This window comes from Qipengyuania mesophila (assembly GCF_019711655.1).
GTDB lineage: Bacteria > Pseudomonadota > Alphaproteobacteria > Sphingomonadales > Sphingomonadaceae > Qipengyuania > Qipengyuania mesophila.
In genome coordinates, this window is sequence record NZ_JAIGNU010000002.1 from 1 (window position 1) to 109,356 (window position 109,356).

At 65.0% G+C, this 109,356-nt stretch carries 119 protein-coding genes, 4 tRNA genes, 1 other RNA gene and 1 pseudogene; 48 read left to right on the forward strand and 77 right to left on the reverse strand.

Going from position 1 to position 109,356, the window contains the following annotated elements:
- The 8 genes and pseudogenes from K3181_RS09610 to K3181_RS09645 all read right to left on the reverse strand — a co-directional run.
- Window positions 1-191, reverse strand: a pseudogene (locus tag K3181_RS09610) (CDP-alcohol phosphatidyltransferase family protein); the annotation flags it as partial.
- A 420-nt stretch (window positions 192-611) separates the two neighbouring features.
- On the reverse strand, window positions 612-1,622 hold the full coding sequence (locus tag K3181_RS09615; RefSeq protein WP_221602907.1) for a TerC family protein: 1,011 nt from the start codon (window positions 1,620-1,622) through the stop codon (window positions 612-614).
- A 59-nt stretch (window positions 1,623-1,681) separates the two neighbouring features.
- A complete protein-coding gene (locus K3181_RS09620; RefSeq protein ID WP_221602908.1) occupies window positions 1,682-1,858 on the reverse strand; it encodes a DUF465 domain-containing protein in 177 nt (58 codons plus the stop codon).
- A gap of 365 nt (window positions 1,859-2,223) precedes the next feature.
- On the reverse strand, window positions 2,224-2,916 hold the full coding sequence (locus K3181_RS09625; RefSeq protein WP_221602909.1) for a VIT1/CCC1 transporter family protein: 693 nt from the start codon (window positions 2,914-2,916) through the stop codon (window positions 2,224-2,226).
- Complete coding sequence (locus K3181_RS09630; protein WP_221602910.1) at window positions 2,913-3,401, reverse strand: helix-turn-helix transcriptional regulator; 489 nt, start codon at window positions 3,399-3,401, stop codon at window positions 2,913-2,915. The genes K3181_RS09625 and K3181_RS09630 overlap by 4 nt, the downstream gene beginning before the upstream one ends.
- Window positions 3,402-3,452: 51 nt before the next feature.
- Window positions 3,453-4,070 carry a cytochrome b/b6 domain-containing protein gene (locus K3181_RS09635; protein WP_221602911.1) on the reverse strand — a complete coding sequence of 206 codons (618 nt, stop codon included), beginning with the start codon at window positions 4,068-4,070 and terminating at the stop codon, window positions 3,453-3,455.
- 375 nt (window positions 4,071-4,445) lie between these two features.
- Window positions 4,446-5,627: a hypothetical protein gene (locus K3181_RS09640; RefSeq protein ID WP_221602912.1), complete on the reverse strand. Its 1,182-nt coding sequence runs from the start codon at window positions 5,625-5,627 to the stop codon at window positions 4,446-4,448.
- 75 nt (window positions 5,628-5,702) lie between these two features.
- Window positions 5,703-6,515: a hypothetical protein gene (locus K3181_RS09645; protein WP_221602913.1), complete on the reverse strand. Its 813-nt coding sequence runs from the start codon at window positions 6,513-6,515 to the stop codon at window positions 5,703-5,705.
- A 133-nt stretch (window positions 6,516-6,648) separates the two neighbouring features.
- Here K3181_RS09645 and K3181_RS09650 point away from each other — a divergent pair, with 133 nt between their 5' ends.
- Window positions 6,649-6,984 (forward strand): helix-turn-helix domain-containing protein, encoded by a 336-nt coding sequence (locus K3181_RS09650; protein WP_221602914.1) that lies wholly within the window; start codon window positions 6,649-6,651, stop codon window positions 6,982-6,984.
- Between the two features lie 88 nt (window positions 6,985-7,072).
- On the opposite strand, the gene K3181_RS09655 is transcribed toward K3181_RS09650, so the two are convergent.
- The 4 genes from K3181_RS09655 to K3181_RS09670 all read right to left on the reverse strand — a co-directional run bounded on the left by K3181_RS09655 (window position 7,073) and on the right by K3181_RS09670 (window position 10,909).
- A complete protein-coding gene (locus tag K3181_RS09655) occupies window positions 7,073-7,723 on the reverse strand; it encodes a recombinase family protein (RefSeq protein ID WP_221602915.1) in 651 nt (216 codons plus the stop codon).
- A 76-nt stretch (window positions 7,724-7,799) separates the two neighbouring features.
- Window positions 7,800-8,915 carry a hypothetical protein gene (locus K3181_RS09660; protein WP_221602916.1) on the reverse strand — a complete coding sequence of 372 codons (1,116 nt, stop codon included), beginning with the start codon at window positions 8,913-8,915 and terminating at the stop codon, window positions 7,800-7,802.
- Window positions 8,915-10,633 (reverse strand): DUF6538 domain-containing protein, encoded by a 1,719-nt coding sequence (locus K3181_RS09665; protein WP_345725482.1) that lies wholly within the window; start codon window positions 10,631-10,633, stop codon window positions 8,915-8,917. Before K3181_RS09665 ends, K3181_RS09660 begins: the two co-directional genes overlap by 1 nt.
- Window positions 10,634-10,823: 190 nt before the next feature.
- Window positions 10,824-10,909 (reverse strand) — tRNA-Tyr (locus K3181_RS09670).
- A 142-nt stretch (window positions 10,910-11,051) separates the two neighbouring features.
- Here K3181_RS09670 and rlmB point away from each other — a divergent pair.
- Both rlmB and K3181_RS09680 read left to right on the forward strand, forming a co-directional pair.
- The gene (gene rlmB / locus K3181_RS09675; RefSeq protein ID WP_221602918.1) at window positions 11,052-11,840 is read left to right on the forward strand and encodes a 23S rRNA (guanosine(2251)-2'-O)-methyltransferase RlmB; all 789 of its coding nucleotides are present in this window, start codon (window positions 11,052-11,054) and stop codon (window positions 11,838-11,840) included.
- Between the two features lie 22 nt (window positions 11,841-11,862).
- Entirely contained in the window at window positions 11,863-12,720 is an 858-nt protein-coding gene (locus K3181_RS09680; protein WP_221602919.1) for a hypothetical protein, read from the forward strand.
- Window positions 12,721-12,821: 101 nt separating this feature from the next.
- On the opposite strand, the gene K3181_RS09685 is transcribed toward K3181_RS09680, so the two are convergent.
- The 8 genes from K3181_RS09685 to K3181_RS09720 all read right to left on the reverse strand — a co-directional run bounded on the left by K3181_RS09685 (window position 12,822) and on the right by K3181_RS09720 (window position 22,360).
- Window positions 12,822-13,094, reverse strand: coding sequence for an HU family DNA-binding protein (locus K3181_RS09685; RefSeq protein WP_067469728.1), 273 nt, complete (start codon window positions 13,092-13,094; stop codon window positions 12,822-12,824).
- A gap of 253 nt (window positions 13,095-13,347) precedes the next feature.
- Complete coding sequence (gene lon / locus K3181_RS09690; RefSeq protein ID WP_221602920.1) at window positions 13,348-15,735, reverse strand: endopeptidase La; 2,388 nt, start codon at window positions 15,733-15,735, stop codon at window positions 13,348-13,350.
- A 529-nt stretch (window positions 15,736-16,264) separates the two neighbouring features.
- The gene (locus K3181_RS09695; protein ID WP_247715063.1) at window positions 16,265-16,600 is read right to left on the reverse strand and encodes a YbaB/EbfC family nucleoid-associated protein; all 336 of its coding nucleotides are present in this window, start codon (window positions 16,598-16,600) and stop codon (window positions 16,265-16,267) included.
- Window positions 16,597-18,411 carry a DNA polymerase III subunit gamma/tau gene (locus tag K3181_RS09700; protein ID WP_221602921.1) on the reverse strand — a complete coding sequence of 605 codons (1,815 nt, stop codon included), beginning with the start codon at window positions 18,409-18,411 and terminating at the stop codon, window positions 16,597-16,599. Before K3181_RS09700 ends, K3181_RS09695 begins: the two co-directional genes overlap by 4 nt.
- 61 nt (window positions 18,412-18,472) lie before the next feature.
- An RNA gene (gene ffs, locus K3181_RS09705) (signal recognition particle sRNA small type) lies at window positions 18,473-18,567 on the reverse strand.
- A gap of 34 nt (window positions 18,568-18,601) precedes the next feature.
- Window positions 18,602-18,880 carry an ETC complex I subunit gene (locus K3181_RS09710; protein WP_221602922.1) on the reverse strand — a complete coding sequence of 93 codons (279 nt, stop codon included), beginning with the start codon at window positions 18,878-18,880 and terminating at the stop codon, window positions 18,602-18,604.
- 16 nt (window positions 18,881-18,896) lie between these two features.
- On the reverse strand, window positions 18,897-21,323 hold the full coding sequence (gene hrpB, locus K3181_RS09715) for an ATP-dependent helicase HrpB (protein ID WP_221602923.1): 2,427 nt from the start codon (window positions 21,321-21,323) through the stop codon (window positions 18,897-18,899).
- 20 nt (window positions 21,324-21,343) lie between these two features.
- Entirely contained in the window at window positions 21,344-22,360 is a 1,017-nt protein-coding gene (locus tag K3181_RS09720; protein ID WP_221602924.1) for a polyprenyl synthetase family protein, read from the reverse strand.
- Window positions 22,361-22,425: 65 nt separating this feature from the next.
- Between K3181_RS09720 and K3181_RS09725 the strand changes: the two genes are divergently transcribed.
- A complete protein-coding gene (locus K3181_RS09725; RefSeq protein ID WP_221602925.1) occupies window positions 22,426-22,722 on the forward strand; it encodes a chorismate mutase in 297 nt (98 codons plus the stop codon).
- Between the two features lie 7 nt (window positions 22,723-22,729).
- On the opposite strand, the gene K3181_RS09730 is transcribed toward K3181_RS09725, so the two are convergent.
- The 4 genes from K3181_RS09730 to K3181_RS09745 form a co-directional block, all read right to left on the reverse strand.
- A complete protein-coding gene (locus K3181_RS09730; RefSeq protein WP_425594546.1) occupies window positions 22,730-24,202 on the reverse strand; it encodes a sensor histidine kinase in 1,473 nt (490 codons plus the stop codon).
- Window positions 24,159-24,836 carry a response regulator transcription factor gene (locus K3181_RS09735; protein ID WP_221602926.1) on the reverse strand — a complete coding sequence of 226 codons (678 nt, stop codon included), beginning with the start codon at window positions 24,834-24,836 and terminating at the stop codon, window positions 24,159-24,161. Before K3181_RS09735 ends, K3181_RS09730 begins: the two co-directional genes overlap by 44 nt.
- Window positions 24,837-24,924: 88 nt before the next feature.
- On the reverse strand, window positions 24,925-25,230 hold the full coding sequence (locus K3181_RS09740; RefSeq protein WP_221602927.1) for a PepSY domain-containing protein: 306 nt from the start codon (window positions 25,228-25,230) through the stop codon (window positions 24,925-24,927).
- Between the two features lie 67 nt (window positions 25,231-25,297).
- Window positions 25,298-26,017 (reverse strand): SIMPL domain-containing protein, encoded by a 720-nt coding sequence (locus tag K3181_RS09745; protein ID WP_221602928.1) that lies wholly within the window; start codon window positions 26,015-26,017, stop codon window positions 25,298-25,300.
- Between the two features lie 127 nt (window positions 26,018-26,144).
- Between K3181_RS09745 and K3181_RS09750 the strand changes: the two genes are divergently transcribed.
- From K3181_RS09750 to K3181_RS09760, 3 genes are read left to right on the forward strand one after another with little or no spacing between them, the layout of a single operon-like run.
- A complete protein-coding gene (locus K3181_RS09750) occupies window positions 26,145-27,704 on the forward strand; it encodes an amidohydrolase family protein (RefSeq protein WP_221602929.1) in 1,560 nt (519 codons plus the stop codon).
- Between the two features lie 42 nt (window positions 27,705-27,746).
- Window positions 27,747-29,552 (forward strand): ABC-F family ATP-binding cassette domain-containing protein, encoded by a 1,806-nt coding sequence (locus K3181_RS09755; RefSeq protein ID WP_221602930.1) that lies wholly within the window; start codon window positions 27,747-27,749, stop codon window positions 29,550-29,552.
- Window positions 29,549-30,115 carry a uracil-DNA glycosylase family protein gene (locus K3181_RS09760; RefSeq protein ID WP_221602931.1) on the forward strand — a complete coding sequence of 189 codons (567 nt, stop codon included), beginning with the start codon at window positions 29,549-29,551 and terminating at the stop codon, window positions 30,113-30,115. Before K3181_RS09755 ends, K3181_RS09760 begins: the two co-directional genes overlap by 4 nt.
- Before the next feature lie 65 nt (window positions 30,116-30,180).
- On the opposite strand, the gene K3181_RS09765 is transcribed toward K3181_RS09760, so the two are convergent.
- On the reverse strand, window positions 30,181-30,657 hold the full coding sequence (locus K3181_RS09765; protein ID WP_221602932.1) for a DUF6456 domain-containing protein: 477 nt from the start codon (window positions 30,655-30,657) through the stop codon (window positions 30,181-30,183).
- Window positions 30,658-30,747: 90 nt separating this feature from the next.
- Here K3181_RS09765 and K3181_RS09770 point away from each other — a divergent pair, with 90 nt between their 5' ends.
- A complete protein-coding gene (locus K3181_RS09770) occupies window positions 30,748-31,320 on the forward strand; it encodes a helix-turn-helix domain-containing protein (RefSeq protein WP_221602933.1) in 573 nt (190 codons plus the stop codon).
- Entirely contained in the window at window positions 31,317-32,507 is a 1,191-nt protein-coding gene (locus K3181_RS09775) for a glycosyltransferase (protein ID WP_221602934.1), read from the forward strand. The genes K3181_RS09770 and K3181_RS09775 overlap by 4 nt, the downstream gene beginning before the upstream one ends.
- Before the next feature lie 91 nt (window positions 32,508-32,598).
- Here the strand turns inward: K3181_RS09775 and secF are convergent, their stop codons facing one another.
- From secF to yajC, 3 genes are read right to left on the reverse strand one after another with little or no spacing between them, the layout of a single operon-like run.
- Window positions 32,599-33,576, reverse strand: a complete 978-nt coding sequence (secF, locus tag K3181_RS09780) for a protein translocase subunit SecF (RefSeq protein WP_221602935.1) — start codon at window positions 33,574-33,576, stop codon at window positions 32,599-32,601.
- Between the two features lie 13 nt (window positions 33,577-33,589).
- On the reverse strand, window positions 33,590-35,188 hold the full coding sequence (gene secD / locus K3181_RS09785; protein WP_221602936.1) for a protein translocase subunit SecD: 1,599 nt from the start codon (window positions 35,186-35,188) through the stop codon (window positions 33,590-33,592).
- Window positions 35,189-35,207: 19 nt separating this feature from the next.
- A complete protein-coding gene (gene yajC, locus K3181_RS09790; protein WP_221602937.1) occupies window positions 35,208-35,534 on the reverse strand; it encodes a preprotein translocase subunit YajC in 327 nt (108 codons plus the stop codon).
- Between the two features lie 202 nt (window positions 35,535-35,736).
- Here yajC and K3181_RS09795 point away from each other — a divergent pair.
- Together K3181_RS09795 and K3181_RS09800 are read left to right on the forward strand one after the other, a co-directional pair.
- A tRNA-Pro gene (locus K3181_RS09795) sits at window positions 35,737-35,813 on the forward strand.
- Window positions 35,814-35,921: 108 nt separating this feature from the next.
- On the forward strand, window positions 35,922-36,335 hold the full coding sequence (locus K3181_RS09800; protein WP_221602938.1) for a holin family protein: 414 nt from the start codon (window positions 35,922-35,924) through the stop codon (window positions 36,333-36,335).
- A 21-nt stretch (window positions 36,336-36,356) separates the two neighbouring features.
- On the opposite strand, the gene K3181_RS15810 is transcribed toward K3181_RS09800, so the two are convergent.
- The 3 genes from K3181_RS15810 to K3181_RS09815 all read right to left on the reverse strand — a co-directional run bounded on the left by K3181_RS15810 (window position 36,357) and on the right by K3181_RS09815 (window position 39,901).
- Window positions 36,357-37,373 carry a sensor histidine kinase gene (locus tag K3181_RS15810; protein ID WP_221602939.1) on the reverse strand — a complete coding sequence of 339 codons (1,017 nt, stop codon included), beginning with the start codon at window positions 37,371-37,373 and terminating at the stop codon, window positions 36,357-36,359.
- Window positions 37,374-37,403: 30 nt separating this feature from the next.
- A complete protein-coding gene (locus tag K3181_RS15815; RefSeq protein ID WP_221602940.1) occupies window positions 37,404-38,828 on the reverse strand; it encodes a DUF7125 family protein in 1,425 nt (474 codons plus the stop codon).
- A gap of 296 nt (window positions 38,829-39,124) precedes the next feature.
- Entirely contained in the window at window positions 39,125-39,901 is a 777-nt protein-coding gene (locus K3181_RS09815) for a transglutaminase-like domain-containing protein (protein ID WP_221602941.1), read from the reverse strand.
- 78 nt (window positions 39,902-39,979) lie between these two features.
- On the opposite strand from K3181_RS09815, the gene K3181_RS09820 reads away from it, so the two are divergent.
- From K3181_RS09820 to accC, 3 genes are all read left to right on the forward strand, one after another.
- Window positions 39,980-40,414, forward strand: coding sequence for a type II 3-dehydroquinate dehydratase (locus K3181_RS09820; RefSeq protein ID WP_221602942.1), 435 nt, complete (start codon window positions 39,980-39,982; stop codon window positions 40,412-40,414).
- Between the two features lie 72 nt (window positions 40,415-40,486).
- Complete coding sequence (gene accB / locus K3181_RS09825; RefSeq protein WP_221602943.1) at window positions 40,487-40,978, forward strand: acetyl-CoA carboxylase biotin carboxyl carrier protein; 492 nt, start codon at window positions 40,487-40,489, stop codon at window positions 40,976-40,978.
- Between the two features lie 10 nt (window positions 40,979-40,988).
- Window positions 40,989-42,338: an acetyl-CoA carboxylase biotin carboxylase subunit gene (accC, locus tag K3181_RS09830; RefSeq protein ID WP_221602944.1), complete on the forward strand. Its 1,350-nt coding sequence runs from the start codon at window positions 40,989-40,991 to the stop codon at window positions 42,336-42,338.
- Window positions 42,339-42,461: 123 nt separating this feature from the next.
- On the opposite strand, the gene K3181_RS09835 is transcribed toward accC, so the two are convergent.
- Window positions 42,462-42,896 (reverse strand): GFA family protein, encoded by a 435-nt coding sequence (locus tag K3181_RS09835; protein WP_345725484.1) that lies wholly within the window; start codon window positions 42,894-42,896, stop codon window positions 42,462-42,464.
- Window positions 42,893-43,354 (reverse strand): Lrp/AsnC family transcriptional regulator, encoded by a 462-nt coding sequence (locus tag K3181_RS09840; RefSeq protein ID WP_221602945.1) that lies wholly within the window; start codon window positions 43,352-43,354, stop codon window positions 42,893-42,895. The genes K3181_RS09835 and K3181_RS09840 overlap by 4 nt, the downstream gene beginning before the upstream one ends.
- A gap of 244 nt (window positions 43,355-43,598) precedes the next feature.
- Between K3181_RS09840 and K3181_RS09845 the strand changes: the two genes are divergently transcribed.
- From K3181_RS09845 to K3181_RS09865, 5 genes are all read left to right on the forward strand, one after another.
- Window positions 43,599-45,434 carry a sensor histidine kinase gene (locus tag K3181_RS09845; RefSeq protein WP_221602946.1) on the forward strand — a complete coding sequence of 612 codons (1,836 nt, stop codon included), beginning with the start codon at window positions 43,599-43,601 and terminating at the stop codon, window positions 45,432-45,434.
- 282 nt (window positions 45,435-45,716) lie between these two features.
- On the forward strand, window positions 45,717-46,448 hold the full coding sequence (locus K3181_RS09850) for a polysaccharide deacetylase family protein (RefSeq protein ID WP_345725485.1): 732 nt from the start codon (window positions 45,717-45,719) through the stop codon (window positions 46,446-46,448).
- A gap of 57 nt (window positions 46,449-46,505) precedes the next feature.
- Window positions 46,506-46,582, forward strand: a tRNA-Ile gene (locus tag K3181_RS09855).
- A gap of 27 nt (window positions 46,583-46,609) precedes the next feature.
- Window positions 46,610-46,686 (forward strand) — tRNA-Pro (locus tag K3181_RS09860).
- A gap of 141 nt (window positions 46,687-46,827) precedes the next feature.
- Window positions 46,828-48,090 (forward strand): MATE family efflux transporter, encoded by a 1,263-nt coding sequence (locus K3181_RS09865; protein ID WP_221602947.1) that lies wholly within the window; start codon window positions 46,828-46,830, stop codon window positions 48,088-48,090.
- On the opposite strand, the gene K3181_RS09870 is transcribed toward K3181_RS09865, so the two are convergent.
- Entirely contained in the window at window positions 48,087-49,304 is a 1,218-nt protein-coding gene (locus K3181_RS09870; RefSeq protein WP_221602948.1) for a GGDEF domain-containing protein, read from the reverse strand. The genes K3181_RS09865 and K3181_RS09870 overlap by 4 nt on opposite strands.
- 277 nt (window positions 49,305-49,581) lie before the next feature.
- Here K3181_RS09870 and ettA point away from each other — a divergent pair, with 277 nt between their 5' ends.
- A complete protein-coding gene (gene ettA / locus K3181_RS09875) occupies window positions 49,582-51,261 on the forward strand; it encodes an energy-dependent translational throttle protein EttA (RefSeq protein ID WP_221602949.1) in 1,680 nt (559 codons plus the stop codon).
- Window positions 51,262-51,354: 93 nt separating this feature from the next.
- Here ettA and K3181_RS09880 read toward each other — a convergent pair whose 3' ends face one another.
- A complete protein-coding gene (locus tag K3181_RS09880) occupies window positions 51,355-52,080 on the reverse strand; it encodes a PilZ domain-containing protein (protein WP_221602950.1) in 726 nt (241 codons plus the stop codon).
- Between the two features lie 251 nt (window positions 52,081-52,331).
- Here K3181_RS09880 and K3181_RS09885 point away from each other — a divergent pair, with 251 nt between their 5' ends.
- Together K3181_RS09885 and K3181_RS09890 are read left to right on the forward strand one after the other, a co-directional pair.
- Window positions 52,332-52,769 (forward strand): FKBP-type peptidyl-prolyl cis-trans isomerase, encoded by a 438-nt coding sequence (locus tag K3181_RS09885; protein ID WP_221602951.1) that lies wholly within the window; start codon window positions 52,332-52,334, stop codon window positions 52,767-52,769.
- A 49-nt stretch (window positions 52,770-52,818) separates the two neighbouring features.
- Window positions 52,819-53,085, forward strand: coding sequence for an acylphosphatase (locus K3181_RS09890; protein ID WP_221602952.1), 267 nt, complete (start codon window positions 52,819-52,821; stop codon window positions 53,083-53,085).
- On the opposite strand, the gene K3181_RS09895 is transcribed toward K3181_RS09890, so the two are convergent.
- Complete coding sequence (locus K3181_RS09895) at window positions 53,082-53,651, reverse strand: PNPOx family protein (RefSeq protein ID WP_221602953.1); 570 nt, start codon at window positions 53,649-53,651, stop codon at window positions 53,082-53,084. The genes K3181_RS09890 and K3181_RS09895 overlap by 4 nt on opposite strands.
- Window positions 53,652-53,838: 187 nt before the next feature.
- On the opposite strand from K3181_RS09895, the gene K3181_RS09900 reads away from it, so the two are divergent.
- Window positions 53,839-54,831 carry an RcnB family protein gene (locus K3181_RS09900; protein WP_247715065.1) on the forward strand — a complete coding sequence of 331 codons (993 nt, stop codon included), beginning with the start codon at window positions 53,839-53,841 and terminating at the stop codon, window positions 54,829-54,831.
- An 84-nt stretch (window positions 54,832-54,915) separates the two neighbouring features.
- On the opposite strand, the gene K3181_RS09905 is transcribed toward K3181_RS09900, so the two are convergent.
- Window positions 54,916-55,473 carry a cytochrome b gene (locus K3181_RS09905; protein WP_221602954.1) on the reverse strand — a complete coding sequence of 186 codons (558 nt, stop codon included), beginning with the start codon at window positions 55,471-55,473 and terminating at the stop codon, window positions 54,916-54,918.
- A 100-nt stretch (window positions 55,474-55,573) separates the two neighbouring features.
- Here K3181_RS09905 and K3181_RS09910 point away from each other — a divergent pair, with 100 nt between their 5' ends.
- Window positions 55,574-56,242 (forward strand): prolyl hydroxylase family protein, encoded by a 669-nt coding sequence (locus K3181_RS09910; protein WP_221602955.1) that lies wholly within the window; start codon window positions 55,574-55,576, stop codon window positions 56,240-56,242.
- A gap of 4 nt (window positions 56,243-56,246) precedes the next feature.
- On the opposite strand, the gene K3181_RS09915 is transcribed toward K3181_RS09910, so the two are convergent.
- Complete coding sequence (locus tag K3181_RS09915; protein ID WP_221602956.1) at window positions 56,247-57,872, reverse strand: lysine--tRNA ligase; 1,626 nt, start codon at window positions 57,870-57,872, stop codon at window positions 56,247-56,249.
- A 229-nt stretch (window positions 57,873-58,101) separates the two neighbouring features.
- On the opposite strand from K3181_RS09915, the gene K3181_RS09920 reads away from it, so the two are divergent.
- Window positions 58,102-58,461: a hypothetical protein gene (locus tag K3181_RS09920; RefSeq protein WP_221602957.1), complete on the forward strand. Its 360-nt coding sequence runs from the start codon at window positions 58,102-58,104 to the stop codon at window positions 58,459-58,461.
- 117 nt (window positions 58,462-58,578) lie between these two features.
- On the opposite strand, the gene K3181_RS09925 is transcribed toward K3181_RS09920, so the two are convergent.
- Together K3181_RS09925 and K3181_RS09930 are read right to left on the reverse strand one after the other, a co-directional pair.
- A complete protein-coding gene (locus K3181_RS09925) occupies window positions 58,579-59,265 on the reverse strand; it encodes a hypothetical protein (protein WP_221602958.1) in 687 nt (228 codons plus the stop codon).
- 244 nt (window positions 59,266-59,509) lie between these two features.
- Window positions 59,510-60,466 carry a hypothetical protein gene (locus tag K3181_RS09930; protein WP_221602959.1) on the reverse strand — a complete coding sequence of 319 codons (957 nt, stop codon included), beginning with the start codon at window positions 60,464-60,466 and terminating at the stop codon, window positions 59,510-59,512.
- Between the two features lie 195 nt (window positions 60,467-60,661).
- Between K3181_RS09930 and K3181_RS09935 the strand changes: the two genes are divergently transcribed.
- A complete protein-coding gene (locus K3181_RS09935) occupies window positions 60,662-63,403 on the forward strand; it encodes an ATP-dependent DNA helicase (RefSeq protein ID WP_221602960.1) in 2,742 nt (913 codons plus the stop codon).
- The gene (locus tag K3181_RS09940) at window positions 63,400-63,927 is read left to right on the forward strand and encodes a SixA phosphatase family protein (RefSeq protein WP_221602961.1); all 528 of its coding nucleotides are present in this window, start codon (window positions 63,400-63,402) and stop codon (window positions 63,925-63,927) included. Before K3181_RS09935 ends, K3181_RS09940 begins: the two co-directional genes overlap by 4 nt.
- Window positions 63,928-64,034: 107 nt before the next feature.
- Here K3181_RS09940 and K3181_RS09945 read toward each other — a convergent pair whose 3' ends face one another.
- Together K3181_RS09945 and soxR are read right to left on the reverse strand one after the other, a co-directional pair.
- On the reverse strand, window positions 64,035-64,445 hold the full coding sequence (locus K3181_RS09945) for a hypothetical protein (protein ID WP_221602962.1): 411 nt from the start codon (window positions 64,443-64,445) through the stop codon (window positions 64,035-64,037).
- 60 nt (window positions 64,446-64,505) lie between these two features.
- Entirely contained in the window at window positions 64,506-64,943 is a 438-nt protein-coding gene (gene soxR, locus K3181_RS09950; protein ID WP_221602963.1) for a redox-sensitive transcriptional activator SoxR, read from the reverse strand.
- 126 nt (window positions 64,944-65,069) lie between these two features.
- Here soxR and K3181_RS09955 point away from each other — a divergent pair, with 126 nt between their 5' ends.
- Window positions 65,070-65,441, forward strand: coding sequence for a VOC family protein (locus K3181_RS09955; RefSeq protein ID WP_221602964.1), 372 nt, complete (start codon window positions 65,070-65,072; stop codon window positions 65,439-65,441).
- A 17-nt stretch (window positions 65,442-65,458) separates the two neighbouring features.
- Here the strand turns inward: K3181_RS09955 and K3181_RS09960 are convergent, their stop codons facing one another.
- The 4 genes from K3181_RS09960 to ubiA form a co-directional block, all read right to left on the reverse strand.
- The gene (locus tag K3181_RS09960) at window positions 65,459-65,782 is read right to left on the reverse strand and encodes an ArsR/SmtB family transcription factor (protein WP_221602965.1); all 324 of its coding nucleotides are present in this window, start codon (window positions 65,780-65,782) and stop codon (window positions 65,459-65,461) included.
- 79 nt (window positions 65,783-65,861) lie between these two features.
- On the reverse strand, window positions 65,862-66,314 hold the full coding sequence (locus K3181_RS09965) for a tRNA (cytidine(34)-2'-O)-methyltransferase (protein WP_221602966.1): 453 nt from the start codon (window positions 66,312-66,314) through the stop codon (window positions 65,862-65,864).
- Window positions 66,315-66,317: 3 nt separating this feature from the next.
- A complete protein-coding gene (locus K3181_RS09970; RefSeq protein ID WP_221602967.1) occupies window positions 66,318-66,944 on the reverse strand; it encodes an SOS response-associated peptidase in 627 nt (208 codons plus the stop codon).
- A complete protein-coding gene (ubiA, locus tag K3181_RS09975; protein WP_221602968.1) occupies window positions 66,944-67,858 on the reverse strand; it encodes a 4-hydroxybenzoate octaprenyltransferase in 915 nt (304 codons plus the stop codon). The genes K3181_RS09970 and ubiA overlap by 1 nt, the downstream gene beginning before the upstream one ends.
- A 39-nt stretch (window positions 67,859-67,897) precedes the next feature.
- Between ubiA and K3181_RS09980 the strand changes: the two genes are divergently transcribed.
- The 4 genes from K3181_RS09980 (at window position 67,898) to K3181_RS09995 (ending at window position 71,822) form a co-directional block, all read left to right on the forward strand.
- Window positions 67,898-68,653 carry a 16S rRNA (uracil(1498)-N(3))-methyltransferase gene (locus K3181_RS09980; RefSeq protein ID WP_221602969.1) on the forward strand — a complete coding sequence of 252 codons (756 nt, stop codon included), beginning with the start codon at window positions 67,898-67,900 and terminating at the stop codon, window positions 68,651-68,653.
- Window positions 68,654-68,694: 41 nt separating this feature from the next.
- On the forward strand, window positions 68,695-70,065 hold the full coding sequence (locus K3181_RS09985) for a glutamate--cysteine ligase (RefSeq protein ID WP_221602970.1): 1,371 nt from the start codon (window positions 68,695-68,697) through the stop codon (window positions 70,063-70,065).
- Between the two features lie 174 nt (window positions 70,066-70,239).
- On the forward strand, window positions 70,240-71,478 hold the full coding sequence (locus K3181_RS09990) for a cytochrome-c peroxidase (RefSeq protein WP_221602971.1): 1,239 nt from the start codon (window positions 70,240-70,242) through the stop codon (window positions 71,476-71,478).
- 41 nt (window positions 71,479-71,519) lie between these two features.
- On the forward strand, window positions 71,520-71,822 hold the full coding sequence (locus K3181_RS09995; protein ID WP_221602972.1) for a putative quinol monooxygenase: 303 nt from the start codon (window positions 71,520-71,522) through the stop codon (window positions 71,820-71,822).
- Here the strand turns inward: K3181_RS09995 and K3181_RS10000 are convergent, their stop codons facing one another.
- The 5 genes from K3181_RS10000 to K3181_RS10020 form a co-directional block, all read right to left on the reverse strand.
- Entirely contained in the window at window positions 71,823-73,169 is a 1,347-nt protein-coding gene (locus tag K3181_RS10000) for a methyltransferase family protein (RefSeq protein ID WP_221602973.1), read from the reverse strand.
- Between the two features lie 64 nt (window positions 73,170-73,233).
- Window positions 73,234-74,580, reverse strand: coding sequence for an outer membrane protein assembly factor BamB family protein (locus tag K3181_RS10005; RefSeq protein WP_221602974.1), 1,347 nt, complete (start codon window positions 74,578-74,580; stop codon window positions 73,234-73,236).
- Window positions 74,581-74,619: 39 nt separating this feature from the next.
- Complete coding sequence (locus tag K3181_RS10010) at window positions 74,620-75,420, reverse strand: tetratricopeptide repeat protein (protein WP_221602975.1); 801 nt, start codon at window positions 75,418-75,420, stop codon at window positions 74,620-74,622.
- A gap of 117 nt (window positions 75,421-75,537) precedes the next feature.
- The gene (locus K3181_RS10015; RefSeq protein ID WP_221602976.1) at window positions 75,538-76,689 is read right to left on the reverse strand and encodes a glycosyltransferase family 4 protein; all 1,152 of its coding nucleotides are present in this window, start codon (window positions 76,687-76,689) and stop codon (window positions 75,538-75,540) included.
- Window positions 76,686-77,552, reverse strand: a complete 867-nt coding sequence (locus K3181_RS10020) for an alpha/beta fold hydrolase (RefSeq protein ID WP_221602977.1) — start codon at window positions 77,550-77,552, stop codon at window positions 76,686-76,688. Before K3181_RS10020 ends, K3181_RS10015 begins: the two co-directional genes overlap by 4 nt.
- A gap of 75 nt (window positions 77,553-77,627) precedes the next feature.
- Here K3181_RS10020 and K3181_RS10025 point away from each other — a divergent pair, with 75 nt between their 5' ends.
- Both K3181_RS10025 and astD read left to right on the forward strand, forming a co-directional pair.
- Window positions 77,628-79,046: a protein adenylyltransferase SelO family protein gene (locus K3181_RS10025; protein WP_221602978.1), complete on the forward strand. Its 1,419-nt coding sequence runs from the start codon at window positions 77,628-77,630 to the stop codon at window positions 79,044-79,046.
- Window positions 79,047-79,056: 10 nt separating this feature from the next.
- On the forward strand, window positions 79,057-80,523 hold the full coding sequence (gene astD, locus K3181_RS10030; RefSeq protein ID WP_425594550.1) for a succinylglutamate-semialdehyde dehydrogenase: 1,467 nt from the start codon (window positions 79,057-79,059) through the stop codon (window positions 80,521-80,523).
- A gap of 6 nt (window positions 80,524-80,529) precedes the next feature.
- Here astD and K3181_RS10035 read toward each other — a convergent pair whose 3' ends face one another.
- Both K3181_RS10035 and K3181_RS10040 read right to left on the reverse strand, forming a co-directional pair.
- Window positions 80,530-81,240: a hypothetical protein gene (locus K3181_RS10035; protein ID WP_221602980.1), complete on the reverse strand. Its 711-nt coding sequence runs from the start codon at window positions 81,238-81,240 to the stop codon at window positions 80,530-80,532.
- A gap of 217 nt (window positions 81,241-81,457) precedes the next feature.
- Window positions 81,458-81,931, reverse strand: coding sequence for a glycine zipper 2TM domain-containing protein (locus K3181_RS10040; RefSeq protein ID WP_221602981.1), 474 nt, complete (start codon window positions 81,929-81,931; stop codon window positions 81,458-81,460).
- A 191-nt stretch (window positions 81,932-82,122) separates the two neighbouring features.
- On the opposite strand from K3181_RS10040, the gene rarD reads away from it, so the two are divergent.
- Window positions 82,123-83,025: an EamA family transporter RarD gene (gene rarD, locus K3181_RS10045; RefSeq protein ID WP_221602982.1), complete on the forward strand. Its 903-nt coding sequence runs from the start codon at window positions 82,123-82,125 to the stop codon at window positions 83,023-83,025.
- Here the strand turns inward: rarD and pyrC are convergent.
- Window positions 83,003-84,040, reverse strand: a complete 1,038-nt coding sequence (pyrC, locus tag K3181_RS10050; RefSeq protein WP_221602983.1) for a dihydroorotase — start codon at window positions 84,038-84,040, stop codon at window positions 83,003-83,005. The two genes, rarD and pyrC, sit on opposite strands and share 23 nt — an antisense overlap.
- 38 nt (window positions 84,041-84,078) lie before the next feature.
- Between pyrC and ygfZ the strand changes: the two genes are divergently transcribed.
- On the forward strand, window positions 84,079-84,822 hold the full coding sequence (ygfZ, locus tag K3181_RS10055) for a CAF17-like 4Fe-4S cluster assembly/insertion protein YgfZ (protein WP_221602984.1): 744 nt from the start codon (window positions 84,079-84,081) through the stop codon (window positions 84,820-84,822).
- Here the strand turns inward: ygfZ and K3181_RS10060 are convergent.
- Entirely contained in the window at window positions 84,803-85,402 is a 600-nt protein-coding gene (locus tag K3181_RS10060) for a TetR/AcrR family transcriptional regulator (protein ID WP_221602985.1), read from the reverse strand. The two genes, ygfZ and K3181_RS10060, sit on opposite strands and share 20 nt — an antisense overlap.
- Window positions 85,403-85,515: 113 nt before the next feature.
- Here K3181_RS10060 and K3181_RS10065 point away from each other — a divergent pair, with 113 nt between their 5' ends.
- Complete coding sequence (locus K3181_RS10065) at window positions 85,516-86,394, forward strand: metal-dependent hydrolase (protein WP_221602986.1); 879 nt, start codon at window positions 85,516-85,518, stop codon at window positions 86,392-86,394.
- Between the two features lie 61 nt (window positions 86,395-86,455).
- Here K3181_RS10065 and K3181_RS10070 read toward each other — a convergent pair whose 3' ends face one another.
- The 3 genes from K3181_RS10070 to rplU form a co-directional block, all read right to left on the reverse strand.
- The gene (locus K3181_RS10070) at window positions 86,456-86,995 is read right to left on the reverse strand and encodes a GNAT family N-acetyltransferase (RefSeq protein ID WP_221602987.1); all 540 of its coding nucleotides are present in this window, start codon (window positions 86,993-86,995) and stop codon (window positions 86,456-86,458) included.
- A 208-nt stretch (window positions 86,996-87,203) separates the two neighbouring features.
- Window positions 87,204-87,473, reverse strand: a complete 270-nt coding sequence (gene rpmA, locus K3181_RS10075) for a 50S ribosomal protein L27 (protein ID WP_221602988.1) — start codon at window positions 87,471-87,473, stop codon at window positions 87,204-87,206.
- Window positions 87,474-87,485: 12 nt separating this feature from the next.
- Window positions 87,486-87,911, reverse strand: a complete 426-nt coding sequence (gene rplU, locus K3181_RS10080; protein ID WP_221602989.1) for a 50S ribosomal protein L21 — start codon at window positions 87,909-87,911, stop codon at window positions 87,486-87,488.
- A 202-nt stretch (window positions 87,912-88,113) separates the two neighbouring features.
- Here rplU and K3181_RS10085 point away from each other — a divergent pair, with 202 nt between their 5' ends.
- Complete coding sequence (locus K3181_RS10085) at window positions 88,114-88,632, forward strand: hypothetical protein (protein WP_221602990.1); 519 nt, start codon at window positions 88,114-88,116, stop codon at window positions 88,630-88,632.
- A 72-nt stretch (window positions 88,633-88,704) separates the two neighbouring features.
- Here K3181_RS10085 and K3181_RS10090 read toward each other — a convergent pair whose 3' ends face one another.
- The 8 genes from K3181_RS10090 to K3181_RS10125 form a co-directional block, all read right to left on the reverse strand.
- Window positions 88,705-89,127, reverse strand: a complete 423-nt coding sequence (locus K3181_RS10090) for a hypothetical protein (protein WP_221602991.1) — start codon at window positions 89,125-89,127, stop codon at window positions 88,705-88,707.
- A gap of 74 nt (window positions 89,128-89,201) precedes the next feature.
- On the reverse strand, window positions 89,202-89,669 hold the full coding sequence (locus K3181_RS10095) for a molybdenum cofactor biosynthesis protein MoaE (RefSeq protein WP_345725486.1): 468 nt from the start codon (window positions 89,667-89,669) through the stop codon (window positions 89,202-89,204).
- Window positions 89,662-89,904, reverse strand: coding sequence for a MoaD/ThiS family protein (locus tag K3181_RS10100; protein WP_221602993.1), 243 nt, complete (start codon window positions 89,902-89,904; stop codon window positions 89,662-89,664). The genes K3181_RS10095 and K3181_RS10100 overlap by 8 nt, the downstream gene beginning before the upstream one ends.
- Window positions 89,905-89,907: 3 nt before the next feature.
- Window positions 89,908-90,207, reverse strand: coding sequence for a Rossmann fold domain-containing protein (locus K3181_RS10105; protein ID WP_221602994.1), 300 nt, complete (start codon window positions 90,205-90,207; stop codon window positions 89,908-89,910).
- A complete protein-coding gene (locus K3181_RS10110; protein WP_221602995.1) occupies window positions 90,204-90,578 on the reverse strand; it encodes a dihydroneopterin aldolase in 375 nt (124 codons plus the stop codon). The genes K3181_RS10105 and K3181_RS10110 overlap by 4 nt, the downstream gene beginning before the upstream one ends.
- 10 nt (window positions 90,579-90,588) lie before the next feature.
- Window positions 90,589-91,503, reverse strand: a complete 915-nt coding sequence (locus tag K3181_RS10115) for an RsmD family RNA methyltransferase (protein ID WP_221602996.1) — start codon at window positions 91,501-91,503, stop codon at window positions 90,589-90,591.
- A complete protein-coding gene (gene thrC, locus K3181_RS10120) occupies window positions 91,503-92,894 on the reverse strand; it encodes a threonine synthase (RefSeq protein WP_221602997.1) in 1,392 nt (463 codons plus the stop codon). The genes K3181_RS10115 and thrC overlap by 1 nt, the downstream gene beginning before the upstream one ends.
- 48 nt (window positions 92,895-92,942) lie before the next feature.
- Complete coding sequence (locus tag K3181_RS10125) at window positions 92,943-93,296, reverse strand: ArsR/SmtB family transcription factor (RefSeq protein WP_221602998.1); 354 nt, start codon at window positions 93,294-93,296, stop codon at window positions 92,943-92,945.
- A gap of 47 nt (window positions 93,297-93,343) precedes the next feature.
- Between K3181_RS10125 and K3181_RS10130 the strand changes: the two genes are divergently transcribed.
- Window positions 93,344-93,796 (forward strand): SRPBCC family protein, encoded by a 453-nt coding sequence (locus K3181_RS10130; RefSeq protein WP_221602999.1) that lies wholly within the window; start codon window positions 93,344-93,346, stop codon window positions 93,794-93,796.
- A 1-nt stretch (window position 93,797) separates the two neighbouring features.
- Here K3181_RS10130 and K3181_RS10135 read toward each other — a convergent pair whose 3' ends face one another.
- From K3181_RS10135 to coxB, 8 genes are all read right to left on the reverse strand, one after another.
- Window positions 93,798-94,373 (reverse strand): SURF1 family cytochrome oxidase biogenesis protein, encoded by a 576-nt coding sequence (locus K3181_RS10135; RefSeq protein ID WP_221603000.1) that lies wholly within the window; start codon window positions 94,371-94,373, stop codon window positions 93,798-93,800.
- Window positions 94,373-94,774, reverse strand: a complete 402-nt coding sequence (locus K3181_RS10140) for a DUF983 domain-containing protein (RefSeq protein WP_221603001.1) — start codon at window positions 94,772-94,774, stop codon at window positions 94,373-94,375. Before K3181_RS10140 ends, K3181_RS10135 begins: the two co-directional genes overlap by 1 nt.
- Complete coding sequence (locus K3181_RS10145) at window positions 94,774-95,595, reverse strand: cytochrome c oxidase subunit 3 (RefSeq protein WP_221603002.1); 822 nt, start codon at window positions 95,593-95,595, stop codon at window positions 94,774-94,776. The genes K3181_RS10140 and K3181_RS10145 overlap by 1 nt, the downstream gene beginning before the upstream one ends.
- A 66-nt stretch (window positions 95,596-95,661) precedes the next feature.
- Window positions 95,662-96,234: a cytochrome c oxidase assembly protein gene (locus tag K3181_RS10150; RefSeq protein WP_221603003.1), complete on the reverse strand. Its 573-nt coding sequence runs from the start codon at window positions 96,232-96,234 to the stop codon at window positions 95,662-95,664.
- Between the two features lie 124 nt (window positions 96,235-96,358).
- On the reverse strand, window positions 96,359-97,276 hold the full coding sequence (locus K3181_RS10155; RefSeq protein WP_221603004.1) for a heme o synthase: 918 nt from the start codon (window positions 97,274-97,276) through the stop codon (window positions 96,359-96,361).
- A 23-nt stretch (window positions 97,277-97,299) separates the two neighbouring features.
- Window positions 97,300-98,259 carry an alpha/beta fold hydrolase gene (locus tag K3181_RS10160; protein ID WP_247715066.1) on the reverse strand — a complete coding sequence of 320 codons (960 nt, stop codon included), beginning with the start codon at window positions 98,257-98,259 and terminating at the stop codon, window positions 97,300-97,302.
- 86 nt (window positions 98,260-98,345) lie between these two features.
- Window positions 98,346-100,058 (reverse strand): cytochrome c oxidase subunit I, encoded by a 1,713-nt coding sequence (gene ctaD, locus K3181_RS10165; RefSeq protein WP_221603005.1) that lies wholly within the window; start codon window positions 100,056-100,058, stop codon window positions 98,346-98,348.
- A gap of 30 nt (window positions 100,059-100,088) precedes the next feature.
- Window positions 100,089-101,117 (reverse strand): cytochrome c oxidase subunit II, encoded by a 1,029-nt coding sequence (gene coxB / locus K3181_RS10170; RefSeq protein ID WP_247715067.1) that lies wholly within the window; start codon window positions 101,115-101,117, stop codon window positions 100,089-100,091.
- 212 nt (window positions 101,118-101,329) lie between these two features.
- On the opposite strand from coxB, the gene pyrE reads away from it, so the two are divergent.
- Genes pyrE through K3181_RS10215 form a run of 9 tightly spaced genes read left to right on the forward strand, consistent with a single transcriptional unit; the run spans window position 101,330 to window position 107,228 of the window.
- Entirely contained in the window at window positions 101,330-101,911 is a 582-nt protein-coding gene (gene pyrE, locus K3181_RS10175; RefSeq protein WP_221603006.1) for an orotate phosphoribosyltransferase, read from the forward strand.
- Entirely contained in the window at window positions 101,908-102,648 is a 741-nt protein-coding gene (locus K3181_RS10180; RefSeq protein WP_221603007.1) for a pyridoxine 5'-phosphate synthase, read from the forward strand. The genes pyrE and K3181_RS10180 overlap by 4 nt, the downstream gene beginning before the upstream one ends.
- A complete protein-coding gene (locus K3181_RS10185) occupies window positions 102,645-102,941 on the forward strand; it encodes a hypothetical protein (RefSeq protein WP_221603008.1) in 297 nt (98 codons plus the stop codon). Before K3181_RS10180 ends, K3181_RS10185 begins: the two co-directional genes overlap by 4 nt.
- A 4-nt stretch (window positions 102,942-102,945) precedes the next feature.
- On the forward strand, window positions 102,946-103,347 hold the full coding sequence (gene acpS / locus K3181_RS10190; protein ID WP_221603009.1) for a holo-ACP synthase: 402 nt from the start codon (window positions 102,946-102,948) through the stop codon (window positions 103,345-103,347).
- Window positions 103,305-104,222: a signal peptidase I gene (gene lepB / locus K3181_RS10195; RefSeq protein ID WP_221603010.1), complete on the forward strand. Its 918-nt coding sequence runs from the start codon at window positions 103,305-103,307 to the stop codon at window positions 104,220-104,222. Before acpS ends, lepB begins: the two co-directional genes overlap by 43 nt.
- Before the next feature lie 22 nt (window positions 104,223-104,244).
- Window positions 104,245-105,357, forward strand: coding sequence for an AI-2E family transporter (locus K3181_RS10200; protein ID WP_221603011.1), 1,113 nt, complete (start codon window positions 104,245-104,247; stop codon window positions 105,355-105,357).
- Window positions 105,347-106,591, forward strand: coding sequence for a DUF3089 domain-containing protein (locus K3181_RS10205; protein ID WP_221603012.1), 1,245 nt, complete (start codon window positions 105,347-105,349; stop codon window positions 106,589-106,591). Before K3181_RS10200 ends, K3181_RS10205 begins: the two co-directional genes overlap by 11 nt.
- The gene (ruvX, locus tag K3181_RS10210) at window positions 106,567-107,055 is read left to right on the forward strand and encodes a Holliday junction resolvase RuvX (protein ID WP_221603013.1); all 489 of its coding nucleotides are present in this window, start codon (window positions 106,567-106,569) and stop codon (window positions 107,053-107,055) included. The genes K3181_RS10205 and ruvX overlap by 25 nt, the downstream gene beginning before the upstream one ends.
- 11 nt (window positions 107,056-107,066) lie before the next feature.
- On the forward strand, window positions 107,067-107,228 hold the full coding sequence (locus tag K3181_RS10215) for a hypothetical protein (protein ID WP_221603014.1): 162 nt from the start codon (window positions 107,067-107,069) through the stop codon (window positions 107,226-107,228).
- Here K3181_RS10215 and K3181_RS10220 read toward each other — a convergent pair.
- The 3 genes from K3181_RS10220 to K3181_RS10230 are packed head-to-tail and all read right to left on the reverse strand — an operon-like array spanning window position 107,219 to window position 109,250.
- Window positions 107,219-108,115, reverse strand: a complete 897-nt coding sequence (locus tag K3181_RS10220; RefSeq protein ID WP_221603015.1) for a transposase — start codon at window positions 108,113-108,115, stop codon at window positions 107,219-107,221. The two genes, K3181_RS10215 and K3181_RS10220, sit on opposite strands and share 10 nt — an antisense overlap.
- Entirely contained in the window at window positions 108,103-109,083 is a 981-nt protein-coding gene (locus K3181_RS10225) for a hypothetical protein (protein WP_221603016.1), read from the reverse strand. Before K3181_RS10225 ends, K3181_RS10220 begins: the two co-directional genes overlap by 13 nt.
- 14 nt (window positions 109,084-109,097) lie before the next feature.
- Window positions 109,098-109,250, reverse strand: a complete 153-nt coding sequence (locus K3181_RS10230) for a hypothetical protein (protein WP_221603017.1) — start codon at window positions 109,248-109,250, stop codon at window positions 109,098-109,100.
- Window positions 109,251-109,356 lie beyond the last annotated feature (106 nt).

Here is a 109,356-nt window from a genome sequence, read left to right on the forward strand (position 1 = left end):
CCCAGATTGCTCAGAGTGTATCCCGAGAAGATTAGAACCGCCCCAAGCATCCCCAGGTAGGTGAGCATGTCGGGCGACACCCAAGCGGGAAATTTGGAACAGATCCACGTCAGTAAGCGGCGTTCTTCACGCGCCAGGAAGTTCTCCTGGATCCGCTCGATCGGTTGAGTCTCGAGTGGCTTGTCGCGCATTGCTACCTCACGATTAAGAACACTTGCCGACGGTGGACGGCGCTGGCCCCTTAGCTGTGTGCCGATCGAATGGCGACTGACTCACGCCTTCAACAGGCCTCTGCTGACGGCGAGCATACTCCTCCATTGCATTTCAGGAACGCCAACACGGGATAAAGGTTCTGTCGTAGCGCGGGATCGCAGCCGTGCCGGGTGATCTGCAGGGCCTGTCCCCTAGGCGCTAACGTGCAGATTGCCCGTTTAATTCAGGCTGTGATGGCGAAAATTTACAATTCATCTGCGGTCAATGAGATAGCTTTTGAGATAGCGACCCGAAGGGCGCGGTCTTGTACCTCGCTTTCGCCTTTGGCCTCACCTCAAGGGTGAGGCCAAATTTTTGCCCGGCAAGCCGATCCGGCGTGGGCCACGAGTTATGGCCGCTCAGGGGCTCAATCGGTTGTGCGGTAATTGGGGGGCCGCATCCTCTCCGTGACGCGTCTTCCATAGCGAGAACAGCACTCCTCCTGCGATCAGTGCGGTAGTAGCTCCCAAGCTTAGCGCCGGCGGAAATTTGCCGCCGTCAAGGAGGAAGTCGGAGACAAAGATCTTCGATCCGATAAACACCAGCACCGCTGCAAGCGCGTATTTTAGATAATAGAAACGATGGATCATTGCCGAGAGCGCAAAGTAGAGCGCTCTTAAACCCAGGATCGCCATGATATTGCTGGTATAAACGATAAAGGTGTCGGTCGTGATAGCGAATATCGCGGGCACACTGTCAACCGCGAAGACCAGGTCAGCGAGGTTGATAACGACGAGCGCGAGAAACAGGGGGGTCGCGGCACGTACGACCTTTCCGGTCTTTTCGTCGATGACTTTGACAAACAAGTGCTGCGCGTGCAGCTCTTTCGTCACCCGCATATGGCTCGATATCCAGCGCACCACCGGGTTATTCGCGATATCGGGGGGATGATCGCCGGCAAAAAACATCTTGATGCCAGTGAAGATTAAGAAAGCGGCAAAGATGTAGAGCACCCAATAGGCCTGATCGACCAGAGCGGCGCCGCCCGCTATCATCAGTCCGCGCAAGACGATCACTGCGAGTATACCCCACAGCAATGCGCGGTACTGGTATTTCGCGGGGATGGCGAAGAAGCTGAAGATCAGGCTGATGACGAAGACGTTGTCTATCGACAGGGCCTTCTCAATGAAGAAGCCAGTGAAATACTGCATACCCAGTTCGGGGCCGCGCTCCGTCCATATCCAGGCACCAAACGCCAAGGCGACGGCGATGTAGAAAACTGTCAGCTTCAGGCTTTCGCCAATACCCATCTCGCGGTCCTCGTTGTGGAGGATGCCAAGATCAAATGCCGTCAGGCCCGCGACGAGGGCAGCAAAGACGAACCAAAACCAGGCTGGAGTGCCCAGAAAATCGAAGGTGAGGAATTCCATTGCGTCGCTCCCAACGGGTCAGTGGGGCGGCAACACCGATCGCCGCCGCCCCGTCAGCATCAAGCCTCGCTTGCGCGCCGGCGCAGCGTTGCCACGATGCGATCCTTGATCGCTAGTTTGAGCTTTTTAAGCTTGAGAATTTCCAGCGGGTCGACCCACCGTTGTCGGCGGGCGTCCTCCAGAAGGCGGTCGAGTTTCTGATGGCGCTCCATCAAGCGGAACACGTGTTCGGACATCGGTCTCATCTCCCTAATCGAACAATGGGGTTCGATCGGATGAGCCGAGGGGCTTGGGAGGGGGGAAGCAACCCGGGCCACATCGGCATCATCCGATGCGGTCCGACATCACGCGCTGCAGCAGCCTCAAAGCTGATGCGGCACGCCAGAGGGGCCCGGTCCGCGTACAAGAGCTAGGTGTGCTGAGATGAGATTCAACAGTGCCCCTCTCAAAAAAATTTCCAGCCGTTTGGGGAGCTGTGCACGCGAAACTTGGCCTAGTTGAGGTGTCGACATTGGGACCGGTTGAGGTCGGTCCTCTTTCAGCCAATTGGTGCAGAAAACCGTCATTTAGCTGAAGAACCCATTTGAGCGTTCCCCAGCGTTTAGACACTCGTCCCCACCAGGCTCCCAATCAGGGCCGTGAGACCCATTGCCAGCGCGCCCCAGAAGACTACGCGGGCCACTGGGCGCAGCGGCTTTGTCCCCCCGGCCTTGGCCCCCACCGCCCCCAGCAAGGCAAGGAACAGGATCGAACCGACCGCCTGCCCCGGCACCACCAACTTCATCGGCAGGAAAGCCACCAGCGCTAGCGGCAGCGCGGCCCCGGCGGTGAAGGAGCCGGCGGATGTGACGGCGGCCAGCACTGGGCGCGCCTCGGTGATTGCAGTGATGTGCAACTCGTCGCGCACATGGCTACCCAGCGCGTCAAAAGTCGTCATCTGCTGGGCCACCTTGCGTGCCGTTTCAGCATCGACGCCGCGCTTTTCATAGATGCCGGCTAGCTCGGCTAATTCGACCTCCGCTGCGCTGGACAGTTCGGCCTTTTCCCGGGCTATATCCGACTGTTCGGTATCCGACTGCGAACTGACCGAGACGTACTCGCCCGCCGCCATCGACATTGCGCCGGCCACCAGCCCGGCCACGCCCGCCACAAGAATCGCCGGCCGGTCCGCCCCCGATGCTGCCACGCCCAGGATCAGACTGGCGGTGGACACAATCCCGTCGTTCGCCCCTAGCACGGCGGCGCGCAGCCAGCCGATGCGGGAAACAAGGTGTTGTTCGGTATGCGGCCTCATGCGGTGTCTTCCTCCTCTGTCCCCTTCGGTCGTAGAAATGAGGTATCGATCAGTTCGTCCACGAACAGCGCCAGCAGAGCGGTGTGCGAGGTGACCCCCGCCTTGGCATAGATGCGTGCCAGTTGCGCCCGCACTGTGCCCGTCGCTGCGCCGCGCATGGCGGCAATTTCGGCCACGTCGCAGCCCTTGAGGGCAAACAATGCAACGTCAGTCTCGGCCGGGGTCAGGAGCCACTGGGCGAAACGAAGTTGGACCAGCTGGCCCAGCGCGCCGCGAGCCACCGCCACGGAAGCCTCATCGGTCCGCGCGCTGGCAATCAGATGGCGGATCTGGATCGCGCCCAGCACCACCGAAACGATCAGGGTAAGCGCAGCTACGCTTTCCACGATAAGGTGACCATCGGCCGGCTCGCTGGCCATGTCCCCCGCCAGGTCGGCCAAGAAGAAGGCCGCGGCAAGCGCCTGGAGGACCACGACGAAGGTCATCGCCGTGGCCCGGTGTTCTAGTTTTCGTGCCCGCCCCTGCATGCAGCTGGTTTACCGGCGGCGGGGCAGCATCGCCAGCACAACGTGCCGGCCGCTGCGCCGGGTCTCGAAGGCCACGCCGGCGATGTGCAGCACGATCAGCAGGTAGAGCAGGTTGACCGCTACTTCGTGTACTTCTTCCCACCCCTCCTCTTCATGGCCGCCTTCCTCGTGGCCTTCGCCGTCTTCCTCGGCGTCCTCGCCATATTCGGCGTCGCCACAGGCGGCTGGGTGGCCTTCCTCGCGGCTCTCGCCCTGCGGGGGGAAGCCGGTCATCACGATTCCACTGGCAACGATTACGCCCAGGCACGACCAGATGGCATAGACCATTAGCGACCCAAGCGGGTTGTGGCTGGCGTGCTCGCGCTTCTCGCCGCGGCGGATTTCACCGATATGGTGCAGGGCACGGGCGGGGTTGGGCGGAAAGGCGGAGAAACGTGCCTCGGTCGGGCCGATCAGGCCCCACAACAGGCGCAGCGCCAGAATCGCGGCCAGGGCATAGCCGACCCATACGTGGACCGAGCTGCCCTCCTCGGTGAACAGGGCGTTCGTCAGGATGGCCAAAACGATCGTCCAGTGGGTCAGCTTGACCACCGGATCCCAGTTTTTTGTCTTGCTTGGCGCGGTCATGGCAGCGGTCTCCTTGGCTGTAATGCCCGCGACCGGCCGGGTGAGGGATCGGGGAAAGTCTCCGGACTAGCCGCGGGCAAGCGCCAGATGGCGCGGCGACGGGCGCGGCGGAATCGGCCCGGCGCTTACGAGCACCAAGATAAGCGGGTGCTTATGCACTGTGTTCGCGCAACGAAGTCCAGCGTATGACGACAGACATTGGAGGTACCCATTGTTCGGACCAAAGCTGCCGGTCCGCTATCGGGCATTCTCTGGAAGATCCCGAATGTCTGAAAAGGGGGCGCATTGCGGACGTGCCGCTCTCCTGGAATGCCGCTAGTCGGTGTTTTTGTACCTCTGGTGTGTTTGGTGGCGATAGGGCAGTATGATCCTCTGTCAGGCGCTGACAGCGGCTCGGCGTCGAAATTTATTGATGTTAGAGATTTGGACAACGTTAGCGAGACAATGGTCTGCGATTGAAACCTCTCGCCCAAAGATCTCCAAACCGATTGCCTTTTCTCGTATTGCCTCAGAGCACGCGCCACTTAACCGTCGGTCGAGACACCCTCCTTCGAGAGCAAAAATTAAATTGCCGCAGCTCCGAATTCCTGCCGCGGAGAGCTGCGCTTTCCAACTGGCCTCAGCTTGCTGGAGAGCGAACCTGCCGGACCGGGTGTGCATATCGTACGCAAAAGACGGGTAAGGACCAATCATCTCCGGTTTTGGAATTCTTTCGGCAATCGTCGGCGATAGCGGATTGGCATCAGCATATCTCCCCAGCAGGACGTAAGGAATGGCGAGACTATCTCGGCATCGGCTCAGCCCCATCCTAACGATGTAATGAAAGATCAAAGGGGCTCCCTGCATTGTGAGAAGCCTTAGAAGTCCCCCCTGGCCCGCGCCCGCAATAGCTCGTAATTTTCGACTCCGTAATCTGCCTGTCCCATGCAGTAGCCAGAGAGAGATAAGCTGCTTTGAGGAGCCAAACTCATTCGTTCGCACGATCCCGCAAAGTGACTCTTCGTCGAGGTCGTAGAGCGGTTTAGCAAGCGTCTTAGAATTGGGATCGTACTCGACGAGGCTAAGCATTTCACAAGCCAGCCGACTCTTTACAGCCCCACTCATCTGCGTAGCCAGATAAACCGCAAGTCGCTCCTCACCTAGGCGTTGCCTGCGGCGCTTGTCCCCGAGAACAGCCAAGGTTGCTGCAATTAATTTCAAATCACCAAGGCCCACATCCTCAAGAGCTATGATGGCGAGCCTGCGGAAGGTGTGATCCGCATCGATTTGGACGCCGCTTCGCGCATATCGTTCAGCCAAGTCAACGTGGCCGCGACGGATGCATTTTTGGAGCGCGCTTGTGGTGAGCCACTTGTCGCCGGTGTACAGGACCTCGGCCCGAATTGGAGGAAGTCCGCTTTCTAATGTGGCACGTTCAATGTCCTCCCACAGAAGCTCATCGACCGATCTAAACATTGAGGAGCTGACAACGCGGTCCCCTCCGATTGCCGCATCTGACGGTGCCCTCATTAAGCACGGCTGGCGCAGAGCGACAAGCGATTCCCAAATATCAAACATACGCATCTCCTTGTTTTACAAAGAGAAGGTTAGTTCTGTTTACCCCGCTCGATAGGAAAATCGAATGTTATCCGGCTAAAGAGCGCGACCTAGTTCGTAAGTAAGAATTTTACCGCGTGTAGGGTCGATAAAGAGCGAAACGTCAGCGTCGGGGAAATAGTAAATCACGCTCCTTACGGCATTCGGGCTATCATAGCTTTCAAACCGACCGAGCCGAGCTTGAAGTTCAGCATCGGACCAAACCCTATTCAAATCCATCTCGCCTAAGACCCAGCGCTGCATACGAGCCTGGGCCTTAGCGTGTTCTGCAGTCTCGCCGGAACCTCCCAAAGTGATGCTCTGAGTTGCAGACATATCGGGCACGTTAGAGGCCCTTGGATTTCTCGCCGCCCCCCAGCGAGCGTAATATGACACCTCGGCTTCATATTCACCGGTAGGGAGACTTTTGCCGTTTAACGTTGTGTCGAGGACGAAGGAGGTCGATTGCTCATCGAGCGTCACCTTTCTCTGTTCGCCGATCCAAGTCTCATGATCTAGTTGGCCCGCTAATGTTACGTCGGCCATAATCTCAATGGGCAAGGGCGCATTCGTAGAAACGATGAATTGAATCTGAGTATCAGAGATCGGAGTAGCACTCATGATGATCTCATAAGCGCTGGATGCCAATCGCTCCTGGTCTGGGTCTGTCTGTCCTTCGCCCTCAATCGAGGGGTTAGACGGACCCCGAACGGGATCATCACTCGGCGAAGTCAACCAATACCCAACTAGAGAGAGCGAAATCACTGAAAAAATGCCGATCCAAACAAACCTTAGATTGGATCGCTTCTTGGGCTGTGCGGAGGTCTCAATCGCTCCGCCTGATGCGACGTATTGCTTCAACCTTTCCATAATGCGCTCCTTTGCATCGAAGCGTAGCGAATATCGCTTTTCTGGCAATGTTATTACGGAATGGCAGCAACTAGTAATGTCATTCCCTGCCTGAATCTGCTCGCCGAACCTATGCCGCTCACAGGAGTACGGCATGGCGAAGCTGCAAGTTCAGTTCGGGAATCTCGTTGCAGCACATCGCCGCCGACGTGGTCTCACCCAGGCCGCGCTGGCCGAGAGTTGCGATCTTAGCGAGGATATGATTGCTCGGGTTGAAGCAGGAGGCACCGGCGCGAGCTTCAAAACCATCGAAAAAATCGCTGATGCTCTAGGAGTTAGCGCGGCAGCTCTGTTCGATGACACAATCGGCTTCGCTGATAGCGATTATCCAGAATTGGCCGTACTTAGGTCTCGTTTGGCAAAACTATCTGCGACCGACCTGCGTTGGCTCATAGGTATTATGGAAGCAATTCTGACACCAAAAAGATGACTCGGCGACAGTGCCATCTCAGAAGTGTGCGCAAGCCCGGAAATGCGGGGTTCTGATGCAGCTTCCTCACAACCCACCAAACCTTGTTTCAGTCTCTTTTGAGCCCAAGGTATCCTCTCGTTCGAGAAACCTGTGTTGCAGTCCAGCTGTGACCCTGTCTGGTCGAGAGACCTCGCCGATTTAATTCATCAGCTACTGACGTGAGGGTCCGATTTCCATCCAAGAATAGCTCTTCAAACTGGCTTCGTAGGCCCTCGGCAAATCCAATCGCAGCCCTCCTGTTCTGTTCAGCAAGAATTTTACCATGAGGACCAAGCCTAACACCCCTCGCCTTTGCTGCCGCGAGCGCGACTTTTGTCCTCACTGAGATTTGCTCTCGTTCATGCTCTGCGAAGGCCGACATGATGTGAAGCATCAGTCGGTTTGCATAGGGTGCGTCGCAAGCGACAAACTCCACCCGTGTTTCCATTAGCTGCGAGATGAAGGCGACGTTCCGTGCAAGACGATCGAGCTTAGCGATCACGAGAGTTGCCTTGTTCTGCCGGCAGGCATCTAATGCCGCCTCAAGGATCGGGCGCCTGCTTTTCGCCCCGGACTCGACTTCCATGAACTCTTCCACCAGGTCTCCAGAATTTCCGGCCAGGTACGATGCCACGGTTTGTCGTTGAGCATCGAGACCTAAACCGGAAATACCCTGGCGGCTGGTGGATACACGGAGGTATGAGACGAACTTTTCCATTTAACACAGACATTTATAGGTTGGTTTGTGTGTTAAACGCTATGCAATGACGTTCCGCAGTCCAGTGAAATCGATTTCAGGTTGGTTTGGCGATCCCAGTCAACAACAAGCCATCGTTCCAGCGTGACCAGGAGCCGATTGAGATCAAATCTTGAGGGAAATCGTCGTAGAGTTGGTTTAGCTTGATTCCCTCAGCGATTGGGAAGCCTAGCTCACTCCATTTTCCTCGATCCGGGAACCTTGCCCGATGAATTCGCTTCCAGCGTTCGTTGGTCCCGAGACCCTCCGGCCAAGCAAAGCCCGCACCAAGTCCTGCCAGCATGTTTCTAACATTGTTGAGTGTAGCCAGACTTGGTCGGTAAGATTTCCATGTTCGCGGTACTTCAAAGCGCGTCACCGGAATACCGCCGGCCGGCTCGGAAAGCTTATGCCATTTTGCGTGCGCGGATCGATCGTAAATTCGTGCCAGAAGTCGCCCATGCGCCTTGTAGGAGCCGTGTTTAGGTTTTTCTTTCGGATGGGTCTTCGGGGCATAGAGATAGAGCGTTTCGCAGTGGTTCTTGTTCTCCCAAGCACACCATTTTCCGGCATGATTCATGCTCAAAACAAGGTCAAACGGCCTGAGCCCATACATATCAATCGCAAGGTCACATCGGCTCACTGGCAAGCGTGAAATTAATTTCACCACGTCGATCATGCAGAACGCATATTCCAACCGGTCAATCAGGATCGGCAGGCACTCGCTACCGACCTTGAACGGGCTAAATTGCAGAGTGAAAGACCATATGCCGAAGTCTTTGCCCTTCCTTCGCTTCAGCGCCGCCCATCCCAGATGCTTTTCGTCATCCTTTAGAAGAACATTGAGCTCATATTTGGTCTGCTTTTTGGCTTCGACACCGTTCGAAGGATCGGCTGGGAACGACGCGACGAACTGCAAGAGTGCCAGATCGATCTCTTGATATACGGCGAACACCGATTTGCCCGAATGATCTGGAACATCAAAATCTTCGTCCAGAAGGTCTCCAGTCAAACGGATCGTATCAGGGAACGGCACAGTCACTACGATCTGCCTGTTCCCGTAGTTACCTAGGCTCGCAATCCAATCTTCACCCAAATGCTTTTTCACCTCTTCTAATGGGCTTGTTAGAGGGAACGATGGCAGTTGGCCCGGCTGGTTCAATTGCACCGGCATCACTGACCTCCCTCGTACTTGAGAAGCGGGACCAGCGACACTGGCAGTTTCATTGTTTCAACGGCTTGGGCCTTCAAGGAAAGGCTTGGCCCTTCCCCATATTCAGAGCTTACCTTCCCATCACTGTGACCCATGATGCTGTCGATCGTATATTGCTGGAGATTTGCGTTCCTGAATGCATCTTCAGCGCCATGCCGAAAGCTGTGAAATGTGAGCTTAGGGTCGGTCAGTCCCACGTGGTCCATCAACCTTGCGAAGAACTTTGAGAACTGAGTGGAGGCTTGTCCATCAGCGCCAAGCGTGATCTCCGAGAAAATGCGCTTGCAAGGCTTGTCCCATTTTCGGCGCTTCTCGACGAAGGCGGCAAAGCCTAGCGATAACACATCCGGATGAATCGGCACCTTCCGGATGCCAGCGGCCGTTTTGATGTGCTTCGGATCGCCTGATCCGGAGTTCTCGTTCAGATCGAAATGCGGGACGTCCGCCTCGAGGACGGCGTCGGAAATGTGTAGCTGGACGATCTCTCCGAGCCTCATGCCGGTGTAGAACCCTATGATGGGTATCCAGTATCTCGCGTCTTGAATGACCGTGTCGCCCGGCTGAAGCCGGCGATACTGTGACTTCGATCCGGTAAACAATGGGGAACCAAATAGCACTGCGAGTTCTTCTGCGTTGAACGGTCGGCGTTTGAAGCCAGACTTGTTGACTGTCGTTGGCTGCCACCTGACATCTGCTGCGGGGTTCTCGGCGAGAATGCCCTCTTCCTCTTTGGCCCATCGGAAGAACGCTTTGGCCGGCTCGAAAATGATGGACGCTGACTTGTTCGAGATTTGGCTGCCCGTGTTTTCCGTCAATCGCTCCTTGAACGTCATCTGTCTTGCTCGACCACGATTGGATCGAAGCATCGTTAATGCGTTTCGATAGGCTCGAATGTCGGCTGCTGAGACTGAAGAAATTGGCATATTTGGACCGAGGAAGTCCTTGAGGTATCCCAACTGCTTTGATCGCGCGACAACGGTTTTTTCGGCCCATATGGGCTTCTTACACGCGAGGTACTCAGCAATGCAGGCCTCAACAGACGGTCCGAACTCCTCAATTTGCTGCGTAGGAGTTTTTTGACCTGAAACAGACTCGCTGAACAACGGATCGAGCGGCTGATAGTCAGCCAAAGGATCGTTCAGCCGAGCCAGTTCCAAGCGCTGCTTCTCGATCAGCAGCCTGGTGAAGCCGTCCAACAGCCGGAGGCGTGCCACTGGTGCCATTGATTTCATGTCCGTGCCGCGCAGCGCCAACGCCTCTTCCGCCGCTCTTATCGTTCCGATGGAGTAGGCACGGTGTTCGAGTTCGTCGGCGAGCCGGGTAATCTCTTCCTGGGCATAGATGGCCTGCTCCTCAATCTCCATTTCAGGACAGTCCGTCTTGAGGACGTAGGGAGGTCGTAGGTCAACCTCCCTACGAACTTCGGCAAAACAGGCGTGAATTAGCTCGCGGGCTTCACCGGGCGATACGTTCGTAAGTTCGTCAATCACTGCAAATGTCTCCTGCACCTTGGCTGAGACGGAGGCGGCCAGTCGCCGCGCCAGCGACGGCGAGTAGGTCTGCAAGGATTTGCAGACCTCTTGCCTGCCGATGCGGGACCGCAGTCGGTCAGGCACCCGCATGCGCAGGTGGTAAACACCATTCCGTCTTGTGAGGTGAGGAGCACGGCTTCCGCTCATTGCGGCGCACCCCGGTGCCGGTCCCACCTAGTTCGGACCGTCCCCGCCGATATTGTTCCCTCGGCAGCACGGGACCGGGTCGGAGAATCGTATTCCCGGTGGTTTGTGTAGCAAGCTGTGTAGCAAAAAACGGGTAGCCAGCGCCAGCCCCTTTGGGAAAGCCCAGAGTTCCGGGGTTTCTTAAGGGCGGTGGTGGACAGGGCTGGATTCGAACCAGCGTACGCTTGCGCGGGCAGATTTACAGTCTGCTGCCTTTAACCACTCGGCCACCTGTCCACACGGGCCATTTCGCTTAGGAAATCGAGGGATCGCAAAGCCGATCCCGTGCCGAGAGGCGCCCCTTTGGCGAAGCGAGCCTTGCCTGTCAATGCCCTCGCTGGCACAGGCCGCAACCAAAGTTTCTGACAGGACGAATTCGATGGCAAAAGGCGAACGCAAGCGCGCACTCAGGGGACGGGCAGGCCGGATGAAGGGCGGACGGGGCAGCGGCCGCGCCGGCACCGGGCAGGTGCGGCTGTGGGGCCGCCACGCGGTCGAGGCGGCGCTCAAGAACCCCGATCGCGTGCATCGCAAGCTGTGGGCGACGCGCGAAGGCGTCGAATCGCTCGACGGCGAATTGCCGCAGGATTTCCCGCTCGAATATGCCGACGTGCAGGATCTCGCTCGGCTCGTCGCCAAGGATGCCCCGCACCAGGGCCTCGTGCTCGAATGCGCCCCGCTCGAGGACATCCACCTAGACGAAGTGCTCGACGCCGATCCGGCGCGACCGATCGTCGTGCTCGACCAGGTCACCGATCCGCACAATGTGGGTGCGATCATGCGCTCGGCCGCGGCCTTCGGCGCCGCGGCGCTCGTCACGCAGGACCGCCATGCCCCGCCCGAGGGCGGCGTCATCGGCAAGGCCGCCTCGGGTGCGCTGGAGGTCCTGCCCTGGGTGCGCGTGGTCAATCTCGCTCGCGCGCTCGAGCAGATCGCCGAAGCAGGCTATTGGCGAATCGGCCTTACCGGCGGCGCCGAAACGACTCTCGCCGAGGCGCTTCCCGAAGGGCCGGTCGCCCTCGTGCTCGGTGCCGAGGGCGAAGGGATGCGGCATAATATCGAATCGCATTGCGACGCGCTGGCCAAGCTGCCGATCGGCGACCAGATCGAGAGCCTGAATGTCTCGAACGCTGGCGCGATCGCACTTTATGCGGTGGCGACACGCTAGACACACCAATGGGGAGGGAAACATGATTGCCATGAAGTTTCGCGCGGCGGCGCTGGCGGGCGCGAGCGCGCTGATGCTGTCGGGGTGCCTGCTCTCGCCGGGCCAGTTCACCAGCCAGCTCGAGCTGATGAAGGACGGCAGCTTCGCCTTCGCCTATGACGGCGAAATCCAGATGCTCGCGCTGAGCAAGCTGGCCGAGATGGGCAGCAAGGTCGACGAGACCTTCGAAGCCGAATGCTGGGACGAGGATTTCGATCCCCGCGACTGCACCCCCGACGAAGAGGCCGAACAGAAGCGCGAGTGGGAGGCGGAGGCCGAAACCCGCCGCGCCAAGAAGGCGCAGGAGGCCCAACAGATGAAGGCCTTCCTCGGCGGGATCGATCCCTCCAATCCCGAGGCGGCCCGGGAGCTTGCCGAGAAATTGCAGCGCCAGCGCGGCTGGAAGACGGTCGAGTACAAGGGTGACGGTCTGTTCGACGTCGATTTCTCGATCTCGGGCCAGCTGACGCACGACTTCGTCTTTCCGACGATCGAGAAGATGGCCATGGCGAACAGCTTCGTCAGCGTGATCCTGCGCGACGAGGGGCAGGTCCGCATCGATGCGCCGGGCTTCGCGGCGCAGGGCGGCGGCAATCCGATGCAGGGCATGATGGGCGGCATGGCCGGACTTGCAGGAATGTCGGACGAGGAACATGCGGAGGGCGAGTCGCCGCCGCGGATCGTGATTGCCGATGGCGACTTCACCATCGTCACCGACGGCCGGATCCTGGCCAACAACACCGACGAAGGTCCGCAGCGCCATGCCAAGGGCCAGATCCTGAGCTGGTCGATCACGCCGCGCACCGAACAGGCGCCCACGGCGCTCATCGCCTTCGACTGAGACGACACGAAAACGCCGCGCTTCCCGGTATGGAAAGCGCGGCGTCGTTCAGTCCCTGGATCGCACCGCGAGGCGCGGCGGCGCGGCGGTGGGAAACCGGATTAGTTGACCGAGTCCTTGAGGCCCTTGCCGGCCTTGAACTTGGGCTGGTTCGATGCCTTGATGGTCATCGGCTCGCCGGTGCGCGGGTTGCGGCCGGTCGAGGCCTTGCGCTTGGCGACGGAGAACGTGCCGAAGCCGACCAGGCGCACTTCGTCACCGCTCGATAGGGCCTTGGTGATGGCGTCGAACACGCCTTCGACGGCGCTCGAGGCATCGCTCTTGGAAAGGCCGCTGGAATCGGCGACTGCGCTGATCAGGTCGTTCTTGTTCATTATGGAAACCCCCTAGTTCTTATCGTCTGATGGTATTGGCTGAATCGCCTCGGTTAAGGCGCACGAATTGAGAGTTTTTTGGAAGCGGTGTCAAAGGCAAATTCGGCGAAATTCGGCGGATTTTGGGGCATGCGCGGTGAAATTCAGGGTGAAGCGTCCATTCACCCTGTGACGAGGCCGCGCACGGCGACGGGCCGGGCCCCGCTCGAGTGTCGGGGCCCGTCCGAGTCGCTGCGGCGCAGCATATCTTTTGCTAATGCGCGGTTTGCGAGGCCGGCTGGTGCGGGTGATCAGGCTGGCTCGCGAGATCGTCCGCCTCGGTCCACTCGATCGCCTCGGGCACGCTGCAGAGCGCCTGCGCGAGAACCTCGTCGACATGCGCGACGGGCACGATTTCGAGCCCCTCCTTCACATTGTCCGGGATTTCGGCGAGGTCCTTCACGTTCTCTTCGGGGATCAGGACCTTCTTGATCCCGCCCCTCAGCGCGGCGAGCAATTTCTCCTTGAGACCACCGATCGCCAGCACGCGACCGCGCAGTGTGACCTCGCCCGTCATCGCGACGTCGGGCCGCACCGGGATGCCGCTCAGCGTCGAGACGATCGAGGTGACCATGCCCACGCCCGCGCTCGGGCCGTCCTTGGGCACCGCTCCTTCGGGCAAATGGATATGGATGTTGCGGCGCTGGAACAGGCTCGGCCGGATGCCGTAGTGCGGGGCGCGCGCCTTGACGAAGCTGAAGGCCGCGGCGACGCTTTCGTTCATCACTTCGCCCAGCTTGCCGGTGGTCTTGATCTCGCCCTTGCCCGGCGTGGTCACGCTTTCGATGCTGAGCAGTTCGCCGCCGACTTCGGTCCAGGCGAGACCGGTGACGGCCCCGACCTGCGGCTCGTCCTCGCTCATGCCGTGCTTGAACTTACGCACCCCGGCGAACTCGCTGAGGTTCTCAGGCGTGATCGTGACGCTCTCGGCCTGTTTCTCGAGGATCTTGCGCAGGCTTTTGCGCGCCAGCCGCGCCAGTTCGCGCTCGAGCGTACGGACGCCCGCCTCGCGCGTGTAATAGCGGATAAGGTCGCGCAATGCGTCCTCGGTCAGCTCGAACTCGCCCTTCTTCAGGCCATGCTCTTCGACCTGCTTCGGCAGCAAGTGCCGCGTCGCGATTTCGACCTTCTCGTCCTCGGTATAGCCTTCGAGCCGGATGATCTCCATGCGATCCAGCAGCGGCTGCGGCAGGTTGAGGCTGTTCGCCGTGGTGACGAACATGATGTCCGACAGGTCGAGGTCCAGTTCGAGGTAATGATCCTGGAACTTCGAGTTCTGTTCAGGGTCGAGCACCTCGAGCAGCGCCGAAGCGGGATCGCCGCGGAAGTCCTGGCCGAGCTTGTCGATCTCGTCGAGCAGGAACAGCGGGTTGATCTTGCCGGCCTTCTTGAGGTTGGTGACGATCTTGCCCGGGAGCGAACCGATATAGGTACGGCGGTGGCCGCGAATCTCGGCCTCGTCGCGCACGCCGCCGAGCGACTGGCGCACGAACTCGCGCCCGGTCGCCTTGGCGATGCTCTTGCCCAGCGAGGTCTTGCCGACGCCCGGCGGGCCGACGAGGCAGAGGATCGGCCCCTTCAGCTTGCGCGTGCGCGCCTGCACGGCGAGATATTCGATGATCCGGTCCTTGACCTTCTCGAGGCCGTAGTGATCGGCATCGAGCACTTCCTGCGCCTTGCCGATGTCCTTCTTGACCTTGCTCTTCTTGCCCCATGGCAGGCCGAGCAGCACGTCGAGATAGTTGCGGATGACGGTCGCCTCGGCGCTCATAGGCTGCATGCTCCTGAGCTTCTTGAGCTCGGCCTCGGCCTTCTCGCGCGCTTCCTTCGACAGCTTGGTCTTGCCGATCTTCTCGGTCAGCTCGGCAATCTCGTTGCTGCCATCCTCGTCGCCGCCGAGCTCGTTCTGGATCGCCTTCAACTGCTCGTTGAGGTAATATTCGCGCTGGGTCTTCTCCATCTGCCGCTTCACACGGCCGCGGATCCGACGCTCGACCTGCAGCACCGACAGTTCGCCTTCCATGAAGGACATGACCATTTCGAGGCGCTTGAGCGGATCTTTCTCCACCAGCAGCGCCTGCTTGTCGGACACCTTGGCGTTCACGGCAGCGGCGATTGCATCGGCCAGTTCGCCGGCATCGTCGATATCGCCCAGCTGCTCGACCGCCTCTTCGCCGAGCTTCTTGTTGAGCTTGGCATATTCACCGAACTGCTCGACCACCTGGCGCATCATGGCAACCACTTCGCTACCCGAAGAGGTCACGGTGTCGATGATCGACACGCCGGCTTCGACATGCGCGCCGGACGGGGTCAGATTTTCGAGCGTCGCGCGGTCGCTGCCCTGAACCAGCACGCGCACGGTGCCATCGGGGAGCTTGAGCAGCTGGAGCACCTGCGCGATCACGCCGACATCGTAGAGATCGTCACGCACCGGATCGTCGCAACCGGGATCGAGCTGCGCCAGCAGGAAGATGTCCTTGCTGCCTTCCATCGCTGCTTCGAGCGCCGCAACCGATTTGTCGCGTCCGACGAACAGCGGCACGACCATGCCGGGAAAGACCACGATATCGCGCAGGGGGAGGAGGGGGTAGGTGTGGGTCATCAGCAATTCCGTTCGGGGCCGTCAGCGGCCGTTCGCAGGGAATATGGTGACACCCGACCCGAGGCGCAACGCCGCGCGCCAAACTCCATGTGGATGACGCAGTATTACAATGCCAACATGGTTAATTTGTGATATATGTGCAAAGCAGAGGGCTGAGGAAATTTGGTTTCCTTACGGGAGTAAATCGATGCTGAATTCCGTCATCTGCAAGGTGACCGGCCATCGAGTCAATCGGCGCCGCGTATGGCACGACGCCGTGGATTTTCGCACCACATGCGATCGATGCAACATACCCTTGATCCGTGACGACCGGGAGGGATGGCGACCGTTCGACAACGACCGGGACCTCCTCGAAGAACGCAAGGCGCACCCTCACAGCGCATAGGTCTCCGGCTGTAGCCGACCGATTTGCGAACAAGGCGAGATCGCCGCGCACCGCGCGAGCTGCCTGCAACGCGCCCGGTTTGGACGGAGGGCGGGCACACCATCATCGCGCCCTGACTGGTGCGTCGACGACGCAGGCTGCCGATTACAGGCCGGGCAGCTTGAAGCCCGGCGGCAGGCCCGCGCTCTGCTGAATATTGGCCATTTCCTCGGCCGACTTGCGATCGGCCCGGTCGCGCGCATCGTTGAAGGCGGCGGTCACGAGATCCTCGACGATCTGTTTTTCTTCGGGTTTCATCAGGCTTTCGTCGATGGTGACGCCGATGATGCGCCCGCGTGCCGTCGCGCGAACCTTGACGAGGCCGCCACCGGCCGTTCCCTCGACCTCGATTTCGTCGAGCTTGGCCTGGGCATCGCTCATCTGCTTCTGGATCGTTTCGGCGGCCTTCTGGGCCTGCGCGAGCATTTCTTCCATGTTCATGCTTTTCTACTCCAGGGTATCTCGCGGCGCGTGGGGGATACGCCGCCATCGTCAATCAGTTCGGCTTCGGGAAAGGCCTCGAAGGCCGCTTTCACCAGCGGGTGGGCTCGCGTTGCCGCAGCCGCAGCTTCGCGCTCGGCTTCGATCACCTCGACGAGCGAGGGGCTCCCCGCCCCGCCGGCGACCTCCTCGACGGTCCAGCGCTTTCCGGTATGCCGGTGCAGCGCCTCGCGCAGGACTGGCGCGATGTCGTCGGTGAACTTGGCATCGCGTCCATAGCGCAGGGTGCCGTCGGCCAGTTCGACCACGCGCACCTGCAGCCGCATGATGCTCGCCTCCTGCATCAGCCCCGAGGCATCGATGGCCTCGACCAGTTCTTGCCAGTCGACCGGGGCAGCAGCGGTTGCCGGAGCTGGCCCGGGCGTGCCGGTGGGCGCATTGGCCGCAGGGGCGACCGGCCCTGCCTCGGCCAGCGCCTCGATCTTCTTCGCCAGCTTGCCCGGATCGGGCATCTGCCCTGCATGAAGCGTGCGCAGCAGCGCCATGCGGAGGGCCACCAGCGGATCGGGTGCGAGCCGCACCTCCTCGTGCCCCTTGAGCAGCAACTGCCAGAGGCGATGGAGCTGTCCCGCGGGAAGCCGCGAGGCCCAGTCGGCGAGTTGCTCGCGCTCGTCTGGGCTGGCGCCTGCCGGTTCGCCGCCGGAAACCTGCGCAACCGTGATGCGGTGCGCGAGATCCATCTGCGCGCGCATCAGCGCCAGCGGTTCGACGCCAAGTGCATATTGCTCGTCGACTGCCTCGAGCAGCGCCTTGCCCTCGCCTTCGAGGATATGACCGAACAGCCGCCGCTGCGCGCCCTTGTCGGCGAGACCGAGCATGTCGCGTACGCGCGCGGCGGTCACCCTGCCCTCGGTATCGAGATCGGCATGGGCGATCGCCTGGTCGAGGATCGACAGGCCGTCGCGGACCGAACCTTCGGCCGCAACGGCGACGATATGCAAGGCCTCGGCATCCGCCTCGACACCTTCCTTGCGGCAGATCTCGGCGAAATGCGCTTCGAGCAGTTCAACCGGGATACGGCGCAGGTCGAAGCGCTGCGTGCGGCTGAGCACGGTGACGGGGAGCTTCTCGACCTCGGTCGTCGCGAAGAGGAATTTCACATGCGCCGGCGGTTCCTCCAGCGTCTTGAGCAGCGCGTTGAACGCGTTGCGCGAAAGCATGTGGACTTCGTCGATGATGTAGATCTTGTAGCGCGCGCTGACGGCGGCATAGCGCACCGCCTCGATGATCTCGCGCACGTCGTCGACACCGGTGTGCGACGCGGCGTCCATCTCGATCACGTCGATATGGCGGCCTTCGGCGATCGCGCGGCAGGGCTCGCATTCGCCGCAAGGGCTGATCGTCGGACCGCCCTGCCCGTCGGGACCGATGCAGTTCAGCGCCTTGGCGATGAGGCGCGCGGTCGAGGTCTTGCCCACCCCGCGCACGCCGGTCATCAGGAAGGCATGCGCCAGCCGGTCGCGCGCTATGGCATTAGCCAGGGTGCGGACCATTGCCTCCTGTCCGATCAGTTCGGCGAAAGTCTGGGGACGATACTTGCGCGCGAGCACGCGATAGGGTTGCGCAGGATCGGGCTTCGCCGGTGCCGGAGCAGTTTCCGGCGCTGGTGCCGGTGTGGGCGCAGGTGTCGGCGGTGCGCCGAACATCGATTCCTGCCCGGCCTGTTCGAGCTCCGCAGCGCTCGGCGCGTCGGGCTCTTCGACCTCGCTCTGCCACGGGAGGCCTTCTGTGTTGTCCGGTGAATCACCCATGCCCGACTAGGTAGGCACTGGCGCGGCAAAAGTCATGCCGTCGCGGTCACGAAATGTGGGTGAAAAAGGAGCCGGCCGACCCGCCGCAATCCACCTGGGCTGCTTCCTTCCGGACCTGACCCGGTGAGCGAACGCTAACGTCCGACCGACTCCCGAGGCGCCATATGGCGACGGGAGCGATAAAAATCAATTACCGAAAATTGTCGGCGTAGGCCTGCAGCTTGAGCGCCTTGGGCGGCGTCGCATGGACGCGCGCAACGATACCGTATTTCTCGGCATAGGCTTTCGCCTCGTCCTTGCTCGGGAAGGTCAGCTGCACCTGCGCCTGCGTGTCGCCGCTGCCGGTCCAGCCCATCAGCGGGTCGGCATGACGCGCTTCGGACTGCTCGAACTCGAGCACCCATTCGTCGGTACGGGCCTTGCCCGACTGCATGGCGTTCTTGGGTCGCTGGTAGATTCTCGCGGTCATGGGCGAGCCCTGTAATTCAGCCTCCGGATTTTGAAAAGGCGTTCTTGGTCTTCAAACTCGGCGCTTCGGCCCAGGGTTCCTCGGGCCAGCGATGCTTTGGATAGCGCCCCTTCATCTCCTTGCGGACATCGGCCCAGCTGCCGCGCCAGAAGCCGGGCAGGTCGCGCGTCGCTTGGATCGGGCGACCGGCGGGACTGGTCAGCTTGAGCAGCAGCGGGGTTTGACCGACCATGGGATGCCGTTCGAGCCCGAACAGCGCCTGCACGCGCACTTCCACGCTCGGCGCATCGTCGCCGGTGTAGTCGATCCGGTGGGTCGTGCCCGCTGGCGAGGTGAATTCGCGCGGCGCCACCCGATCGAGCTTCTGGCGGCTGTCCCAGTCGAGCTGGCCGAGCAGCGCATCGACGAGCTTGCCCTTGGGAACGGCGAGATCGCGTCGCCCCTGGAGCAGCGGGGCAAGCCAGTGCGATGCATTCTCGGCTAGCCCTTCGCTTGTCAAACCCTCGACCCCGGCGAAGCTCGCCCGCGCAAGCAGTTCTGCCGGAAGGAGTTTTGCCGGGTTTTCCAGAGCCTTTTCCACAAGCATGTCCACAATCGCCGCGGCATCGGGCGACGGATCGGGACCCCGCGCCAGCGTGATCGCGCCGAGCCTCCGCTCGACGAGTGCCTCGACCCGCTCGCCGGTCCAGCGCAGCACGTGGCGGCGTTCGATCCGCTCGGGGAGCCAGCGCTCGAGATCGCTCTCCTCGAGCGCGATCGCCGAGGTGATTCGCGCGCCCTTCGCCTGCCCCTGCGCATCGCCGACGACGAGGAACTCCGCCCGCGCCAGCGGCGACGCCGGGTCGAGCATGAAGCCCCTGCCCCCTGCGGTCACCCAGTTTTCGCCGCTGGCATCGCGGCGCCTGGCGATGAATTCGGGGCGTCCTGCGGCGAGGAGGATACCGGCCTTGGGCACGTCCTTTCCGGGCGAGGGTTGCACCAATTGTGCAGCCCGTTTCGCCCAGCGAGCGGCCAGCTTGCGGCTCGCTTCGGCGCGTGCGCCCCGGTCCGTGTTCCAGCGCGAGAGCCGGGCTTCCAGATCCTCGCAGCGGCCGCCCAGCCCCCTTTCCTGGAGCAGGAGCGCGATCCGGGCTGCCTCGACTTCCATTCCATGCTCCGCGCCGAACAGCACGGTAGCCGCGCCCTGTGGATCGAGCGGGAGCTGCGCAAGCTTCTGTCCCCGCTGGGTAATCCGCCCCTCCGCGTCGAGCGCGCCGAGAGCGAGAAGCGTCTGCCGCGCCGCGCTCACCGATGCATTCGGCGGCGGATCGAGCCATGCCAGTTCCGACGGATCGCCGCTGCCCCATTGCGCCAGCGCAAGCACCAAAGGCGCGAGGTCGGAGGTGAGCATCTCGGGTGGATCGTAGGGAGGTCGCCCACCATGTCCTGCCTCTTCCCACAAACGGTAGGCGACACCGGGCCCCTGCCGCGCCGCGCGCCCGGCGCGCTGCGCCGCCGCCGCCTGGCTGGCGCGATGGGTTACGAGATGCGTCGTCCCCGCCGCGCGGTCGAATTCGGCACGGCGCGAGAGGCCGGCGTCGACGACGACCGACACGCCATCGAGCGTGAGCGAGGTTTCCGCGATAGCCGTCGCCAGTACTATCCTGCGCCGTCCCTCGGGATCGCGCCGGATCGCAGCCCGCTGGCCCGCCGGATCGACCTGCCCGTGCAGCGGGAAAAGCAGTGCGGCGGGCAGGCGAGTCTCGAGCCGTTCGCGTACCCGCTCGATCTCGCGCACGCCCGGCAGGAAGGCGAGAACATCGCCCTCTTCCGCGCGCCAGGCCGTGACGATCGCCTGCGCCATCGCATCCTCGACCGCCAGTTGCGGCGAAGAGCCGAGCCACTCGATGCGCAGGGGATGCGCCCGGCCCTCGCTTTCGATTACCGGCGTGTCCTCGCCCAGCAGGCTCGCGAAGCGCGACCCGTCGATCGTCGCCGACATCACCAGCACGCGCAGGTCCTCGCGCAGCACGCTGCGGCTTTCGAGCGCCAGCGCGAGGCCGAGATCGCTGTCGAGATGCCGTTCGTGCGCCTCGTCGAAGAGCACGGCCGACACGCCTTCGAGTTCGGGATCGGCGAGGATCGTGTTCACGAAGATCGCCTCGGTCACCACCAGCACCCGGGTCTTCGCCGAGCGCTTGCTGTCGAGGCGCGTGAGGTAGCCGATCGTCTCGCCGGGCTTTTCGCCGAGCATCTCCGCCATACGCTCGGCCGCCGCGCGGGCCGCGACCCGGCGCGGCGAGGTGAGGATGATCGTGCCGGAACACCACTGCTCGTCGAGCAAGGCCGGTGCCACGGCCGTCGTCTTGCCGGCCCCAGGCGGCGCGACCAGCACCGCACCGGAATGCGCGCGCAAGGCTCCGAGCAATTCAGGGAGGACGGAATGGATCGGCAGGTCGGGCACGATAGCGGCCCTAGGACGGATCAGTACCCGCGCGCTACCGCGAAGAGCGCGGCCTGCGTCATCGCCTGGCGCGCCTTGCTGTCGGGGAAAATCGACAGCGCGTCGATCGCGCGCTGGGCGAAATGACGCGCGCGCAGCTTGGTATCGGCCACCGCCTGGTGGCGGTCGATCAGCGCGATCGCGTGTTCGAGGTCTTCGTCCTCGGTCCGGAATCCGCCGATCGCGGCCTTCCAGAACTCGCGCTCCTCCTCGCTCCCGCGGGCATAGGCGAGGATCACCGGCAGCGTCATCTTGCCTTCGCGAAAGTCGTCGCCGCGGTCCTTGCCCATGGCGGCGGCGTTCGAATCGTAATCGAGCGCGTCGTCGACCAGCTGGAAGGCCACGCCGAGATTGCGGCCGTATTCGTCGAGCGCCTGTTCCTGCGCTTCGCTGCATTCGGCGACCACCGCAGCGATCCGGCTCGCGGCGGCGAACAGCGCAGCGGTCTTGGCGCGGATGATGTGGAGGTAGCGCTGCTCGCTGGTGTCGATCTTGCGCTGCGCGGTGAGCTGGTCGACCTCGCCCTCGGCGATGATCGCGCTCGCGCCCGAGAGGATCTTGAGCACCTTGAGGCTGCCGTCCTCGGTCATCAGCTCGAAGCTGCGGCTGAAGAGGAAATCGCCCACGAGGACGGTCGCCGGATTGCCGTAGATGATGTTGGCCGCCGCCTTGCCGCGCCGCAAATCGCTGCCATCGACGACATCGTCGTGGAGCAGCGTCGCGGTATGAATGAACTCGACCGCGGCGGCGAGCTTGTGATGGCGCGTGCCCGAATACCCGACCAGTTCGGCCCCGGCGAGCGTCAACATCGGCCGCAGCCGTTTGCCGCCGCCCGAGATCAGATGCCCCGCCAGCGCCGGGATCAGCGGCACTTCGCTCTGCATCCGGTCAAGAATGACCTGGTTGACCTGGTTCATGCCCGGCGCGGTCAGCGCCAGCATGGGTTCGATCGAGCCTTCGGGTTCGGCGCGTTTCAGGGGAATTACGTCGGCGGACATTTCGGCTTGGCCATGGTCTGCCCAAGCTTTCTTGGCAAGACGGGATTTCTTGTTAGCGTGATCGCATGACCGAAACGCCCCAGCCCGATCCCGTCCTCGCCGGCTTCCGCAAGAGCATCGACAATATCGATGCAGCGCTGATCCACATGCTGGCGGAAAGGTTCCGGATCACCCAGGCGGTGGGTGCCTACAAGGCAAGGGTTACCCTGCCCCCGGCCGATCCGGCACGCGAACAGGAACAGATCGCGCGGCTCCGCCGGCTGGCGGAGGAAAGCGAGCTCGACCCCGAGTTCAGCGAGAAGTTCCTGCGCTTCATCATCGACGAGGTCATCCGCCACCACGAGCAGGCGGCGGGCCTCTAATCGCGCCCTAGCCGGCTGCGCGCGGCAGCGTCAGCCGTACGAGCAGGCCACCCAGATCCTCGCTCGTGTCTAGTTCGACCGAACCGCCATATATCGCGACCACATCGCGGACGATGGCGAGACCGAGCCCTGTCCCGGGTTTGCCCGTATCGAGCCGTGCACCGCGGTCGAAGATGCGCGTGCGCTCGGCAGGAGGAATGCCGGCCCCGTCGTCCTCGACCCAGATGATGCAGGCATCGCTCTCCCGCTCGGCATCGATGGTCACGAAGACGCTGCCACCGCCATATTTGGCGGCATTCTCGATCAGGTTGCCGAGGATTTCGTCGAGGTCCTGCCGCTCGATCGAAACCACCGCATCGCGATTGCCGTCGAGATCGAAGCGCGTGTTCTCGTAAATCCGCGTGACCGCGCGCAGCACGCTTTCCGCACTTGGCCAGACCTCGGCACGCGCATGCCCGCTGGCGCGCCGGCCCACTGCCCGAGCACGAGCGAGATGGTGCTCGACATGGCGCTGCATGGTGCGCGTCTCGCGGAACACCAGGTCGGCGAGCTTTGGATCATGCGCGGTCGCCGCATTGGTCAGGACGGTCAGCGGTGTCTTGAGCGCATGCGCGAGGTTGCCGGCATGCGTGCGCGCTTCCTCGGCCTGCTGTTCGGTATGCGCCAGCAAGGCGTTGATTTCCTCGACCAGCGGTTCGACTTCGAGCGGCAGCGGCTCGGTGATGCGGTTGGTGCCCTCGTTGCGCATCGCCTGAATCGCATTGCGCACGCGGCGCAGCGGCGACAGGCCGTACCAGCTCTGCAGCATCGCCAGTGTCATCAGGCCGAGCCCGAGCGCAGCGAAGCTCCACACCAGGATCGATCGGATGCGGCTAATCTGGTAGTCGAGCTCGCCACGCGCAGACGCGACCGCGAAGGTCCAGCGGGTATCGCTGTCGGGCAGGATGACGGTGCGCTCGACGATGCGCAGCGGTTCGCCTTCGAACTGGTAGGAATCGTAAAAATGCGGCGCGTTGTCGATGTGATCGCCTTCGATCGTCAGGCTGCGGTCCCACAGGCTGCGGCTGGGAAAGGGATCGTGCCCCTTGCCGCTGATCTGCCAGTAAACGCCGCTGTTGGGCTCGAGAAAGCGCTGGTCGCCGAGCGAGCGATAGAGCTGCACATCGCCGAAATTGTCGATCTCGGCCGAGGTGATCAGCGCGGTCTGGACGTATTCGAGTTGCTCATCGAAATTGTTCTCGACCAGGCGGACGAGCGTGCGGTCGAGCGCGAAGCCGCCGCCGAGGAGCAGCACGCCGATCCACAGCGCGGCGATCGCCATCATGCGCCGCGCGAGGCTCCGCCGCGCGCGCGGCGCGACCACGGTCACCGGATCTTCCACGGGCGCGCCGGCGGGCGGGATTCCCCCGACCGCCGCCGTCTCGCCGGACTCTGCCTCAGGCGCGCGGCTGGTCGGCGGGATCGTCGAGGCTGTATCCAAGTCCACGGATCGTCGTGATCACTTCCGCGCCCAGCTTCTTGCGGATGCGGGTGACGAAGACCTCGATCGTGTTCGAATCGCGGTCGAAATCCTGATCGTAGATGTGTTCGATCAGTTCGGTACGGCTGACCACCTTGCCCTTGTGGTGCATGAGGTAGCTCAGCAGCTTGTATTCCTGCGCGGTCAGCTTGACCGGCTCGCCCTTGAGCGTGACGCGGCCCGAGCGCGTGTCCAGGCGGACGTCGCCCGCGGTCAGTTCGGACGAGGTGTTGCCCGACGCACGACGAATCAGCGCGCGCAGGCGCGCGATCAGCTCTTCGGTCTGGAAGGGCTTGGCGAGATAATCGTCCGCGCCCGCATCGAGCCCGGCGACCTTGTCGCTCCAACTGTCACGCGCCGTGAGCACGAGCACAGGGAACTTGCGGCCCTCGCGGCGCCACATGCCGAGCACGGTGAGCCCGTCTATTTCGGGCAGGCCGAGGTCGAGGATGACGGCATCGTAATCCTCGGAGCTGCCGAGAAAATGGCCGTCCTCGCCATCGGTGGAAAGGTCCACCGCATAGCCGTTCTGTTCGAGCGTCGACTTGAGTTGCTGGCCCAGCGTGGGCTCATCCTCGACGATCAGGATCCTCATGAATATCCGTCCTTGATTGGTGTTTGTCGCGTTTCGTTCATGTAGATGAACGCGTCAACCTGAACGGCGTTTCACCAGGGATGCGATTTCAGCGGCTCCGGCGCAGGACCTTGCCCGTGCGCGCATCGACATCGACATACATCACGCGGCCGTCCTTGATGAACTTGAGCCGGTACGCCATCGCCGTCGAATCATAGGCCGGACCGAGATATTCCGCGCCGCGCATGGTCGGCAGGATGCGCGCCTCGATATCGCGCAACTGCAGGATATTGCCTGCATTCATCTCGCGCCGCGCCTCGCCCTGTTCCGAGCGGCGTTGCGCATCGGCAGGCGCGGAAACCAGAGGCCCGGCGACCAGCCCGAGGGCGAGAAAAGAGGCGAAAATGCGCGTCATTGTGCCTTCCTGCCTAGGTGGAGGGCATTGAACAAGGTGTGAATGTGGCAGGGAGGCACCATTCAGCCTAGCGGGTCATTTCATATTTGACGGTGAGCGAGACCATCGTCCCGACGAGACCCGGCTCGACAGGCGTCGGGGCGGCCGCAACCTTGATCGCCTGGCGCATGTCGGATTCCGCATAGGCGATCGGCCGATTGGTCATGATCGATTCGCTGATTTCGAGCAGTCGCACCCCGGTATAGCCCGACCAGCGCGCATATTCCTCGGCCTGCGTGCGGGCCTTGGCGAAGGCCGCCTTGCGCGCCTGCGCCCGGGCCTGCGTGTCGTCGTCGAGCGAGAAGCGCGGACCACTGAGATCGGTCGCCCCGGCGGCAACCAGCGCGTCGAGCACTTCGCCGGCCCGCTTGACCTCGCGCAGCGTTACGCTGACCCGGTTGGATGCCTGATAGCCGCGGAACACCTGACGTTGTTCGGACTGGTCATAGTCGTACTGCGCGCCAAGGTTGATCCCGGTGGTCTGGATATCGTCCTTGTCGATACCGAGCGCCTTGAGCCGCTCGATCACCGCAGTCATTTCGCGCGCATTGATCCGCATCGCCTCGACCGCCGTATAGGCCTGGCTGGAGACGCCCGCGCCGATCTCGACGATGTCGGGCTTGGCATCGACCGTTTCGCTCACCGACAGCTCGACCACCGGCCCCTGGCTGACGATCTGCACTTCGGCGGCCTGTGCACTAGTGGCGATGATACCTGCGGCGAGCGCGGGAATTGCGAAACGGATCATGGGCTTGCTCCTCATTGGTCGAACGGACTATCGCCTTGCCAGCTTTACGGCTTGCTGAATGGTTCCGTTCCCGCTTTCCTAGCGCGAAGCCGGTGGCCGGCCCACGGCGCCGATCGAGGGGGATTGCATGAAAGCCTGGACATTCGCACTGGCGGCATTGGCCGCGATCGCGGCACCGCCGCTCGCCGCGCAGATGGAGCGTGTGCCCGACCGGGTGGCGGGCGAAGGTGACGGACCGTTCGGCAAATTGCTGATCCGCGGCGCGACGGTGATCGAGGGATCGGGTGCGCCCCCGGCCGGTCCGGTCGACATTCTGGTCGAGGGCAATCGCATCGCCGCGCTCTACCCCGGCGGTGCGCCGGCGAACGAGGTGCAGGCCGCGCAGCGGGTGGTCGATGCCGCGGGCATGTATGTCCTGCCCGGCTTCGTCGACGTCCACGGGCACAATGGCGATGCCGTGAAGGCTCCGCAGCCCTCCTATGGCTACAAGCTCTGGCTCGCGCATGGCGTCACCACGGTGCGCGGGGTGAGCTTCTATTTCGGTCCCAACACGCCCGACCTCTCGGATGCTGCGCGCAGCGCTGCCAACACGATCACCGCTCCGCGCCTGATCCCGTACGCGGTGTTCGGCGACAAATGGTCTGGCGGCAACCCCGACAGTCCGGCCAAGGCGCGCGAATGGGTGCGCTGGGCCAAGGCGCAGGGCTATTGGGGCATCAAGTTCTTCAATTCCGCCTCGCCCGAAATTCTTGGCGCCGCGCTCGATGAAGCGAAGAAGCAGCAGATGGGTACCGTCGCCCATCTCGCCCAGACCGGCGTGGCCGAGGTCAATGCGCGCAAGGCCGTCGAACTCGGGCTTGGCGGCGTGACGCATTTCTACGGCCATTTCGAAAGCCTGCTGAAGGATGGGCTCCCCTACTATCCCGAAGACTACAATTACTTCGACGAGCAGTCGCGCTTCGGCTGGGTCGCGCGGCTGGCACCGCAGGCGGTCGAGCCGGGCAGCGAGAAGTGGGACGACTATGTAGACTTCCTCGTCGACAGCGGCGTCACGCTGAGCCCGACCTTCAACATCTATTCGGCCAGCCGCGACGTGATGGCCGCCAAGACACGCGACTGGCACGCGAAATACACCATCCCTTCGCTGATGGACTTCTACGCCCCCAGCGCCACCAATCACGGCAGCTATTACAAGGACTGGACCAGCGAGGACGAAACCGCCTGGCGCCAGTTCTACGCCAAGTGGTTCGCGCTGACGAAGGACTTCCACGATCGCGGCGGCCGCGTCACCGCAGGCTCGGACCCGGGCTATATCTACCAGACCTGGGGATTTGCTTACGTCGGCGAGCTCGAGATGTTGCGCGAGGCGGGGCTAGCGCCGCTCGCCGTGATCCGCGCTGCGACCATCGATGGCGCTCGCGAGATCTACGAGCCGCTGGGCAAGGAGGCGCCGATGGGGCGTATCGCGGTGGGCCAGCTGGCCGACCTCGTCATCGTGCCCGAGAACCCGCTCGCCAATCTGAAGGTGCTCTACGGCACCGGCCATACGCGGATGAACCCCGAGACCGGCGCGGTCGAGCAGGTCGGCGGGGTGCGCTGGACGGTCAAGGATGGCATTGTCTACGACGCGCACGCGCTGCTCGCCGATGTCGCCCGCATGGCCGAGGAGCAGCGCGCCGCGCGCTAGGCGCTTGCAGCATAGGCCGCGCGCGCCTACTTCGCGCGGCCTATGGCACAGCCCCCCATCCTCAGCCTCGAAGGCATGGCCCTGCAGCAGGGCGGCAAGTGGCTCTTCGGCGGTCCCGATCACGATCCGCTCGACCTGCATATTGGCCCGCGCGACCGCATCGCGCTGATCGGCCGCAACGGCGTCGGCAAGACTACGCTGTTCCGCATGATCGACGGTCGCGTCGAGACCGATGCCGGCATTCGCAAGACCAAGCCCGCACTGCGCATCGTGCTGCTCGAACAGGACCCCGACCTCACCGGCCATGCGACGCTGATGGACTGGGCGCTGGCCGGCGACCACGCGCCGCAGGAGCACGAGGTCGAGGCCATCGCGGGCCAGCTCGGCATCGACATGAGCCGCGAGACGACCGGCGCGAGTGGCGGCGAAAAGCGCCGCGCGGCGATCGCCCGCGCGCTGGCGCAGGATCCCGACCTGCTGCTGATGGACGAGCCGACCAATCACCTCGATCTCGGCGCGATCGACTGGCTCGAAGGCTGGCTCGACCGCTATCGCGGCGCCTTTCTCGTGATCAGCCACGACCGCACCTTCCTCAAGCGGCTGACGCGCTCGACGCTGTGGCTCGATCGCGGGAACCTGCGGCGCAAGGAAGTCGGCTTCGGCGGCTACGAGGCGTGGGAAGAGGCGGTCTATGCCGAGGAAGCGCGCGCGGCGGAGAAGCTCGACGCCAAGCTCAAGCTCGAGGCGCACTGGCTCGAGCGCGGGGTGACCGCGCGGCGCAAGCGTAACCAGGGGCGGCTCGAGAAGCTGTGGCAGATGCGCGCCCAGCGCGCCTCGATGATCAGTGCCGGTGGCACCGCCAAGCTCAAGCTCGCGACCGAGGAGGACTTCAAGTCGAAGTCGGTCATCGTCGCGCAGGACATCGCCAAGTCCTATGGCGATCGCACGATCATCAAGCCCTTCAGCCTGCGCATCCAGCGCGGCGACCGCATCGGCATCGTCGGCGCCAATGGCGCAGGCAAGACCACGCTGCTCAAAATGCTCACCGGCGAGCTCGAACCCGACAGCGGGACGGTCGAGATCGCCAAAACGCTGACCGGCGTGATGATCGACCAGCAGCGCCAGCTGCTGACCGCCGACAAGACCGTGCGCCAGATACTCGCCGAGGGCGGCGACTGGATCGATGTGCGCGGCAATCGCAAGCATGTGCAGGCCTATCTCAAGGACTTCCTGTTCGATCCCAAGATCGTCGACATGAAGGTCGGCGTGCTGTCGGGCGGCGAGCGCAGCCGGCTGCTGCTGGCGCGCGAATTCGCCAAGGCCTCGAACCTGCTCGTGCTCGACGAGCCGACCAACGATCTCGACCTCGAGACGCTCGACCTGCTGCAGGAGGTCATCGCCGACTACGAGGGGACGGTGCTGATCGTCAGCCACGATCGCGACTTCCTCGACCGCACGGTCACCATCACGCTCGGTCTCGACGGCACCGGTAAGGTCGACGTGGTCGCGGGCGGCTACGAGGACTGGGAGGCCAAGCGCCGCGAGCCGGTGGCGGGTAAGGCCAAGGCCGAGAAGGCGCCCGACAAGCCCGCGCCGCCCCCGCCACCTGCCCCCAAGTCGACCAAGCTCTCCTACAAGGATCAGCGCGACTACGAGTTGCTCCCGGCTCGGATCGAGGAGCTCGAGGCGGCGATCGCGAAGGGTGAGGACATCCTCTCGGACCCCGACCTCTACACCTCGGACCCGCAGCGTTTCGCCAATATCTCGCAGGGCGTCGAGAATGCGCGCAGCGAGAAGGACGCGGCGGAAGAGCGCTGGCTGGCGCTCGCCGAACTGGTCGAGGGATGAGCCTGCAGGCCGAGATTGCGGCCTGCCGGATCTGCGCAGACCACCTGCCGCACGGCGTGCGCCCGGTCGCCAGCTTTTCGGCAACCGCGCGGTTGCTGATCATCGGCCAGGCACCCGGATCGAAGGTCCACGAGAGCGGCATCCCGTGGGACGATGCCAGCGGCGACCGGTTGCGCGACTGGACCGGGCTGAGCAAGGACCAGATGTACGATCCCGCGCGCGTCGCGCTGGTACCGATGGGCTTCTGCTACCCCGGCAAGGCGAGCGGCGGCGACAAGCCGCCCCGCCCCGAATGCGCGCGTCAATGGCATGGCCGCGTGCTCGACCTGCTGCCCGAGGACCGGCTGACGCTGCTCGTCGGCACCTATGCGCAGGCGCATTATTTGTCCGAAGCGCGCAAGCTGTCGATGACCGAGCGCGTGCGCGGCTTTCGCGACTATCTCCCGCGCTTTCTCCCGCTGCCCCACCCCGCCTGGCGCTCGACGATCTGGATGCGACAGAACCCGTGGTTCGAAGCCGAGGTGCTGCCCGCACTGCGCAAAGAGGTCGCGCGGCACGTGTAGGATCGCCCGCGCGCCATTCCACGACATGGACCGCCTGTTACACGGTCCAAGAGGAAAAACGGCGCTCACCCGATGCGGTAGAAATCGGCCACCCGGTCGAGCGCGAATTTGAGCACCAGCTTGCCGCTTCGCGCGGGCCATTCAAGAGCCCGCTCCGCCGCTGGGACACCCTCGCCCGCGCAGACCACGCGCCACAATATGTCGGTCAGTCCCGGGCCTGCAGCGGCGATCGCGCCGTCGAAGCGCGCCTTGGCCGCGATCTGGCGCTCGGACGGCGTCAGCCCCGCGCTGGCGCCGCCGTCGACGCGGACCGGGTCCCAGCGCATGGTGACCGCAGGCGCCAGCTGCGCGCGCTCGTAATCGGTGCGCAACCGCTCGCCGGCGTCGAACTGCCGGTCGCTCAGATGGCCACGCGCATGCAGCCAGCCGAGCGGGCTTTCGGCGAGGTTGACGGTCACGCTGCGGCGCTTGCCCCTTGCCCCGACACCGCGGCGCGGGCCTTCTTCGGTCAGTTCGCGTTCGACGAGATGGCGGCGGGGCATGGGCGTCTCCTTGGCTGGAAGAATTCCCTTGCGCCTTCTCGGTTCATGTAGGAAAGAGTGAAAACCAAATCGGTTATATATGGAAGCGTGATGATCAATCGCATCCGCGACATCCGCAAGCAGAAGGGCCTGACGCTGGCCGATCTGGCCGCGGCCTGCTCCCCGCCGACTACGCCGCAGACCGTCGGGCGGCTCGAAACCGGCATGCGCAACCTCTCGCTCAAATGGATGGAGCGGATCGCCGCCGCGCTCGAGGTCGATCCCGAAATGCTCGTGCGCAGCGAGGACACCGATCCCCCGCAAGTCGTCGCGCGTTTGGCGAGGGATGGGCCCGAGGCGCTCTCCGCACCGCGTGACGCGATCCTGTCGACCGACCTCGGCGGCGATGGTGCGCTGATGGTGCTCGAAATCGACTACCCGCATGGCGAGTACCGTCCGGGCGACCTCTTGTGGCTGCGCCAACTCGATCCCGCCGAGACCTCGCGCGCGATCAACCGCGACGTCCTGGTGCCGCGGAAAGGCGGCCGCTTCGCCTTTGGGCGGCTGATCGACCGGCAGGGCAGCCTCGTCGGCCTGTTGCCGCCAGGGCATGGCCAGAAGCAGCAGGTGGTCGATAGCCCGCCGTGGATCGCGCTGGCCGAAATGCTGGTGCGCCCCTTGTGAGCGGGGCCAAGACCCGCCGCGTGCTGTCGCTCTCCACGCTGTTTCCCAACGCCGCCCATCCGCGCTTCGGCATCTTCGTCGCCAAGTCGCTCGAGGCACTGCAGCGCGACACGCATTGGGACGTGACGCTCATCAACCCGATCGGCCTGCCGCCGCTGGCGCTAGGCCGCTACAGACCGCTCGCCGCGGCCGCGCGTGACGGGCAGGAATTCGGCATGGCCGTGCATCGCCCGGTCTTCCGGCTGATCCCGAGGTTCGGTGGCCGGCTCAACCCCAAGCTGATCGCGCATGCGGTGCTGCCGCTGGCCCGCCGCCTCCACGCCGAGCGCCCCTTCGACCTCGTCGATGCGCAGTTCTTCTATCCCGACGGCCCCGCCGCGATGCTGGTTGCACGCGAGCTCGGCCTGCCCTTCTCGGTCAAGGCGCGTGGGGCCGACATCCATCACTGGGGCGCGCGCGGCTATGGCCGCGCGGCGCTGCTCGACACGGCCCGCGAAGCGGCGGGCGTCCTGGCGGTATGCGAGGCGCTGGCCGACGACATGGCAATGCTCGGCATGGCGCGCGACCGGATCGCCGTGCATTACACAGGGCTCGACCGCGACCTGTTCCGCCCGATGGATCATGGGGGCCTGCGCGCCCGGCTGGCGACCAGCTTCTCCGTCCCCATCGCCGGGGACGACCTGCTGCTGGTGACCGTCGGCGCGCTGATCGAACGCAAGGGGCAGGCCTATGTCATCAAGGCGCTCGCCGATCTGCCCAAGGGCAGGCTCCTCCTCGTCGGCAAGGGCGAGGACGAGGCGAGCTTGCGCGCGCTGGCAAAGGAGGTCGGTGTCGCCGAGCGCGTCCACTTCCTCGGCAGTCTCGATCCCTCTACCCTGCCGCCGATCCTCTCGGCCGCCGATGCCATGGTGCTGCCCTCGGCCAGCGAGGGGCTGGCGAACGCCTGGATCGAGGCCCTCGCCTGCGGCACACCGATCGTCATCACCGATGCGGGCGGCGCGCGCGAAGTAGTAACCTCGCCCGCAGCCGGCGCGATCGTCGCGCGCAACTGCCGCGCCATCCGCGAAGGGATTCTCGCGGTGACCGCCCGTCCCCGCTCACCCCAGGAGGTGGCGGCGTGCGTCGATGGCTTCAGCTGGGAAGCGAACGGAGCGGCGCTGGCCGCCCATTACGATGGCCTTGCCTGAATCGAGTTCGGAAAGCGCCTGCGCGCTTCCATCGCGGCGGCGGCGGGCCGCAAGGTCAGGACGGAGGTCCTGACCTTGAGCAACAAAAAACTCACACCAGCCCGCGCGCCTTCTTTTCCTGTTCGTCGGCCACGCTTTCGGTCGGCACGAAGCTGTCGCTCGTGACGCCCAGCCAGACCAGGAACGGTGCCGCCATGTAGATCGAGCTGTAGGTCCCGACGAACAGGCCCAGCGTGATACCCGCGACCATGCCGAACAGGCTGGCGGGGCCGAAGAACAGCAGCGGGATCAACGCGATAAGCAGCGTGAGCGAGGTCATCACCGTACGCGCGAGCGTCTCGTTGACCGAGAGGTCGAGCAGTTCGGGCAGCGGCATCTTGCGGAATTTCTTCAAATTCTCGCGGATGCGGTCGTAGACGACGATGGTGTCGTTGAGCGAATAGCCGATGATCGCGAGGATCGCGGCGATGATCTGCAGGCTGAACTCCATCTGGAACAGCGCGAACATGCCCAGCGTCAGGCTCACGTCGTGGAACAGCGCGAACAACGCACCGACGCCGAACTGCCATTCGAAGCGGATCCAGATGTAGAGCGCGATCGCCGCCATCGCCGCGAGCAGTGCGTAGAGCGCGGTCTGGCGGAATTCGCCCGAGACCTTGCCCGAGACGTTGTCGTTGCCGTCGAGGCGGAAGTCGTCATATTCGCCCTGCAACGTCTCGACGATGGTGTTGGCAGCGGCCTGCGCGGCTTCCTTGTCGGCCGAAACATCGTCGGGAAGGCGCACACGGATCGAGACCTGGTTGTCCTCGCCGAAGCGCTGGACCACCGGATCGCCATAGCCGAGCGTCGCGATCTTCTCGCGCAGTTCGCCCACGGGCGCCTCGGCGCTCTGGGTGAAGGTCGCGCGAACCTCGAGGCCGCCGGCGAAATCGACGCCGTAATTGAGCCCCTTGGTGAGAACCAGCGCCCAGCTCGCCGCGATCAGCAGCAGGCTGACGGCGAAGAAGGGCACGCGCCACTTGAGGAACTTGATGTTGGTATCGTCGGGGACGAGCTTGAGCAGTTTCATCTATCCCGCCTCCTTACAGCACGATGTCTTTGGGTTTGGCCTTGCGCAGCCAGTCGGCGACCCACATGCGGGTCAGCGTGACGGCGGTGAAGACCGAGGTGAACAGGCCGATCACCAGCACCACGGCAAAGCCGCGCACCGGACCGCTGCCGAACAGGAACAGCAGCACGCCGGCGATAAAGTTGGTGATGTTCGCGTCGTAGATCGCGCGGCTGGCTTCCTTGTAGCCATTCTCGACCGCGGCGACCACGCGCCGCCCACGCTTGCGCTCTTCGCGAATGCGCTCGTTGATCAGCACGTTGGCGTCGACCGCCGCACCGATCGTCAGGACGAAGCCGGCGATACCGGGCAAGGTCAGCGTAGTGTTGAGGAAGGCCATGACGCCGAGCAGCATGAGCACGTTGAACACCAGCGCGACCGTCGCATAGACGCCGAAGCGGCCGTAGGTGACGATCATGAGCAGCACCACGAGCAGCGAGCCGATGGCCATGGCGACCATGCCCTGGCGGATCGAATCCGCGCCGAGATCGGGCCCGACGGTGCGTTCCTCGATCACCGCGAGGTCGACCGGCAGGGCGCCCGAGCGCAGCGAAATCGCCAGCTGATTGGCGGTATCGACCGAGAAGCCGCCCGAAATCTGCGCCGTGCCGCCGCGGATCGGCTCGTTGATATTGGGGGCGGAGAGCACCTTGCCGTCGAGGATGATGGCGAAGGGCTTGCCGACGTTTTCGCTGGTCAGCTTGGCGAAGCGGAACCCGCCGTCGCTGTCGAACTGGATGTTGACCACCGGTTCGTTGGTCTGCGGATCGAAGCTCTGCTGCGCACCGGTGAGGTTGTCGCCGCGAATACCGCCGAGACGGCGTACCGCGACCGAGCTGCCGACGAAGTCCGAGGTTTCGGCATAGGGGAAGATTTCCGATCCCGGCGGGGCGAGGCCCTGCTGGACGTCGCTCTGCAGTGCCTGCTGGTCGACCAGCTTGAACTCGAGCTTGGCGGTCTGGCCGAGCAGCGCCTTGAGCTGGTCGGGATCCTGCAGGCCGGGAACCTGGACGACGATGCGCGTGTCACCCTGGCGGATGATGGTCGGCTCGCGCGTGCCCAGTTCGTCGATCCGCTTGCGCACGACTTCGGTGGCGCTTTCCATCGCGTCGCTCACCGCCTGATCGGTCCCCTCCTGCGTGGGGGTGAGGATCATGCGATTGCCGTCCTCGACGGTCAGGTTCCATTCGCGCACCAGGCCGGTGCCGTTGATCGAGGGCAGCAACAGTTCGCGCGCCCGATCGATCTCGCTCGGATCGTCGAGCACAAAGCTCAGCCGTCCGCCGCGGGTCGAGACGTCGCCGATGCGGATGCGCGGTTCGGCGCGGCGCATCGTGTTGCGTACGTTCTCTTCCATGTTCTCGAGCCGCTGCGCCGCGACCTGCGAGGAATCGGCTTCGAGCAGGATATGGCTGCCGCCGGCAAGGTCGAGACCGAGGTTGACCATCGGATCGGGCAGCGCGTCGGGCCAGCGGATGCTGGTCGCGGAGAGCAGCGAAGGCAGCGCGGCGAGACAGCACAGCGCCGTCACCAGCCACAGCCATGCCTTACGCCAGGTGGGGAAATCGAGCATGGAAGAGGGCGTCCTGTGATTAGTCGTTGGCGGCAGGCGCGTCGCGCGAGGAGAGCACTTCGCCGATGGTGCTGCGCACCGCCTTGACGGTCATGCCCTTGGCGAGCTCGACATGGACGAAATGCTCTTCGACCTTGGTGATCTTGCCGACGAGACCGCCCGCGGTGACCACTTCGTCGCCCTTGGCGAGGCCGGCGACGCGTTCGCGATGCTGCTTCTGCTGGCGCATCTGCGGACGCAGGATGAGGAACCACAGGATCAGCAGCATGCCCAGCGGCAGGACCCAGCCGGTCCATGCGGGGGGCTCGGCTGCGGCGCTGCCGGCGGCGGCGAGGAGATCGATCATCGATGGAATTCCTGTCGGGAAATTTGTGTTCTGTCGGGTCCGCAGGTGGGTGGCGCCCGGCGCCCGTTCAAGCGGTCCGCGCGCTCCCTCATGCGAAAGTGCGGCGCGGTTAGCAGCAATGCGGGAGCGGGGCAACGAATTGCCTGAGAACTGTGCTTGCCATGCACAGGCCTGCGCCCTATAGGGCCGCCTCCACTGGTTTCGGGATGTAGCGCAGCCTGGTAGCGCACCATACTGGGGGTGTGGGGGTCGCTGGTTCGAATCCAGTCATCCCGACCAGTGGTTTTCCTCGCAATTGGACGGTCTCGGCAAGCGCTGCTGCACGCCCGCTTTCCTACACGAACCGATATGGTTAGGTGATTCGGTCTCGCAAACCGGAGACGCCTCATGCCGCTCATCGATTCGCTCATCAGCCCGATCGCCTCGATCATCGACAAGGTGATCCCCGACAAGGAGGCGCGCGCCAGGGCCAAGCTCGAGCTGATTGCGCTCGAGGGCACGCAGGAACTCCGGCAGATCGAGGCACGGCTCTCGGCCATCGTGGCAGAAGCGCAAAGCCGCGACCCCTGGACCAGCCGCGCACGACCGAGCTTCCTCTATGTCATGTATGCGCTGATCATGTTCAGCGTGCCGATGGGCGTGATCGCCGCCTTCGATCCGATCACCGCGCGCGCCATCGGCGAAGGCATGACACGCTACCTCGCCGCCCTTCCCGAGGCGCTCTACGCACTCTTCGGTACCGGCTATCTCGGCTACACCGCCGCGCGCCAGTGGGGCAAGGTCAAGGGCGTGGACCAATAGGCTTCGGTGCTCTGCCCGGGGTCAGGGCTGCGCGGAGCCTTCCTCTCCGATCGCCAGCGACAGCTCGACCCTGAGGCCCTCGGGCCGGTAGTCGAACGCGCTGCTCCCATCGTATTTTGCCGTCAGGCGCTCGATCATTCGCGTGCCGAAACTCTGTCGGCTCGGAGCGCTGACGGCGGGCCCTCCCCGTTCCTGCCACGTCACCGCCAGTATCCCGTCGCGCCGCTCCCACTCGACCCGGACCACGCCATCCGCGGCGCTCAACGCCCCGTATTTCGCGGCATTGGTGGCGAGCTCGTGCAGGACGAGCGAGAAATCGAAGGTCAGTCCCTCCGACAGGACGATCTCGGGGCCCTCCAGTTCGAGTTTGTCTTCGGCCAGGCTGAAGGGAGAGACATGATCGTGAATTATCGTTTTCAGGTGCCCTTCGTCGGGTTCCTCCTTGGTCAGGCGCTCGTGCGCCAGCGAGATGGACTGGAGGCGCGCGAGCAGCTCTTCCCGAAAATCGTCGATGTCTCGGCAGTTCTTTGAAGCGAGCTTCACGGTCGCTTGCAGGATACCGAGCATGTTGCGGGTCCGGTGGCGCAATTCGTCGAGCAGGAACCTCTGATACTGCTCGCCTTCCGCCAGCCGTTCCATCATCGCCGCAGCTTGGAACTGCCTCTCGCGTAGCTGGATCTGGCTTTTGCACACGGTGGTGAAAACTGCCTTGCGAAGCGGCCTTTGCAGCACCACCACCGTCGCCGTCGCCGAGCTGTCGATGATCTTCTGCGAGGGCCGGGACAAGTGTTCGGGATCGCCGATCGCCAGGATCAGCGGAATGGACGACCATAGCGGGGCTGCCCCCGAATGGCGCTCGATCGCCTGCGCCGCTTCCTCGGAGATGGCCTCTTCGGTCAAAATTGCGCAGAGGGGATGGGTTTCGAGCGCTTCGAAGAACGACGCGGGATTACCGCAGATATCGCTTTCGTAGCCCATCTCGGCAACGAGGCCGGCGATCGCTTCGGCATCCCCCGCAAGCGGGGCAAAAATTGCCACCACGGGTCGAGGGGCGACCTGTTCAATCATCTAGGACTGGCTCTCGATCTGCCGCTTGGTTCCCTCCTCGATGTCTTCGACATCGACCTTCCCTGGGGCGATGACGAAGTTCTTGATCCGCCGGTCGTGGTCGCTGTGCCTCTTCTTCACCACCGCCAATGTCCGCCGTATCTCGCTTCCTTCCGGCGAATGGCGAAGGAGGATGATCGAGTCCGCGAGGAAACTCACGTCGACTTCCGTCCGAGGCGTCTCACCCAGCAGCCCGTGCTGCGACATGGTGAGTATCACTACCAAGTTCTGCCGCGCCAGCTGCTGCAACAGCGACTGGATCTGCGGAATAAGGTTATGTCGCTCGGGCAGGACGCTCACGAAACCGGAGAGGCTGTCGATGACTACGACATCGAGATCCTCTTCTTCGACCAGGTTGAGGATCGTCTGCGAGAAGTGGCCCACCGAAACTTCCGAAGGATCGAAATGCTCGAGAAACAAGGTGCCTTCGCGTTCGGGCTCGACGACATCGATTCCGACACCTTCGGAACGATCGCGGTAGACCTCGGGTCGCTCCTCCAGAAGGAAGAGGCCCGCCTTCATCCCCTGTTTGGCGGCCGCACTGGCGAAGACGGTCGCGAGAGTCGATTTTCCGGTTCCCGACTGGCCTGCGATCAGTGTGGTGGTCGCCCTTTCGAGCCCCCCGCCGAGCATGGCATCGAGGCTTTCCACCCGGGTCTTGAGCTGCTTCCCGACCTTTTGGGGAGGGAGTCTCTGCGGCAGGAGCCGGGCGAAGACGTCCAGCCCCCCCGGTTGAATGTCGAAGTCGTGCCACCCTTCGATGAAACGGTGGCCACGGAATTTGCGGATCATCAGGCGGCGATAGGTGGTCCCGATGTGCGGCGTGTAGCTGTCGAGAATGATCACGCCATGGGCAACGCCTTCGATCCGGCGGTCCAGCCCTTCGCCGACATGGTCGAGAATGATCGCGGTCGTTCCGAGCTTGACCAGCGAACGCTTGAGCGCGAGTACGTCCCTCCGGTGGTCGTAGTCGCTTCTGGCGAGGAGCCGCATCTCAAGGAGGGAATCGAAAACCAACCTCTCCGGCTTGACCCGCTCGACGATGGAGTGGACCTGCGACAGCAGGTCATCGAGGTCTTCCTCTTGGGTATTTACCGCATATTGGTCTGGTGCTCCGTCATGCCCGATATCGACGAATTCAAGGTCGAGCGCGCCGAGGTCGAAGCCATGGCTTGCAGCGATATGCTCCAGTTCGGTCTTCGTCTGGGCCACGCTGATCAGGAGGCTCCTCTCGCCCTTTTTCGCGCCCTCCAACAGAAACTGGAGCCCCAGGGTTGTCTTGCCCGATCCGGCATGGCCTTGCAGCAAGGTGATACTGCTCTTGGGAACACCCCCGTTGAGAATCGTATCGAGCCCGGTGATTCCGGTCGAAATGACGTCACCCATAGAACTCCCCCGGGGGCCTCGGCGGCCAATAGTGTCACGACGAGATGACGCGTGCGATGATTCGAATTGCACGCGCGATGGTTCGAATCTTAGAAGTAATATGCATTAGGGCGGCTAAGTGTTCCGATGGCGACGCAAACTCGGCGTTGCGGTCAGGGACCGAAGTTCGCCGGTCGGAAAGATCACGAACGGATCAGCGGCCGTCTTTGAAGACTGGTTGCGCGTCTTTCAGCGACTGGTCTTCAAATGTCCTCGGTCCGTTGCAGGGGATGGCCGGTTTTTCACCTCTGCCCACCTCAAAGCGCGGAGACAGAGATTTTTTGCGCTCGCATCTCTGCGGGCCCGTAGCTTGTCAGGAAAGAGACGTCGGCAGCGTCACGGCCGACGCCGATCTTGGCCATGTCCTGCGCGCTCGCCATGCCGGTCGCGTCGACCACGTACCACGCGCCGTCGAGGAAGACTTCGGCCACGGCATGGAAATCCTGCGGTTTGACGTTGGGTGCATAGACGCTGGCGAAGCGCGCGGGGATCGCGCTGGCGCGCGCGAGGGTGACGAGCAGATGCGCGAAATCGCGGCACACGCCGCAGCGCGAGACGAAGATTTCCATCGCATCCGTGCCAGCATTGCTGCTGCCCGATCTGTATTCGATCGAGTCCGCGATCCAGTCGCGCATCGCGGCGATCCGCGCGCCGCCCACCGTATCGCCGAACTCGGCTTCGACGAGCGCCATGAATTCGTCGGCAGGACAATACCGCGACGGGAAGAGATACTCGACAGCTTCGGCGGGCAGATCATGCGGCGGCACGGCGGCCAGCGTTTCGATCTCAGCATCGAGCCGCCGGATGTCGACGGTCGCCTCGTAGCGGACCTTCAGGCTGCCTTGGGTCTGGAAGCAGATCCTTTCGCCGATCGTATCGTGGCCGGGCAGCCGGGCGAAGTGCTCGACATCGGGGAGGTCGATATGCGCGTGCTCGATCTGCTGTTCCGGGATCGCGGCCGCCTCGATCTGCAGGATGACGTCGGTAGGGGCCTGGAAGGCATAGTCGAGTTCGGTGGTGATCGAGAGGCGCATGCCGTGACAATGCCCCAAGGTGCACCTTCGGTCCCGAGCCCGCTTTCCTGCGGCCCCGACAGCCGCTAACCCCACCCCATGATCGACACCGTCTTCGTCCTCAACGGCCCCAATCTCAACCTGCTCGGCACGCGCGAGCCCGAGATCTACGGTTCCGCTACGCTCGCCGACATCGAGGCCATGCTGCAGGACAAAGCGCGCGAGCTCGGCCTTGCCATCGATTTCCGCCAGACCAATCACGAGGGCGTCCTGGTCGACTGGTTGCACGAAGCGCGCGCGACCGGGGCGAAGGCGGTGCTGCTCAACGCCGCCGCCTATACCCACACCTCGATCGCGCTGCTCGACGCGATCAAGGCTATCGAGCTCCCGGTGATCGAGGTCCATCTCTCCGATCCCGCCACGCGCGAGCCCTTCCGCCACATCTCCTATGTCGGCATGGCCGCCGTGGCCGAAGTCAAGGGACTGGGCGCGAACGGCTATGCCGTAGCGTTGGCAAAGGCGGCGGCGCTCTAAAACGCGCGCGCACCCCTTGCCCTATCCGCCCGCGCGGAGCATAGGCGGGCCAAACAACATACAAGGGGTTCCATGGCCGACCATAAGGGCAGCGCCGGCAGTTCCGGCATGAACGTCGATACCGCTCTCGTACGCGAGCTCGCCGAAATGCTGGGCGAGACGGGTCTTGTCGAGATCGAGGTCGAGGATGGCGATCGGAAGATCCGCGTCTCGCGCGGCGGCGGCGTGGCGATGGCCACGGCACCGGCAGCGATGGCGGCGCCGACAGTGGCCGCACCCGCTCCCGCCGCGACGGCACCCGCGCCTGAAGCCAGTGCAGGTGCCGATGTCGCGGGCGCGATCAAGTCGCCCATGGTCGGCACCGTCTATCTCGCCCCCGAACCCGGCGCCGCGGACTTCATCAGTGTCGGCGCCAGCGTCAAGGAAGGCCAGACGCTGGTGATCGTCGAGGCGATGAAGGTGATGAACCCGATCACCGCCGACAAGGCCGGGACGGTGAAGGCGATCCTCGTCGAGAACGCCCAGCCGGTCGAGTTCGACCAGCCGCTCGTCGTCATCGGCTGAGGTCGGTCCCGTGAGCATTTCCCGTATCCTCATCGCCAACCGCGGCGAAATCGCGCTGCGCATCCATCGCGCGGCGCATGAGATGGGCATCGAGACCGTCGCGGTGCACTCCACCGCCGATGCCGATGCCATGCATGTCCGCCTGGCCGACCATGCCGTGTGCATCGGCCCGCCCGCCGCGGCCGACAGCTATCTCAACATCGCCAACATCATCTCGGCCGCCGAAGTCAGCCATGCCGATGCGATCCATCCGGGCTATGGCTTCCTTTCGGAAAACGCCAAGTTCGCCGAGATCGTCGAGGCGCACGACATCGCCTGGATCGGCCCCAAGCCCGAGCATATCCGCACGATGGGCGACAAGGTCGAGGCGAAGAAGACCGCGGGCGCCCTGGGCCTTCCGCTCGTCCCCGGCAGCGATGGCGCGGTCGAAACGGTCGAGGAGGCGCGCAAGGTCGCCGACGAGATCGGCTATCCCGTGATCATCAAGGCCGCCAGCGGTGGCGGCGGACGCGGGATGAAGGTCTGCGAGAGCGAAGACCAGCTCGAAAGCCTGATGAAGCAGGCGGGCAGCGAGGCCAAGGCCGCCTTCGGCGACGCCACGGTCTATATCGAGAAATACCTCGGCGATCCGCGCCACATCGAATTCCAGGTCTTCGGCGACGGCAATGGCAACGCCATCCACCTCGGCGAACGCGACTGTTCGCTCCAGCGCCGGCACCAGAAGGTGCTCGAGGAAGCCCCCTCCCCCGTACTCGGCGAGGAAGACCGCATGCGCATGGGCGAGGTCTGCGCGCAGGCGATGCGCGACATGGGCTATCGGGGCGCGGGGACGATCGAGTTCCTGTGGGAAAACGGCGAGTTCTACTTCATCGAGATGAACACCCGCCTGCAGGTCGAACACCCGGTGACCGAGGCGATCACCGGCGTCGACCTGGTGCGCGAACAGATCCGCATCGCGGCGGGCCACCCGCTCTCGGTCAAGCAGGACGAGATCGAGTTCAAGGGCCACGCGATCGAATGCCGCATCAATGCGGAAGACCCGTGGACCTTCGCGCCTTCGCCGGGCGAAGTGACCTATTACCACGCCGCCGGGGGCATGCATGTCCGCGTCGATAGCGGGCTTTACGCCGGCTATCGCGTCCCGCCCTATTACGACAGCATGATCGCCAAGCTGATCGTCTATGGCCGCACGCGCGACGGCTGCATGATGCGGCTGAAGCGCGCGCTCGAGGAGATGGTGGTCGAAGGGGTCAAGACCTCGATCCCGCTGCACCAGGAACTGCTCCAGCAGGACGATGTGAAGAGCGGCAACTACTCGATCAAATGGCTCGAGGAATGGCTCAAGACGCGGGAGGGGTGAGCGACGCCGCTCGAGCCAGCTAGCGATGCGCTGCCGGTATCATGACGGGCAATTCTTAACTGGCTGCGATGAGGTCGCCCACACTGGACTTGGCGCCGGCGGACGCCGTCGTGGCCTGCGTCGCTAGTCGAAGCTGAAGCCCGCCGCTTTCGCCTCGGCAATCACCTCTTCGCCCGTCTGGCGGGGATGGTCGCCTTCGAGGCGGCACCAGTCCGCGCGCTCGTCGGCGAAAATCTCCTTCTCGATGCCGTGCGATGCCGCGGCGTCGAACAACCCGGCCGAGAAGCTGCGATTGCCCGTGGGCAGGAAGCGGAACCACAGATTGCTGCCGCATTTCGAGCAGAAGGCACGCTCGGCCCAGGCGCTCGAGCGATATTCGGTGATGGCGTCTTCGCCCGCAATGGAAAAGCTCGCACCTGTCTGGCCGGCATAGAAGGCCCCGCCCCAGCGCCGGCACATGGCGCATTGGCAGATTTCGACCTCATGCTTGGGATCGTCGAGCGTGATGGTGACCGCGCCGCAGAGGCAGTGGCCCTCGATCCGCTCACCCGCGCTCACAGCGGGACGCCGGGCTCGTGCTTGCTGGTCCGGATGGTGAGCGAGGTCTTCACGCTTTCGACATTCGGCGCGGGGGTGAGCTTGCTGGTGAGGAATTCCTGGAAGCTCTGCAGGTCCTTGCTGACGATCTTGATGATGAAGTCGATCTCGCCGTTGAGCATGTGCACTTCGCGCACTTCGGGCAGGTCGCGCATCGCCGCCTCGAATTCGCGCAGCGCGTCTTCGGCCTGGCTCTTGAGGCTGACCATGGCGAAAACGGTGATCGAAAAGCCCAGCTTCGACGGATCGAGTTCCGCGTGATAGCCCCTGATCACGCCCTCTTCCTCGAGCGCGCGGACGCGGCGCAGGCACGGCGGCGCGGTCAGCCCCACGCGATGGGCTAGCTCGACATTGGTGATTCGCCCCTCCGTCTGGAGTTCACCCAGCAATCGCCGGTCGATATCGTCGAGATTGGCCATACTCACTGCCTCTGCTACCCTTGCGCCAGCGGCGGGGCATCGCGAAACTTCCACGAAATGTTGACAACGCGATGCAGCCGTCTTGGCTAACATTATTAGCTTTGCCAGCAATTGTCCCGCTTTGCAACGCGGCTGAGCGGCTCATTGGCGGTAAATGGGCCGGTAACTATATCCATTGTCGCCCGGCCAATGCCGGGCTGTCATGGCGAATCCATCGATCCGCCGCCCCCGATCCGGAGACCGAATGCACTTCGACGACCGCCTTGCCACAGTGCTGCGCCTGCGCGCCGCTGGCGAGCGCGCGGCGAAGACCCAGTTCCGCCAGCTGCTCGACCTGCTCGGCGAGCGGCCGCAGGCGGGCGACCCGGCGCTCAAGGCGGCTGCCTATCTCCGGCTGATCGCACTGGCCGAAGTCATCCCGGTGCCCGAGCGCGCGGCGATTGTCGGCGAGAACGGCTGGCGCTTCCGCAATCCCGAGCTGGTCCGGTGGTTCGGCGAGGCGCATCCGGCGATTGCCGGTGCGGCGCTCTATCGCGCGCAATTGACCGGCGCAGAATGGGCCGAGCTGATCCCGCGCCTGCCGATCCGCGCGCGCGGCTTCCTGCGCCATCGCCGCGACCTGCCCGATGCTGCGGTGCGCGTACTCGACCGGCTGGGCGTTTCCGATCGCGCCCTGCCCATGCCCCCCAGCCCCGCACGGGCGCCCCGGGGGGCGACCGACGACGAGGTACGGATCGATCCGGACCCGATCGAGCCGCTGGTGTTGCGCCCGGCGCTCGAGGAAGTTGCGCCTCCGGTCGAGAAAGTCATCCCTTCGGTAGCCGATGTCACGGAGACGGACGCCGAGGTGGAAACCGCCGCGGAAGACGCACGGTCACCGGAGCACTCGTCGAAGACGTCGCCGCCAACCGGCCAAGCCGCCGGCAAATCCGAGGATATCCGCGCGCTGGTCGAGCGGATCGAGACTTTCCGCAAGGCCCGCAGCGCGTCGCAAAGCGACGAAGCGCCGACCCTGCCGATGGCGGGGCTCGACGAGGCCTCGCATCGCAAGCCGCTCGCGGCCTTCAGCTTCGGCACCGGATCCGAAGGCCGGATCGACTGGGCCGAACCCGAAATCGCGCCGATGGTCATCGGCATCGACCTGTCGCAACACCGTGAGGCCGACCGGCTGGGCGAGGATTTCGCCGCCGCATTCGCCAACCGCCAGCCGGTCCGCGGGGTCCCGGTATCGCTGCGCGGGGCCGAGGCGATCGAGGGTGACTGGATCGTCGATGCCGCGCCGCGCTTCACCCGCGGCGAAGGGCGCTTCTTCGGCTATGTCGGCCGTTTCCGCCGCGCCGTCGAACCGGTCGACGATCGTGCGCAGCGCGGGGCCGACCGGCTGCGCCAGCTGCTCCACGAACTGCGCACGCCGGTCAACGCTATGCAGGGCTATGCCGAAGTCATCCAGCAGCAGGTCTTCGGACCGACGCCGCATGAATACCGCGCGCTGGCGGCATCGATCGCCGGCGATTCGGCGCGCATCCTCGCCGGATTCGACGAACTCGACCGGCTTGCACGGCTCGAAACCGGGGCGCTGGACCTCGATGCGGGGGAAAGCGATTTCGTTGCGATCGTGCGCGGACAGATCGCCCAGCTCCAGACCGTCCTCGGTCCACGGGTGGCCCGGTTCGAAGCCCGGATCGCCGATCGCGCCGCGCCGCTCGCACTGGCGCAGCACGAGGCCGAGATGCTCGGCTGGCGCATCCTGGCGACGCTCGCCGGGGCGACCGGTGCGGGAGAAACCGTGCCGCTGAGCCTGTCGCTGGCGGACGAGCAGGTCGCGCTGCGCATCCAGCTGCCCGCCCAGCTTGCCGGGGCCGAGGATGTCTTCGCCTCGGATATCCGCTCGGCCGGCAGCACGCTCAGTTCGGGCATCTTCGGCGCGGGTTTCTCGCTTCGCCTCGCCCGCGCGGAGGCGCGTGCCGCGGGAGGGGAATTGTCGCGTGAGGACAATATGCTGGTGCTGAGCCTGCCGCTATTGACCGGCGCCGAAGCGCTGCCTAGCCCTGCCGATGCGCCCGATCGCGCGGCCGGTTAGGACATTCCGACAATCATCTACGCCAACCTCCTCCATCCACCGCACCCTTCGCAAACCGCGCGCTTTGCCGAAGGTTTCGGCCAGCGCGTCCTGCTGACGGTCGATACGGAGGAGGAGTTCGACTGGGACGGACCGTTCCGCGCCGAGGGTTACGGCCTCAGCCACGTTCGATCGATTTCGGGCTTCCAGGAATTCTGCGAGGGGATCGGCGTTTCGCCGGTCTACCTGGTCGACTGGCCGATCGCCAACGATCCGCTGGCGCGCGAGATCATCGGCGATGCGGTGCGCGCGGGCAAGGCCGAGGTGGGCGTCCAGCTGCATCCCTGGGTCAACCCGCCGCACCACGAGCAAGTCAACACCTACAACAGTTTCGCCGGCAATCTGCAGGAGGAGCTCGAAGCCTCCAAATTCCGGCGCCTGCGCGACGCGATCGAAGCGGGCTTCGGCGCGGCTCCGCGTATATACCGCGCCGGACGGTATGGGCTGGGTCCGCATACTGCCCGGTTATTGAGCGAAAGCGGCATCGCGATCGATAGTTCGGTCCGCGCGCGCTACGATTATTCGGAGGGACACGGGCCAGATTACAGTCGGCATCCGGTGACGCCCTACTGGACCGACCCGGAGCGCAAGCTGCTCGAGCTGCCGCTGACAACCGTGTTCTGGGGTCTGTTGCGAAGGCAGGGACAACGGCTTTTCCCGCTGACCGCGAAATTTCCGCTGCTCGGCGGACTGCTGTCGCGGCTCGGACTGCTCGAGCGGATCGGACTGACCCCTGAAGGCGTGAGCGAGGAAGAGGCTCTGCGCGCCATCGACATCGCGCTCGACGACGATCTGCCGGTGCTGGTGCTGAGCTTCCACAGTCCCTCGCTCGCCGCGGGACTGACTCCCTATGTTCGCAGCGAGGAGGATCTCGATGCGCTCTACGACTGGCTGCGCACGGTGTTTGCCTATCTCGCCAGTCGCGGGGTGCGTCCGACCACGATCGAGGAAATCATGTTGGCGGTCGACGCCTAGCGCTTGCAAGCCCACCGCACCGGGGCTAGGCGCGTGCCTTCCGCACGGCGTGGCTGGGGGCCTGTAGCTCAGTTGGTTAGAGCTGGCCGCTCATAACGGCTAGGTCGCGGGTTCGAGTCCTGCCGGGCCCACCAAGCCTGGCGTCTTGCGGGAAACACGGTCGGGGAGTGGCGCAGCCTGGTAGCGCACTTGTTTTGGGTACAAGGGGTCGCTGGTTCGAATCCAGTCTCCCCGACCAGTTTTTCGGAGTTCGGGGCCGTCCGCGGGGCGGCACCGGCCGAAAGACTCACAAGCGACAGCGCGTGAGGAGCACCGCCTGAACACCTCCGCCGCCCCCACCATCGACAGCCGCCTGATCTGGGCCATCGCGCTGCCCGCCATGGTCACCAACGTGGCCACCGCGCTGATCGGGATGGGTGACATGTGGATCGTCGGACAGCTGGGCGATGCGCCGACGCAGGGCGCGGTAGATGTCGGCGCCAAGCTGTTCGCCGCGCTATTCACGGTGATGAACTTCCTCAAGACCGGCACCACCGGCCTCGTCGCGCAGGCGGGAACGCGGCAGGGCTCGCAGGCGCAGGCCGAAGTCCTGCTGAAAGGACTGGCGGTCGGTTTGTCGATTGCCGCGGCCATGCTTCTCCTGAAGCCCGTTCTCCTGCCGCTGCTGCTCGATGCGCTGGGAGCCGACGCCCGCGTGCGCACGGCGGCGGTGATCTATGCCGACATCCGCTATTGGAGCGCACCGGCGGTGATGGCCAATTTCGCGCTCGTCGGCTTCCTCGTGGGTCGGCGCCAGATGCGCGCGGTGCTGGCGATCGAAGTGGCCTACAATCTGCTCAATGTCGCGCTCGGCCTGTGGCTCGCCCTCGGCCTCGACTGGGGCATCGCCGGTATCGGCTGGTCGAGTTTCATCGCCGAATTCGCCAAGCTCGCGGTCACCGCCGCACTGATCCTGCGCATCGCCGGCGGCGATCTAGGCGCTGCGCTGCGCATGCGATCGGGCATCACCTGGCGCGCGCTGGGGCCTTTTCTGGCGGTCAACCGCGACCTCTTTCTGCGCACCGTAGTGCTGATGGTCGCGATCGCCGCACTGACGCGGCTGGGTGCCGAACGCGGGCCGGTGGTGCTGGCGGCCAACGGGATCGTCTACCAGATCTTCATCCTCTCCGCGCTCCTGCTCGACGGTTTCGAGAATGCCGCACAGGTGCTCAATGGCGAACGTGCGGGCGCGGAGGATCGCGATGGCTTTCGCGCCTATGTCGGGGCGATCCTGTGGCGCTGCTTCGGTCTTGCCTGCCTTGTCGCAGTGGCCTTCGCCTTGTTCGGCACGGCAATCACCGACAGTTTCGCCGCGACGCCCGAAGTGGCGGCGGAGGCGCGGAGGCTGTGGCCATGGATCGTCGCCCTGCCGCTGGCAGGCTTTGCCGGTTTTGTGCTCGACGGGGTCTTCGTCGGGGCGAGCTGGACGCGCGCACTGCTGCTGTCGATGGCGGGCGCTGTGGCGGGCTACGGCGTGCTGCTATGGCTCACCTGGCCGCTGGGCAATCACGGCTTGTGGCTCAGCTTCTGCGTCTTCCTGGTGTTGCGCGCGGTGCTGCAGCTGGCGATGATGCCGCGACTCTTGCGGCGATCCTTCGCCTAGGCGATGGCCTCGCGCATTTCGCCCTGATCGTCCGCCCCGGTATTGATCGGGGTGACCACGCCGCCCTGCTTCTCGCCGTCGCGGACGGTCCGATTGCGGCCAGCATCCTTTGCGCGATAGAGAGCGGAATCGGTGCGCGCGAACAGCTTGCCATAGCCTTCGCCCTCGCCGCGCCCGGCAGCACCGAAGCTGGCGGTCAGGCGATGGTCGTCGGGCATGCCCTTGATCTGCATCTCGGCAAACTTGCGGCGGATACGCTCGGCCATGGTCACCGCGGCTTCCTCGTCGCAGTTCCAGGCGAGAATGCAGAATTCCTCGCCGCCGATCCGCCCGGCAATATCGGTATCGCGGATCGTCCCGCGGATCACCTCGCCGAAGCGGGCGATGGCATGGTCTCCGATCTGGTGACCCCAGACGTCGTTGACCGCCTTGAAATGGTCGATATCGGCGACGACCAGCGAGACGGGCAGATATTCCTGCTTCGCCTTTTCCAGCAATTCGACGACATCCTGTTCGAAGGCGCGCCGCGTCCGCAGGCCGGTCAATCCATCGATCTCGGCCTGCTCGCGAACCGCTCTGATCTGGTCGTAGACGCAGGCGCCCACCAGCACCATGGCCGACATCAGCGAAACGAGCGCTAGCGAGAGGTTGAGAACCGAGTAGTAGACCGACTGGCGATAGACGTCGGCCGCGATGGCCTGCTCGACGAGCAGAGTCAGGACCGGGCGGATCATGAATTGTGCGCCCATCACCGCGTGCGTGGCGATGATCAACTTGTCGATCGCTTCGCGTCGCTGCGCGCCGAGCAGCGACATGACGCACACAAGATACATCGAGCCATAGCCGACATTGACGATGATCAGCCGTGGGGCGATATCCGACGTGATAACCACCGCCACGGCCAGCGTGGTCGCCGCAAGCCCGTAAATGGTCAGCAACACGCCGAGATAGGGCGGCTGACCCGCGCGGCGCGTCAGGCCCCAGATGCCCGACGCGGTGCTCATCGTGTAGAAAAACTGGGTTATATGAAAGACGTAGGGCGAACCCGTATCGAAGAGATGGGTTATGCCGAAGCCGACCGCAAAGAACAGATAGGAAGCGGCAAAGGCGAGGACGTAATTCCCCATCCTTCCGCGCCACCACATCACGAGGAAGACCGCGATAAACACGACCGCCATCGTCGGTGTGATCAGTCCCATAATCTGTTCGCGCATGGACTGCCCCCTGCCCTTCCTGCCGTCTTCCGTACACCCCGCCAGTTAAGACTTGGTGTAGGTAAATACCCCAGTCCGGGCGCCATCGGGTTTCCCAACCCGCTTGTCCAGCCTTTGTTGTAAGAATGCGACAATTCTCTTCGGCACTGAGAGCGTGGGGGAGCTGCACGCCCCGTCGCCGCGCTTGCCCCGCGCGGAAGGTACGACTATCTGCGCGGCAGACCTTTGCGGGCACTACGCTCGCCCACCCAATCCGAACCCGAAGGACTCCCGCCAGATGGCCGCCCAATACGCATTCGTCATGAAGGACATGACCAAGACCTTCCCCGGCGCACAGAAGCCGGTGCTGTCGAATATCAACCTGCAGTTCTACCAAGGCGCCAAGATCGGCATCGTCGGCCCCAACGGCGCGGGCAAGTCGACGCTGATCAAGATCATGGCCGGGATCGACAAGGACTTCACCGGCGAAGCCTGGCCGGGCGAAAACATCACCGTCGGCTATCTCGAGCAGGAACCCGAACTCGACGAGAGCAAGACCGTGCTCGAAAACGTCAAGGACGGCGCGCGCGAGACCGCCGATCTGGTCGAGCGCTTCAATGCCATTTCGGCGGAAATGGGCGATCCGCAGGACGACACCGATTTCGACGCGCTGATGGAAGAGATGGGCGACCTCCAGGCCAAGATCGACGCGGTCGACGGCTGGACGCTCGACAACCAGCTCGAAGTGGCGATGGAAGCGCTCCGTTGCCCCCCGGGCGACTGGCCCGTCACCGACCTCTCGGGCGGCGAGAAGCGCCGCGTCGCGCTGACCCGCCTGCTGATCCAGAAGCCCTCGATCCTGCTGCTCGACGAACCGACCAACCACCTCGACGCCGAAAGCGTCCAGTGGCTCGAAAACCACCTCAAGGAATATGCCGGCGCGGTGCTGATGATCACCCACGACCGCTATTTCCTCGACAATGTCGTCGAATGGATCCTCGAACTCGACCGCGGCAGCTACTATCCCTACGAGGGCAACTACTCGACCTATCTCGAGAAGAAGGCCAAGCGTCTCGAACAGGAAAGCCGCGAGGAATCGGGCAAGCAGAAGGCGCTCGCCCGCGAACTGGAATGGATCCGGCAGACCCCCGCCGCGCGCCAGACCAAGTCCAAGGCGCGTATCCGCAAGTTCGAGGAACTGCAGAACAGCCAGGACAGCCGCCAGGTCGGCAAGGCTCAGATCGTGATCCAGGTGCCCGAACGTCTCGGCGGCAAGGTCATCGAGGCCAAGAACATCTCCAAGGCCTATGGCGACAAGCTGCTGTTCGAAGACCTCAGCTTCACCCTGCCCCCGGGCGGCATCGTCGGCGTGATCGGGCCCAATGGCGCGGGCAAGTCGACGCTATTCAAGATCCTCACCGGCAAGGAAGAGCCCGACAGCGGCAGCATCGAGATCGGCTCGACCGTGCGGCTGGGCTATGTCGACCAGAGCCGCGACCATCTCGATGCCAAGAAGAACGTGTGGGAGGAAATCTCCGACGGGCTCGATTACATGAAGGTCAACGGCCAGGACATGTCGACCCGCGCCTATGTCGGCGCTTTCAACTTCAAGGGCCCCGACCAGCAGAAGAACGTCGGCAAGCTCTCGGGCGGCGAGCGCAACCGCGTCCACATGGCCAAGATGCTCAAGCAGGGCGGCAACGTCCTGCTGCTCGACGAACCGACCAACGACCTCGACGTCGAAACGCTGGGCGCACTGGAAGACGCGATCGAGAACTTCGCCGGCTGCGCCGTGGTCATCTCGCACGATCGCTTCTTCCTCGACCGCCTCGCCACGCACATCCTCGCCTTCGAGGGCGACAGCCATGTCGAATGGTTCGAAGGCAATTTCGAGGCCTACGAGGAAGACAAGCGGCGTCGCCTGGGCGATGCGGCGGACCGTCCGACGCGCCTGGCGTACAAGAAACTGACGCGCTGATCCGCGACTAGGGTCGCAAGTCGCCGTGCGGCTTGCGACCCCTCGCGGCAAACGCACTTGTAATATCGAACGGCTGGCCGGCGAAGGTTGAGCTCAACACGCCAACCTTGCTTGGCCATTTCCCGATGAGTCTCTTGTGGTTTTACCGCCCTGATCCTGCCGTTGACGGGCAACGATCAGTTCGAGCACGGCCGCATGCAAAGGGCGATCGAACCGCACCCCGGCCTTGTGCCCGCTGTTCCACACGACGGTGCCCGAAAAGCTCTCGAACTCGGGCAGGGTCACGCCGATCCTGTCCTCGATCACCAATTGTTCGATGCGATGTCTCAGCAGGCAGCCATTGGCCGACAAGTTGTATATCTTGACCTTGAGGTCGCGCTGGTATCCCAGCCGCACCGTCGCGTCACACCTCAATTCGCTCCGGGGTTCCCGCCGCCTGTCGCTCGGCTCGACCTTGACCACCTTCTTCTTCGAAGAGAGTTCCGGCAGGCGGCGGCCGAAAGCGTCGCGGAGTGCGGCGTCGTCGCGCATCTCCGCTACCCCCCTTTGAACGAGGCGCAAGAAGCTCTCGAGGCTGAGCTCCCGATCGAAGCGGATGCCGGCCACGCCGGCATCGAACCAGACGACTTCGCCGGGAATCCTTTCGTTGTCCGAGAGCACGAGCGTGACGGGAGCCCCTTGCTCGATAGCAGAGCTCTTGCACCGCGCCTTGCAGCCGGAAACCGACAGGTCGAGAAGGGTCAGCTGGATCGTCGCCCCGGATACCCGAGCGTGGACTTTCTGCTTTGCTGTGGCACGGTGACTAACCCTGCGCTCCACTTTCGATCTCCAAACGCACGCCCAGGCGATCAACGGTAACGCCTAATCTTCTCGAAATCCTTATCAGAACGGCAGTCCGGCTTGCGCGTTAACCACCGCCTTCGCGAGACCAACCGACCCGCGACCGTTCCGCTTCATTTGACTCCCCCCACCATCCTTTGCGAGACTCAGGGGCAAGGCGCTCGGTCCGCGGGCGCGTTTCCCATGCGGCACACCTTCACGCCGCGAACACGAAATCGACAAGGATATCCATGACCACTCCCAGCAGCGGCGACACCGTCACCATCGACTACGTCCTCAAGCGCACCGACGGCCAGGAAGTCGGCAATACCGCTCAGGTCGGCCCGCAGGACATCACGCTCGGCAACGGGCAGATCTTCCCGCAGATCGAAGAGGCGCTCACCGGCATGAGTGTCGGCGACGAACAGAGCATCGCCATCCCCTGCGACAAGGCCTTCGGTCCGCGCAACGAGCAGATGATCATCGATATTCCGCGCGCGAACCTGCCGCCCGAGCCGGCCCCGCAGCCGGGCATGGCACTGCAGGCACAGTCGCCCGACGGCCAGCCGATGACACTCTACGTCCTCGAGGTCGGCGAAGAATCGATCAAGGCCGATGGCAACCACCCGCTCGCGGGCGAGGACCTGACCTTCGACATCACCCTGCGCGATATCAAGCAGGCCGCCTGATGCGATCTCGGCGGGCGGTCATGCGTTCCGGCAGATGGCCGCGTAGCGCGTGACAGCCCGCCATTGCATCGTCCACGGCCGCGTCCAGGGCGTGTTCTACCGCGACTGGACCGTCACCAGGGCACGCGAACTGGGCTTGGCCGGATGGGTGCGCAACCTGCCCGATGGCACGGTCGAGGCATTGCTCGAGGGCGATGCCGAAACGATCGTTCGCATGGTTGCCGCGATGCAGCAGGGCCCACCGCGTGCCGCGCCGACGCGGATCGAACAGCGCGAGGTAGAACCGCAGGGCCTCGATGGCTTTACCCGGCGCTAGGGCGCAATCCATTGCCCGCCGTCGCGCGTCAGCAGGGCGCGGCGATGGCCGGTATGCGCGAGGCTGAACCAGTCCACTTCCGCCGCCTCGACCAACAGGAGCGCGAAATTCTCGCGCGCGGGCAGGAGTTCCGCATCATCCGGTTCCACCCCCTCGAATTGCTCGGGCAGGCCCGACGTCGGAGTCTCCGAAACCGCCCCCGGCCCCGCGCCGAGGTAGCATCGCCGCGCGAAATTGGTGCTGGCAGCCCAGGCGGTGTCGACCGCCGCGCCGGCCCGTTCGATCCGGCCCGCGCCGCGCAGGCGCAATTGGACACTGGCGTCCCGATCATAGGCGACCACCGCGACCCGCCGATCCGCGTCGATGGCGGCGACCTTGGGGCTGCGCACGTCGGTATGGAAGCGCAGCGTCCAACTCGCGGGATCGAAACCGCGCAGCACCATCACCCGCGCATCGGCATTGGCGGTGGCAACCACGGGCGTATGCATGGGCGAGCGGCGGTCGCTCGCGGCCGTGGCAAGCCTTGCTGTGATATCGGCGCGCACCTGATCGAGAGTTTCATACATGACGCCCTGCTTGCACAGCCGCTGCCAAGCTGCCAAGCATCAAGATGTTCAGTCTGAGGCGAGGAAATATGAACGAAAGACCGACAGGCCGGTTCAGATTGGCGTCAGGCCGTTGTGATACAAGTTGCGACATCGACAATAGCCGCGGGTGGTGGAGCGGCTCCGAACGAAGAGAAGGAAAGGCTCCATGACACTCACCAAGCTCATGAAGGGAAGTGCGCTGGGTGCCCTCGCTGCGGCGATGGCCCTGACTGCGCTGCCCGCCGAAGCCCAGGCGCAATCGCGCAACTGGCAGGAACGCGCCGAGCGCGCCCGCGGGGATCGCAACGAAGCCCGCCAGCAGCGGTCCGAACGTCGCGAGAACCGACAGCAAGCAAGGCAGGAAGAGCGACGCCAGGACACGCGCGAAGTGCGCCGTGCGGCCAGCGAACGCCGCGCCGACATGCGCCAGCGCCAGGAAGTACGTGGCGACAACCGCGCGGATATCGCCCAGGCGCGCGGCAGCCGCGGCTGGAACCAGGCGGACCGCCGTGTCGAAGCCGCACGCGAGCGCAATGCCCGCCGTGAGGTCGAGCAGCGCAATCGCACCTATGCCGCCGAGCGCAACCGGAACTACACCGATCGCAACCGCGCCGAACGCCGTGCCGAAGAGCGGGCCGAGCGCCGCGCCGAACGGCGGACCGAACGTCGAGTAGAACAGCAGCGCGATGCCCGTCGTGAGGCCTATCGTGATGGCCGCCGCGACGCACGTCGCGAAGCCTATCGCGAGGATCGCCGTGATGCCCGCCGTGATGCCTATCGCGACGCACGCCGCGAAGCCAATCGGCGCGCGCGCTATTACGACGGGCGCCGCTGGCACGATTACGATCGCTGGGACCAGCGCCGCTGGCGTTCCAACCATCGCTACGACTGGCAGCGGTACCGCCACAGCAACCGCAGCATCTTCCGGCTGGGGAGCTACTATTCGCCCTATCGCGACTATCGCTATCGCCGGCTGAGCATCGGCTTCCGTCTCGGCAGCCTGTTCTTTGGCAGCCGCTACTGGATCAACGACCCCTGGCGCTATCGCCTGCCCGAAGTCTACGGCCCCTATCGCTGGGTTCGCTATTACGACGACGTGCTGCTGGTCGATATCTACAGCGGCGAAGTGGTCGACGTGATCTACGACTTCTTCTGGTAAGATCGCCCAGCCACCCGGCGTGAGAGTGGTCCGGGCGGCCGACGAGAGCCCTCGCCGAGCGATCGGCGGGGGCTTTCTTGTGCCTCAGCCCGGCACCTTGCCGAAGGGCAGCATGCGGAAGATGCCGCCGTTCCTGTCGAAGAAGGTGTGCTTGAGCGCGCCGAGAATATGCAATCCGATCAGGTAGATGAAGATCGAACCTGCGGTGTGATGTGCCTCGAAGATGGTGTGGCCGAGATCCTTGTTCTCGCCCACCGGAAGCGCGGGGATCGTGAACAGGCCGAAGAAATCGATTTCGCGCCCGCTCAGCGAATTGGCCAGCCAGCCACCCAGCGGCAGCCCGATCAGCAGGACATAAAAGAGGATGTGCAGACCGCGCGCGAGTTTCGCTTCCCATGGCGCGAGCGTGGCGGGGAGCGGAGGCGTCGGGTGCGTCCAGCGCCAAAACAGCCGCCCGACCGTCAGCGCGAGGATCGTAATTCCGAGCGCCTTGTGGTTGCCCATGATGGCGGCCGCCTGAAGTTTGTCCCCGGCGTGATGAGCGTTTTCCGCAAGTCGCCAGTTCCAGATTACCGCAATGGCGATCGCCCAGTGGAACAGCATGGCACCTGCGGAATAGCGACGCGCAACCGGATCGTTCATGTCTTTCTCCAGAAAATCAGGCTCCCTACCTAGCGGTTCGCTGCGGGGCGGCAAGCGGCAAGCTTGATGCGCCGCGAACGATTGCTAACAGGGAAAGGCAATGACCAAGACTGCTACCGTTCCCGACCAGGATGCCCTGAAACGCGTCGGCGCCATGGTGCGCAAGCGACTCGACGCCGACCCGCAGGCCTACAAGATTCCCACCGACAAGGCGGAGATCTATGCCATCGGCAATTTCCTCACGCCCGAGGAATGCCAGCGCCTGATGCGCATGATCGATACTGTCGCGCGGCCGAGCGAGCTGCATGAAACGGCCTATGTGGCAAAGTTCCGCACCTCCTATTCGGGCAATTTCGATCCGCACGATCCCTTCGTGAAATCGATCTCGCGGCGGATCGATGATGCGCTCGGCCTGCCGGGCAAGGTCGGCGAGAGCATCCAGGGCCAGCGCTACCTGCCGGGCCAGGAATTCAAGCCCCACAACGACTGGTTTTATACCGACCAGGAATACTGGAATCTCGAGCGCAAGCGCGGCGGGCAGCGCTGCTGGACCGCGATGGCGTTCCTCAACGAGGTGGAGGAAGGCGGGCATACGCATTTCGTCGAGGTCGGCGCCTCGATCGAGCCCAAGCCCGGCGTGTTGATGGTGTGGAACAACGCCACCCCCGAAGGTCTACCCAACGAGGACACGCTCCACGCCGGCACGCCGGTGATCAAGGGCCAGAAATACGTGCTGACCAAATGGTACCGCACGCGCAAGCACAGCTGAGGCGTCAGGCTTTCGCCAGCGCCTCGGCGATCAGCTTGCGGCTGTTGGCGATCCCGTAGAGCGCGATGAAGCTGCCCATGCGCGGCCCCTGATCGCTGCCGAGCAATGTCTGGTAGAGCGCCTTGAACCAGTCGCGCAGGTTCTCGAAACCGTATTCCTCGCGCTTGCCGATCTCGTAGACCTCGGTCTGCAAGTCTTCAGCGCTGGTGTCCTCGGCCGCATCCGCCAGATAGGCGTCGAGCGCTCGCAGCGCCTCGGCCTCGTTCGCGGTGGGTGCGCGCTTGTCGAGCGTCGGCACGATATAGTCGCGCGTGTAGGCCACCGCGGTGCCGATCAGTACTTCGAGCTCGGGCGTGATCCGCCCTGCCCCGATATAGCTTTCGAGATAATCGCGCAGGCTCGCCTCGCTCGCCTCGGCACCCAGCACCGAAGCGAGGTTGAGCAGCAGGCCGTAGGTCACCGGCAGGCTGTCGCCCGCACCCGGCGCCTCGCTGCCCTCGAATCCGCCATTGGCGCGCGCGAGGTGCCACACCGGATTGCCGAGTTGCTTGTCGAGCTCCTGTTCGGCGAGCCGCTCGCGAAACTGCCAGTAATCGTCGACCGCGCGCGGGATCACGCCCACGTGGAGCTGCTTGGCGCTCTTCGGGTTGGGGAAGATGTAGAAGCCCAGGCTCTCTTCCGAGCCGTAGGTCAGCCATTCCTCGATCGTCAGGCCATTACCCTTCGACTTGGAGATCTTCTCGCCCTTCTCGTCGAGGAAGAGCTCGTAGATCAGCCCCTCGGGCTTGCGGCCGCCCAGCACCTGGACGATTTTGCCCGACTGGGTGACGCTGTCGGTCAGATCCTTGCCGCACATCTCGTAGTCGACGCCGAGCGCATACCAGCGCATCGCCCAGTCGACCTTCCACTGCAGCTTGGACATGCCGCCGAGCGCCGACTGCTCGACTGTGCTGCCGTCCTCGTCGGTGAAGCGCACCACGCCCGCCTCGGCATCCACCACCTCGACCGGCACCTGCAGCACCGCACCCGTAGTCGGGCTGATCGGCAGGATCGGCGAATAGGTCTTGCGCCGTTCCTCGCGCAGCGTCGGCAGCATGATATCGAGGATCGCCTGGTTCTTGCGCAGCACCTGGCGCAGCGCCTCGTCGAACCCACCCGAATTGTAGCGCTCGCTCGCCGAGACGAACTCGTATTCGAACCCGAACCGATCGAGGAAGTCGCGCAGCCTCGCATTGTTGTGGTGCGCGAAGCTTTCATGCGTGCCGAAGGGGTCGGGAATGCGCGTCAGCGGCTTGCCGAGATTGGCCGCGAGCACCTCTTTGTTGGCGATGTTGTCGGGCACCTTGCGCAGCCCGTCCATGTCATCGGAGAAGGCAACCAGGCGCGTCTTGCCGTCCTCGGGCTTCGCACCGATCATCGCCTCGAAGGCGCGCCGCACCAGCGTCGTGCGCAACACTTCCTGGAAAGTGCCGATATGCGGCAGGCCGCTGGGGCCGTAGCCGGTCTCGAACAGCACGGGCGAACCGTCTGGCTTGACCCCGTCGGGGTAGCGTTTGAGCAGCCGCTGCGCCTCCTGGAACGGCCAGGCCTTGGACACGCGGGCGGCGGTAGTCAGATCACTCATGCTCATGCCCGCGCCTCTCGCCAAAATGGCGGCGCTACGCAAGCCGCAAGTTGCATGGGGCGATTGCTCCGAAACCGTTCTTCGCTGGCCGCCCGCCGCGCATGGGCGACCGAATTAGCAAGTCGGCGATGCTCCGCCGTGGAGCCAGTTGGAGTCGAAAACCCTCTCGGCAGCGCGGACACATCATCCAGCGGCCGATCCGCGCCGCGACACGATCAGACGAGGGGAATTGACCATGGCATCCTTACCCAGCTTCGACGAAGAGAAGGTCCAGCACGCTCTGGAAGCCGCCAGCCGGCACAACGAGACGGTCGGCCTGAAAGCGTCCGACGGCGCGCCGAACATTCTCGCGGGCGGCGAATATGCCGCGCTGGCCGAATGCATCAGCGTGACGGTGAGCAACAACAAGATCTGCCTCAACCTGCCTCTGGGCCTCGGATCGGTGTGCATCCCGATCCCGCTGTCCGTGCCCGACGGCACCGCCGCGCAGGCCTGCCTCAGCATCTGCACCACCTGGGGCATCCCGACCGGGGTCAAGGTGACGATCTCGGTCGGCGGGGTCACCATCGTGACCAAGAGCTTCGGCAAGTGCTGAGCGCAGGGCAACCTGCGAGAGACGGGACAGGCTGCGGCCGACCGCAACCTGACCGCATATGAAAAGGGGGCGGACAGGCCACCCTGTCCGCCCCCTCCCCAGAATCTGAACCGGGGCTCAGCCCTTGTTCTTCTTCTTTTCCGCCTTGAGGCGCTTCTTGCGCTCCTTTTCGGTTTCGGTCTGCATCGAGACCGGCTCCGGGTGATAGCCGGCGTCGAGCGCAATCACACCGTCGATCGAAACGAAGGCGACGTCGTTCAGCAGGGTCGCGCTGAAGTCCTTGCCCTGGACGATTTCGGCGCTGTGTCCCTTGACGACCAGCCCGCCGACCACGCCGGCGGCGAAGACCGCACCGACCGTGCCCGCGGTGTTGCCGGCGCCTTCCTGGTAATAGGTCCCATCGAGCGGGATCTGCTGGCCTTCGAGTTCGAGATATTTGAAGGCGAGTTCCATCTTGCCCGACTTGCCGAAGCTGCCGTTGCTCTTGGCATAAGTGACGAGGCCCATGGCGCGCGTACCCCGGGGGATGACGACATGGCCGTCGACGAGCACGTCCTGGGCCACGGTGAGCGAGAACTTGTCGCCGGTGTAATTGGCCTTGGTGGTCAGCGGCGAATTGAGCGTCAGCGCGATCGGCGTGTTGGCGCCGAGAACGACGGAGGTAGCGACAGGCGCCGCCGGAGCGACATAGGCAGTCCCGGTGGCAGCCATCTCCGCCGCGGCGTCGTCTTCTGCAGCGCTGACGAAGGCAGGCATAGCAACAGTCGCGAGCGCAAGGCCCGCGGCAATCATACGAACTTTCATTATTTGGTCCCCTAGAAAGGACCGCGATCCCATGCGGTCCTGGACATGGGCTAACAGGGATTGTCCGGATAATTGTCAATGTAGATGGTATACAAATCCTGTTCGCAACTTGGGAAATATTTTGAGGTGCGGGAACAGGCGATTGGCCACCCCCACGTGGTCACCAGATGGCATGACACCGCAATAGGGACGTCCCCGAAGGAACGCCCCTACCGCTGCGACACCATTCGAGGGTCGGGAGAATTTAGGCTGTCGCAGGTCGCCAGCCGCGCAATTCCGGCCAGACATTGGTGTACTGACTCAGGTCGATGCCCGGCTTGCGATCGGTGAAACGGGTCCCGATCGACTGGAGGATCAGGCGGGCACGCTTCGCGCGGGCCTTGTGCGACACGAACGGGTTGGCCCGGTCGGGCTCGGCATCGATCATGCGCTTGAGCAGGCGGTCGCGTTCGGCGGGATCACGTGGCTTCTCGGCCGGCAGTCGGACCGGGGCATCGCTGTCGGTTGCAAACGAGGTCGCCGGTTCGGCAGGCATGTTGCCCAGCGGTTCGACGTCATAGGCGCGATCCCGCTGTTCGAGAGGTGCCGCACTGGCAACCACCGGCCGTTCGATCACGGGAACGTCCTTCGACCGTCGACGACGGCGGAACAGGAACGCACCTGCGAGGGCAACACCACCCAGACCGAGCAGAGCGAACAGCAGTGCAGCGTCGAACGGGTCGCCGACCGGCTCTGGCACGGGCTCGGTGGCCGCGAGCGGCTGGCTGTCAGCGGTGTTCGCGCTGGCAAGGGGCTCCTCGACCGGGAGCGTCGCTGCTTCGGGCGCGGCCGGCTCGGCCGTCATGGCAGGCGCAGTCTGCGGCGCTTCGGCGCGCGGCTGCGGATCGGGGCGACGCGTCGTCTGCGTCGCGGCCACGGGTTCGGCCTGCTTCACCACCGGCGGATCGACGACGGGCGCGGGCTTCGGCACCTCGATCGCGATCGGTGCGGGCGCAGGGGCCGGGAGCACGATCGGTGCGGGCGACGCGATCGGGGCCGGCGCGACGGGCTGCGATGCCACCGGTGCAGGGGCAGGCGCAGGTGCTGGCATGTCCAGCACGATGGTGGGCGCATCCTGGGCGATGGCAGCAGGGGCATGGAGCGCGGCCATCGCGGCAATCGCGATGGGGGCGCTGGCGATCATATGGCGTGTCTTCATCATGCCAATAAAACCGACATGTTTTCGCCACAGTTCCGATGAACGGGTGTTCAGAAAAGACCAATAGACTGTTTTAGAAAGATTTCCCGGATCCGTTTCACGGCTAACCGCCGATCGCTTGCGACGAACCGAAGCCCCTTGGGCACAGCGCCGCCACCCTCTGTTTACTTTTCGTTCCCTCGCTTTCATGGTCGCGCGGTGAGCGCCCCGCTGCCCCTTCCCGCCCTCCATGCAAGCCACGCCGGCACCTGGCTGCGCGATGCGAACGGGGCCACGCGCGGTTGTTCGAAGGGCGAGGCGGTGATGGCCGCCGCGGACACGCCGCAGCTGCTGATGAATGCGCCGCTGGTGGCCAGTCGGCTGGGCTATCCCGACCTCTCGGGGCTCGACCTGCTCGAGCTTTTCGCCTTCGTCCACCCGGCGCGGTTCTGCGTGCCCACGCCCAAGGGCCTCGCGCACGCGCTTGGGCTCGCCGAGCCAGCCGACGATGCCGCGGTTCCGCTGCTGCTCCAGCAGGCTGCGGGCGCGCTGGTCGCCATGTGCGAGAGCGAGGACTGGCCCGAGCGCGAAGGCGCCTGGTCGGCCCTGCAATCGCTCGCGCGGCTGCGCTGGCCCTGGGCGGGCGTGCTAGCGCCGCATATCCGCCGCCCCGAACGCGCCGAGAAATGGCTCTTCAGCCGCCTGCCCGAATGGGAGGAGACGCCCGAGCGACCGCAGCCCGGCCAGGTGCTGATCGAGGAATTCGAGATCGAGGCGCAACTCGAACGGCTGACCGGCGAAGGCGCCGAGCGGCGCGAGGGCCAGCGCGCGTTTTCGAAGGGCGCGGGCCACGTCTTCGCGCCGCGCGACCGGCAGAAGCGCCCGCATGTCCTGCTCGCTCAGGCGGGCACGGGGATCGGAAAGACGCTCGGCTATCTCGCCCCCGCCTCGCTCTGGGCGGAACGGTCGGGCGGGACGGTGTGGGTTTCGACCTATACCAAGAACCTCCAGCGCCAGCTGCGCCGCGAAAGCGCGCGCGCCTGGCCCGCCGCACGCGCCGACGGCTCGCCCCCGGTGGTGGTGCGCAAGGGGCGCGAGAACTACCTCTGCCTGCTCAATCTCGAGGATGCGCTGCAGGGCGGGTTTGCGGGCGGCCCGGCGATCCTCGCGCATCTGGTGGCGCGCTGGGCGGCCTATTCGCAGGATGGCGACATGATCGGCGGCGATCTGCCCGGCTGGCTCGGCACGCTGTTCCGCAAGCGCGGGATCGCGGCGCTGACCGACCAGCGCGGCGAATGCGTCTATGCCGGCTGCCCGCATTACCGGAAATGCTTCATCGAGCGCAGCGCGCGCAATGCCGCGCAGGCCGATCTCGTCATCGCCAACCACGCGCTGGTGATGGTCAACGCCGCACGTGGACGCGACGTCCATGCGCGCCCGACGCGGATCGTCTTCGACGAGGGCCATCACGTCTTCGACGCCGCCGACAGCACCTTTTCCGCCGCACTGACCGGGCAGGAGGCGATCGAGCTCAGGCGCTGGATCATCGGCCCCGAAAAGAACAGCCGCGGGCGGCGGCGCGGCCTCTCGGCACGGCTCGCCGATGTCGCGAGCTATGACGAGGCGGGCGGCGACGCGGTCGAGGCCGCAGTCGAGGCGGCGCATGCCCTGCCGTCCGAAGGCTGGCTCGGGCGGCTAGCCGAGAATGCCCCGCTCGGCCCGCTCGAGGAACTGCTCGCTGCGGTCCGCGCGACCACCTTCGCGCGTGACGAAAGCGGCCTCGAGGCAGGCTACGGCATCGAGACCGAATGCGCGCAGCTTCCCGGCGAGCTGGTCGAGGCGGCGGGCAGCGCGGCACAGGCTCTCGCCGCGATCCGCACGCCGCTGCTCAAGCTTGCCGGAAGGCTCGAGGCGGTGATGGAGGACGCGCCCGACTGGCTCGACGGCCAGGGCCGTGCGCGGATCGAAGGCGCGCGCCATTCGCTCGCCTGGCGGATCGACCTGATCGCCGCATGGGAAGCGCTGCTCGGCCGCCTCGGCGGGCCCGCCGATCCCGAATTCGTCGACTGGCTGCAGGTCGACCGCAACGATGCGCGCGAATTCGATGTCGGGCTCTATCGCCACTGGCTCGACCCGATGAAGCCCTTCGCCAGGGTCGTGCTCGAACCCGCGCATGGCGTGATGCTGACCAGCGCCACGCTGACCGATCGCGACGAGAGCGGGCCCGACTGGCCGCATGCGGTGACCAAGAGCGGCGCGCCGCATCTAGAACTGCAGCCCAAGACCGCGCAGGCCGACAGCCCCTTCGACTATGCGGGCCGCGCCGAAGTGCTGATCGTCACCGATATCCGCAAGGGCGACATTCCGGCGCTGGCGGGCGCCTACGCGCGGCTGATCGAGGCTTCGGACGGCGGCGTGCTCGGCCTGTTCACCGCGATCCGCCGGATGCGCGCGGTCTATGGCCGCATCGCCGACCGGCTCGCGCGCGCCGGCCTGCCGCTCTACGCGCAGCACGTCGATCCGATCGACACCGGCACGCTGACCGATATCTTCCGCGACGATCCCCGCGCCAGCCTGCTCGGCACAGATGCGCTGCGCGACGGGGTCGACGTGCCCGGCCGGAGCTTGCGCTGCGTGGTCATGGAAAGCGTGCCCTGGCCGCGGCCGACGATCCTCCACCGCGCACGCCGCGCCGCCGCCGCCGAGCAGGAGGGCGGCGCGCAACGCTACGACGACCGCATCATCCGCGCGCGGCTGGCGCAGGCCTTCGGGCGGCTGATCCGCACGCGCGAGGATGCGGGCCATTTCGTCGTCCTCTCGCCCGCTTTTCCCAGCCGGCTGCTCAGCGCCTTCCCGGAAGGAACGCCCGTCACACGCCTGACGCTCGACGAGGCTTTACAGCGCGTCGCCCAGGGTGTTGTTAGCCCCGAGCATTCGCCAGCGGAGAACCCAACATCGTGAAGATCCTCGGCCTGTTGCGCCACGCCAAGTCCGACTGGGGCCAGAGCGACAAGCGCGATTTCGACCGAGGACTGAACGATCGGGGCCACCGCGGCGCGCATGTCATCGGCGAGCATATTGCGAAGCATGGCATCAAGTGGGACAAGCTCGTCGCCAGCCCCGCCACGCGGGTCAGGCTGACGGTCGAGGACGCACTCCCCGACCTCACCCCGCACTGGGACGAGCGGCTCTATCTCGCTGGGACCGACACGATCATGGACGTCATCCGCGAAAGCGGCGGCGATGCGGATGCGCTGCTGGTTTCGGGCCATAATCCGGGCCTCGGCGACATGCTGTTCGAACTGGTATCGCCCAAGAACGAGAACGCGCTCTACGACGAGGCCAAGGTCAAGTTCCCCACCGCCGCCTATGCGGTGTTCGAACTCGATATCGAGGACTGGAGCGAACTGCGCGACGGCTGCGGCGTGCTGGTCCAATTCGCCCGCCCGCGCGATCTCGATCCGGAGCTGGGACCGGAATATTAGTGCGGCTGATCCGGTTTGCGGTGTAGAGCGTTCGCAAGGGTTGGGCGGCTATTGGGTGGAAAGCAGACTTTCGAAGCAGGCCCCTCTTCACGCGCGTAAACAGGTGATCAGTACTGTTTCACACGATACGGCTCGATGCCCAAGTCGATGCCGAGGCTCGCGATCGCTGAGAGCAACTCGACGTCGAAGACCTCACCGTGCTCGCCACAGGTCCAGCCAACGAAGAAGCTTAGCCTGCCTCCACTCTGCTTGATTTCTTCGATGTAGCTTTTCTTCGCCTCAAGTTTATCCACGAGGCCTTTGAAGCAGTCAGCCAGCTTGCCATCTTCACCTGAGGCGAGATCGAAATGACAGTAGCTTTCTCGATACGTCCCTGAGAGCGGGGTGCCCTTGGATGTCTTTCGCGCCTTACCAGCCGTTTTTTTGTGCGACGCTTCGAGTGCAAACCCTCGCTCGACCAGATCCGGGTCGGCATGGGGGTGCCAAACCTGAAGACCGATAGAATATTGAAAGCTCATCCGAGCAGGTTAGATGGTCAGCGAATATCTGCAATCGCGTCGAGAGCAGAATGTCGTGAATCACCGCAGCACCCGCGGCCCCGGCCCGCCTTCGGCGGCGATGTCGTCGGGATTGTACAGCTTGCAGGTCTTGAGGCTGAGGCAGCCGCAGCCGATGCAGCCGTCGAGATTGTCGCGCATCGCGCGCAATTGCTCGATCCGCCGGTCGAGGCTGCCGCGGATCGCCTCGCTGATCTTCCACCAGTCGAAGCTCGACGGCGCACGGCCCTTGGGCAGGCTGCGCAGGTGCTCGCCGATCTCCTCGAGCGAGAGACCGAGCTTCTGGACGATCAGGATGAAACTCAGCCGCCTTATGTCGCTGCGCAGGAATCGCCGCTGGTTGCCCGCGGTGCGGAAGGATTCGATCAGCCCCTTGTCCTCGTAGAAGCGGATCGCCGAGGTCGAGAGGCCGGTGCGGCGCGCAAGATCGCCGATGGTGAGGTGGTCGTTCGCATTCATCGATTTCTCTGATAGGCGTTTTGCGGCTTGACCTCAAGTGAACTTTAAGTTGCATAAGTCCGGGCATCGCAAGACGGGATGCCCGGGCCGGCCATGGTCCGCGAGCTCCCCAACAGGAGATGCACCATGGCCACAGGACGCCTCGAACACGCCAATATCTCGGTCACCGATCCCGAGCGCAGCGCCGCGCTGCTCAAGGACCTGCTCGGCTGGGAGGAACGCTGGCGCGGCCCTTCTCTGCAAAGCGGCCGTTCGGTCCACATTGGCGCCGAGCACGATTACATCGCGCTCTACACCGGCGATCACGTGAAGGGCGAATACAGCAAGGGCCAACCGCTCAACCACGTCGCCTTCACGGTCGACGATCTCGATGCGGCCGAAAAGGTTGTGACCGAGCACGGCCTCGAGCCTTTCGGGCACGACGATTACGAGCCCGGGCGCCGGTTCTATTTCTTCGACTGGGACGGGATCGAATTCGAGGTGGTCAGCTATGAATGAGCCGATGCCCCGCGAACCTATGTTCGCGCCGCCTGCCCCGCGCCGACCGGTCCGTGGAACCCGGCCATCGCCGCCAGGGGCACTTCCTCGAAGCGGCCCAGCCAGCGCCGGGCCATTTTCGCCAGCGGCACCGGGTTGAGATAGTGCCGCTTGCAGCGTCCGTCGCGCTCCGAGGCGACCAGCTCGGCCGCCTCGAGCACGGCGAGGTGCTTGGCCACCGCCTGCCGCGTCATCGGCAGGTCCTCGGCAAGGTCGGACAGCGTCAGCCCGCCCTCCTCGCTCAGCCGGTCGAGCAGCAGCCGGCGGGTGGGATCGGAAAGCGCCACGAAAGTGTCGGTCATGGCCGCAAGGTTAAGAAGCGCTTGCCGAGTCGCTCAAGTTTGCCGGCCCGCGGGGACGCTACTTGTCCACGGATCGGGTTCAGCCCGGCAGGGTACCGGTCTGGCGCAGCGCCTCGGCGAGCGCGATCGCGGCGCTGGTGGCGACGTTGAGCGAGCGAACCCCCTCGCGCATCGGCAGACGCAGCTGTGCGTAGCTGGCATGCACAACATGGTCGGGCACGCCGGCGCTCTCCTTGCCGAACAGCAGCACGTCGTCGGCGCGATAGGCGAAGTCATAGGCCGATTGCGTCGACTTGGTGGTGAAGAGCACCAGCCGCGCCTCCCCAAGCGTTTCTAGGAAGGCTTCGAAGCCCGCGTGGCGCACGATCTCGACATGGTCGATATAGTCCATCGCCGCGCGCCGGACGCGGCGGTCGTCCCAGGTAAAGCCCATCGGCTCGATCAGGTCGATGGCCGCGCCGAGACACGCCCCGAGCCGCATCACCGCACCGACATTCCCGGCAATCTCGGGTTCGAACATCGCGATACGCATGGGTCAGAGCAGCCTTGTCGCGGTCGCCGCACTGCCGGCCCAGGGCTCGTCCGTGCGATCGAGCGTCAGCGGGCCTTCCCAGGGGCGGCACAGGTCCAGCGCCTCTTCGGGCGAGCCGCCGGTCCAGCGAGCCCAGTCCTCATCGCGCAGCAGCACGGGCATGCGCGTGTGACATTCGGCCGCCGCGCCGCAGGCCTCGGTCATGACCATCGAATAGCAGCGCCCCCATTCCTCGCTGTCGCGCCAGACTCCCGCAACCGCGAAAAGTTCGGCATCCGGACGCGACAGCCAGCTTCGCGTCTTCCCGCCCCTCGGCCCTTCTGCCTCGGCCCAGGCGGTAACCGGGATCAGGCAGCGGCGCTCCTCGAAGCTGTAGCGCCAGAAGAAGCTGTCGAGCTTGTCTGCGCGCGCGTTGTTCACCGGCTTGGGCTTCAACGGCTGGCCATTTCTGCCCTTCATCGCCAGGGGGAAACCCCAGGTCATCTGCGTGAGCCTGCCCTCCGCCACGACAGCGCCGGGATAGCCAGGAAAGACCTCGGTGCCGAAATTGGCCCCGCCAAGCGCGTCGACCGCGCCGAACCACTTCGCGACCTCGTCCTTGGTCTTGGTCATATTGTAGAGATTGCACATCAGGCGTTGCCCACAACGAAACAGGCTGCGGCGACCAGCGCGCCGGCCATGCGGTTCGAGCGGAAGCGGTCGAGCGGATTACCCGGAGCCTCGCCATCGAGCGTCGCGACCTGCCAGAGCAGGTGCCCAGCCGCCGGGAGCAGTGCGAGCAGCGCGACCCAGTCGGCGCGATAGAACCAGAAGGCGAGCGCCCAGAAAGCAACCGCACCGGCGTAGAACAGCGCCACCCCGCCCTTCACCCGACCGCCGAGCCGCAGCGCGGAAGAGCGGATGCCGACCAGCGCATCATCTTCCCGGTCCTGCATGGCGTAGATCGTGTCGTATCCGATCACCCACAGCACGCTGCCAGCATACATGGCCGCGAGCGCATCCCAATTGTCCGCCCGCAGCTGCGTCCAGCCGACCAGCAGGCCCCAGGTGAAGACCATGCCGAGCCAGGCCTGCGGCCACCAGGTTATCCGCTTCATGAAAGGATAGGCGGCGACCAGCGCGATGCTCCCCAGCGCGACCCCCTGCGCCAGCGGTCGCAATTGCAGCAGCACCAGCAGCCCGATGGCGCAGAGCGCCAACAGCCATCCCCACGCCAGTTTCTTCGACACGCGTCCGCTCGCCACCGGGCGCAGGGCGGTGCGCGCAACCTGCCGGTCGAGGTCGGCGTCGACGATGTCGTTATAGACGCAGCCAGCGCCGCGCATCGCAATGCTCCCGAGCAGCAGCCACGCGACCAGCTCGAGCTGCCAGCCAGCCCCGGTCAGCCACACGCCCCAGGCGCAGGGCCAGAACAGCAGCCACCAGCCGATCGGCCGGTCGAATCGTGCCAGCTGCGCCAGGTCGCGCGGCATTTGGGGCAGCCGCGCGACGAGGCCGCGGTGCTCGCTGTCGGGTACGACGTCGGGAGTGGCGGTCTCGCTCATGGCTTGCTCCCTAACCGCGCCCGTGCCACCTGCAAAGCCATGCCTGCCACCCCCGCCTGGCCGCCCAAGAGCGCCCCTCGCCTGTTCGTCGAGCACGCCCTGTCCGCCGACCAGCCCGTGCAGATCGAGGGCAACCAGGCGCATTACCTCGCCAAGGTGATGCGCGTGACCCCCGGCGACGCTGTGATCCTGTGCGATGACGTGACCGGCGAATGGGCCGCCGAAGTGATCGAAGTGGCCAAGCGTCACCTCCTTCTCCAGCCCCGCGACCACCAGCGCCCGCGCGAACCGGTGCCCGATTTCTGGCTCTGCCCCGCACTGCTCAAGAAGGACCGCTTCGACATGGTGCTCGAAAAGGCGACCGAGCTCGGCGCCGCGCGGATCGTCCCTGTCATCACGCGCCGCTGCGTCGCCGACAAGCTCAATGCCGAACGCGCCGCCACGGTGGTCACCGAAGCCGCCGAACAATGCGCGCGCACCGCACTGCCCGAAGTCGCGCCGGTGACGAAGCTCGAGGCGCTGCTGCGCGGCTGGCCGCAAGAACGCCACCTGTTCTTCGCCGACGAGGAGGGCGGCGAGCCGGCGGCCGATGCCTTCTGCTACGCCGAGGGGCCCGCCGCGCTGCTGGTCGGGCCCGAAGGCGGGTTCGACGATGCCGAGCGCGCCGCGATCCGCGCGCATCCGGCATCGGTCGCGATCACCCTCGGCCCGCGGATCCTGCGCGGCGAAACCGCGGCGATCGCCGGCATGGCGGTATGGATGGCCGAGGCCGGCGACTGGATCGACGAAGAATAATTTCCTTTCCACGCAAGGTTCCGTTTCCTAACGAAACCGGCATGAGCACGCGCGACATCTCCGCCAAGGAAGATCCCATCATCGAATCGCGCGACCAGTTGGTCGCCCCGATGCAACTCGGCGAAAAGCCGGAGGCGGACTGGCGCATCGGCACCGAGCACGAGAAGCTCGTCTATTGCCGCAAGACCTTCAAGGCGCCGTCCTACGACGAGCCCGGCGGCATCCGCGACATCCTGATGGCGCTGACCGAGTTCGGCTGGGAGCCGATCGAGGAAGGCGGCAAGGTCATCGCGATGAAGGGCGACGATGGCACGGTCAGCCTCGAGCCCGCCGGCCAGCTCGAACTCTCGGGCGCTCCGCTCGAGAACCTGCACCAGACCTGCGCCGAGACCGGCCGGCACCTCGACCAGGTGAAACAGGTTGGCGAACGCTTCGGCGTGGGTTTCCTCGGCCTCGGCATGTGGCCCGACAAGACCCGCGCTGAGCTGCCGGTGATGCCCAAGGGGCGCTACGAGATCATGATGCGGCACATGCCGCGCGTCGGCAGCCTCGGCCTCGACATGATGCTGCGCACGTGCACCATTCAGGTCAATCTCGACTATTCGAGCGAGGCCGACATGGCGCAGAAGTTCCGCACCGGCCTCGCGCTCCAGCCGCTGGCAACAGCGCTGTTCGCCAATTCGCCCTTCACCGAAGGGAAGCCCAACGGTTACCTGTCGTATCGCAGCCATATCTGGAGCGACACCGACCCGCATCGCACCGGCATGCTGCCCTTCGTCTTCGAGGACGGCTTCGGCTACGAGCGCTGGGTCGACTACATGCTCGACGTCCCGATGTATTTCGTCTTCCGCAACGGCAAGTACATCGATGCCGCCGGCCTCAGCTTCCGCGATTTCCTCGACGGCAATCTCTCGGTCCTGCCCGGCGAAAAGCCCACCCAGAGCGATTGGTGGGATCACCTCTCGACCGCATTCCCCGAGGTCCGCCTCAAGAGCTTCCTCGAAATGCGCGGCGCCGACGGCGGTCCGTGGAGCCGCATCTGCGCGCTGCCCGCCTTCTGGGTGGGCCTGCTCTACGACCAGGCCGCGCTCGATGGGGCCTGGGATCTCGTCAAGCACTGGACGATGGAAGAACGCGAGGAACTGCGCAACGCGGTACCGAAACTGGCGCTCGACGCGCCGATCCCGGGCGGCGGCAAGCTGCGCGACCTGGCAAAGGACGTGCTCGCCATCTCGCGTGCCGGGCTCGCCGCGCGTGGCCGCTACAACAGTTCGGGCGACAACGAGACCGGCTTCCTCGAGACGCTCGACGAGATCGTCGCTAGCGGCAAGGTTCCGGCGCAGGTCCTGCTCGACCGCTACCACAGCGAATGGGGCGGCGACATCAAGCGCGTCTACAAATACAGCTTCTGAGAAGGCACCGATCGTATCGGTTTGTCGCAGGCGTAACGCCAGCGTCTCGGAATGCGATGGTTCAATCCATAGCGTACAAGATGATACCGGGCGCCGTTGACCTGTAGCCCTTCCCCGTCATTCATCGGACCGGGTTCCGAGGGATGAGAGGATGAGGGTCTAGGCATGCCAAACATGGCGCGAAACATCGTATCGCTTGCAGCTCTTTCGCTGCTCCTGGCGGCCTGCGGCGGCGGGGGCTCCACAGGGACAACGGGCGGCGGCGGCGGAGGTACTGCGGTGGTGACACCCACCCCCACCCCGGCGCCCACGCCGACCCCCACCCCGCCGACAACGGGCAACGAGGACGGCAACGCCATCATCCAGGCCTATCTGCGCCTCGATCTCGATGCGCTGGAAAACTACGCCGCGCCCACGTTGCCGGCCTATTACGACAACACCGCATTCGCGCTCGACAACACGCCCAACAACGACCCCGTGAGCGACGATCTGGCCATGCTCGGCCGGGTGCTGTTCTACGACACCGCGCTGAGCGTGAACGATTCGATCAGCTGCGCCAGCTGCCACCAGCAGCAATTCGGCTTCGACGACAACGAGCGCTTTTCCGAGGGCTTCGCCGGGGGCGCATTTACCGGCGCGCATGCCATGCGGCTGGGCAATGTGCGCTTCTACCAGCCGGGCGAGATGTTCTGGGACCGCCGCGCCGACAGCGTGGAGGACCAGGCGACCCAGCCGATCCTCAACCCGGTCGAAATGGGGTGGGTCGACAATGGCGGCCTCGCCGCGCTGGTGACCAAGCTTCAGGGTCTCGAATACTACCCCGTCCTGTTCGATTACGTGTTCGGCGACGAGGCGATCACCATGAACCGCATCGAGCGGGCGCTGGCCAATTTCGAGCGCGCGATGATCTCCACCGACAGCCGCTGGGATCGCGCCTATGCGCAGGTCTTCAATGCCAATGCGCAGAACCGCAACCTGAACGTGAACCTGCCGGGCTTCTCGGCCAGCGAGAACCGCGGGCGCCAGCTGTTCATGGGCGGCCCCAACAATGGCGGCGCGGGCTGTTCCGCGTGCCACCAGCCGCCGACCTTCGCGCTCAGTGCCAACAGCCGCTCCAACGGGCTCGACGCCGGCGAGACGACGATCTTCAAATCGCCCTCGCTCAAGAATGTGGGGCTCTCGACCAACTTCATGCACGATGGCCGCTTCGACAGCCTGCTCGACGTGATCGTCCACTACGACCAGGGCATCCAGGCCGGCCCGGCGCTCGACAACCGCCTGCAGGCAGGCGGCGCCCCGCGACGGCTCAACCTCTCGGTCGCCGACCGCCAGGCGCTGGTCGATTTCCTCCTCACGCTGACTGACGACACGCTCACCACCGATCCGAAATTTTCCGATCCTTTCATCCGGTGACCTGCTATCGCCTCTCTCTACGCGACGAGAGGAGAGAGGCGATGATCCAGATAAACGGCACGATAAAGCTCGGGCGACCGATCGACGCGGCGACGCGCAAGGCGATGGTCGAAATGATCCGCGCGAGCCGCGCCGAGGACGGTTGCCTCGACTACACCTTTGCCAGCGACCTCGCCGATCCCGACACGCTGATCCTGTTCGAACGCTGGCGCGACCGCGAGGCCTTGGCCGCGCATGGCGCCTCTGCCCACATGGCCGAATTCCAGAAGGTCATGGCCGCCAATCCCCCCGAAACGCGCGACCTGAGGATCTACGAGACCGACGACGGCCAGCCGCTCGGCTGACTATTCGGCAGGCTGGATCTCGATCGCGGGGCGCGGCCGAAAGCGGTGCCACATCCGCGTCAGCGGCGCGGTGATGAGACCGTGCTGCGCCATCCAGGCGTGGTATTCGCGATATTTCGGATCCTCGGCGAGGAGATGCGCCTCCTCGGTCTTGGCACGCCAGAAATAGATCCCGTTGACCACTGCGAGGAAGAAGCAGTTGCGGATCGCCTCGACCAGCGAGCCGGTGGTGACGAGGAACGGCATCACCGAAGCCCACCAGAACAGGTTCTTCGAAACATATGCAGGATGACGCGTGAAGCGATAGGGGCCGTTGGTCAGCACGCCGCGATAGGTGAGATTGGAGAACCTTAGCCCGAAGGCGAAGGTCGCCCACGCATAGATCGCGGTCAGGGCCACCAGCAGCGCGCCCCACAGAGCAATCGCCAGATCGTGCCCCTCGAGCCAGTGCAGCCAACCCGCGGTATCCTCTTCGTAGAAGATCGCCTTGCCGTTCCCGAGAATGCCCCAGACCGCCGGCGGATAGCAGATCAGCGCCGCGATCCAGCCGCCGAGCAACGGGTTACCCGAACGGATATGCGCGTCGAGCGGGCGCATGGTGACGATATAGCCGACCGTGCCGATCATCACGTCGATCATGAACATCGCCTCGATCACGGTCAGCGCGATACGCTCGGGGCGCGCCATGACTTCGGCGAAATCTGCGGTCACGATGTGGCGGAACGCGAAGGGGATGATCGAGATCATGAAGGCGGTGAAGAAAGCCTTGATGATCCAGGCCCGCCAGTGCTTCTTGACCTCGTCCAGCTCCCAGCCGGGCCGCATCAGCAGCAAGGCGCCGAAATGCCAGGCATGGTCGCGCGGATTGACCAGCGCGCGGTCGATCCAGAAGACATAGGGCACCGAAAGCACCACCAGCGGCAGCGCGGCATAGCCGAGTACCTGCATCGAGAAGACATATTGCCCCTGCCAGTACCAGCGGCACAGGCAGTAGAGCCCGGCGATGATCGCCCAGGTCGCCCATAGCCCCGCAAGCTTGACCCAGGTAACGCTGCGATCGGGCCTGCGGCTGTTCATCAGCGACCAGTCGAGCCCGGTCGAGGGGCGCAAGTGGACCTTGTCGACGAGTATCGACCAGGCGGCCATGGGGAGCGCTGCCGCAAGCAGGCCGACGAGCGCCGAATTCTGCCCGCCCAGCGTATCGTGCGGTACGGCCCAGTCGAAGGCCTCGGCAATGCTGGGGAATGCGCGCGCGAAGACGACCCAGGCGAACAGCCCGGCAAGGCCCACCAGCCCTACGGCCGAAGAGACGTCGCTCCGCGGCCGCGCAAGGGGTGCTTGCTCCATCGCACTCATGACCCTGCCTCGTTAGCCCAGATTGGTTAACACGCGGGTCACGCTAGCACGAAAATCAGCGGAAAGCGGTAATCCGGCCGCTGTCGTCGAGAATGTAGAGCGTGTTGTTGGCCACGATCGGCGCGAGCGAGACCGACTGGTCGAGATCGGTGAACAGGCTCGCCGAGCCCTCGCCGGTGCTGATGCGATAGACCTCGCCTTCCGAATTGACCGCCCACAGGCTGTCGCCGGCGAGCACCGGGCCCGACCAGAAGATCGGCCCCTTCTTGTCCTTCTCGTCGCGCCATCGCTGCATCTGCGTGAGCCAGCGCACCTTGCCCGTCGAGCGGGCGATGGCGAGCAGGCGGGCATCGTCGGTGAGGGTGAAAATCCATTCACCCGCGACGGCCGGAGTGGAGATGCCTGCGAGGTTGAGTTCCCAGATCCGCTGGCCGGTCACCAGTTCGTAGGCAGCCATCCGACCGCCCTGGCCGAGCGCATAGACGCGGCCGTTATCGATGATCGGATCGGCATCGATATCGGTCAGCGAGCCGACCGAGGTCGAGATCGAAGTGCGTGCGAGCGCGTCGGCCCACAGCGTACGACCGTTTTCATAGCGATAGGCGTTCAGTTCGCCCGAGCTGTACCCGGCGATGACCGTGCCCTGCCCCGCTGCCGGAGCGGCAACCCCGAAGACGCCAGCCTGCGTCGAGGAACCCGTTTCCTGCCACTGGACCGAGCCGTCGGCAGCACTGAGGGCGAAGATCTGGTTGTCCTGCGTCATCACGAAGACCGAGCCGAAAGCGATGGTCGGCGAACCGCGTAGCGGCCCCGAGGGCTTCACCTTCCACAGCACCGATCCGTCGGCGGCATTGAGCGCGACGACATCGCCGACGCCGTCGGTCATGTAGACCTTGCCGTCGTCATAACTCGCCCCGCCACCGAAGGCCGAGGGTCGCAGGTCGCTCTCGATGCCGGGATTGTAGGTCCAGCGGCGCGCGCCGGTCTGGGCATCGAAGGCGGACAGTGTGCCGTCGCCGCCGACGGCGAACAGCTTGCCGCCACCGACCACCGGAGCCGCACCGAGCCGGCGGCGCTGGCTGGCGCCCTCGACATTGACCGTGAAGGCACGCGTCGGGTTCTGCGAAAGCGCCACATGGCCATAGGACTTGCTGGCGGTGCCGCCGGCCTGCGCCCAGCTCTCGTTGACCTGTGCCGGCGGGAGCACGACCGAGACGCTCGCCAGTGCCGGGTCGACCTTGGCACCGGTTTCGATGCGCGAGAGGATCGGCTGGCGATCGCCCAGCGTGGGGGTGACCTTCTTGTCCTTGCCGCCGCCGAACAGGCCGCCGCCCGCGCAGGCGCCAAGGCCGATCGCCAGAGCCACGACGAGCGCCGAGCGCGAGAGGTGTGTGCGGTTCATTGAAATCCTCGTTCCGTGTCTTGTCCGGCCGCAGCGGCCTTATTCGGTGGCAGCCGCGGCGTTATCGCCTGCGGCCTCTTCGCGTTCGACCCCCTGTTCCTCGAGCAGCGCATCGACATCCTCGATCGCATCGACGCCGAGCACGCCGGCCATCTGCCGCGCACGCGAACGGAGGGTTTCGGGTGCATCCTTGTCTTGCGCGATCTGCGCGAACAGCGCACCGGCCTCCGCCTTCTTGCCCTGGTCGAGATAGGTATGCGCCAGCAGCTCACCTGCGCTGGCGAAATAGGGCTTGCCCGGGACCGCCAGCGGCTTGAGCGCGGCAACGATCTCGGCGCTCTTCATGCCGTCGTAGTTGAGAGCCACGTCGCGCAGGCGTGCAAGGTCGCGTAGTGCGGGCGCGGCGTCCTCGTTGTTGGCTACGCGCTTGAACATTTCCGAAGCCTGCGCGCTGTCGCCGCGCTGCTCGGCGATCCCCGCACGCATCAGCACGGCGGCCACCGCCGCGCCGCCGCCATCCTCGCCGGCCAGACCTTCGAGCCGGTCGAAGCCGGAATCGAGATTGCCCGCCTGAATCTGGTCGAGCGCGCCGACGAGCGTCTCGGCATCGCGCTCCATCGCCGCTTCCTGGCGGCTTTCCCAATAGAGATAGCCACCGAAGGCGGCGAGCCCGGCGAGCAGCACGCCGAGCAGCGGCTTGCCCCATTGATTGAGAAAGGCCTCCGCATCGCCCTGGCGGACGGCATCGTCGACTTCGCGCAGCAACGCTTCCTGCTGGGCGTTTTCTTCCTTGGCGCGCTTTTCTTCGCGGGAGAGTTCGTTCTTCGGCGTCAGGGCCACTGCGGCGGGCTCCATCTGGATAGGTATCGGTTTGCGCGGCTCTTTACGGGCAGGCGGGGGCAAGGGCAATGGTCGGGAAAGCCTGTCCCCCAGCGCGTGAATGCCGGATGAAAGGGCCTAGAGGTCAATTCGCATCGCGCTCGAATAGAGACGGCGGTAGGTCGCGACCATCTTCGCCTCGTCGAACTCGGCCACGGCCTTCGCGCGGTTGGCTTCGCCGACCTCCTTGCGCAGGTCCTTCGAGACGGCGAGCTGGACCAGCGCCATCGCTAGCTCTTCTTCATTGCCCGGCGGAGCGATGAACTCGGCATTGGGCGCCGACACCATGTGCGCGATATCGCCCACCGCGGGGGCAACCACCGGCAGGCCGGCGGCCATCGCCTCGACCACCGAGAGCGGGAATTGCTCGGAATCGCTCGACAGGGCGAAGATGTCGAACAGGCCGATGACGCGCGCCGGATCGGACACCGCGCCGGGCAGGTGGACGCGGTGGTTGATCTGCAAACGGTCGGCCTCGGCCAGGATCGCCTCGCGCGCGCCGGCGTCGCCCTCGCCCAGGATCACCAGCTGCCAGTTCTCGGGCAGGTCGGCGAAGACGCGCACCAGCCGCGGCAGGTTCTTGATCGTGCGCAGTCCCGCCAGCGTGCCGACCCAGAACTCGCCCGGATGCTTGATCAGCCGCAGCGCGTCCTTCTTGGGCCGCATGGCGAAGGCCTTGGTGTCGATCCCGTTGGGAATGCGCTTCACCCGGCCGAGCGGCTGCTGCCAGTCGACCAGCGCGATCTCCTCGAGTCGCTCGGACGGGACGACCAGGCCAGCAGCCTTGCCCAATGCGATCCGGCGGTACCAGGTGCGGCTCGGCTTGAGCCTTGTCAGCTCGCTCTCGTCGAAGCCGTCCTCGTGATGGATCAGCGGGGGGAGATTGTGGAGGTCCTTGAACAGCGTGTGCGCCATCACCGCGTCCATTGCACCCCAATTGTAGGTGCAGACGAGGTCGTAGCCCTTCATCGCCTTGGCGAGTCTCTGCAGCCGCCCCGGCATGGGCCAGCCTTTGAGGCTGGGAAATTCGGGCTGGAGGCGGACGTCGATCCCCTTGTCGATCCGCTGGGCCGCGCCGAGATTCTCGGGTTCGGCCGAGACGATCGTGTGCCGCGCCTTGCGGCCGAAAGCGTTGATCAGCTGGACCGTGCGCAATTCCTTGCCGCCAGGGGCGAAGGTCGAATGGAGATGCAGGATATGCGGCACCGCGCCGCCACGCGGCCGGTTCATGCGACGCGCGCCAGCAGTCGGTCGATCGCCGCGCGCGCTTCGGGCTCGTCGAGCGTGGGGGCATGGCCCACCTGCGGGATCACTGCGCTCTCCGCAGTGGGGGCCACCTTCTGCATCTCGGCAAAGCTGGCGGCGGAGAGCAGCGTCGACAATTCGCCGCGCAGCAGCAGCAACGGCTTGCCGGCGAGCGCGCGGAAAGCGGGCCACAGATCGACCGGTGCCGCCGCCTCGGGCGAAGCGAGGATCGGTTCGGCGAGCTTCATGTCGTAGTCGAACACGATCCGTCCGCTGCTCGACAGCGTCATCACCCGCTTGGCCATCGCGATCCAGTCCTGGATGTCATAGGCGGGGAAGCTTGCGCCATGCACTTCCTCGAGCCCGCGTGCCGCGTGCATCCAGGTGGGGAAGCTGCGCCCCTGTCCAACATAGGACTTGATCGTGTCGAGCCCCTCGGTTTCGAGCACTGGCCCGATATCGTTGAGCACCGCACCCGCGACCCGCTCGGGCTGCGCCTGCGCCAGCAGCATCGTCATCAACCCGCCCATCGAGGTGCCGATCGCGACGAAGCGCTCGATCCGCTCCTGATCGAGCAGCGCGAGCAGGTCGCCGACATAGGTCGGCAGCGCGTAGCTCTCGGAGTGTTCGGAATAGTCGCTGTCGCCACGACCGCGCGTGGAGGGGACCAGCACCCGCCAGCCCTGCGCCGCGATATGCGGCGCGAGCTCCTCGAAATCGCGGGCGTTGCGCGTCAGCCCATGCAGGCAGATCACCGGCGGGCGGTCGCCGGCGCTGCCGTATTCGCGGAAACGGAGGGTGAGACCGTCGGCACTGGGCCACTGACGGTCGGTGAAGCTGGTATCCATGTCTGGCGGCGAAAACCCCGGTAACTTGGCGTTCGAGCCCTTGTGTCGGGCTGGCTTGCCGCCCACTATCGCCGCATGCGCGCCGAACCGCAAGCCGCGAGCTATCGCCCCGACACGCCGATCGAAACGCTCGCCGACTGGATCGGCGATGCGGTCGAGCCGGCCCCGTTTCCCGAAACATGCCTGCGCCTCCGCAACGATTCGCATGCCGCGACTGTCGGACTGGCCTCGCTGACCGACGAGGAATGGCTGCGCCATTTCGGGCGCTTCGAACCGCTCGAAGGCAACCTCGCCCACCCTCTGGCGCTGCGCTATCACGGGCACCAGTTCCGCGTGTACAATCCCGAGATCGGCGATGGCCGCGGGTTCCTTTTCGCCCAGCTGCGCGATGGCGGGGGCCGACTGCTCGATCTCGGCACCAAGGGCTCGGGCCAGACTCCGTGGAGCCGCGATGGCGACGGGCGGCTGACGCTCAAGGGCGCGGTGCGCGAAATCCTCGCCACCGAGATGCTCGAGGCGCTCGGCGTCTACACGTCGAAGACCTTCAGCGTGGTCGAGACCGGCGAGAAACTGTGGCGCGGCGACGAGCCCTCGCCCACCCGTTCGGCGGTGCTGACGCGGCTCAGCCACGGCCATATCCGCATCGGGACCTTCCAGCGCCTGCTCGCGCTCGAGCAACGCGAGCACATGGAGCAACTTGTCGATTATTGCCTCGCGCAGTTTCCCGGTCCGCCCCCGCCCGAAGACGCGCCTGGGCGCGAGGAACCGGCGGTGCGGCTGATGCATCTGGTCGTCGAACGGCTCGCCGACCTGGCGGCAAGCTGGATGGTCGCGGGCTTCGTCCACGGCGTGCTCAACACCGACAACATGAACATCTCGGGCGAGAGCTTCGATTACGGGCCGTGGCGCTTCCTGCCGCATTGGGACCCGGCATTCACCGCCGCCTATTTCGACCACCAGGGGCTCTATGCCTTCGGGCGCCAGCCCGAGGCCCTGCACTGGAACTGTGGGCAACTCGCCGTCGCGCTGCGTCTGGTGGCCGAGGCCCCGCCGCTGATCGCGGCGATGGAGCGCTTCGGACCGCTCTACATGGATGCCGTCGGCCGACGCTGGTGCTGGCGGCTGGGCCTGGTCCCGCGCGATGCCGAGGCCAACGCGAAGCTCGTCGCCGCCTCGGAGAAGGCGCTGCGTGAGAGCGGCATGGCGCCCGACACCTTCTTCTTCGGTCATCGCGGCGGGCGCGAGGCGCAAGGCGAGCTCGCCGAGGCGCTGCACGACTTCGAAGCGGTGGCGAGCGATCATCCCTATTGGAGCGACGATACGCCACAATCCATGCTCATCGAGGAGGTCGAGACGATCTGGTCTGCCATTGCGGAGCACGACGACTGGCAGCCGCTCGAACACAAGGTCGCTGCATTGCGCCGCATGGGCGAGGCACATGGCGCGCCGCCCGCACCTGCCGGACACGCCTTGCGCGGCGAAGACGTCGATTGACGCGGCGCTTCTGACCTACCACTTAGGGCCCGATTCGAGCCGCAGAGAGGAATATCATACCACAATGGCGACCGAACTGGTCTCAACCGAACCCGCGACCGGCAAAGAGATCTGGCGCGGCAAGTCCGGCAATGTCGACGCGGCGATCGAACGCGCGCGCAAGGCGATGCGTGAATGGTCGCGCGAGCCGCTGGCCCGCCGGATCGAATTCATGCGCCGCTTCGCCAACACCGTGCGCAAGCATGCCGAGCCCTTCGCCGAACTGATCGCGCGCGAAACCGGCAAGCCGCTGTGGGAAGCGCGCACCGAGGTCGAGGCGGTCATCGGCAAGGTCGAGATCTCGATCACCGCCTATGCCGAGCGGACCGGGATGAAGAAGCTCAACAGCGCGCTGCAGGGCACCGCCGCGGTACGCCACAAGCCGCATGGCGTGATGGCGGTGCTGGGCCCCTATAATTTCCCCGCGCACCTGCCCAACGGCCATATCGTCCCGGCGCTGATCGCGGGCAATGTGGTGATCTTCAAGCCGAGCGAGAAGACGCCCGCAGTGGGCGAATTCCTCACCCGTTGTTTCCACGAGGCGAAGATTCCCGAAGGCGTGGTGCAGTGCATCCACGGTGGGGTCGAGACCGGCCAGGCGCTGGTCGAGCACTGGATGGTCGACGGCGTCCTTTTCACCGGCTCGGCACGCGCGGGCATCGCGATCAACCGCAAGCTCGCCGCCGATCCGGGCAAGATCGTCGCGCTGGAAATGGGCGGCAACAACCCCATCGTCGTGGTCGACACGCCGAAGGTCGAGGATGCGGCCGCAACGATCATCCAGTCGGCCTTCACCACCGCAGGTCAGCGCTGCACCGCCGCGCGGCGACTGATCGTGGTCGATTCGATGTTCGACAAGATCGTCCCCGCGGTGAAGGCGCTCGCCGAACGGCTGATCGTCGACGAGCCCTTCGCCGATCCGCAACCCTTCATGGGCTGCGTGATCGACAACGGCACCGCCGACCTGTTGTCGGAAAGCTTCGTCGCGCTGATGAACCGCGGCGGCACGCCGATCATGCACATGCGCCGCCCCGACGAGAAGCTGCCCTTCCTCTCGCCCGGCATCCTCGACGCGACCGACGTCCACGAACGGCCCGACATCGAGCTGTTCGGCCCGCTGCTGCAGGTGATCCGCGTGGCCAATTTCGAAGAGGCGATCTACGAAGCGAACAACACGCGCTACGGCCTTTCGGCCTCGCTGATCGGCGGCAAGCCGAGCGATTTCGACCGTTTCTGGGACGAGATCCGCGCCGGGATCGTCAACTGGAACCGCCCGACCAACGGCGCCTCCTCGGCCGCTCCCTTCGGCGGGATTGGCCTGTCGGGCAACCATCGCCCGGCGGCCTTCTATGCCGCGGATTACTGCGCCTATCCGGTTGCCAGCAATGAGATGGAACAGCCGCGCGCCAGCATCGGCGTCGGCGTCAAGGACGCCTGAGGCGGCTCAGTCGGTAGTGACGAGGTCGATCTCGGTCACACCCTGCTGCAGGCGCCGGCCGTACACCACATAGGCCGACTTGCCCTTGGTCCCGCTGAGGATGTTGTCGCCTCCGCTGGTGACATGCTCGACGCTGTAGCCCGAAGTTTTGGCGCGAGTGTTGTAGAAGGCGAGCACCTCGTCGAGCGCGACGGGGGTCAGGAAAGACACGACGCGCAGCGCGCATTGGCCCTCGTCGGTACCGGCGGCTTCCTGCGTGTTGCCGCGCGGATAGACCGGGAAGGCCGCAGGCAGCTTGGCCGCCCAGGCCGAGGTGTAATCGACCTTGTCGCCGCAATTCGCACCGCCCGGCGCGACCGCGGCCTTGGCCGCGGCAACCATCGCCTTGCTCGGCGCGGCATCCTGGCCCAGCGCCTTGGCCGCGGGCGGTGCCACCAGCTTGCTGCGCCCGCCGACCAGTTCGGCGGCGCGGCTGCGCGCGGCCTCGATGGCGCGCGTCGACTTGTCGATGTTGGGGACCGCCGCATTGCCCGTGCCCGACAGCGCGGCATTCGCCTCGTTGCGGCCGGCAAGGTCCGGATCGGTCGCCAATTCGTCGTTGAGAGCCTGTTCGCTGGCCGGGTCCATTGCGTCGCCTGCTGCCTCGTCCTCGGTCTTGTCGCCACAGCTTGCGAGCAGGGCGACGGGGAGGAGTGAGACCAGCAGGCGACGTTTCATCTGTAGACCTTCAGCTTGGGAACACGGACCCCATAAGGCTGGACTCGCGGATGAATCCAGCGGGGCGGAGCGGCTGCACCATAGCGGGACAGCCCTTGCCGAAAAGACTAATGGGCGCCGCCCGCCCCCGCAAGCGAGGACGAACGACGCCCGCACGGTCCGCTGGGGACCGCGGTATCCGGCCGTGGGTGGGCACGGCCGGATCTCGGTATTTCAGTTAGCCGCAGCGCGTGCTGGAACGGTCGATCGAACGGCCGAGGAGCGCGCCGGCGGCACCGCCGAGGATCGCGCCAAGCGTGCGGTCCCCGCCGCGCCCGGCGACTTCGTGACCGATCAGCGCGCCGACGCCGGCTCCGACCAGGAGACCCGTGGTGCCATTGTCGCGGCGACAGTAATAGCGCCCGTCATTGCCGCGCCAGATGCGCGTGTCGGCGCGAACCGGCTGACCGTAATAGCGGCCATAGCCTTCGTAATAGGGCTGCGCGCGGTAGCTGCCGCGATAGCCGCGGTAGTCGCGCTCGCGGTGCTTGCGATACTTGCGGTGCTTGCCATGCTCGAAACTCATGTCGCCGGTGACAGCGGCATGCGCGCCGAGGCCGGCGTGGGTCACGGGCGCGGCGCTCGCCGGCATGGCCAGTGCGAGGCCGGTCGCAGCGAGCGCCATCGAAGCGGTCTTGAAGGTCTTCGCCATGGTCAGGGTCCTTTTCTTCGTCTTCTTCGTCGGTTTGCGGAGCTCACTCCGTCGATGTCGTTAAGCTTTACACCCCCGAATCTGAACGGAATGCAACATCCCTGTCAGATTTGCGTTTTTCGATGACGCGAGCGTCCCGGGCGACGAATTGACACTTGCGGGCCCTGCCATGCCCGCCTAGCGCGCCGGTGATGAACGCGAGCGCCACACCGCAGCACGACCGCACCGGGCTCGCCGCAGCCTTCTGCGCCTATCTCATCTGGGGCTTCCTGCCGCTCTACCTGATCCTGGTGAAGAGCGTGCCGGCCTTCGAATTCGTCGGCTGGCGGATCATCTGGACGCTGCCGCTGTGCCTCATCATCGTTGCGGCGCGCAAGCAGGGCGGCGAGCTGCGCGAAGCGTTGCGCAATCCGCGCACCATGGGCTGGCTCGCCGTCAGCGCGACGCTGATCGCGGTCAACTGGGTGGTCTATGTCTGGGCGATCCAGGCGGGCGAGGTCTATGCCGCGAGCCTGGGCTATTACATCAACCCGCTGGTCAACGTGCTGCTCGGCACGATGCTACTCGGCGAGAAGCTCACCCGACCGCAATGGGCTGCGGTGGGGATCGCCGCGGTCGGCGTCTCGCTGCTGGCGGCGGGTGCATTGACGACGCTGTGGATCAGCCTGACGCTGGCACTGAGCTTCGGCACATATGGCCTCATCCGGAAGCGTGTGGAGATCGGCTCGGTCCCCGGGCTGACGATCGAATCGACGCTGCTGCTGCTGCCGTCGGCGGGCGTGGTCTGGTATTTCGCGCAGACGCAGGGCTCATCCTTCACGGTCTCGACCGAGCTGAGCCTGGCGATCATGGCGGGCGGCGCGCTGACCGCCTTCCCGCTGCTGTGCTTCGCCATCGCCGCACGCAAGCTGCCCTATTCGACGCTCGGCTTCATCCAGTTCCTCGCGCCGAGCATCGTCTTCATCCTCGGGCTGACGGTCTTCGACAAGCCGCTCCATCCGGCCGAGATCGCCTGTTTCGCCTGCATCTGGCTGGCGGCAGCGATCTTCGTGTGGGACCTCGTCGCGCGGTCTAGGAAGCCAGCCACCAGCTGAGCGTCTCGCCCGCATGGAAAGGCACGATCGGCGCCTCGCCGCCATCGAGCTCGGCGGGCACGTCCACCGGCGCCTTCTCGAGCGTGATCCGCTCCTCATTGGGCGGCAGGCGATAGAAGGCCGGGCCGTTGAGGCTGGCAAAGGCTTCGAAATGCTCGAGCGCCCCTTCTTCCTCGAAGACCTGGAGGTAGCTTTCCAGTGCGAAGGGCGCGTTGAAGATGCCCGCGCAGCCGCAATCGCTTTCCTTGGCGTGGCGATGGTGCGGTGCGCTGTCGGTGCCGAGGAAATACTTCGGCGAACCGCTGGTCGCCGCGCCGCGCAGTGCGAGCCGGTGCTGCTCGCGCTTGGCCACCGGAAGGCAGTACATATGCGGGCGGATGCCGCCGACGAGGATGTCGTTGCGGTTGATGTGGAGGTGCTGCGGCGTGATCGTCGCGGCGACATTCGGTCCCGCGCTCTCGACGAAGCCGACCGCCTGCATGGTCGTGATGTGCTCGAAGATGACGCGCAGGGTCGGCAGGCGATCGACCAGCGGCTGGAGCACGCGGTCGATGAACACCGCTTCGCGGTCGAAGATGTCGATGTCGGGCGTGGTCACCTCTCCATGGACGCACAGCGGCATCCCGATCTCGGCCATGCGCTCGAGCACGCCCATGATATTGGCGATATCGGTCACACCCTGCGCCGAATTGGTGGTGGCCCCGGCAGGATAGAGCTTGGCCGCGGTCAGCACGCCGTCGGCATGGCCCGCCGCCAGATCGTCGGCATCGCTCTCGTCGGTGAGGTAGGCGGTCATCAACGGGGTGAAGTCGAGCCCCTCGGGCACGGCGTCGAGGATCCGTTCGCGATAGGCATTGGCGAGTGCGCTGGTGGTCACCGGCGGGGCGAGATTGGGCATCACGATCGCACGGGCGAACTGGCGCGCGGTATGCGGCACCACGGCGCGCATGGTCTCGCCATCGCGGAAGTGCAGGTGCCAGTCGTCGGGGCGGCGGATTGTCAGCGATTCGACCATGCGGTTGCCTATGGCGGCAGGCGGCCTATCTGTCACCCATGACCGCCACCCGCCTGACCAGCCGCGCCGTGATCCGCCTTTCCCCCACCGACGAGTGCGAAGACGTGATCGCTTTCCTCCAGGGGCTCGTGACCAACGACGTTATCGGTACGCTGCCCGCCTATGCTGGGCTGCTGACGCCGCAGGGCAAGACGCTGTTCGACTTCATCGTCTGGCCGGGCAAGCCGGGCGAACTCCTGCTCGATTGCGAGGCCGAGGTGGCGGAGGAGCTGGTCAAGCGGTTGTCGCTCTATCGCCTGCGCCGCAAGATCGCCATCGCGGTCGATCCCGCAGTTGCGGTCCACTGGCGGCCCGAAATGGGTGACGGCGCCGCCGCGGACCCCCGGCTGGGTTCGCTGGGCCAGCGCTGGCTTGCACCCGCGGCCGATGGCGAAGAAGCAGCCGACGAGGCCTGGCAAGCGCACCGGCTCTCGCTCGGCGTGCCTGAAGGCCGCGCCGAGCTCGGCGACATACTGTGGCTCGAGACCAATGCGGTCGAGCTCCACGGCGTCAGCTTTTCCAAGGGCTGCTACATCGGCCAGGAAAACACCGCGCGGATGAACTGGCGCAGCAAGGTCAACCGCCGGTTGCTGGTGGTGCCGCTCGGCGAGTCGGAGGAAAAGCGGCGCAAGGCGGCATATCCCGCGCTCGGCCTCGCAGTCGACCACCTGCGCGTAGAGAACATCGATCCGGAGCGCGCGCCCGCCTGGCTGCGCGCCACGCTCAGCCCTTCGGAAGCCTGACCTCGATCGAGCGCGTCAGCATGCGCTCGGCCCGGTCGCGCGCGGCGGTTTCGGGCAGGCCGAGCGAGCGCGACAGCGCACCGCCGATCAGCGCATCGCCCATCGCCATCAGCACCAGCGCCAGCGTTTCCTCGTGCACCTGCGCGGGCGTGGCGCCATGCGCCGCCTCTTCGGGCGCGATCTCGTCGACAAGCTGGTGGATGGTCTCGACGATCGGCGTCAGCGCATCCTCGTTGCCGGTCAGGATCATCCAGCTGGCAAGCGCGCCGGCGCCCTCCTTGTCGAAGGCGTCGAAGGCGAGGTCGACCACCTCGCGCGGCGATCCCAGCCCCGCCCTGCTCGCGCGCACGGCATCGATGATCGTGTCGCAGACGGTCTTGGCGAGATGGCCGGCGAGCTCCTTCTGCAGCCCGGCGGCCGAGCCGAAGTGATGCAGCAGATTGGCGTGGGTGCGCCCGATACGCCCCGCCACCGCCTTCAGCGTGACCGATTGCGGGCCGGTTTCGATCAGCAGCGCGCGCGCCGCTTCGAGCGCTGCGAGCCGCGATTCTTCGGGAGAAAGTCGTTTTCGTGTCGCCATTGGCCTCCGGGTTAACTCATCTCCGGCAGGGTGGGAAGCCGTCTCGAAAGCTTATTGACATTTATGTAAGTAAGCACTACTTACACTCCTGTCAGTCAATTCCCGGAGTACCGATGCACGCCCCCGTCACGATCGATACCGACACGCGCCGGTCGGCACCGACCCCCGCCGACCTCACCATCACCGTGCGCGACGAGCGCTTCAACCGCGCCAGCAGCCCGCGCCGCTGGTGGGCGGGCGAGCCCTTCGGCACCGCCTGGCACAACGCGCTCTCGGCCACCTTTCCGCGCGGCGAAGCCTTCTTCATCGAGGCGGTCAAGGCGCATCGCGAAGGAGCCGACCCCAAGCTCGAGGCCGAGATCCGCGCCTTCGTGAAGCAGGAAATCAACCACACGCGCGAACATATCGCCTTCAACCGTCTCGCCGAAGATGCAGGCTACGACATCAAGGCGATCGACAAGCGCGTGGCCGAACTGCTCGCGCTGACCAAGGATCGCCCGGCCATCGCCAATCTCGCAGTCACCATGGCGCTCGAGCACTATACCGCCATGATGGCCGCCGAGTTCCTCGCGAATCCGAAGCATTTCGCAAATGCCGACAAGGAAGTGCGCGACATGTGGCGCTGGCACGCCGCCGAGGAGATCGAGCACAAGGGCGTCGCCTTCGACACCTGGAACCACGCGACCAGGGACTGGACCGGCTGGCGCCGCTGGAAGGTCCGCAGCCTCGTCATGCTCACCGTCACCGCGCGCTTCTTCAAGAACCGCTGGATCGATTCGCTCAACCTGCTCGAGCAGGACGGTATCACCGGCTGGAAGGCCAAGTGGGGCCTGTTCAAATACCTCACCGTCAGCCCGGGCGTGGTGCGGCGGATCTTCCCGGCGTGGCTGGCCTATTTCAAGCCCGGCTTCCACCCGTGGGACCACGACGACCGCGAGCTCATCAAGCTCTACGAGGGCGACTTCCAGGACGCTCTCATGCCGGCCGAATAAGCCGCTTCAAGAAAAGCAAAGGGCCCCGCAAGCACATCGCTCGCGGGGCCTTTCGTTTGGCTCAGGCCGCCATCGGCGGGACGAGCGTCTCATCGCCGAGATCGAGCCGGTAGAGGGCGCAGTCGACCGCCTCGCCGCGCCCGCAGCTGTGCCGCCTGGCAACCTTGCCCGTGGGACGGAAGCTGAGCTTGCGCAGGACGCGACCCGAGGCGGGATTGTCGAGGAAGTGGCCGGCTTCGAGCTTGCCGTACCCGAGCAGCCTGGCGACCTCGATCACCCCCCTGCCCGCCTCGGTGGCGAAGCCCTGGCCCCAATAGGGCCGCGCGATCCAGTAGCCGAGCTCGACGCCCGTCTCGGTTTTGCCCAGCCCGATCGAGCCGATGATGCGCGAGCCGTCCTCGCCGGGCAGCGTCATGAGGAAGTTGGGGACGCGCTGGTCCTGGCCGCGGGCGACGAATTCACGCGCATGTTCGGGGAGATAGGGCCACGGCGCGCGCGCGAGATTGCGCACGACGGTTTCGTCGGCGATTCCGCGCAGCAGCGCATCGGCATCTTCGGGCCAGGCAGGCCGCAGCAGCAGCCTTTCGGTGACATGGAACATCGGTAATCTCCCCTTCGATCCACGCTCCGGGCTCCTAGGCCGGACGCGTGACAATTGCGTGATGGCGAAAGAAAATTTCGCGGCGAATTGTGAAGAGAGAGAAACGACGAGAGGGAGACGGGGTGGTCCCATCTCCCTCTTCGGTTGCCGGATCATGGACCCGGCTGGGACCGTCCCGTTTGGACGATCCCGTTATCGGAGCGTCCGGTTATTCGGCGGCTTCGGCCATCATGTCGACCGAGACGAACTTGCGGTCGAGCTTGCCCTTGTGGAAGCGCACAACACCGTCGGTAAGGGCGAACAGCGTGTGGTCCTTGCCCATGCCGACATTGGCGCCCGCGTAGAACTTGGTGCCACGCTGGCGCACGATAATGTTGCCGGCGACGACGTTTTCGCTGCCGAACTTCTTCACGCCAAGGCGACGACCAGCCGAGTCACGACCGTTACGCGACGAACCGCCTGCTTTCTTATGTGCCATCGTCCGCGCTCCTTACTTCTTGGCTTCGGTCTTCTTGGCAGCAGCCTTCTTCGGCGCAGCCTTCTTGGCGGGAGCCTTCTTCTCCGCGGCTTCTGCCTTCGGAGCGGCTTCCTTCTTCGGCGCAGCCTTCTTGGCCGAACCGGTGCCGACATCGGTGATGCGCAGCAGGGTCATCTGCTGGCGATGACCGTTCTTGCGGCGATAGTTGTGGCGGCGACGCTTCTTGAAAACGATCACCTTTTCGCTCTTCGCCTGCGCGATGATCTCGGCCGAAACGGTCACCTTGCCGGCGTCCGAAAGCGAATCGCCTTCGCCTGCAAGCAGGACGTCGCCCAGCGTGATGGTGTCGCCGGCTTCGCCTGCCAGCTTCTCGACCGCGATCTTGTCTCCGGCGGCAACCCGGTATTGCTTGCCGCCCGTGCGCACTACTGCGAACATGGTGGTTATCTCTCGTTCAAATTGCTGTGCCCTCACCCACAAGACGAATTCTTGCAAATGCACGGCGCGCCCGTCAGGCCGCCAGTGGCAGCCCCGGAAAGAAGCGTGCCGTTAGGCGAAAGGAGGGGCCAAGTCAACGCTTGCCGCGAGGAAATTTGCATCCTCGCTGGCGCCCGGCGATGCGCGTGATATGGAGAAGGCGATGAACTTCCGCAAGCTTCCCGTTCTCACGATCACCGCAATCCTGCTCGCCGGCTGCGCCACGACCGCCGACGACCGCTATCCCTCGCTCGCCACGCGCGATGTCGAGCGCGCCGAAGGGACCTTCGAGCCGGTCGAGACGGAGGAACTCGACGTGCCCCCGGTCGAAGTCAACCAGGGAACGAACCTCGCCGAGCGGCTCGACGCACTGGTCGCGCAGGCGCGCGAGGCGCATGCCGGCTTCCTCGACGCGGTGCCAACCGCCGAAAGCCGCGTGAAGGCCGCCGCGGGAAGCAGTGTGGGCAGCGACGGCTGGGCCGCCGCTCAGGTCGCGCTCGCCGATCTCGATTCGGCGCGCAGCAATGCGGCGATCGCACTGGGCGATCTCGATATCCTCTTCACCGCAGCGACGGTCCAGGCAGATGATGCCACCGCCATCGTCGCCGCGCGCGACAGCGTCATCGCGCTGGTGGCGGAGGAAGATGCCGTGCTCGAAAGACTTCGCGCACAGGTTCGCTGACTCGACCACGAAATGCTAAGCGCGGGGCCGGTTTCCCGACCCCGCGCCTCTCCCCAGTCGATTTGAAGTGCTTCAGGTGAAGGCGGCGATCGTCACCGCGGCAATCCCCCAGCAAAAGATCAGCACCGGCAGGACCAGCACCTGCACCGCAGCGTCGCGCGCACTGACGCGTCCAGTATGGGTGGCGACACCCTGGCTGACCAGCCGCGACCAGCTTATGTTGCGGCTGCGATGGGGCGGCTGCATCCGCGCCCAGATCGTCGGAAGGCCGAAGCCGGCGAGAATGAAGAAGGCGAAGATCGCCATCGGGATGATCAGGCCCGGGCTCGACAGCCCGGCCGCCATCACCGCGAGGAAGCCGAGATAGAGCCCCACGGTCGCGACATAGAGCCCCTTGGGCAATTCGAAGCTGCGATCGACCTCGTGCGCGACCTTGGGCGTTTCGACGATGATGGCCTGTTCGGCAACAAGCTCACGGGTGAAGTGCTTGACCATGCTGTGCTCCTTTTCCGGAGCCTTGATGCGCCGGCCATCGCGAGGCTTCCTTGATCGAAATCAAGAGGTGCGGATTATTTCCACCGGTCCAGGTCGGTGCGGTCGGCCCCGCGCGGTTCGACCCAGTGCCAGCCATTGCCACGCTTCTCGCGCTTCCACAGCCAGGCCGCCGATTTGAGATGATCCATCAGATAGTCGGCCCCCTCGAAGGCATTTCGCCGATGGCGCGCGGCAGCCGCGACCATCACGATCGCCTCGCCCGGCACCATCACGCCCACCCGGTGCCAGACGAGCGCCCCGTCCAGCTCGAAGCGCGCCTGCGCGGAGCTGGCCAGTTCCTGCATCCCGGGCAAAGTCAACGGCTCGTAGTGCGTCAGTTCAAGTGCCCTGACATCGCCATCCGGGCGGACCTTGCCGAGAAAGGAGACGATCCCGCCCGCCTCGCCATGCGCCGCGTTGAATGCCGCCAGCGCCTCCCCGACCGACAGCCCCCGGGCGAGCAGCCGGACGTCGAGCGGAGTCGAGAGGGCGAGCCTAGCCACCGCTGACCGGGGGCAGCAGCGCGACCTCGTCGCCCTCGCGCGCATCGAGCCGGGTCTTGTCGCCCAGAACCCTGCTGCCACAGGCGACATGGACCCGAGGCTCGCGCAGTTGGTCGGCAATATCGGGGCCGACCGCTGCGAGCAGGCCCGCCCAGTCGAGCGGGGCCGGCACTTCGCGCTCCGGCTCGCCCGCGATATCGCGCAGCGGCCCGAGGAAGAGGATGCGTACGCCCACTTCTCAGGTCTCGAGATACTGGCCGGTGATGCCGGGTGCCCGGGCGAGATAGGTCTCGGTGGCATCGACCGCATCGCCCTCGCCCGCGACCATGTTGATCCGCTGCGGTGCATGCTTGCGCGCGAGACCAGCGACGATGGAAAGGCGCCATTCGCGATGGGTGTGATCGGCGGAGCCAATCTGCAGCATCACGTCCTCGCCCCTGCCCAGCACGTCTTCGACATGCGCCAGCCAGTGCTGGTGGAAGACGCCCGCGGCGGCGAGCGGGTCGTCGGGCAATCCGTCGACCGCGATGCGCTTCATTCGCGCCGCTCACGGTGCAGCGTGATGCCGATCTTCTCGCCCGCTTCGGCAATGGCGAGCTTGACGATCTTGACCGTCACCGCCTCGATCCGCCTGTCCTGCAGGAACAGCGTCTCGCAGACATGGTCGGCGACCGCTTCGATCAGCTTGAAATGCACGCCTTCGGGCAGCGCCTCCGAGGCGGCGAATTTCAGATCCATGTAGTTCTTCGAATGATCGAGCGAGGTCTCGGGATCGTAACGAAGCAGCGGCTTCATCCGCGCCTGGATGGTGAAGCGCAGCGGCTGCGGACGGCCGGTTTCTTCCGAATAGATGCCGGTGAGCACGTCGTACTCGAAATCGGCCACCTCGAGGATCAGCGAATCGGTCATGACGGGCGCCTTAGCGCGGATTGGACCAGCGCGCGAAGATCGCGGTGGGCAGCAGCCGGCCCGCCCGCTCACCCTGAGGCTGTCGGAGGGCGTCTTCTTCCACCGCCAGATCGCCGTGTTCGATCGTGCCGGGAAGCCCTGCGAAAACCTCTTCGAGCAGTCCGCCCAGTGCGAGGCTGCTCATCCGCACGGCATAGACGGTGAGGAAGAGGAAGCGGCTGTTGTCGTCGAGCAGCTGGCGGCAATCCGAAACGAGACCGGGCAGCCCTTCTTCGAGCCGCCAGACCTCGCCATCGGGACCGCGCCCGAATTTGGGCGGATCGAGAATGATCCCGTCGTAGCGACGCCCGCGGCGCACTTCGCGCGCGGTGTATTTCATCGCATCCTCGACCAACCAGCGGATCGGGCGGTCGTCCAGCCCGGCGAGCGTCGCATTGGCGCGCGCCTGCGCGACCGATTTCTTGCTCGCATCGACATGGGTCACGCGGCCGAAACGGCTGAGCGCCTGCGTGCCGACGCCGGTGTAGCCGAACAGGTTCATCGTCTCGGCGTCGGTGGCATCGGCCAGCTGCGCACCCATCCACTCCCACACCGGCGCCATGTCGGGGAAGAAGCCCAGGTGGCGGAAGGGCGTGCATTGCGCGGTGAAGCGTGCTTCCGCGCCCCAGCCGAGCTCCCAGCCATCGTCGGGCACGCTCTTCGCATACTGCCAGCGCCCGCCGCCGTCCTCGTCGCTGCCGGGAACGAACTCGCCATGCGCGTCCCAGCTCTCGAGCCGCGGCGACCACATCGCCTGCGGCTCGGGACGGATGAAGCGGTAGGGGCCATAGGCCTCGAACTTGCGGCCATGCCCGCTGTCGAGCAGGCGATAGGCATCCCAGCCCTCGCCGACCATCAGCACGGGTTCGCGAACCAGCTCGGCCATCAGGAGGCATGCCCCAGGATATGCTCGCGCACCGCCTCGTAGGTGCCGGGCAGCTCGGTATAGGCTTCCTCGCGCGCGAACAGGTCGCCGACCCGCGCGGGCAGCGTCGGCCGCATTCCGGTGGCGCGTTCGACCGCATCGGGGAACTTGGCCGGATGCGCGGTCGCCAGCGTAACCACCGGGACATCGGTGGGCAGTTCGGCCTGCAGCGCAGCATGAAGCCCGATCGCGGTATGCGGGTCGATCGTCTCGCAGCAGGATTCATAGGCCCAGCGGATCGCCTGCGCGGTTTCGGCCTCGTCGGCGCGCGCGCTGGTGAAGAGTGCCGCGGCGCCCTCGCGCTGGGCATTGGTCAGCTGCATAGCCCGGCTCGCCTCGAAGCCGCGCATCTGCTCGGCCAGCGCCGCGCCGTCGCGCCCGCCGACATCGAACAGCAGCCGCTCGAAGTTCGAGCTAACTTGAATATCCATGCTCGGCGCGGCGGTGGGGGTGACGGTGCCGGTCGAATAATCTCCGCTCGACAGCGCGCGGTGGAGGATGTCGTTGATATTTGTGGCGACCAGCAGCTGCTCGATCGGCAGCCCCATTCGCGCGGCGACATGGCCCGCGAAGACATCGCCGAAATTGCCCGTCGGCACACTGAAGGCCAGCTTGCGCTCGGGCCCGCCGAGTTGCAGCGAGGCGGCGAAATAATAGACCACCTGCGCCATCAACCGCGCCCAGTTGATCGAGTTGACCGCGCCGATGCGATGCTTGGCGGTCACGCTCTCGTCGGCGAAGATCCGCTTCACCATCGCCTGCGCATCGTCGAAGCTGCCGTCGATCGCGATATTGTGGACGTTGGGCGCGCGCACCGTGGTCATCTGGCGGCGCTGGACGTCGCTCACCCGGCCCTTGGGGTGGAGCATGAAGATCTCGACCCGGTCGAGCCCCGCGACCGCATCGATCGCCGCACTGCCGGTATCGCCGCTGGTCGCCCCGACGATCGTCAACGTGCCGTCCTCGCGCGCGAGGAATTCCTCGAACAGCAGGCCGAGCAATTGCAGCGCCACATCCTTGAAGGCGAGCGTCGGCCCGTGGAACAATTCGAGCAGCCACTGTTGTTCAGTCAATTGTACCAGCGGTGTGACCGCCTTGTGGGCGAAGCGGGCATAGGCTTTCGCGGTCAGCTCGTGCAGTTTTTCGGGCGTCAGGCAGTCGCCGACGAAGGGCTGCATGACCCGCGCGGCGAGCTCGGGATACGGGAGGCCGCGCATCGCGGTGATCTCGTCGAGCGAGAATTGCGGCCATTCTTCGGGGACATAGAGGCCGCCGTCGCTGGCCAGCCCGGCGAGCGTGACGCCGGCGAAATCGAGCGCAGGCGCGCTACCGCGGGTGGAGACGTATTTCATCGCGACAAGCGGTTAGCGGGCGCAGTGTGAGCGGGCAAGCAAGCCGGCCTAGTCGGTGGATTGCTTTTCCTTGTCCTCGACCGCTTCGAGGTCCCGCTTGAGGCGCGCCAGCCCCTGCACCGCCTGCGCGGCATGGGGGCCGATCCAGCGCTCGTGAATATCGTGGATCGGCATCGCGTCAAGGTGATTGAACCGCTCACGCCCCTTGCGCACCGGGACCACCAGCCCCGCCTCCTCGAGAACCCGCAGGTGCATCATGACGGTGGTCCGGTCGAGCGTCGGAAATTCGGTGCAGAGCTGCTTGGTCGTCAACGGGCGCGGCCGGATTGCGTCGCAGATCGCTCGCCGGACCGGATTGGCCAGTGCCTTGAACACGCGGTCGAACTGCTCCTCGGTTGACATGTTAGTTTTTTATAACATACACAATCGCGCGGCAAGAGGAGTCGGCCATGGAACTCAGATATCGCGTCTTCGCCCATATCTCCAAGCCTCCGCACGAGGTGTTCGAGGCGGTCGCCGACCCGGACAAGCTGTCACGCTATTTCACCACCGGCGGGGCCGAGGGACGGATTGAGCCGGGCGCCACGGTCATGTGGGACTTCCACGATTTCCCCGGCGCCTTCCCGGTCCAGGTGATCGAGGTCGTGCCCGACGAACGCATCGTGCTCGAATGGGAGGGCGAGCCCGATGCGGGCTACAATGTCACGGTGACGATGACCTTCAAGCCGGTCGATGGGGATGCCGGGCGAACGCTGGTGGAGATCGCGGAGGAAGGCTGGCGCGAAACCGAGAGCGGGCTCAAGGGCAGCTACAACAATTGCATGGGCTGGAGCCAGATGCTCGCCGCGCTCAAGGCCTGGGTCGAATACGGCATCAATCTGCGCGAGGGGATGTACAAATAGGCTAGGCGCGGCTCCGGCGGCGCAGCGCGCGGATGTAGATCACCAGCGCGGTCAGGGCGAAGAAGAACCACTGGCCGGCATAGGCAAGGTGGTTGTTGGGGATCGAGCGGGGGTCCGGGCGTGCGCTTGCCTCAAGACCGGGAGCCGGTTCGTCCGCTACTACTCGCGCTCCGTCAGGGCCATCAGGCGCGATTATGCCCGCTACCCGATCAAGCTCGTATGGGACAGTGGCCGGGTTCTGTGACCAACCGATGTTTACCAAAACCGGTGTATGGTCGACATCCTCCGTGCAGCGGGCCCAATGCGCCCAGCCTACCCGGCCCTCCTTATTTGCGCCAGCGCGCGGCTCGGTTACGCCGCTACCCGTGCAGGTGAGCGTCGTATGGCGGAAATAGAATTGCGGTCGCTCAAGCGATTTTCCCATGAGCGGAGCATCTTCCGTCATCATCTCCGCCTGCGCATATCGTGCCAGCAGCGCTTCCTTTTCATCCTTGCGACCCAGCTGCCAGATGCCGAGCGCGATCATCGTGGCGACCGCGCCGGCGACGAAGACGGTGGGTATCAGCGGAAGGCGCATCACAGATCCTTGCTGCCCGCTTCGCGGGCGTCGTTGCGGTATTCGCTGGCGAGCAGCCACGCCTTGGTCACGCGCAGGCCGCCGATGACCAGCGCGAAGGTCAGCGGCACCCACAGCAGGGCGTGCACCCACCATGGCGGCTCGAACGACAATTGCACCCAGATCGCCAGCCCCACGGTGATCGTGCCCACTGCAAGCGTCACCAGTGCGGCGGGGCCATCGCCGACGTTGAAGCGCGCATAGTCCAGCCCGCAGGCGGGGCAGCGCTCGGAAAAGGCGAGCATGCCGCCGAACATCGTCTTGGCCCGGCAGCGGGGGCACAAACCGAGAAGGGCAGCCTCGGCCAGAGAAGTCTCGGTGCCGGGCTGCCCTTCGCGTGTTTCGGGATTGTCCGAAGACATCAGTGGATGGCAGCGCCCCACCCGCCCCAGACATAGACGGTGACGAAGAGGAACAGCCACACCACGTCGACGAAGTGCCAGTACCACGCGGCCGCTTCGAAGCCGAAGTGCTGACGCGGGGTGAAGTGGCCCTTGTAAGCGCGCACCAGACAGACGATCAGAAAGATCGTGCCGACCAGCACGTGGAAGCCGTGGAAGCCGGTCGCCATGTAGAATGCCGAACTGTAAGTGTTGCCACCGAAGCCGAACGGCGCATGCGCGTATTCATAGGCCTGAATGGCGGTGAACAGCGCGCCGAGCACGATGGTCAGCCACAGGCCCTTCTTGAGGCCTTCGCGGTCGCCGTGGATCAGGCTGTGGTGCGCCCAGGTCACCGTGGTGCCCGAGCACAGCAGGATCAGCGTGTTGAGCAGCGGCAGGCTGAACGGATCCATGACCGCTTCGATCGCCTTGGGCGGGAACACGCCGCCGACGACGTCGGACAGCTGGCTGGGGAACAGCGCGAAGTCGAAGAAACTCCAGAACCAGCCGACGAAGAACATCACTTCCGAAGCGATGAACAGGATCATGCCGTAGCGCATGTGGAGCTGCACCACCGGGGTGTGATCGCCGCGCTGCGCTTCCTTCACGATGTTCGAGAACCAGCTGAAGAAGGTCGCGATGAGGCCTGCGATGCCGAGGCCGAGCACGAGATGCGCGCTGGCCATCTCGTGCATGAACAGGACCATGCCGCTGGTGAAGGTCAGCGCCGAAATCGAACCGATCAGCGGCCAGATATCGGGTTCGAGGATGTGATATTCGTGATTGACGTTGCCAGCCATTGTACTCGCGTCCTGGGTTTCGCTTTGCGGGTGCCCTTAATGCGCCATTGCGCGCGGGTCTAGGGGCTACTCGGCTAAATCCAGCGCCCGGTGAAAAGTATAGGAGAGCGTGATCTGCTCCACCCCCTTCATATTGGGATCGTCGAGCGCCTTGGGATCGACGTAGTAGAGCACCGGCATGCGCACTTCCTGACCCGGCTCGAGCACCTGCTCGGTGAAGCAGAAGCACTGGATCTTGTTGAAATAGGCGCCCGCCTGTTCGGGCTCGACATTGAAGGTCGCGGTGCCGGTGATGCGCTCGTCCGAATTGTTCTTCGCGATATAGATCGCCATGTCGCGCTGGCCGATCGTGACCGTGTCGGTGGGATGCTCCGGGTGGAAGGTCCAGGGCATGTCCGACGCGGTATTGCCGTCGAAGCGGATCGAGATCGTTCGCGCGGCCGCGCTGTCCGCGAAGCGGGCGGCCCGAGCGGCGTCGCTTTCGCTGGCGACCTGGGTGGTACCGGCAAAGCCGGTGACCTGGCAGAACATGCGATAGAGCGGGACTGCGGCAAAGCCGAGCGCGAGCATGCCGAGCGCCATCAGCACGGCGAACACCGCGGTGCGGTTCTTGCGCATGTCGAGGGTCGATGCACTCATGTCCGGCCTCACATCCGCGCGATGGTGATCACGTAGAACAGGACTGCCAGAAACAGCAGGATGCCGCCAACCACAAGGTTGCGGCTCTTCTGGCGACGACGGTATTCGGCTTCTTCTTCGGGGGTCATGCGATCCATCCGTTGTTGGCCAGCGCCCGGTCCACCACCAGCGCGGCGAACAGGGCGAAAAGGTAGATGATGCTGAAGCCGAACAGGCGCTTCTCGGGCTTCATCGTGTCGGTCTCCCCGGTCTGCCGGAAGGCGACGGGAAGCGAAAGCGCAAGGAAGGCAAGCGACAGTGCGAGCGCCGCAATACCGTAGACATAGCTCGTCCCGCCGATGAACCAGGGCGCGGCGGCGACCGGCACCAGCAGCACGGCATAGGCGAATATCTGGCGGCGGGTCGATTTCTCGCCCTTGACCACCGGCATCATGGGTATGCCGACATTGGCGTAATCGGTCTTCACGAACAGCGCGAGCGCCCAGAAATGCGGCGGCGTCCACATGAAGATGATCAGGAACAGCAGCACCGGCATCAGCGTGATGTGGCCGGTCACCGCGACCCAGCCGATCAGCGGCGGAAAGGCCCCCGCCCCGCCGCCGATGACGATATTCTGCGGCGTGCGCGGCTTGAGCCAGATGGTGTAGACGACGGCGTAGTAGAGGATCGACAGGGCCAGAATCCCGGCCGAGAGCCAGTTGACGCCCAGCCCCATGATCACCACCGAGGCGGCCGAGATCAGCACGCCGAAATCGCGCGCGTCGGTGCGCTGCAGCCGTCCGGCAGGCAGCGGCCGCTTGCTGGTCCGTTTCATGCCGGCGTCGAGATCGGCTTCCCACCACTGGTTGAGCGCCGCCGCCCCGCCCGCGCCCAGCGCGATGCACAGGATGGCGGTAAAGCCGAGCACGGGATGGATGCTGCCGGGCGCGGCGAGCAGGCCGCACAGGCCGGTGAAGATCACCAGGCTCATCACGCGCGGCTTCGTCAGCGCAAAGAAATCGCGCCAGTCGGCAGGCAGCTGGGTTGGAACGGTCTGGGTCATGGAATCGGGCGCCATATAGGGCGTCAGAGACGCTTTAGCCAGTCAATCAGGAGGCGATTCACTTCTTCCGGGCGTTCCTGCTGCGTCCAGTGGCCGACGCTATCTAGAATATGACCTTCGGCCTTGGGTGCGAAGAGCTTCACCAGCGCGACGGGGTCATCGACCGCGCCGAACAGGAAGGTCGCCGGATCGCGCGTCCCGCCAATGAACAAGGCAGGCTGTTCGATCAGCTTGCCCGCCCACCCCTGCAGCCATTTATAGTCCGCTTCGTGGTTGCGATAGCGGTTGAGCGGGCCGCGGAAGCCCGATGCCTTGAACTCGGCTTCGTAGAAATCGAGGTCGTCCTCGGTGAGCCAGGAAACGGGTTCGGGATCGGGCAGCCCTTCGAGGAAACTCGCGCCGAGCGGCTTGTTCCAATAATCGCCCGGCGGCACGTCGCCGCTGATCGAGTACATCATCCGCTGAACGAAATCGCGCGGGTCCTTCTCCGCTTCCGCCTCGGCGACGCCGGGTTCCTGGAAATATTCCTGGTAGAAGAACCGCCCCTGGCTGGTGAAATGCTCGCGGAACACCTCGGTGAAGGGCCTGGAGGGCACGCCCGCGAAGGGCACCGAAAGCCCGGCCACCGCGCGAAAATCCTCGGGATGGGTGAGCGCCGAGTTCCACACGATCGGCGCCCCCCAGTCGTGGCCGATCAGTATGGCGGGTGTGTCGGGAGAAAGGGCTTTGCGCAGGCCCACCAGGTCGCCGACGATGTGCTCCATCGCATAGGCATCGACCGGTTCGGGCTTGTCCGAGCCGCCATAGCCGCGCACGTCGATGGCGCAGGCGGTGAAACCGGCGTCAGCGACGGGGCCGATCTGGTGGCGCCAGCTGTACCAGCTTTCGGGAAAGCCGTGGACCATGATGGCGAGCGGCCCTTCGCCCTCCACGGCACAGCGCAGGCTGACCTCACCCGTATCGATCGTGCGCATTCGCGGCATTGGCTCATTCCCCTCGGACATGAAAAAACGGCCGGTCCACCATGGGACCGGCCGCTCTTTTCTGTCCAGTCTTTCGACCGCTCGCGTTACGCGGGCTTGGGGTCGCTCAGGTGATCGTGAGCCGTATGATGATCTTCGATCACCGGCAGCGTCGAGAACTGGTGGAACGGCGGCGGGCTCGACAGGCTCCATTCGAGCGTCGTTGCGCCTGCGCCCCACGGGTTGTCGGCCGCCTTCTTGCCCGCCGTGAAGGCATAGACGAGGTTGATGAAGAAGAAGATCATCGAACCGGCCATGATGACGTAGCCGATCGAGCTGATCTCGTTCCAGTAGGCATAGGCATCCGCATAGTCGGGATAGCGGCGCGGCATGCCCTGCAGGCCGAGGAAATGCTGCGGGAAGAAGATCACGTTCACGCCGATGAAGAAGCCCCAGAAGTGCAGGTGGGCCAGCAGTTCGGAGTGCATCTTGCCGCTCATCTTCGGGAACCAGTAGTAGAAGCCCGCGAAGAGCGAGAACACCGCACCCATCGACAGCACGTAGTGAAAGTGCGCCACCACGAAGTAGGTGTCGTGGACCACGTCGTCGACGCCGCCATTGGCGAGGTAGACGCCGGTCACGCCGCCGACGGTGAACAGGAAGATCATGCCGATCGCCCAGACCATCGGGCTCTTGAACTCGATCGAGCCGCCCCACATCGTCGCGATCCAGCTGAAGATCTTCACGCCGGTCGGGACTGCGATGACCATGGTCGCCGCGGTGAAATACATCTTCGTGTTCACGTCGAGACCGACGGTGTACATGTGGTGCGCCCACACGACGAAGCCGACGACGCCGATCGCGACCATGGCGTAGGCCATGCCGAGATAGCCGAAGACGGGCTTGCGGCTGAAGGTCGAGACGATCTGCGAGATCATGCCGAAGCCCGGCAGGATCATGATGTACACTTCGGGGTGACCGAAGAACCAGAACAGGTGCTGGTAGAGGATCGGGTCACCGCCGCCGGCCGGATCGAAGAAGGTCGTGCCGAAGTTGCGGTCGGTGATCAGCATGGTGATCGCGGCCGCGAGAACCGGCAGGGCCAGCAGCAGGAGGAAGGCGGTAACCAGCACCGACCACACGAACAGCGGCATCTTGTGCAGGGTCATGCCCGGCGCACGCATGTTGAAGATGGTGGTGATGAAGTTGGTCGCACCGAGGATAGAGCCGGCACCGGCAAGGTGCAGCGAGAAGATCGCGAAGTCGACCGCCGGGCCCTGGCTGCCGGTGGTCGAGAGCGGTGCGTAGACGGTCCAGCCGGTGCCCGCGCCGGGACCCGTGCCGCCGGGCACGAAAAGCGAGAACAGCAGCGAGCAGAAACCGGCAACGGTCAGCCAGAAGCTGATGTTGTTCATGCGCGGGAAGGCCATGTCGGGCGCGCCGATCATCAGCGGCACGAACCAGTTGCCGAACCCGCCGATCATCGCCGGCATGACCATGAAGAAGACCATGATCAGGCCGTGGGCGGTGATGAACACGTTCCACATGTGGAGGTTCTGGTCCATCTGCGTCGGATCGGCACCGAAGAACGGCGCCACCTGGTTGAGGACCTGGAGACCCGGCTCGGCGAGCTCCCAGCGCATGATGCCCGAGATCGCGCCACCGACGATGCCGGCGATGATCGCGAAGATCAGGTAGAGCGTGCCGATGTCCTTGTGGTTGGTCGACATGAACCAGCGCGCGAAGAAGCCGGGCTTGTGGTCGGCGTCGTGCGCGTGGTCCTCGTGGTGGGCCTCGAAGTGGTCGGCGGTGGTTGCCATCGTGCTGTACTCTCGAGCTAAACGATTATCTTAAGCGGCCGGTGCGGCGGGGGCCGCTTCGGCTTCGGCGCCTGCCGCATCCTCGGCCGGTGCAGCCGCGGGAGCCGCGTCCTCGGCGCCGGCGACCGTGCCGCCCTGCGCCAGGACCCAGGCGTTGTACTGATCCATCGGCAGCGCTTCGACCGCGATCGGCATATAGCCGTGGCGCGCGCCGCACAGTTCCGAACACTGGCCGTAATAGACGCCGGGCTCGTCGATGAAGAGCAGCTTCTCGTTGAGGCGTCCGGGGACGGCGTCGAGCTTGAACCACAGGCTCGGCACGGCGAAGGAGTGGATCACGTCGGCCGCGGTGGTCTGCAGGCGGATCGGCACGCCGGCGGGGACGACCATGCGGTTGTCGACCGCCAGCTGGTGCGGCTCGCCACGGGCGTCGGCCTCTTCCTTGGTCAGCATGTTCGAGACGACTTCGAAGTCGCCGTTGTCGGGATAGGAATAGCCCCAGTACCACTGATAGCCGGTCGCCTTGATGGTAATCGCGTCCTTCGGCGGCGTCTTGTACTGCGCGCTCAACAAGCCGATCGAGGGGATCGCGATGCCCAGCAGCACCAGCGCCGGAACCACCGTCCACACCACTTCGATCAGCGTGTTGTGGCTGGTCTTCGACGGCACCGGATTGGCGCGCTTGTTGAACTTGAGGATCACCCAAACGAACAGCGCGAGGACGAAGATGCTGATGATCGCCATGACCCAGACGAGGCCGATGTGCAGCGCATTGGCCTGATGGCCGATCGGCGAGTACTGCGGTTGGACGTCGATGCCCTTGGCAACCGGCATGCCCTTGCCTTCGGTCGGCTTCATCGGCGTGTAGCCACCCGAACCCGGGCCAACATCCGCGCTCGAAGCATCGGCGGCTGCGGCCGGGTCGGCCTGCTCGATCTGCGCGGTCGCGTCGGCGGCGTCCTGCGCCATCGCGCCCTGTGCGCCGAAAGCCAGCATCGCGGCCATCGCCAGGCTGGCGACAATCCGGTGGAACCCGTTGAGGGAGCCGAGAATTTTCATCGTCTTGGCACTCTTTCGTGTCGTGTCTTCGTCGGGGCCTCTTGCCTCTGCGCATTCCGCGTGCACGGCGGAACGCACCCCTGTGGCAGGGCCCGATTGCGCCCGCCCTATAGGCAGGGATTGCGCCAGCCTCAAGCGGGTGGCGGATAAAAATGTGCAAGCGCCTTTGCCTCTTGCGCAAATGCGCGCGAGGCGCTTTGGACGCACGGACCATGACCGACGATGAAATCCTCCACGAGTTCCGGGCCAGCGAAGCGCTGCTCGAAGGCCACTTCAAGCTCTCGAGCGGGCGCCACAGCGGCCACTATTTGCAATGCGCGCGCGTGTTGATGAACCCGGAGCGTGCCGGGCGCCTCGCCTTCGCGCTCGCCCAGAAGATCCCGCGCGACATCCGCAGCCAGATCGAGGTGGTCGTCAGCCCGGCGATGGGCGGGATCATCATCGGCCAGGAATTGGGCCGTGCTCTGGGCAAGGACGCGATGTTCCTCGAACGACCCGAGGGGACCTTCCACCTGCGGCGCGGCTTCCGGCTGGAACCGGGTGCCAAGGTGCTGATGGTCGAGGACGTCGTCACCACCGGCCTCTCCAGCCGCGAAGCGATCGAGGCCGTCGGGCGCGAGGGCGGCGAGGTGATCGCGGAAGTCGCGCTGGTCGACCGCTCGAATGGCGAGGCCGACCTCGGCGTACCCTTCTTCCCGCTGGTCGACATCAACTTCCGGACCTACGCCGAGGACGAATTGCCCGCCGAGCTGGCCGCCGTCCCGGTGACCAAGCCGGGGAGCCGCGCCGCTTGAGCGAGCGCCTTCGCCTCGGGGTCAATATCGACCACGTCGCGACGATCAGGAACGCGCGCGGCGGCGATCATCCCGACCCGGTGCGCGCGGCGGAAATCGTCGCAGCGGTCGGTGGCGACGGGATCACCGCGCATCTGCGCGAAGACCGCCGACACATCCGCGACGACGACCTCAAGCGCATCCGGGCGGCGACCGACCTGCCGCTGAATCTCGAAATGGCCGCGACCGAGGAGATGCTCGCGATCGCCCTAGCCCACCAGCCGCACGCCGCCTGCATCGTCCCCGAAAAGCGCGAGGAACGCACCACCGAGGGCGGGCTCGATGCCGCCGGCCTCCACAACCAGCTCGCCCCGATCGTCTGGAGACTTGCCGACAACGGCATCCGCGTCTCGCTGTTCATCGAGGCCAGCGAGCGGCAACTCGAGGCCGCCGAGCGCCTGCGCGCTCCGGTGGTCGAATTCCACACGGGCGAATATGCCCACGCCGGACTCGATGGCGACAGGGATCGCGAGGCGAAGGAGCTCGACCGTATTGCGGCCATGTCCAGGTTGGCGCGGGAGATGGGGATCGAGCCGCACGCCGGCCACGGCCTCACCTATGACAACGTCAAGCCGATCGCCGCCATACCCGAGCTCGCCGAGCTCAATATCGGCCACTATCTCGTCGGCGAGGCGGTGTTCGTCGGGCTCGAGGCGGCGGTCCGCCGGATGCGCCAGCTGATGGACGAGGCGCGATGACCGAAGCTACCCAAGCGAGCATCTGGGCCTACCGGATCGCCTTCATCGCGGCTGTCGTGCCCCTGGCCTACTGGCTTCTCGTGACCTTCTACGCCGTGTTCTTCTTCGGCATTGCTCCTGCCTGGGCGCTGCCCCTCGCCATCGTGGCGTGCGGGGTGCAGATCGTCGGCCTGAGCGTGGCGAAGGGGGAGATGGCGAGCGGTGCGATCGTCACGGCGACAAAGCGCGCCGCGTCGCATGCCGTCGGTTTCTGGTCGATTACGATCGCCTTCGTCTTGCTGGCATGGAAGTAGCATCATGATCATCGGCCTCGGCTCCGACCTCTGCAATATCGAGCGCATCCAGAATTCGCTCGACCGCTTCGGCGAGCGGTTCGAAAACCGCGTCTTCACCGATATCGAACGCGCCAAGGCGCGACGCCGCCCCTTCACCATCGCCGGCACCTACGCCAAGCGCTTCGCCGCGAAGGAAGCCTTCTCCAAGGCGGTCGGCACCGGCTTTCGCCGCGGCGTGTTCATGAAGGACATCGGCGTGGTCAATGCCCGCTCGGGTGCACCGACGCTGGCGTTGACCGGCGGGGCGGCGATCGTACTTGCGGAAATGGTGCCGCAAGGCCATGAGGCGCGCATTCATCTTACCCTCACCGACGATCATCCATGGGCCCAGGCCTACGTCATCATCGAGGCCCTACCCAAGTGACCAGCGGCGCCACGGCATTGAACAAGTCCCCTGAAACCGAATCCGACAAGAAGGTCGACTGGATCGCGGAAATCCGCGGCCTTGCGCTGATGCTGCTGGCGGTCTTCGCCTTTCACAGCTTCGTCGCCAAGCCATTCTACATCCCGTCGGAATCGATGATGCCCAACCTGCTGGTCGGCGACAGGTTGATCGTCAGCAAGTATCCCTATGGCTGGAACTGGAGCTCGATCAGCTTCCATCTCGCCCCGCGCGGGCAATGGAGACTATTCGGCGGAACCCCCGAATATGGCGACATCGTCATCCCCGTGCATCCCGAGAAGGACGAGGATTACATCAAGCGCGTCGTAGCTCTTCCGGGCGACCGACTCGCGGTCCGCAATGGCCAGATCATCCTCAACGGCACGCCGGTCGAACAGAAGGTCGAACCCGCGCTCGACCTGCCGCTCGATGCCAATTCGCGCTGCGACGGCTTCGGTTTCGACGATTTCCGTGCGGAAACTGCCGCCGGCAAGCGCGTCTGCCGCGTGCCGGTGTTGCGCGAAACGCTGCCCAATGGTGCGACCTATCTGGTGATCGACCATCAAAACCAGGAACTCGACAACTTCCCCGAAATCACCGTGCCCGACGATGCCGTCTTCGTCATGGGCGACAATCGCGACCATTCCGCCGACAGCCGAGAACTCAACAATTCGCGCGGCCTGCTCGGTCCCGTACCGCTCGAGAACATCGGCGGACGGGCCGAATTCATCACCTTCTCGCTCGACGGCACGACCACGCTGAACCCGATCAGCTGGTGGACCAGCCTGCGCGAGGGACGGGCGTGGTCGACCCTGCGCCCTGCCATCGCGGAACGAAAAGCCGCTCCCGAGCGCTAGGGCTCTGAAACAGGGGACGCGCATGGCCGAAGAGACACAGGGCAGCACCAACCAGGATCTCGGCACCAGCCCTTCGCGGATCAACAACCCGCGCATCCGCCATGAAATATCGCGTGCAATCGTGTGGGTCGCGGTCGTCGGCACGGTCGCGCTGGCGGTGTGGATCGCACGCCCGCTGCTGGTGATCTTCGGAGCGATGGTTTTCGCCTCGATGATCGATGGCGGCGCGCGCCTGCTGGGCCGCGCGCTCTCGATCAGGCGCAGCTGGCGCGTCGCCATCGTCCTCGCCGCAACGGTCTCCTTCATGCTCTGGCTCGGCTATTTCGCCGGTTCGACGATCTCGCAGGAAGCCGCCCAGTTCCCCGCCATCGTCGAGCGCCAGCTTGGCGAGCTGTTCGCCTGGGCCCGTGCCCAGGGCTTCCAGATCGACCAGTCGCAACTGCAGAATTACCTCGGCAATATCGGCAGCGGGATCAGCACCGTCACCAAGGCGCTCGGAGGGATTCTGGGCAGCGCGGCGACGATGCTGCTCATCGTAGTGATCGGCATCTATGTAGCAGTTGACCCACAGCTCTACGAGCGCGGGGTCGCCTGGATGCTACCGCGTGAACAGCGCGACCGGTTTTACGTCACGACCGCGCGCATGGGCCAGACCATGCGACGGCTGATGGCCGGCCGCCTGCTCGGCATGGTGGTCGAAGCGCTGTTCACCTATCTCATGCTGGCGGTGGTCGCCCCGCTGATCGGCATCGGCGTGGTGCCCATGGCCGCCCTGCTTGCAATCCTCACCGGCCTGCTCGCCTTTGTCCCCAATCTCGGCGCGATCATCTCGGGTGCGCTGATGGTGCTGGTCGGATTTTCGGGCGGGGTCGAGATGGGGATCTACACCATCTTCGTCTATTTCTTCGTCCAGAACTTCGACGGCTATATCGTCATCCCCATGATCGCCAAGAAGACCGTGGATCTGGCCCCGGCGCTGGTGCTCGCCTTCCAGCTGATCATGGGCATATTGTTCGGCATCCTCGGCCTGTTTCTTGCCGATCCGCTGCTGGCAATGATCAAGGTCGCGCTCGAACGCCGGGCCGAACAGGCGGATGAAAACACTTCGGGAGAAGCGGTCGGCCATGGCGCGTAAGTTCCTCTACTTCATCGCGGTCTGCATCGTGCTGGGCATCGCGGGAGCAATCGCCCTGTCGATCTGGTCGCGCGAGTTGACCGAGATCGCCTTCGTTCCGCGCGGCGAGTTCGTCGAGCAGGAACCGCTCGCGGCAAACGCCTATCAGGATCCTGCGATGTGGTACTCGCGCCCCGGCATCGGGCCGAGCGATCCTGCGCGCTACCAGCCCGCGATCGCCGAGAGTGCACCCGACCCGGCTGAGCAGGACGCTTCGCCCGAGGCTCCGGCTGCCGAGCAAAGCCTCGATGCACCCGCTCCTACCGCAACCCTCGGCTCGCGCGCCGGCGAAGCGGCCGAGCCTGACGCGCTGCCGAAGTTCGCCGTCTTCTTCGTTCCCCCGACCAGCTACACCAAGGGCGCGCTGGGCGACTGGAATGCAGCACTGAACGATGCCGATACAGACCGCCTCGCCGCGGTGTTCCTGCGCGGCCTTGCCAGCCCCTTCAACCGGGCCGACGAGCTGTGGGCGCCCAAGTACCGCCAAGCCGCGGTCGGTGCCTTCCTGACCGACAAGCCCGAGGCGACCATGGCGATCGATGCCGCCTATGCCGACGTCGCGCAGGCCTTCGAATATTTCCTTTCGAGCGTTGGTCCTGACAAGCCGATCGTCCTCGCAGGCCATAGCCAGGGATCGACCCATATCCTGCGGCTGCTGCGCGAGAAGGTGGCCGGAACGCCGATCGAGGCGCGCATCGCTGCCGTGTATGCGCCGGGCTGGCCGATCTCGGTCGAGCACGATTTGCCCGCCTTGCCCGTGCCCGCCTGCGCCGCACCGAACCAGGCCGCATGCCTCGTCGCCTATGCGAGCTTCGCCGACGATGGGGATGCAGGTCAGTTACTGCGCCGCTACGCCGCAACGCCGGGATTGGACGGCGAACCGCGCGGCGAAGACGATCCGATCGTTTGCGTCAATCCGCTGACCGGCGTGAGCGGCGGTTCGGCGGAGGCTTCCGCCAACCTCGGCACGCTGCTCCCGAGCAAGAACCTCGCCACTGCAGAGCTTGTGGCGAAGGCGGTGCCGGCCCGCTGCGATGCGCGCGGCCTGCTGCGGATCGGGGATCCGCCGGAACTGGGCCCCGGAGTCCTTCCTGATGGCAACTATCACGTCTACGACATTCCGCTGTTCTGGAAGAACCTGCAGGAGGACGTCATCGCTCGAGTGAAGGCATGGACGGCGGCACACGCATCGTAACCGACAATGCGCTAGCCTACGGCGATGTGCTGCCCGATGGCGGCGCGCTGCTCGGGCTCGACCTCGGCACCAAGACGATCGGTGTCGCCACCTGCGATGCCGGATGGCGTTATGCAACGGCCGGCAAGACCATCGCGCGCAGCAAGTTCACCAAGGATTGCGGGGCCTTGCGCGCCATCGTTGCCGAGCGTTCGATCAAGGGCGTGGTGATCGGCCTGCCGCGCAACATGGACGGGAGCGAAGGGCCGCGCGCGCAAGCGAGTCGCGCCTACGCCCGCAACCTCGCCCAATCGCTCGATCTGCCGGTACTGCTGTGGGACGAACGCTGGTCGACCTCGAGCGCCGAATCGGCGATGATCGGGCAGGACATGAGCCGGGCGAAACGCGCGGACAAGATCGACAGCCATGCTGCGGCGGTAATTCTGCAGGGCGCGATAGACGCGTTGGCGGGCGGCGGGCTATAGTCGCAGCCGCCATGCGGCTGATCGATGCTCTCCGGCACCTCGCCTTGGGCGAAGGGTCCGATCCCGATACCGGGCTGGCGCATCGTGAACGCTCGCTGTCGCGCGCGCTGGCGCTGCTCGCCGCGATCTTCCTGCTGCTCGGCTTCGGCCTCTTCGTAATTCTCTACGGCTGAATCGCGGCGCGGCGCAGACGCGCTTCCCCGGCCAGCATGAGGCTCCCGGCCCGCTCCGCCTCGCGCCACAGGCCATCGCGGTCCGCGTCGCAGTCGAGCAGTCCGCTGCGCGCCTCGAAACTGGCCAGCCGCATCCGGGCGCTGGGGTGCGTCCGGCCGAAGCATTCGGCAAGATCGAGCGCCTCGGCATCGCCCAGCGCCACCGCGCAGCGCAGGAAGGTCTCGCTGGCGGAGGGATTGAGGATTCGCGCCACAGCCGAGCGCTCGAGATCAAAGCCGTATTGGTCGAACCAGTCCTGCCCCGCATCGACCCGCATGACGTTGAGCGAAACTGACGTGGTCACCGGCGGAAGCTGCGCGTGGACATCGACATGCGCGCGATAGTGCATGAGCTTGCCTTCATGGAGCGCGCTGCGCTCGGCGAAGCGCAGCGGAACCTCCTCGCCCGAGAAGCCGGCGATCGCCTCGTAGTCGATCTCGTAATAGTCGCTGCGGTAGCCGGGTCCGAAATAGCCCGCGGTGAGAAAGTCGAAATTGTGATCGTGCGGGATCCCGTAGACGAAGCTGCGCGCGCCGCTGGAGCGAAAGCAGCTCTCTTCCTCGCTGGGCCAGATATTGGCGCGCAGAAAACAGCCGCCCCGCAGCGGCGAGAGCACGATCGCCTGCGGGCCGTAGGCGCTGTCCTCGAAGGCGTCGCGATGCCGCTCCCGCAATTGCGCGACCAGCAGATCGCCGAGAAAATGGCGGTTGTTGGCCAGCCGTTCGAGCGCCGCGGCGGCCTCCAGCGTGCTGGCCTCGTCGCGCGGGTCGAAGCCTTGCGCGAGCGCGTCGATCGTCTCTGCGAGACTGGCGGTGCCCGCCTGCGTATTGGCGATCACGCGAGGCATGGCTCAGGCTCTAGATTCGCGAGTCGTGGGTGCGTTTCGACCAGCCCCGCGCGCAGATTCCGCGCGGGGCCGGACAACGCATCGGCAGGGTCCTTGGCAATGCTCGACAGCACGCGGAATCCCGCGGCAGTGTCGAGCGCGAGGCATTCGCGCAGGGCCTGCCACCGGAAATGCTCGCTGCCGCCTGCACCGTCCAGGGCGAGATCGGCGAGCACCGGCACGGCATCGGAGCGCCCCATGCGGCCGAGCAGCGCCATCATCAATTCGTGCTGGCTCTCGCGTCGGTCGCCGCTGGCGCGATGGAGCAAATTGCCGGACGGGAGCGCGAAGCGGCGGGTCGGCCGCGGCGCCTCGGCGAACCGGATCAGGCACAGGATCAGCAATCGCCCGCGCACCGCGCGCAGGATATGCGATTGGGCGGGGCCGCACAGGGCAATCACGCGACCCTCGCCAACCTGCTGACGACGCTCGACAATCGTCGCATCCGCACCGTTTTCGCTGGCGATTTCGAGCAGGCCGAACTCGCCTGCACCGGCCAGTACGACGTCGTGTCGCTCGGCATCGGGGAAGGTTGCGCTTGTCGCTTCGAAGCTCGGCGCCCCTCGATCGTAAAGAGCGAAACCCAGCGTCGCGCGCCCCTTCCGGGCAATCTGCAGGTAGTGAAATCCGGATCCCGACTGGTGGCGAAAGGCGAGTTGCGCCAGGGGATAAGCGCGCTGCAAGCCCACCAGACGGCGCACAAATGGTTCAATCGCCCTTCGCGGATTCCCCTCTGCTGCGAACAGCGTCGCGAGATGTGTGCAGTCGGAGAGAAAAGCTCCGGCCCCATAGGCTTCGAGGTCGGTCAGGACAGGCGCCAAAGCAGGATCGTCCCGGCATTGTCGCACCACCTCGACCACCGCCTCGCGCATGACGCGCTGCGCGGCATGGTCGCCGCGCAGCGCACCGATCTGCGGATCGATCTGCATCGTCCGCCCGCGGGTCAGAGCAACATGTCGATCAGCGAATGGTCGTAGACATAGACCATGATCGCCACGATCGTGTCGTCCGACCCGCCCGCCGACAGACTGCCGAACAGGCCCGTCGCCGCCTCGAGCTCGGGCAGGCTGCCCAGGTCGATCTTGGGAAAATCCATCAACTCCTCCTCTATCCCCAGCATCCGTCGAACCCCCTGTTCCCGTCTGCCGCGATCCAGGCTGACCGAGCGTGGCAAGAAGAAGTATTTAAAGGATTGTAAGGTC

Bases quoted from the DNA above. Each gene is read 5' to 3' on its own strand.
- K3181_RS09615 (WP_221602907.1), bottom strand. From the start codon at position 1,622: ATGGAATTCCTCACCTTCGATTTTCTGGGCACTCCAGCCTGGTTTTGG.
- K3181_RS09620 (WP_221602908.1), bottom strand. From the start codon at position 1,858: ATGTCCGAACACGTGTTCCGCTTGATGGAGCGCCATCAGAAACTCGAC.
- K3181_RS09625 (WP_221602909.1), bottom strand. From the start codon at position 2,916: ATGAGGCCGCATACCGAACAACACCTTGTTTCCCGCATCGGCTGGCTG.
- K3181_RS09630 (WP_221602910.1), bottom strand. From the start codon at position 3,401: ATGACCTTCGTCGTGGTCCTCCAGGCGCTTGCCGCGGCCTTCTTCTTG.
- K3181_RS09635 (WP_221602911.1), bottom strand. From the start codon at position 4,070: ATGACCGCGCCAAGCAAGACAAAAAACTGGGATCCGGTGGTCAAGCTG.
- K3181_RS09640 (WP_221602912.1), bottom strand. From the start codon at position 5,627: ATGTTTGATATTTGGGAATCGCTTGTCGCTCTGCGCCAGCCGTGCTTA.
- K3181_RS09645 (WP_221602913.1), bottom strand. From the start codon at position 6,515: ATGGAAAGGTTGAAGCAATACGTCGCATCAGGCGGAGCGATTGAGACC.
- K3181_RS09650 (WP_221602914.1), top strand. From the start codon at position 6,649: ATGGCGAAGCTGCAAGTTCAGTTCGGGAATCTCGTTGCAGCACATCGC.
- K3181_RS09655 (WP_221602915.1), bottom strand. From the start codon at position 7,723: ATGGAAAAGTTCGTCTCATACCTCCGTGTATCCACCAGCCGCCAGGGT.
- K3181_RS09660 (WP_221602916.1), bottom strand. From the start codon at position 8,915: ATGCCGGTGCAATTGAACCAGCCGGGCCAACTGCCATCGTTCCCTCTA.
- K3181_RS09665 (WP_345725482.1), bottom strand. From the start codon at position 10,633: ATGAGCGGAAGCCGTGCTCCTCACCTCACAAGACGGAATGGTGTTTAC.
- rlmB (WP_221602918.1), top strand. From the start codon at position 11,052: ATGGCAAAAGGCGAACGCAAGCGCGCACTCAGGGGACGGGCAGGCCGG.
- K3181_RS09680 (WP_221602919.1), top strand. From the start codon at position 11,863: ATGATTGCCATGAAGTTTCGCGCGGCGGCGCTGGCGGGCGCGAGCGCG.
- K3181_RS09685 (WP_067469728.1), bottom strand. From the start codon at position 13,094: ATGAACAAGAACGACCTGATCAGCGCAGTCGCCGATTCCAGCGGCCTT.
- lon (WP_221602920.1), bottom strand. From the start codon at position 15,735: ATGACCCACACCTACCCCCTCCTCCCCCTGCGCGATATCGTGGTCTTT.
- K3181_RS09695 (WP_247715063.1), bottom strand. From the start codon at position 16,600: ATGAACATGGAAGAAATGCTCGCGCAGGCCCAGAAGGCCGCCGAAACG.
- K3181_RS09700 (WP_221602921.1), bottom strand. From the start codon at position 18,411: ATGGGTGATTCACCGGACAACACAGAAGGCCTCCCGTGGCAGAGCGAG.
- K3181_RS09710 (WP_221602922.1), bottom strand. From the start codon at position 18,880: ATGACCGCGAGAATCTACCAGCGACCCAAGAACGCCATGCAGTCGGGC.
- K3181_RS09720 (WP_221602924.1), bottom strand. From the start codon at position 22,360: ATGTCCGCCGACGTAATTCCCCTGAAACGCGCCGAACCCGAAGGCTCG.
- K3181_RS09725 (WP_221602925.1), top strand. From the start codon at position 22,426: ATGACCGAAACGCCCCAGCCCGATCCCGTCCTCGCCGGCTTCCGCAAG.
- K3181_RS09735 (WP_221602926.1), bottom strand. From the start codon at position 24,836: ATGAGGATCCTGATCGTCGAGGATGAGCCCACGCTGGGCCAGCAACTC.
- K3181_RS09740 (WP_221602927.1), bottom strand. From the start codon at position 25,230: ATGACGCGCATTTTCGCCTCTTTTCTCGCCCTCGGGCTGGTCGCCGGG.
- K3181_RS09745 (WP_221602928.1), bottom strand. From the start codon at position 26,017: ATGATCCGTTTCGCAATTCCCGCGCTCGCCGCAGGTATCATCGCCACT.
- K3181_RS09750 (WP_221602929.1), top strand. From the start codon at position 26,145: ATGAAAGCCTGGACATTCGCACTGGCGGCATTGGCCGCGATCGCGGCA.
- K3181_RS09755 (WP_221602930.1), top strand. From the start codon at position 27,747: ATGGCACAGCCCCCCATCCTCAGCCTCGAAGGCATGGCCCTGCAGCAG.
- K3181_RS09760 (WP_221602931.1), top strand. From the start codon at position 29,549: ATGAGCCTGCAGGCCGAGATTGCGGCCTGCCGGATCTGCGCAGACCAC.
- K3181_RS09765 (WP_221602932.1), bottom strand. From the start codon at position 30,657: ATGCCCCGCCGCCATCTCGTCGAACGCGAACTGACCGAAGAAGGCCCG.
- K3181_RS09770 (WP_221602933.1), top strand. From the start codon at position 30,748: ATGATCAATCGCATCCGCGACATCCGCAAGCAGAAGGGCCTGACGCTG.
- secF (WP_221602935.1), bottom strand. From the start codon at position 33,576: ATGAAACTGCTCAAGCTCGTCCCCGACGATACCAACATCAAGTTCCTC.
- secD (WP_221602936.1), bottom strand. From the start codon at position 35,188: ATGCTCGATTTCCCCACCTGGCGTAAGGCATGGCTGTGGCTGGTGACG.
- yajC (WP_221602937.1), bottom strand. From the start codon at position 35,534: ATGATCGATCTCCTCGCCGCCGCCGGCAGCGCCGCAGCCGAGCCCCCC.
- K3181_RS09800 (WP_221602938.1), top strand. From the start codon at position 35,922: ATGCCGCTCATCGATTCGCTCATCAGCCCGATCGCCTCGATCATCGAC.
- K3181_RS15815 (WP_221602940.1), bottom strand. From the start codon at position 38,828: ATGGGTGACGTCATTTCGACCGGAATCACCGGGCTCGATACGATTCTC.
- K3181_RS09815 (WP_221602941.1), bottom strand. From the start codon at position 39,901: ATGCGCCTCTCGATCACCACCGAACTCGACTATGCCTTCCAGGCCCCT.
- K3181_RS09820 (WP_221602942.1), top strand. From the start codon at position 39,980: ATGATCGACACCGTCTTCGTCCTCAACGGCCCCAATCTCAACCTGCTC.
- accB (WP_221602943.1), top strand. From the start codon at position 40,487: ATGGCCGACCATAAGGGCAGCGCCGGCAGTTCCGGCATGAACGTCGAT.
- K3181_RS09840 (WP_221602945.1), bottom strand. From the start codon at position 43,354: ATGGCCAATCTCGACGATATCGACCGGCGATTGCTGGGTGAACTCCAG.
- K3181_RS09845 (WP_221602946.1), top strand. From the start codon at position 43,599: ATGCACTTCGACGACCGCCTTGCCACAGTGCTGCGCCTGCGCGCCGCT.
- K3181_RS09865 (WP_221602947.1), top strand. From the start codon at position 46,828: ATGGTCACCAACGTGGCCACCGCGCTGATCGGGATGGGTGACATGTGG.
- K3181_RS09870 (WP_221602948.1), bottom strand. From the start codon at position 49,304: ATGCGCGAACAGATTATGGGACTGATCACACCGACGATGGCGGTCGTG.
- ettA (WP_221602949.1), top strand. From the start codon at position 49,582: ATGGCCGCCCAATACGCATTCGTCATGAAGGACATGACCAAGACCTTC.
- K3181_RS09885 (WP_221602951.1), top strand. From the start codon at position 52,332: ATGACCACTCCCAGCAGCGGCGACACCGTCACCATCGACTACGTCCTC.
- K3181_RS09895 (WP_221602953.1), bottom strand. From the start codon at position 53,651: ATGTATGAAACTCTCGATCAGGTGCGCGCCGATATCACAGCAAGGCTT.
- K3181_RS09900 (WP_247715065.1), top strand. From the start codon at position 53,839: ATGACACTCACCAAGCTCATGAAGGGAAGTGCGCTGGGTGCCCTCGCT.
- K3181_RS09905 (WP_221602954.1), bottom strand. From the start codon at position 55,473: ATGAACGATCCGGTTGCGCGTCGCTATTCCGCAGGTGCCATGCTGTTC.
- K3181_RS09910 (WP_221602955.1), top strand. From the start codon at position 55,574: ATGACCAAGACTGCTACCGTTCCCGACCAGGATGCCCTGAAACGCGTC.
- K3181_RS09915 (WP_221602956.1), bottom strand. From the start codon at position 57,872: ATGAGCATGAGTGATCTGACTACCGCCGCCCGCGTGTCCAAGGCCTGG.
- K3181_RS09920 (WP_221602957.1), top strand. From the start codon at position 58,102: ATGGCATCCTTACCCAGCTTCGACGAAGAGAAGGTCCAGCACGCTCTG.
- K3181_RS09925 (WP_221602958.1), bottom strand. From the start codon at position 59,265: ATGAAAGTTCGTATGATTGCCGCGGGCCTTGCGCTCGCGACTGTTGCT.
- K3181_RS09930 (WP_221602959.1), bottom strand. From the start codon at position 60,466: ATGATGAAGACACGCCATATGATCGCCAGCGCCCCCATCGCGATTGCC.
- K3181_RS09945 (WP_221602962.1), bottom strand. From the start codon at position 64,445: ATGAGCTTTCAATATTCTATCGGTCTTCAGGTTTGGCACCCCCATGCC.
- soxR (WP_221602963.1), bottom strand. From the start codon at position 64,943: ATGAATGCGAACGACCACCTCACCATCGGCGATCTTGCGCGCCGCACC.
- K3181_RS09955 (WP_221602964.1), top strand. From the start codon at position 65,070: ATGGCCACAGGACGCCTCGAACACGCCAATATCTCGGTCACCGATCCC.
- K3181_RS09960 (WP_221602965.1), bottom strand. From the start codon at position 65,782: ATGACCGACACTTTCGTGGCGCTTTCCGATCCCACCCGCCGGCTGCTG.
- K3181_RS09965 (WP_221602966.1), bottom strand. From the start codon at position 66,314: ATGCGTATCGCGATGTTCGAACCCGAGATTGCCGGGAATGTCGGTGCG.
- K3181_RS09970 (WP_221602967.1), bottom strand. From the start codon at position 66,944: ATGTGCAATCTCTACAATATGACCAAGACCAAGGACGAGGTCGCGAAG.
- ubiA (WP_221602968.1), bottom strand. From the start codon at position 67,858: ATGAGCGAGACCGCCACTCCCGACGTCGTACCCGACAGCGAGCACCGC.
- K3181_RS09980 (WP_221602969.1), top strand. From the start codon at position 67,898: ATGCCTGCCACCCCCGCCTGGCCGCCCAAGAGCGCCCCTCGCCTGTTC.
- K3181_RS09985 (WP_221602970.1), top strand. From the start codon at position 68,695: ATGAGCACGCGCGACATCTCCGCCAAGGAAGATCCCATCATCGAATCG.
- K3181_RS09990 (WP_221602971.1), top strand. From the start codon at position 70,240: ATGGCGCGAAACATCGTATCGCTTGCAGCTCTTTCGCTGCTCCTGGCG.
- K3181_RS09995 (WP_221602972.1), top strand. From the start codon at position 71,520: ATGATCCAGATAAACGGCACGATAAAGCTCGGGCGACCGATCGACGCG.
- K3181_RS10000 (WP_221602973.1), bottom strand. From the start codon at position 73,169: ATGGAGCAAGCACCCCTTGCGCGGCCGCGGAGCGACGTCTCTTCGGCC.
- K3181_RS10005 (WP_221602974.1), bottom strand. From the start codon at position 74,580: ATGAACCGCACACACCTCTCGCGCTCGGCGCTCGTCGTGGCTCTGGCG.
- K3181_RS10015 (WP_221602976.1), bottom strand. From the start codon at position 76,689: ATGAACCGGCCGCGTGGCGGCGCGGTGCCGCATATCCTGCATCTCCAT.
- K3181_RS10020 (WP_221602977.1), bottom strand. From the start codon at position 77,552: ATGGATACCAGCTTCACCGACCGTCAGTGGCCCAGTGCCGACGGTCTC.
- K3181_RS10025 (WP_221602978.1), top strand. From the start codon at position 77,628: ATGCGCGCCGAACCGCAAGCCGCGAGCTATCGCCCCGACACGCCGATC.
- K3181_RS10035 (WP_221602980.1), bottom strand. From the start codon at position 81,240: ATGAAACGTCGCCTGCTGGTCTCACTCCTCCCCGTCGCCCTGCTCGCA.
- K3181_RS10040 (WP_221602981.1), bottom strand. From the start codon at position 81,931: ATGGCGAAGACCTTCAAGACCGCTTCGATGGCGCTCGCTGCGACCGGC.
- rarD (WP_221602982.1), top strand. From the start codon at position 82,123: ATGAACGCGAGCGCCACACCGCAGCACGACCGCACCGGGCTCGCCGCA.
- pyrC (WP_221602983.1), bottom strand. From the start codon at position 84,040: ATGGTCGAATCGCTGACAATCCGCCGCCCCGACGACTGGCACCTGCAC.
- ygfZ (WP_221602984.1), top strand. From the start codon at position 84,079: ATGACCGCCACCCGCCTGACCAGCCGCGCCGTGATCCGCCTTTCCCCC.
- K3181_RS10060 (WP_221602985.1), bottom strand. From the start codon at position 85,402: ATGGCGACACGAAAACGACTTTCTCCCGAAGAATCGCGGCTCGCAGCG.
- K3181_RS10065 (WP_221602986.1), top strand. From the start codon at position 85,516: ATGCACGCCCCCGTCACGATCGATACCGACACGCGCCGGTCGGCACCG.
- K3181_RS10070 (WP_221602987.1), bottom strand. From the start codon at position 86,995: ATGTTCCATGTCACCGAAAGGCTGCTGCTGCGGCCTGCCTGGCCCGAA.
- rpmA (WP_221602988.1), bottom strand. From the start codon at position 87,473: ATGGCACATAAGAAAGCAGGCGGTTCGTCGCGTAACGGTCGTGACTCG.
- rplU (WP_221602989.1), bottom strand. From the start codon at position 87,911: ATGTTCGCAGTAGTGCGCACGGGCGGCAAGCAATACCGGGTTGCCGCC.
- K3181_RS10085 (WP_221602990.1), top strand. From the start codon at position 88,114: ATGAACTTCCGCAAGCTTCCCGTTCTCACGATCACCGCAATCCTGCTC.
- K3181_RS10090 (WP_221602991.1), bottom strand. From the start codon at position 89,127: ATGGTCAAGCACTTCACCCGTGAGCTTGTTGCCGAACAGGCCATCATC.
- K3181_RS10105 (WP_221602994.1), bottom strand. From the start codon at position 90,207: ATGAAGCGCATCGCGGTCGACGGATTGCCCGACGACCCGCTCGCCGCC.
- K3181_RS10110 (WP_221602995.1), bottom strand. From the start codon at position 90,578: ATGACCGATTCGCTGATCCTCGAGGTGGCCGATTTCGAGTACGACGTG.
- K3181_RS10115 (WP_221602996.1), bottom strand. From the start codon at position 91,503: ATGGCCGAGCTGGTTCGCGAACCCGTGCTGATGGTCGGCGAGGGCTGG.
- thrC (WP_221602997.1), bottom strand. From the start codon at position 92,894: ATGAAATACGTCTCCACCCGCGGTAGCGCGCCTGCGCTCGATTTCGCC.
- K3181_RS10125 (WP_221602998.1), bottom strand. From the start codon at position 93,296: ATGTCAACCGAGGAGCAGTTCGACCGCGTGTTCAAGGCACTGGCCAAT.
- K3181_RS10130 (WP_221602999.1), top strand. From the start codon at position 93,344: ATGGAACTCAGATATCGCGTCTTCGCCCATATCTCCAAGCCTCCGCAC.
- K3181_RS10135 (WP_221603000.1), bottom strand. From the start codon at position 94,373: ATGCGCCTTCCGCTGATACCCACCGTCTTCGTCGCCGGCGCGGTCGCC.
- K3181_RS10140 (WP_221603001.1), bottom strand. From the start codon at position 94,774: ATGTCTTCGGACAATCCCGAAACACGCGAAGGGCAGCCCGGCACCGAG.
- K3181_RS10145 (WP_221603002.1), bottom strand. From the start codon at position 95,595: ATGGCTGGCAACGTCAATCACGAATATCACATCCTCGAACCCGATATC.
- K3181_RS10150 (WP_221603003.1), bottom strand. From the start codon at position 96,234: ATGAGTGCATCGACCCTCGACATGCGCAAGAACCGCACCGCGGTGTTC.
- K3181_RS10155 (WP_221603004.1), bottom strand. From the start codon at position 97,276: ATGACCCAGACCGTTCCAACCCAGCTGCCTGCCGACTGGCGCGATTTC.
- K3181_RS10160 (WP_247715066.1), bottom strand. From the start codon at position 98,259: ATGCCGCGAATGCGCACGATCGATACGGGTGAGGTCAGCCTGCGCTGT.
- ctaD (WP_221603005.1), bottom strand. From the start codon at position 100,058: ATGGCAACCACCGCCGACCACTTCGAGGCCCACCACGAGGACCACGCG.
- coxB (WP_247715067.1), bottom strand. From the start codon at position 101,117: ATGAAAATTCTCGGCTCCCTCAACGGGTTCCACCGGATTGTCGCCAGC.
- pyrE (WP_221603006.1), top strand. From the start codon at position 101,330: ATGACCGACGATGAAATCCTCCACGAGTTCCGGGCCAGCGAAGCGCTG.
- K3181_RS10185 (WP_221603008.1), top strand. From the start codon at position 102,645: ATGACCGAAGCTACCCAAGCGAGCATCTGGGCCTACCGGATCGCCTTC.
- acpS (WP_221603009.1), top strand. From the start codon at position 102,946: ATGATCATCGGCCTCGGCTCCGACCTCTGCAATATCGAGCGCATCCAG.
- lepB (WP_221603010.1), top strand. From the start codon at position 103,305: ATGGGCCCAGGCCTACGTCATCATCGAGGCCCTACCCAAGTGACCAGC.
- K3181_RS10200 (WP_221603011.1), top strand. From the start codon at position 104,245: ATGGCCGAAGAGACACAGGGCAGCACCAACCAGGATCTCGGCACCAGC.
- K3181_RS10205 (WP_221603012.1), top strand. From the start codon at position 105,347: ATGGCGCGTAAGTTCCTCTACTTCATCGCGGTCTGCATCGTGCTGGGC.
- ruvX (WP_221603013.1), top strand. From the start codon at position 106,567: ATGGACGGCGGCACACGCATCGTAACCGACAATGCGCTAGCCTACGGC.
- K3181_RS10215 (WP_221603014.1), top strand. From the start codon at position 107,067: ATGCGGCTGATCGATGCTCTCCGGCACCTCGCCTTGGGCGAAGGGTCC.
- K3181_RS10220 (WP_221603015.1), bottom strand. From the start codon at position 108,115: ATGCCTCGCGTGATCGCCAATACGCAGGCGGGCACCGCCAGTCTCGCA.
- K3181_RS10225 (WP_221603016.1), bottom strand. From the start codon at position 109,083: ATGCAGATCGATCCGCAGATCGGTGCGCTGCGCGGCGACCATGCCGCG.
- K3181_RS10230 (WP_221603017.1), bottom strand. From the start codon at position 109,250: ATGGATTTTCCCAAGATCGACCTGGGCAGCCTGCCCGAGCTCGAGGCG.